We start from the raw sequence: 111089 nt of genomic DNA on the forward strand, positions 1-111089 counted from the left end.
GAGGCTCCGTCGTCCCCGATCTCGAACAGCAGCCGTGCCTCGCCGAGGGGCCGGTCCTGGCCGAGGTAGTGGTCGTCGAGGACTCCGATGCGCCGGGTGAAGTAGCGATTGAACCGGCGAAGGGCCTTCACATGGTTCGCTGACACTGGCTCCATATTCCTTTGACTTTAGTCAAAGGATTGGGAGGCGTCCATGAGGTGTCCGGCGATCTCCCGCAGCGCATGCGTGGCCCGGCGCTGCAAACCCGGCCCGAACGTGATCCGCGTGGCACCTCGCTCACCGAGCTCGGCGAGGTGTCCGGCGAGCTGCCCGCTGAGCTGTTCGGCGGGTGAGGGGCTGTGGGGCCGGGCGAACACGTTGATCGGCCCCTGGATCCCCGACCGCAGGAGGGGGAGTACGCCGACCGGGGCGCCGATCGGATAGACGCAGTCGGCGCCGGCGGCGACGTACAGCGCGGCCCGCTCGATCACCCGCTCCGGGTTCGAGTCCCCGTACTCGAAGACGTCGATACGGGCGTTGACGAAGAGCTGGTCACCGGCGGCGGACCGCACCTCGGCCAGCCAGTCGGCGTGCTGGGCCGCAACCTTGAGGACACCCCCGTTGGAGTCCTCAAGGTTGCAGCCCACCGCCCCGGTCTCAAGGAGCCGCTCCACCAGCTCCTTGGGGGCGAGCCCGTACCCACCCTCGACGTCCGCGGACACGGGCACGTCGACGGCCCGGACGATCCGCGCGACCGCCGCGAACATCTCGTCGGCGGGCGTGGCCCCGTCCTCGTACCCGAGCGAGGCGGCGACCCCCGCGCTGGGCGTGGCGAGTGCCGGGAACCCGGCGTCCGCGAACACCTGTGCGCTCGCGGCGTCCCAGGGTCCGGGCAGGACCAGCGGGTCGCCCGGGATGCGGCCCCGGTGCAGCGCGCGGAACGTCTCGGCCTTGCTCACCGCGGCGCGCGCCCCGGCGCGATCCGTGGTCACCATTCCGCGTTCTCCCGTGTTCACCATTCCGTGCTTCCCGGGGCGATCCGTCGGGTGACCATCAGCCGATTCCATCCGTTGATGACGGTGATCAGCCCGATGAGATGGGCGAGTTGGGCGTCGTCGAAATGCTGGGCCGCGCGCTCGTACACCTCGTCCGGCACGAAGCCGTCCGTGAGCACGGTGACGGCCTCGGTCAGCGCGAACGCCGCCCGCTCGCGCTCGCTGTAGATGCCCTCGGCCTCCTCCCAGGCGTCGAGGAGCTGGATCCGGTCCTCGTCGACCCCGTGCTTGCGGGCGAGCTCCAGATGCATGTCGAGGCAGAACGCGCAGTGGTTGACCTGCGAGGCGCGGATCATGACCAGCTCGGCGAGAGCCGGGTCCCCGAGCCCCTTCTTCGCGGCGGCACTGAGCCCCTGCATCGCGGTCCGCACCCCGGCGTCCAGGTGAGTCGTGCGCTTCGTGCGCTTCGTGCGCTCCGTGGGTTCCGTGCGCTCCGTGGGTTCCGTGCGCTCCGTGCCCTGGGTGGCCGTCACTTGTACTGCCCGGCCCGGTAGTGCCCGGGCACCAGACGGCAGGTCACGCCGAACCGGTTCCACGCGTTGATCACCGTGATCGCGGCGATCAGCTGGGCCAGCTCGGCCTCCTCGAAGTGCTCGGCGGCCTGCTCGTACACCGCGTCCGGCACGAAACCGTCCGTCAGGACCGTGACCGCCTCGGTCAGCGCGAGCGCCGCGAGCTCCTGCTCCGTGTAGAAGTGCTTCGACTCCTCCCACGCGCTGAGCTGCACGATCCGCTCGACGCTCTCACCCGCCGCGAGCGCGTCCTTGGTGTGCATGTCGAGGCAGAACGCGCAGTGGTTGAGCTGCGAGGCGCGGATCCTCACCAGCTCCAGGAGTACGGGGTCCACGCCCCGCCGGGCCGCCGCGTCGAGCTTGATCATCGCCTTGTAGACGTCGGGGGCGAGCTTGGCCCATGGCAGACGGGGGCTGTGCTCGGGGGCGTACTTCGCGGTCTTGTCGGTCTCGTCGGTCTTCGTGCCCTCGTCGGTGTGGGTGGTCATGTGATCGACTCTAGGAGCGGAATAGCCCAGGGGTATGGTCCATTTCCATGGCAGATACTTGGGCCACTTTGGGGGCCGACGGGGCCGACGGGGTCGACTTCCATCTTGAGCTGACCGGGTCCGGGTCCGGGTCCGGGTCCGGCTCCGGCGTCCGCAAAGGGCTGACGGACGCGCTCCGTGAGGCGGTGCGCAGCGGGCGGCTGGCGCCCGGAACCCGCCTTCCGTCCTCCCGCTCGCTCGCCGCCGACCTGGGCATCGCCCGCAACACGGTCGCCGACGCGTACGCCGATCTCGTCGCCGAGGGCTGGCTCACCGCGCGCCAGGGCTCGGGCACGAGCGTGGCCGAGCGGACGGTCGTGCGGCCGGTCCCGGAGGCGGCGCCGCGCAGCAGACGCGAGCAGGGGCTCCCCGCGTACAGCCTCGTCCCGGGCAGCCCGGACCTTGCCTCCTTCCCGCGCACCGCGTGGCTCAAGTCGGCCCGCCGCGCGCTGACCGCCGCGCCGTACGATGCCCTCGGCTACGGCGATCCGCGCGGCCGCCCCGAACTGCGCGCCGCCCTCGCGGGCTACCTCTCCCGGGCCCGGGGCGTACGGGCCGACCCGGACCGCATCGTGATCTGCTCCGGCATCTCGGACGGGCTGACGCTGCTCGGCGCGGTGCTGCGGGCGCGGGGGCTGCGGTCCCTCGCGGTGGAGTCGTACGGGCTGGACGTCCACTGGAACCTGCTGCACCGCTCGGGGTTGCGTACGACGCCGCTCCCTTTCGATGAACTCGGCACGCGCCCGGGCGACTTGGCGGGCCTGCGAGCGGTCCTGCTGACCCCCGCGCACCAGTTCCCCATGGGGGTGCCGCTCCATCCGGACCGCCGGGCCGCCGTCGTGGACTGGGCCCGGCGTACCGGTGGGCTGATCCTGGAGGACGACTACGACGGCGAGTTCCGCTACGACCGTCAGCCGGTCGGAGCGCTCCAGGGCCTGGACCCCGACCGCGTGGTCTACCTGGGCACCGCCAGTAAGTCCCTGGCACCCGGGCTGCGGCTGGGCTGGCTGGTGCTGCCGACGTCGCTCGCGGCCGAGGTCGCGTCACTGAAGGGCGGGGGAGGGTGGTCCACCGGGGCCCTGGATCAGCTGACCCTCGCCGAATTCATCACGTCCGGCGCGTACGACCGCCACGTCCGTGCCGCCCGGCTCCGCTACCGCCGTCGCCGGGACGCCCTCGTGGCCGCCCTCGCCGCGCGTGCGCCCGCCGTTCACGCCACGGGTATCGCGGCCGGGCTCCACGCGGTCCTCCAACTTCCCGCGGGTACCGAACAGTCGGTGGTGCGGGCGGCGGCCTGGCAGGGCCTGTCCCTCGAAGGCCTCTCCCGCTACCGACACCCCGACGCCGTCCCCGACTCCCTCGACGCCCTGGTGGTCGGCTACGGCACACCACCGGACCACGCCTGGTCGGGAGCCCTGGACGCCTTGTGCCGAACACTCCCTTGACCCCGCGGCGTTTCTCGCCCCCGCCGCCCCTACCCGTCCCATCCCGTTCCTGGGGCTCCGCCCCAGACCCCGTGGGTTGTGTTTTGGCTGCGGGTGGGTGGGGGCTGGTCGCGCAGTTCCCCGCGCCCCTTAAAGGCACCCGGGGCGGGCCGGCGGTTGTTTAGGGGCGCGGGGAACTGCGCGAGCAACCCCCACCGCCCCGCACCCGACGAACAACCCCAGTCTTTTCAGGGGCGCGGGGAACTGCGCAATCTTTTAGGGGGGTCTGGGGGCGCAGCCCCCAGGGATGGGACGGGTAGGGGCGGCGGGGGCGAAGAAACCTCACGTCCCCTCGCCTGGCGCCTCCCCGAACCGTGCCAACGCCAACGCCCCCACCACAGCCACCACAAACCCAAGAACCGCCAGCCACTCCAGCCCCTCCCGCGTACGGTCCCCCAGCCACACCACCCCCACCAGCGCAGGCCCAATGGTCTCCCCGATGACCAACCCGGCGGTAGCCGTCGTCACCGACCCCCGCTGCAACGCCGAGGTAAGCAGCAAGAACGCCGCCCCTCCACCGATCAGCAGCGCATACGTCGCCGGATTACCCAGCAACGCCCCCGGATCAAGGTCGTCAATGAGCCGCACCGACACCTCGACCACCCCGAACCCGAACCCGGCCCCCAGCCCCAGCGCAAGCGGCCGCCCCCGCTCGGGCAACCGCCCACCCACGAAGCTCAGCAGCAGCACGGCGACCGCGGTCGCCAACATCGCGTACTTCAACTCCGTGGACCCGGCCCGTTCCCCTTCCGTGCCGGACGCCAGCCCCAGCATCCCGAGCCCGGCGCACACCACCCCCACCGCACCCCACTCGACCCGGCTCAGCCGCACCTTCAGCAGCCGCGAGGCAACCACCGCGGTCACCGCGAGACTCGCGGCGAGCGCCGCCCCGACCGCGTAGATAGGAATGGACCGCAGCGCGGCGATCTGCAGCAGAAACCCGACCCCGTCCAGTGCGAGCCCCGCCAGATACCGCCACTGCCGCAGTGCCCGCAGCAGCAGCGCCGCGTCGCCGCCCGTCCCGCTGTCGGCCGCCGCGCGCGCGGCCATCGCCTGCAACACCGTCGCCGTACCGAAACAGACCGACGCACCAAGGGCGCACATCATTCCAAAGAGCACGAAGTGACTGTAGGGGACGGTGTATCGCGGGGGGCCACTGCGCACCTGCCGAAAGCGATCTCTAATGTGATCGCCTGCGGTAAGCGAATGAACTGACATGAGCTGAACCGCGCTGAACCGATCTCAACACACCAATCTCCACACCAATCGCAACTGAACTGAACTGATCGACGGGGGAACGGACATGGCGGACACTCGACGGCAGCTGCGCTCGGGCACGGTCGTCCTCGGCGGCATGGGACTCCTCGCGGCGGCGCTCACCGCCTGCTCCTCGGACGCCGACAAGCGCTGCGTCGACCGCGACAGCTACAACCTCACCAAGGGCTACAAGACCGTCGCCGACAAGAACTGCAAGTCCACCAAGACGTCAGTCAACGGCGCCTGGTACTACGGCGGCAAGAAGAAGAGCGGCTGGGTCGACGGCGGCTCCTTCACCAAGCCCAGCAAGGGATCCGGCAGCTCCGGCGGCACCCACAAGAGCGTCGACCGCGGCGGCTTCGGCAGCGGCAAGGGCAGCTCGGGCGGCTGACCCCACGACGCCCCGGACCTGTAACCCCAGGACGTCCCCGGACCCGTAAGCCCAGGACGCGATCGGACCCGTACGCCATGGAACGCCGCACCATCACCCCCCGCCCCGGCTGGCAGCAGACCGTCGAGGAACAGGGCCTCATCTACCCGCTCACCCGCTACCCCGACGACTCCCTGCGCCCCTACTGGGACGAGAGCGCGTACTACGTCTTCTCGCTCCCCGAGGTGGAGGCGCTGGAGGAGGTCGTCGAGGAACTGCACCGCATGTGCCTGGCGGCGGCCGAGCACATCGTCAGCGCGCACCGCTTCGCCGACCTCGGCATCACCGAACCGCGCGTCGCGGAACTCGTCGCCGAGGCCTGGCACCGCCGTGCCGAACTCCCCTCCGTCTACGGCCGTTTCGATCTCCGCTACGACGGCACGGGCCCCGCGAAACTCCTTGAGTACAACGCCGACACCCCCACATCGCTGGTCGAGGCCGCGTCGCCCCAGTGGTTCTGGATGGAGGACCGCTTCCCGGGCGCCGACCAGTGGAACTCCCTCCACGAACGCCTCGTCGCCACCTGGAAGAAGCAGGCCGCCCTCCTGCCACCCGGCAGCCCCCTCTACTTCGCGCACTCCGCCGCCGACGAACTCGGCGAGGACCTGATGACGGTCGCCTATCTCAAGGAGACCGCCGAACAGGCCGGCCTCGACACCGACTGGATCTCGATGGAGGAGATCGGCTGGGACCCCCTCTCCGGCCGCTTCGTCGACAACCAACTCCGCTTCATCCGCAGCTGCTTCAAGCTCTACCCCTGGGAGTGGCTCACCACCGACCGCTTCGCCGACCACGTCCTGGACACCCTCGACAACGGCGGCGGCACGGGCAGCACCCTGTGGATCGAGCCCGCCTGGAAGATGCTCCTCTCCAACAAGGCCCTCCTCGCCATCCTCTGGGAGCTCTACCCGGACCACCCGAACCTCCTCCCGGCCTACCTCGACGGCCCACGCGAACTGGCCTCCACCAAGGGATACGTCTCCAAGCCACTCCTCGGCCGCGAGGGCGCCGGGGTGACGGTCCACGAGCCGGGCGCCGCCTCTGCGGCACCCGTCGAAGAGCCCTGCTGCTACCAGGAGTTGGCGCCCCTTCCCTCCTTCGACGGCAACCGTGTCGTCCTCGGCGCCTGGGTCGTCGAGGACGAGTCGGCGGGCCTCGGCATCCGCGAGTCCTCCGGCCTGATCACCGACGAGTACGCCCGCTTCCTGCCGCACGTGATCCTTTAGCCACCGGGTCCGGCATCCGAGGGCCTAGGCCCCCAGTACGTCCCGGAGTTGGGCGAGCCCCCAGTCCAGGTCCTCCTTGCTGATGACCAGGGGCGGAGCGATCCGGATCGTGACACCGTGGGTGTCCTTGACGAGGACGCCCCGGTCCATCAGCTTCTCGGAGATCTCCCGGCCCGAGCCGTACGCCGGAGCGATGTCGACGCCCGCCCACAGCCCGCGCCCGCGCACCTCCGTGACATGGCCCGTGCTTGCCAGCAGACCCAGCTCGTGGTGCAGATGCTCACCGAGCTCCGCGGCCCGCCGCTGGTACTCGCCCGACCGCAGCATCGCGATCACCTCCAGCGCCACCGCACAGGCCAGCGGATTCCCCCCGAACGTCGACCCGTGCTCCCCGGGCCGGAACACCCCGAGCACGTCCCGGTCGGCCACCACCGCCGACACGGGTACGACCCCTCCTCCCAGCGCCTTGCCCAGCACATACACATCCGGCACGACCCCCTCGTGCTCACACGCGAAGGTCTTCCCCGTCCTGCCGAGCCCCGACTGGATCTCGTCGGCGATGAACAGGACGTTCCGCTCGCGGGTCAGCTCCCGCACCCCCGCCAGATATCCGGGCGGCGGCACCAGCACCCCCGCCTCGCCCTGGATCGGCTCCAACAACACGGCGACCGTCTCCTCGGTGACCGCCTCCCGCACCGCCGCCAGATCCCCGTACGGCACGATGTCGAAGCCCGGCGTGTACGGCCCGAAGTCCGCCCGTGCCTCCGGGTCCGTGGAGAAGCTGATGATCGTCGTCGTACGGCCGTGGAAGTTGTCGCTCGCCACGACGATCCTCGCTCTCCCGTCCGGGACGCCCTTGACCCGGTACCCCCACTTCCGGGCCGTCTTCACCGCGGTCTCCACCGCCTCCGCGCCCGTGTTCATCGGCAGCACCATGTCCTTGCCGCACAGCGACGCCAGCTCCCGGCAGAAGTCCGCGAACCGGTCGTGATGGAACGCCCGCGACGTCAGCGTCACCCGCTCCAGCTGCGCTTTCGCCGCGTCGATCAGCCGCCGGTTGCCGTGTCCGAAATTCAGCGCCGAGTATCCGGCCAGCAGGTCGAGGAAACGGCGCCCCTCGACATCTGTCATCCAGGCCCCGTCCGCCGTCGCCACGACGACCGGCAGCGGGTGGTAGTTGTGCGCGCTGTGCGCCTCGGCCGAGGCGATGAACGCCTCCGTCGTCTCCGTAGCAGTCACGGGATCTCCGTTCCTTGACGAGCGGCACCAGGGGAGTGGTGGGTGCGTTTGTGGCCTATTTCCTATCGTCGCTCGCATGGTGGACTGGGGAACCCGGCGATCCGGCGCGCCCGGTAGGCTGACGGCGGGGCCGTGACTGGCGCGCTGGGATGGGACCGACCATCGGGGAGCGGCCCCTGCAACTGTGTGCCGTGCGCCTGGGCCGACCCGTGAACGCTGAACGCCACGTCCGGAGGCCGTCATGCCAGAGCCCCTTTCCACCGAGTCCACCGCCTTCCGCAGCGCCCTCGAAGTGATCCGGGCCGTGGAGCCCCGCGTCGCCGACGCCATCAGCCAGGAAATCGCCGACCAGCGCGACATGCTGAAGCTGATCGCGTCCGAGAACTACGCCTCCCCGGCGACCCTCCTGGCCATGGGCAACTGGTTCAGCGACAAGTACGCCGAAGGCACCGTCGGCCGCCGCTTCTACGCCGGCTGTCGCAACGTCGACATCGTCGAGGCCCTCGCCGCCGAGCACGCCCGCGAACTCTTCGGCGCCGAGCACGCCTACGCCCAGCCGCACTCCGGCATCGACGCCAACCTGGTCGCCTTCTGGGCCGTCCTCGCCCAGCGCGTCGAGGCCCCCGCCCTGGAGCGAGCCGGCGTCCGCAACGTCAACGACCTCACCGAGGCCGACTGGGCCCAGCTCCGCCGCGACCTCGGCAACCAGCGCATGCTCGGCATGTCCCTGGACGCCGGCGGCCACCTCACCCACGGCTTCCGCCCGAACATCTCCGGCAAGATGTTCGACCAGCGCTCCTACGGCACCGACCCCACCACCGGCCTCATCGACTACGAGGCCCTGCGCACCTCCGCCCGTGATTTCAAGCCGCTGATCATCGTCGCCGGCTACTCCGCCTACCCCCGCCTGGTGAACTTCCGCATCATGCGGGAGATCGCCGACGAGGTCGGCGCGACCCTCATGGTCGACATGGCCCACTTCGCCGGTCTCGTCGCCGGCAAGGTCCTCACCGGCGACTTCGACCCGGTCCCGCACGCCCAGATCGTCACCACCACCACGCACAAGTCGCTCCGCGGCCCGCGCGGCGGCATGGTGCTCTGCGACGAGACCCTCGCCGAGCAGGTCGACCGCGGCTGCCCGATGGTCCTCGGTGGCCCCCTCCCGCATGTCATGGCCGCCAAGGCCGTCGCGCTCGCCGAGGCCCGCCGCCCCGAGTTCCGCGACTACGCCCAAGCCGTCGTCGACAACTCCCGCGCCCTCGCCGAGGGACTGATGCGCCGCGGCGCCACCCTGGTCACCGGCGGCACCGACAACCACCTCAACCTGATCGACGTCGCCTCCTCCTACGGCCTCACCGGCCGCCAGGCCGAGTCCGCACTGCTCGACTCGGGCATCGTCACCAACCGCAACGCCATTCCCGCCGACCCCAACGGCGCCTGGTACACCTCCGGCATCCGCATCGGCACGCCCGCGCTGACCACCCGTGGTCTGGGCACGACCGAGATGGACGAGATCGCCGGCCTGATCGACCGTGTCCTCACCGCCGCCGAGCCCGGCAGGACCGCCAAGGGCAGCCCGTCCAAGGCCCAGCACGTCCTGGACCCGAAGATCTCGGACGAGATCGCCCACCGCGCCACCGACCTGCTCACCGGCTTCCCGCTCTACCCGGAGATCGACCTCGGCTGACGCACCCCACCGGGGACCGCTCGCCAGGCCCTCGACTCCTGAGGTGCCTTGGGGTGTCCAGAGGTTCTTGGATCCTCGGGCTCCCAGGCGCTCGGCTTCTCGGCTCCCTACAGGTCGATCAGCTCCTGTCGTGGTTCCCGCGGCGGTCCGGCAGTCTCATGCCGGGCCGCCGCGCGGCGTATCAGTAGAGTGCCGCCGGCGCCGATCACCAGGCCCATGGCGAGCCCGGACATCGCCCACCCCGCTCCGTCCGTCAGACCCTGCTCCCCGGCCGTCCCCGAATCGCTCGCGGAGCCGAACAGTTCCCCGCGCCGCGCCAACTCGTCGAACACCGAGCGCGGCGCGCGATGCCAGCGGATGTCGTCGTCCTCCACGTCGGGCGAAGGATCCGACCGCACCCAGGGCGTGCCGTCCGCCGCGAGGAACACCTGGTCCTGGCGCTCGATGGCGACATCGCCGCCGGGCGGTCTGCTGGTCTGCGGCCAGCCTCCGACACCGGTCAGCCCCCAGACCACCGTGGCCCGAACCTTCGGGAAGCGGCCGGCCTCCCAGGCCGTGGGCACTCTCTCCGTCCCCGTGTACATGGGTGCCAGCAATCGCCAGAGCCGCACGAAGTCCTCTCCACCGGAGTGCAGGGCGACCGTCCGCCCCGAGTCACCGGCCACGACCAGGGCCAGATCCGGCATGTCACGCCGAGCGTCCTGCTCCGACGCCTGCGCCCGAGACGCGCCGAGCACGGTCAGCACCACCACGGCGAGCACTGCCAGCCGAACATCCACCTGTCTGACCCGGATCCCCATCCGTCCCCCTCCCGCGTCCGTGTCCCTGCATCACCGTGTCGCTGCATTCCGGCGTCTCTCTGGCCCTCTGTCCCTCTGTGTCCCGTCATTCGTCCCGCAACTCCTGCCGAGGCTCCGCCTCGCCCTCGCGCCGGCCCAGAAACTGAGCCCCCGGCACCCCGGCGACCAGGGGCCGCAACAACAGGGCCAGCACGGCTCCGGCCGCCGCCCCCGGTATTGCCCACCACCAGTCGGTGCCGTCATCGGTCGTCGCCGCGGTCGTGGTGCGGAGCCGCTCGGCCGGTGTGGGCGTGGGTGCAGGCACGGTGGAGGTGTCCTCCGTGGTCTGCCAGGGCGCCGGGTAAATGGCCCCGGGACCCTCACCCGACGACTTGCCCATCACGCCGAGCTTCTTGAACAGGGCCCGCACCTGGGCCGGTTGCCCGGCCCTGTGCCAGTAGCCGTTCATCGACTGCGGCACCTGGGTCGCCGTGTGTATCCAGACCTCCTTGCTTCCCGGCGTGTCCGGGTAGACGCGGTCGACGCGCCAGGGCGACACGTCGTGCATCAGCCACGTGACATTGATCTGCCGGCCGCTGCCCACGCCCAGCCCCGGTGGCTCCTCGCGTGTACCCGAGCTCGGATCGCCCAGCAGGCGCATCAACTTCCCGTACTCCTCGTCCGAGTAGTACAACGCCGTGCTCTCCGCGCTCTCCGGCGAGACCACCAGCACACTCGTCGGGCCGCCGGCCATCGCGGACGGTGCGCCCAGCAGCACCGCCGCGAAGGCCACCGCCAACGCCCCCATCGCTGCGAGCAGTTCACGAAGCCTGTTCATCCGAACCCCCAGTCGGCCGGTCGATCCACGTGCGGTTCGCCCGCACGCCGTGTGTCACTTCTGGTACACCGCTCGACCCGCCGGGGTTCCCATTCCGCACCGACCAAAATTCCCGCTGCTTCGGCGACCGAAGTCCCTGCTAGTTCAGCGACTTCGCTATCTCCACCGCCCGCGCTTTCGACGCCACCCCCTCAAGGCGGAGGGTCACGTCACCCCCGTGCATCCACAGCAGCGTGGGCCCCGCGGTCCGCTCGGAGCGGGTGAAGCGGTCGCCGTGCGCGTCGATGAGCCAGAAGCTCAGCAGATGCGGCTTCGGAAACCAGAGCGCCTGGTTGCCGTAGTCCTCGGCTTCCCCCAGCGGCACCCATTGCGGCGGTTCCCGCACCGTCTTGGAGAAGCCGACGTCGAGGCTCGCCGGATACTCGTCCAGCCGGACCGTGTGCCCATGCCCATCCCCGCGCCAGCACAGACTCATCAGGAGCCGCCCCTTCGGCTCGCGCGTCACCGTCACCGCGTCCGGCACCCCGAGGGCGTCGGGCACGAGGGGCGCGAACCCGGCCCGCCGCCCGGCCTGCGCCAGTGTCAGCGAAGGGCCGCACCCCTGCACCCGGGCTCCGGACGAGGGCACCGCCGACGGGTCGTACCGCACCTCGACCCCGCCGAAGCCGAACCAGTCGACGACCGCGGCGCGCACCGGAGGCGTGAGCACGAGGACCATCAGCACACCACACAGGCCCGCGGTCAGCGCGCGCCAGCGCAGCCGCGCCCAGCGGCGCACCGACCGCAGCCGCTCGCCGGGTCCCGGCGGCTCGGGCACCGGCGCAGGGAGCCGCTCGGCGAGTATCTGCTCCAGCACCCGCTCGACCATCGACTCGCTCCCGGCCGCCCCGGCCCGGTCCAGCGACCGCCCGAGCGCCCGCAACTCCGCCGGCAGCCGGGAGACGCCCTCACGAGCACGCCGGCCCCGGTCACCGGAAGGCTCCGTGCCCTCCGTGCCCTCCGCGTCTCCCGTGCCCCCGCCCTCGTACGACTCACTCATGCTCATCACCTCCTTCCCGGGATTCCTGATGCTCCCCGGGCTCGAAGCCCGGCAGCAGGCGGCCCAGCTTGCGCAGGGCGCGGTTGAGGCGGGATTTCACCGTGCCGCGTGGCCAGCCCAGGGCCTGGGCCGTCTCCGGTTCGTCCATCTCCAGGAGATAGCGGTACGTGACGACGAGGCGGTGCTCCTCGCTCAACTGCTCCAGGGCGGTCAGCAGTGCCGCGCGGCGCTCTATCTCCAGCGCCGCGACCGCCGGGTCCGCCGATTCCGGTATCAGCGGCTCCGCCTCGGCGAACGCGGCCTCCCGGCCGGCCAGCGTCCGCTGGCGCACCGCCGTCCGCACTGTGTTCCTCGTCTCATTGGCGACGATCGAGAGCAGCCACGGCTTGAACGCCGCGCCGTCCCGAAAGCGCCCCAGCGAGCAGTACGCCTTGATGAAGGCCTGCTGCACCACGTCCTCCGCGTCCGCACCTGCCCCGAGCGCCCTGGCCGCCCTGATCGCGATGCCCGTATGAGCACGGACCAGCTCCGCGTACGCCTCCGGCTCACCGGCGCGTACGCGTGCGATCACCACGGCCTCGTCGACGACGATGCGGCCCCCCTCCCGCGTCCTCACACTCTTGCTACACCGCCCGAGGCCGATCGGTTCCCACCTCTGTCACATCTCTTTCCGACCAGTTCCGGACCGGGCCCCCGCACCTGAGAGAATGGTGAGCATGGCCTCTGATCGTCCCCGCGTGCTCTCCGGAATCCAGCCCACAGCAGGCTCGTTCCACCTCGGCAACTACCTCGGCGCCGTCCGCCAGTGGGTGGCTCTGCAGGAGTCCCACGACGCGTTCTACATGGTCGTCGACCTGCACGCGATCACCCTTCCGCAGGACCCCGCGGACCTGCGCGCCAACACCAGGCTCGCCACCGCGCAGCTGCTGGCCGCCGGTCTCGACCCGGAGCGCTGCACGCTGTTCGTGCAGAGTCACGTCCCCGAGCACGCCCAGCTCGCCTGGGTCATGAACTGCCTCACCGGCTTCGGTGAGGCGAGCCGCATGACCCAGTTCAAGGACAAGTCCGCCAGGCAGGGCGCCGACCGCGCCTCCGTGGGCCTCTTCACGTATCCGATCCTGCAGGTCGCGGACATCCTGCTGTACCAGGCCAACGAGGTCCCGGTCGGTGAGGATCAGCGCCAGCACATCGAGCTCACGCGCGACCTCGCCGAGCGTTTCAACGGCCGCTTCGGCCAGACGTTCACGATCCCGAAGCCGTACATCCTCAAGGAGACGGCGAAGATCTTCGATCTCCAGGACCCGTCGATCAAGATGAGCAAGTCGGCGTCGACTCCGAAGGGCCTCATCAACCTGCTCGACGATCCGAAGACGACCGCCAAGAAGGTCAAGAGCGCGGTCACCGACACGGACACCGTCATCAGGTATGACGCGGCGGAGAAACCGGGTATCAGCAACCTGCTGACCATCTACTCGACCCTCACCGGAACCGGTATCCCGGAACTGGAGCAGAAGTACACCGGCAAGGGCTACGGTGCGCTCAAGACGGACCTCGCCGAGGTCATGGTCGACTTCGTGACGCCGTTCCGGGAGCGCACCCAGCAGTATCTGGACGACCCGGAGACGCTCGACTCGATCCTGGCCAAGGGCGCCGAGAAGGCGCGTGCCGTCGCCGCGGAGACGCTCTCCCAGACCTACGACAAGGTCGGCTTCCTGCCCGCCAAGCACTGACCGCCGAGACCACTGCCGTACTGACAGCCGACACGCTGTCGTACGGCAGCGGTGCGGCAGCCCCTACCACAGCCCGTTCGGCATTCAGTACGAGACGAGCGCGACACTCGTACGGCAGCCGACAACGGGCCGCACCGCCGTACAGTCGAAAGCCGAACAGACCGGGCAGCCACCCCTGCCCGCGCGGAAACACCGCACCACCGCACCATCGATCAACGACAGGAGACGACGTGGGGACCGTAACGATCGGCGTGTCGATCGCGGTCCCGGAGCCTCACGGCAGCCTGCTCCAGGAGCGGCGCGCGGGCTTCGGCGACCCCGCGGCTTCCGGCATCCCCACGCACGTCACCCTGCTGCCGCCGACGGAGGTCGACGACTCGGCACTGCCGGCGATCGAGGCGCATCTCGTCGAGGTCGCGGCCACCGGGCGCCCCTTCCCGATGCGGCTGTCCGGCACGGGCACCTTCCGCCCACTGTCGCCCGTCGTGTACGTCCAGGTCGTCGAGGGCGCCGAGGCCTGCACCTGGCTGCAGAAGCAGGTCCGGGACGCGTCCGGTCCCGTCGCGCGCGAGCTGCACTTCCCGTACCACCCGCACGTCACCGTGGCGCACGGCATCGACGACGAGGCGATGGACCGCGCCTACGAGGAGCTGTCCGCGTACGAGGCCGAGTGGCCGTGCACCGGATTCGCGCTCTACGAGCAGGGCGCGGACGGGGTCTGGCGCAAGCTTCTCGAGTTCGCCTTCGGCGGCGCCGTGGTGCCCCCACAGGCGGGCGCGCCCGAGCGGGGCACCACACTGCCGGCTCTCTAGGACGACCGTCTGCGCGGTCCGTGCGTACTGCCGTCTGCGCGGCTGTTCGTGCGACCGCCGACTCGATCCTTCCGTACGACCCCGTCCGCGGTACGTACGTCAGATCGGCAGCCGGCGGAACAACGGTCGCGGTACGTGCCGCAGCGCCGACATCACCAGCCGCAGCGACCCTGGCGCCCACACCGTTTCCGACCGGCGGCGCAGCCCCGTCTCCACGGCCGTCGCGACCGCCTCCGGGGTGGTGGCCAGCGGTGCCTGCGGCAGGCCCGCCGTCATCTTCGTACGGACGAATCCGGGGCGTACGACCATCACGTGCACGCCCGTGCCGTGCAGCGCGTCGCCGAGGCCCTGGGCGAAGGCGTCCAGGCCCGCCTTGCTGGAGCCGTAGATGAAGTTGGAGCGGCGGGCCCGCTCGCCGGCGACCGAGGAGAGCACCACCAGGGAGCCGTGGCCCTGTGTCTGGAGCGCCCGCGCGCACACCAGGCCGGCGGACACCGCGCCCGTGTAGTTGGTCTGCGCGACCCGTACGGCCTTCAGGGGCTCCTTCTCGTCCTGTGCCTGGTCGCCGAGCACCCCGAACGCCAGCAGCACCATGTCGATGTCGCCCTCGGCGAAGACCTTGCCGAGCACGGTCTCGTGGGACTCGGAGTCGAGGGCGTCGAAGGGGACGGTACGGGCGTCCGCGCCCATCTCGCGCAGCTGCTCGGCGGCACGCTCCAGGGCGGGCGACGGGCGTCCCGCGAGCCACACCGTGCGGGTGCGCCGGACGATCAGGCGGCGCGCGGTGGCCAGCGCGATCTCGGACGTGCCGCCGAGGATCAGCAGGGACTGGGGGATACCGAAGGCGTCCTTCATGACAGCTCCTCCTTCATAAGGGCTCGTGGAGCCGACTTCACGACAGCTCCTGGAGCCGACTACAGACCGAGGCGGCGGGACAGGTCCGAGGTGAAGACTCCCCGGGGGTCCAACTCCTGCCGCAGGGAACGGAATTCGCCGAGTCGCGGATACATCTCGGCCAGCAGCTCGGGCCGCAGCCGCGCGTCCTTGGCGAGGTACACCCGGCCGTCGGCCCCCGCCACCTCCGTGTCCAGCTCGTCGAGGAAGGTGCCGAGGCCTGGCAGGTTCGCGGGGATGTCCAGGGCGAGGGTCCAGCCGGGCATCGGGAAGGACAGCCAGCCCGGATCGCCCTCTCCGAAGCGCTTCAGGACGGCGAGGAAGGACGGGCAGCGGTGCTGCGAGATCTTTCCGACGATCCGCCTGAGCGCCTCCTCCTGCCCGTAGCCGACGACGAACTGGTACTGGACGAAGCCGCCCCGCCCGTAGATCCGGTTCCAGTGCGGCACCCCGTCGAGGGGGTGGAAGAAGGTGGAGATCTTCTGCAGTTCACCGGCACGCGCGCGTGGTGCCTTTCGGTACCAGAGCTCATTGAAGAGGCCCACGGTCGCACGCCCCAGGAGCCCCTCCGGCACGAAGGCGGGCGCGGACGGGAACTGCGCGGGGCGGAACACCAAGGGGTGTCTACGCGCGCGTGGCGGCAGCGCGTCCAAAGAGGCGTGCTCCCCGCGGGTCAGCACCGAGCGCCCCATCGACGCCCCGCGCGCGAGCAGGTCGATCCAGGCGACCGAGTACCGGTAGTGGTGGTCCGTGGCGGTGAGGCGGGCCATCAAGTCGTCCAGGTCCGCCGCGCGTTCCGTGTCGACGGACATCAGGGAGGTCTCGACGGGCTGGAGCCGGACGGTCGCCGTGAGGATCACGCCGGTCAGGCCCATGCCGCCCGCCGTGGCGTCGAAGAGGGGCGTGCCGCGGCCGACCGTGCGGATCCCGCCGTCCGCCGTCAGCAGCTCGAAGGAGAGGACGTGCCGGGCGAACGAGCCCGACACATGGTGGTTCTTGCCGTGGATGTCCGCGCCGATCGCGCCGCCGACGGTCACATAGCGGGTCCCGGGGGTGACCGGCACGAACCAGCCCAGCGGCAGCAGCACTTCCATCAGCCGGTGCAGTGAGACGCCCGCGTCGCACAGCACGGTTCCGCCGTCCGCGTCGATCGCGTGGATCCGGTCGAGGCCCGTCATGTCGAGCACGGCCCCGCCCGCGTTCTGCGCGGCGTCCCCGTAGGCCCGGCCGAGCCCCCGGGGGATGCCTCCACGCGTCCCGCACTCCCGGACGGCGGCCACCGCCTCCTCGTAGGTGCGCGGGCGGACCAGACGGGCGGTGGTCGGGGCGGTGCGGCCCCAACCGGTGACGGAGACGGCGTCGGCAGGCATGACCGTGACCGTAGCGCCGGTAAGGGTGCATAACGTCGCAATCTAACCGGCCCTCACGGGTCCTCACCGAAATGGGTGATTAATGGGATGTCGTCATAGATTGCCGTAATTCTGCGACCGCTCCCTAGAAGAGTGAGATCACATGGACGACATTGACGACCATGACGGCATGGACCGACGGCTTGGCGACGTCGGCCACCGACTTGATGGCATGGACCGCCAACTTGAAGACATGGATCGCCGACTGCTGTCGGCCCTCCACGAGTGGGGCACGGATCCGCGCGTCGCGGCTGCCGCGCGCGCCCTGTCCTGGAGCGGGGAGCACGGCGCACTGTGGGTCGCGGCGGGGCTCGCCGGGGCGGCCGTCGACCGTGAACGGCGCGGAGCGTGGTTGCGCGCTACGGCGCTCACCACCACCGCGCATCTCGCGAGCATGGCGGTGAAACGGATCGTGCGCCGTCCGCGCCCCGCGCACGTGGTGCCGCTGGTGCGCACGGCCGGACAGCACTCCTTCCCGAGTTCGCACGCCACCTCGGCGGCGGCCGCCGCGGTCGCGTACGGCGCGCTCGGCGTGCACGTCGTCCCCCCGCTCGCCGCCGCGATGTGCGTCTCGCGGATGGTCGTCGGCGTCCACTACCCCTCGGACGTCGCCGCGGGCGCCGCCCTGGGCGCCCTCACGGCCCGCCTGGGCGCCCGCTGGATCGGGGTCGGCCATGACTGAGCGCACGGCACTCCTGGAGCGCACACCGGCCGCTCCCGCGCCCGCGGTGAGCCTCACCGGCCTGGTCCGTGGCCTGGTCAGGACCGCGCGCCCCCGCCAGTGGGTGAAGAACGTGCTGGTCGTGGCCGCACCCGCCGCCGCGGGCCAGCTCTTCGCCCGGAACGCGCTCACCCAACTGGCACTCGTCTTCGCGCTGTTCACGGCCTGCGCCTCCGCCGTGTATCTGATCAACGACGCCCGGGACGCCGCCGCCGACCGCGCCCATCCGGTCAAGCGCCACCGCCCGGTCGCCGCCGGCCAGGTGCCCGTCCCGGTCGCGTACGCCGTCGGGGGCGCCCTCGCGCTCCTCGCGCCCACCGCCGCCGCCTGGTTCTGCTCGCCGGCCGTCGCCGCGCTGCTCACCGCGTACATCGGCATGCAACTGGCGTACTGCGTCAGCCTGAAGCACGTCCTGGTCGTCGACCTCGTCGTCGTCACGACCGGGTTCCTGATGCGCGCGATGATCGGCGGTCTCGCCCTCGGCATCCCGCTCTCGCGCTGGTTCCTGATCACCACCGGCTTCGGGGCGCTGTTCATGGTCTCGGCGAAGCGTTACTCCGAGGCCGTGCAGATGGCCGGGAAAGCGGGCGCCACGCGCGCGTTGCTCACCGAGTACACCACCGGCTACCTGCGCTTCGTCTGGCAGCTGGCCGCCGGGGTCTCCGTCCTCGGCTACTGCCTGTGGGCCCTGGAGGAGGGCGGTGTGCCCAGCACCGGCGTGCTGCCCTGGCGGCAGTTGTCGATGGTCGCCTTCATCCTGGCCATCCTGCGGTACGCCGTCTTCGCCGACCGGGGCACCGCGGGCGAGCCCGAGGACGTGGTCCTGCGCGACCGCGCGCTCGCGCTCATCGGGCTGGTGTGGCTGGCGATGTACGGGCTCGCGGTGGCGAACTGGTGAGCGTCGCCCAGAAACCGGTTGCCCCAGGGGCGGCGGCCCAGGAACCGGTTGCCCGGCAACCGGTTTCGCGCAGCCCGCTCGCCCGGAGCCCGTTCGCCCGCAGCCGGTTCGCCCGGAGTCCGCTCGCCCGGGAACTCCTCGGCTTCGCCACCGCCGGAATCCTCGCCTACGCCGCCGACCTCGGCCTCTTCGTGTGGCTGCGCGGACCAGTGGGCCTCGACCCGCTCACCGCGAAGGCGCTGAGCTTCGTGGCGGGGTGTTCGGTGGCATACGCGGGCAACGCGCTCGGCACCTACCGGCACACGACCACACGGGGCCCGCGCCAGTACGTGATCTTCTTCGCGGTGAACATCGCGGGCGCCCTCGTCCAGTTGCTGTGCATCGCCCTCAGCCACTACGGCCTCGGGTTCACCTCGCAGCGCGCGGACACGGTCTCCGGCGCCGGAATCGGAATGGCGCTCGCCACTGTCCTGCGTTTTTGGGGTACCCGGACATTGGTCTTCCGAGGAGTTCGAGGCGTTCGAGGTGGTCGGGGCGAGGGCAGAGTCGGATCATGGACTGGCTGAAGAAGCTTCCCGGAGTGGGCCCCCTCGTCGCCCGCCTGATGGCCACGCACGCGTGGCAGTCGTACGAGCGTCTGGACCGGGTGAAGTGGACCCGGCTCGCGGCGGCGATGACCTTCATCAGCTTCGTGGCGCTCTTCCCGCTCCTGACCGTCGCCGCAGCGATCGCGGCCGCCACGCTGAGCAGCAGCCAGCAGAAGGACCTCCAGGACAAGCTCGCCGAGCAGGTGCCGGGCATCTCCGACCAGCTGGACATCAACGGCCTCGTCCAGAACGCCGCCACGATCGGTCTCATCGCGGGCGCCGTCCTGCTGGTCACCGGCATCGGCTGGGTCGGCTCGATGCGGGAGTGTCTGCGCGCGGTCTGGGAGCTGCCCGACAGCGAGGAGAACGCCCTCCTGCGCAAGGTCAAGGACGCCGGCGTACTCGTCGGACTCGGCGGCGCCGTGCTCCTCACCATCGCGGTCTCCACCGTCGCGTCCACGACGGTCGGCTGGACGGCCCGGGAGCTCGGCATCGACGAGAACGGCTGGGGGAGCGTGCTGCTGCGGGCCGCCGCGTTCACCGTCGCCGTACTCGCCGACTTCCTGATCCTGCTGTACGTCCTCACCCTGCTGCCCGGCGTCCAGCCGGCGCGGCGTCGGCTGATCGTCGCCGCGCTGATCGGCGCCGCCGGGTTCGAGCTGCTCAAGCTGCTGCTCAGTGGCTATATGAGGGGCGTCGCGTCGAAGAGCATGTACGGCGCCTTCGGGGTGCCGATCGCACTGCTGCTGTGGATCAACTTCACCGCGAAGCTGCTGCTGTACTGCGCCGCCTGGACGGCGACGCAGCCGCGGCCGCGGGCGCAGGGCGACGAGGAGCCCGCCGCCGTCAGCGGCGGCGGCGCATCAGATCCGGCAGCGGCCACCGGCGGTTGATCAGGAAGGCGCCGGCCGCCAGCAGCACGAGGAGTCCGCCGGTGATGGCCAGCGCGATGCCGATGCCGCTCGAACCGCCCTGCGCGTCGGAGGCGGCGGCCACCGGCTTCGTGGACGCGTTGTCCTTGCCCGAACCGCCCGACGGCTTCGCGCCCGGCTGCGCGCTCGTCTCCACGCCCTTCGGCGGCACCAGCTCACCCACCGGCTCGACCTTGCCCGCGGCCTTGAAGCCCCAGTCGAAGAGCCGCGCGGTCTCCTTGTAGACCTCGTTGTGCTCGTTCTTCTCCGGGTTCATGACCGTGACGAGCAGCACCTTGCCGTCGCGTTCGGCGACGCCGGTGAAGGTGGCGCCCGCGTTGGTGGTGTTGCCGTTCTTGACGCCCGCGATGCCCTGGTAGGTGGAGATGTCGCTGTCGCCCGTCAGCAGGCGGTTGGTGTTCTGGATCTCGAAGGACTCCCGGGTCTTCTTGCCCTTCTTGTTTTTCGTGCTCTCGCCCGGGAACTTCGCCCGCACCGTCGAGCAGTACTCCCGGAAGTCCTTCTTCTGCAGCCCGGAGCGGGCGAACAGCGTCAGGTCGTACGCCGACGACACCTGGCCCTTCGCGTCGTAGCCGTCCGGGCTGACCACGTGCGTGTCGAGGGCCTGGAGCTCCTCGGCATGCGCCTGCATGTCCTTGACCGTCTGGTCGACGCCCTTGTTCATCGCGGACAGCACATGTACGGCGTCGTTGCCGGAGCGCAGGAAGACGCCGAGCCACAGGTCGTGGACCGTGTAGGTCTCGTCCTCCTTTATGCCCACCATGCTGGAGCCCGCGCCGATGCCCGCCAGGTCGGAGGAGGCCACCTTGTGCTCGGTGCTCTTCGGGAACTTCGGCAGCAGGGTGTCGGCGAACAGCATCTTCAGGGTGCTCGCCGGGGGCAGCCGCCAGTGCGCGTTGTGGGCGGCCAGGATGTCGCCGGACTCCGCGTCCGAGACGATCCAGGAGCGTGCGGTGAGGTCCTTGGGCAGTACGGGGGCGCCGGCGCCGAGGGTCACCTGGGTTCCGGCCTCGCCGAGCCGTTCGCCGCCGACGGTCGACATGTTCGCCGGGGGTGTGGCCGACGGGGTCGTGGTCGGGGTCGCTGTCGCTGTGGGGCTCGCGTCCGCGAACGCGGGTACGGGCGCGGTGAGCGAAAGGGCCAACAGGGTGGCGGAAGTGACCAGCAAGGATCGCTTGACGGTCTTTTTGGTGGCGGGCACGGTCGAGAAAGTACAGGGATCGGGTCGGGAAGTCCCATCAGCCTTTCGGGGAGTCCCCTCGCCCTCCACACCCCGGCGCCGGGTCCCGGTAGGCGACGGCGATACTGAACCCATGAAGCTCAGCCGCCCCGTGTCCTGGTTCCTGCTCGCCTTCGGGGTGTGGAGCTGGGTCATTTGGGTCACTTTCATCAAGAATTTGTTCAAGGACGGCAGCGGGCTCGCGTTCGACGACGCGGGCAGTCCGACGGCGTACCTCTGGGTGCATCTGACGCTCGCCGTCGTCTCCTTTGTGTTGGGGACGGTCGTCGGGTGGATCGGGTTGCGCGGGGTGCGCGCTTTGCGCCAGACGTCATAGCGGGGGATACGGCGCCATGGTCATCGTTTTCGTGCTGGCGGGCGTAGCTGCGCTGGCCGTGCTCGGGGGGCTGCACTGGTATGCCTGGCGGCGGCTGGTGCGGGACACGACGGCCGGGCCGGGGGTGGTCCGGCGGGCGGGTGCGGTGGTTTTTGCCGCCGGGCCGCTGTTGATGTTCGGCGCTGTCGCGAGTGAGCGCGGTGGGGCGCCGTTCTGGGTTCAGCGGGTGCTGGCCTGGCCCGGGTTTCTGTGGATGGCGCTGGCGATCTATCTGGTGCTGGCGCTGGTGGTGGGGGAGCTCGTACGGCCGGTCGTGCGGTGGGTTGTCGAGCGGCGTGCGCGGGTTGTCGAGCGGCGTGCGGTGAGTGGGGGTGCCGCGCCCGCCGTTGTGGTGGGGGCGGGGCCGCGCCGGGGTATCCGTCCTCGGTCTGGCGCGGAATCGGTCGGCCTTCAAGGAGCCGGCGTTGACGCGCCATCCGCTGCGGGCGGACACCCCGGCACGGCCCCTCCGGTCGGATTGGCGGGTGCGGGCCGTCTCCCATCGGCGGAGGGTTCCTCCCGGCCGCTCCCGTCGGCGGAGGGAGCGTCCCGGCCTCTCCCGTCGACGGAGGGATCCTCCCGGCGGCTCTTCGTCTCCCGGGTGGTGGGTGGGGCCGCTGCGGCTGCCGCCGTGGGGACTGTGGGGTACGGGACGTACGGGGTTCTGCGGGGGCCTCGGGTGAAGCGGGTCACCGTGCCGCTGGCCAAGTTGCCGCGCTCTGCTCATGGGTTCCGGATCGCTGTTGTCAGTGACATTCATCTGGGGCCTGTGCTCGGGCGTGGCTTCGCGCAGAAGGTCGTTGACACCATTAACTCGACGCAGCCCGATCTCATCGCCGTGGTCGGGGATCTGGTCGACGGCAGCGTGAAGGATCTGGGACCGGCGGCCGCGCCTCTCGCTCAGCTTCGGGCGCGGCACGGGGCGTTCTTCGTGACCGGTAATCACGAGTATTTCTCCGGGGCCGCGCAATGGGTCCGGGAAGTGCGGGAGCTGGGGATCCAGCCTCTGGAGAACGCGCGTACCGAGGTGGCCGGATTCGATCTCGCCGGCGTGAATGACGTACAGGGAGAGAGTGAGGGGCAGGGGCCCGACTTCGGGAAAGCCCTGGGGGATCGGGATGCCTCACGCGCGTGCGTGCTTCTCGCGCATCAGCCTGTGCAGATTCATGAGGCCGTGCGGTACGGGGTCGATCTTCAGCTGTCGGGGCACACCCATGGCGGGCAGTTGTGGCCGGGGAATTTCATCGCCGCGGCCGCCAATCCGACGCTCGCGGGGCTGGAGCGGTACGGGGACACCCAGTTGTACGTCTCCCGGGGTGCGGGGGCCTGGGGGCCGCCGACGCGGGTGGGTGCCCCCTCGGACATCACCGTCGTGGAGCTGGCCTCCAGGGAAGCCTGAGCGTGGGGGACTGGGCCGGGTTCACGCCTCGTACTCGGTGAGGTCGATGGTGTGGACGTGCAGCGGAAAGCCGTACACCGGGTGTGCCGTCTCGCGTTCCGGCTTCATGCCGAGCTTGCGGATGATGTTCTCGGAGGCGTCGTCGCCCATCCGGCTGATGCTGATGACGCGGTCGAGGCCACGGTCCTGGAGCGCGAACTCCAGCGTGGCCTGGGCGGCTTCGGACGCGTAGCCCTGGCCCCAGAACGGTGAGCCGAGCCGCCAGCTGATCGCCACGGCGGGCAGGACCTCCGGCAGGAACTCGGGCACGGACAGGCCCACGACGCCGGCCAGCTCGCCGGAGGCCAGCAGTTCCACGGCGAAGAGGCCGAAGCCCTCCTCGTCCCATTCCTCTTCCCAGCGCTCGATGTCCTCCGCCGTCTGGTCCAGGTCGCGGAGCGAGCCGTCGTCGATCCAGCGCATGACCTGGGGGTCCGCGTTGATGTCCGCCATAGGTGCGAGGTCGTCGTCGTACCAGCGGCGGAGGAGGAGACGGGGGGTGTGGATCTCGGTCATGGCGCCCATCCTGCCTGATGGGTGCGACAGAGGGCCGACGGCTGGTGAGGGTTGTGGAGACGACCTTCGGAGAAGCCTGAGGATTAGCTGTGAAACAGGCTTGAAATGATCGTTTCGATCGCCTCGGACCACTCTTCCGGAAGCTCTTCCCCCACCTGAAACTCCTGTGGTTAGGTGATCCGCGTCACTAGGGGAGTGACGTGCGGTGGGCCTGGGGAGGGGCACCGATGCGATCGGTTCGCATACGGATTCTCGCGACGCTGCTTGTGCTGGCGGGCGTGGGTGTGGGCGGCTGGCAGTTGCTGCCCGCGCAGGAGAACAGCGGCAAGACGATCACGGTCGGCACGACGGACGCCGTCACGTCGCTCGACCCGGCGGGCGCGTACGACGCCGGATCATGGGCGCTGTTCAGCAATGTGTTCCAGTCGCTGCTGACGTTCGAGCCGGGCGGCGCGGCCCCCGTGCCGGACGCGGCGAAGAGCTGCGGCTTCGTGGGCACTGGCCTGCGTACCTATCGCTGTACGTTACGGGACGACCTCACGTTTCCGAGTGGGCGCAAGATGACCGCCGAGGACGTGAAGTTCTCCTTCGAGCGGGTGAAGCGCATCAACGACGAGGTGGGACCGGCGTCCCTCCTCGCCACGCTCGGCTCGGTCGACGCGAGGGGCCTCACGGTCACCTTCCATCTGTCCTCGCCCGACGCCACCTTCCCGTTCAAGGTGGCCACCGGCGCCGGTTCGATCGTCGACCACACCCGCTACCCCAAGCGTGCCCTGCGTACCGACACCGACACCGGCGCCGACGGCACCGGACTGTACGTACTGAAGACGTATACGAAGAACAAGCGGGCCGTCCTCGCGCCCAACCCGCACTACGAGGGCGCCGTCAAGGAGACCGGCCGGCCCATCGTGCTGCGCTACTACGCCGACTCGGAGGCGCTGGAAGCCGGCTGGAAGGCGAAGAAGTTCGATGTCGCCGCCCGTCAGCTGCCTCCCGCGCTGCTCGCCGGACTCTCGCCGAGCGACCCGAATCAGCGGGTCACGGAGGTCGACAGCGCCGAGACCCGCAACCTCGTCCTCAATGTGCGGGCGAACGCGCCGCTGCACGACCGGCGGGTGCGGCAGGCCATCGCCGCGCTCATCAACCGCGAGGAACTGGTCAGCCAGACGTACAAGGGGACGACCGATCCGTTGTACGGGCTGATTCCGGCGGGCATCACGGGGCACGCGACGTCGTTCTTCGACGACTACCCGAAGCCGGACGCCAAGAAGGCGCGGGCGCTGCTGACCGAGGCCGGGGTGTCGCTTCCGGTGCGGTTCACCTACGGGTACGCGGAAGGACGGGGCGCCGCGGCGCAGGAGGCCGCCGAGCTCAAGCGGCAGCTGGAGGCGAGCGGGCTGTTCAAGGTGGCGACCAAGGGCTACGAGTGGACCGCCTTCCAGAAGCGGTACGCCGAGGGCAAGCTGGACGCGTGGGCCGTCGGCTGGGTCGCCGACTATCCCGACCCGGACACCTTCAGCGCCCCGCTCGTCGGCACCGGCAACAGCATGAAGAACGGCTACAGCAGCAAGGCCGTCGACCGGCTGATTCTGGACACTCAGCAGGACGAGGACCGCAGCCTCGCGACCGACTCCTTCCGGCAGTTGCAGGAAGTCGTGGCTCAGGATGTTCCGCTGATTCCCCTGTGGCAGCGCAAGGAGTATGTACTCAGCAGTGAGGACGTCGGGGGCGGTCAGTATCTGTCGGACGGGACCGGTGTCTTCCGCCTCTGGCGGCTGAGCTGGATATGACAACTGACGTGATCCCGCGGGGCGGACACCCACCCCAGTGACATCGCGCTCTCGCCCAACGCAGCACCATGTGTCGGAGGTGTGTGCGGGGTGAGGAGCAGACGTGGTGAGACGTAACTCATTCCGGCTGCCCAGGCATCCGGCGTCCGTCGGTCTCGCCCGGCGCCGGGTACGGGACCATCTGACCGACTGGGGTCACAGCTCCGACGATCCGGCCCTTGCCGATGTCGTGCTTCTCGTCTCCGAACTGGCGACCAATGCCGTGCGCCACGGACCCCTGCTTGAGCGGGAGTTCGAGGTCGCGGTGACCGCCCTCGCCGACGGCTCCTGCTTCATCGAGGTCTCCGACGAGGGCACCGCCGAGCCCCGTCTGCGGCCGGTCGCCGACTGGGAGGAGACCGGCCGCGGGCTCCAGCTCGTGGAGAACATCGCCGTGGCGTGGGGGGTGTGGAACCGGGGGCGGTACGGGAAGACGGTGTGGGCGCTGGTCGCCGCCACCGGATCCTCCTAAGAGGCTGCTACGGGTGCGGTGTGGAGCCGTACACCGTCAGGAAGCGGTCGCGGAACGCGCTCATCTTCCAGACCGGGGCGTTGTGATCGGGCCGCAGGCCGTCCGTCCAGTTCCAGTCGGCGATCTTGTCGAGGACCTTCGGGTCCTTGGCGACGATCGACACCGGCACATCACGGCTGGCGTTGTTGCCGCTGACCCGGGCGATCGGCTGGTGGTCGCCGAGGAAGATCAGCACGGTGTTCTTGTTGCCGTACTTCACCAGGTAGTCGATGAGGCTGGTCACCGAGTACTGGATGGACTTGCCGTACTCCTCCTTGGACTTGGTGGAGTCGGTGATGATGTCCGCGGGCCTCTTGCCGGCCTTCTCGATGGCGTCGTAGACCGAGCCGTCGCCGACCTGGTCCTGGGGGACCGTCTTGGGGATCGGTGCCCAGGGCTGGTGGCTGGAGGTCAGGATGATCGTCGACATCAGCGGCTTGTCGTGCTTCTTGCTGTGCTCCAGCCGCTCGAACGCGGTCAGCGCGTACTGGTCGGGCATGGTCGACCAGCTGAACTTCGGTCCCTTGTAGCCGAGATCGCGGGAGTCGTAGACCTTGTCGATGCCGTAGAAGTTCTGCTCCGGCCAGGCCTTCTGCACACCCGGCATGATGCCGACCGTGTCCCAGGCGCCCGTCTTCTTGAAGGCGCCGGGGAGGGTCAGGTGGTTGCCCGCGGTCACGGTGCGGTAGCGCTGCTGGTTGTTGATCCACAGGCCCGACAGGAACGTGGAGTGACCCAGCCAGCTGCTTCCGCCGTACGTCGCCGACGTCAGCCAGCCGCTCTTCGCCGCGAACCCGGCCTTGGTCAGCTTCTCGTTCTCGGCGGTGAGGGTCGCGTCGACGCCCGGCGCCATGACCGGGTCCTCGATCGCGCTGCGGCCGTAGCTCTCGATGAACGTGATCATCATGTCCTTGCCGCGCAGCCCCGTCAGCAGCTGGTCCGGCGGGGTGTTGGCGAACGCGTCCTTCTTGGCGACCTTCGCGAACGCCGCCTCGTCGCGAAGGGTGTTCCGCACCCGCATGGCACGGTCCTGGACGACCAGCGTCGTGTGCTCGGCGGCGATCGGTACGCCGGAGAACTGCACGCCGAGCGCCGCGCAGGTGACCCAGACGATGGCCATCACCAGCGTCGTACGCGTCGCCAGTTCGGTGTTCCGGGCCACCAGGTTGCCCAGCCGGACGACCGACAGCGTCATGAGGACGAGCATCGCGATCACGAGGACCACGACCAGCACCACGATGCCGAGCGCGCCGTTCTTGCCCATCGTGTCCTGGAGGTACGCCTGCGCGTCGCTGAACAGCGTCCAGTCGAGGACGACGTTGAATCCGCGCCCGAGGTATTCGTTGAAGCCGATGTCGAGGAAGTTCAGGACCGTCAGCGCGCCGAGGCACAGCCCGCCGAGCGCCGCCACGGCGATCCGCGGCTTGCGCGGCAGGACGATCAGTACGGCGGCGCCGAAGATCGCCTCCACCGGGATACGGAAGAACTCGGCGGGCCGGAAGGTGCCGATCCTGCTCGGCATGAGCAGCGCGAACAGCACGAGCGCGGCGGCCAGGGCGGTGGTGGTCCACGCGAGGGTGCGGGCCGCGACGGGGTACCTTTCGCGCCAGCCGTGCCAGCGCCGCCGGCCTCGGGTGGGCGCGGGGGCCGGCGCGGGGTCCGGGGTGGCTTCGGCCGGGTCTTCGGTGACTTCGGCCGGAGCTTCGCTGTCATCCGAGGCTGCGGCCGGGGCTTCGGCGTCATCCGAGGCGGCGGCCGGGGCTTCGGCTTCGGCGGAGGCGAGTGCGGCGGGGGCTTCACCTTCGGTGGCGGTGGCTTCGGCGGGGGCTTCAGCTTCGGCGGCGGTCGCGGTGGCCTCGGCCGGGGTCTCGCTGTCACCGGAGGCAGCCTCGGCCGGGGTCTCGCCGTCATCTGCGAGGGGTTCGGCCGGGGCCGTCGCACTGGCGCCCGGGGTGGACGTCTCCGCGGTGGCCTCCGGCAATGGCTCCGGCGAAGGCTCCGGCGCGGGACCCTCCCCCGGAGGCTTCTCGTCCGTGTTCGGCAGCTGTCGAGAGCTCGTGTTGAACGACAACCCGGCGGTCCTTCCGTGCGAAGCCCGGTGGTGGCACGGCGGACCAGGCTGGGGAGGTCGGGGCCGCCTTCACCTGTGCTGTACGGCGCCGTGGCGGCCGGTGTTCAATCCTCCGGGTCTGCTTCTGCCCAAGTCCGTCCCAAGACCGTTCTAGCAGGTCACGGGGCTGGAAAGGGGGCGTCAGCGCGCCGGGAGCGTCACCGTGACCGCCAGCCCCTCGCCCGGCGCCGTCCGCACCGCCACCTTGCCCCCGTGCGCCGTCACCACGCCCTGCACGATCGCCATGCCGAGCCCGCTGCCCGCGCCGCCGCCCGCCCGGAAGAACCGGTCGAAGATACGCGCCGCGTCGTCCTCCGCGAGCCCGGGACCCTCGTCCGCGACACACAGCCGTACGACGCCGTCCGCGCGCTCCAGACCGAGCCGCACCGGCACTTCGGCGGGCGTGTGGGTGCGTACGTTGCCCACGAGGTTGCCGAGTACCTGCCGCAGCCCCGACTCGTCGGCGTGCAGCAGCAGCGTGCCTTCGGCGCCCACGGTCACCGGGCGCCCCGGCTGCTGGGCCCGCAGATCCGCGGCCGCGTCCCGTACCAGTCGGCTCAAGTCGACGTTCCTGAAGCGGAGTTCGGGGCGCTGGTCGAGCCGGGCCAGGGTCAGCAGCTCGTCCACGAGCCGGCCCATGCGGTCGGCCTCCGCGTTCATCCGGTCCCAGGCCCGCCTGCGCTCGGCGGGATCGGTCAGCATGCCCTTCTCGTAGAGCTGGAGATAGCCGCGTATCGCCGACAGCGGTGTGCGCAGCTCGTGCGAGGCGTCCCCGACGAACCGGCGCAGCTGGGCCGCGCTGCGCTCGCGCGTCCGGTACGCCGACTCGACCTGGTGGAGCATGGAGTTGAGGGCGAGCCGCAGCTGTTCGACCTCCTGGGTCGGATGATGGCTGGAGGGCACGCGCCGGGTCAGATCCCCCTCGGCGATCGCCGACGAGGTCTCCACCATGGCCTCCAGCGGCCGCATCCGGCGGCGCACGCTGAACATCGTCAGGCAGGCCAGCAGCGCCAACAGCAGGGTGCCGAAGGCCAGATCGAGCTTGAGCGCCTTCGCTATGCCCTTGTGCAGCCCGTCGGTCGAGGTGGCGAGCAGGACGTATGTTCCGTCGGCGAACCGTGCTCCGGTCGCCCGGTAGGAGGCGCCGTGCACCGTCACGTCGTGCGGGTCGCGGTCGGCGACGAGGGCGTGCGGGTCGTCCACCGCGTCCGCCAGGGCGAGCTGGCTGCTGGTCGGCTTGAAGCCGCCGAAGCCGCCGATGGTGACGGCCTTTCCGTTCCGGTCGACCGCCGCGAAGATCGAGTCCGGCCTCGGTGACTCGTCCGCGGAGGGAACGAGCCGGTCGCGTACGAACGCCACCGCGCTCAGTGAGTCGATCTGCCGCATGGTGAGCCGTGAGGCGCCCAGCGAGTCCCGTGTCTTGATCAGTTCCGTGTCGACCTGGTCGACCAGATAGTGCCGCATGCCCATCAGGCTCACCGCGGTCGCCATGACGATGCCCAGGGCCAGCAGCCCCACGTTCGCGAGCGTCAGGCCGCCGCGCAGCGAGTGGATGCCGTGCCGGCAGCGCGGGAGCCGGAGCCGCGGCCTCCGGCGGGTCCCGGTCTTCATACCCGCCTCCGCCGGGACGGTGTCGCGGGCCGCGCCGTCCCTGCGTACCGAAATCCTCATGTGAGCCCGTATCCGACGCCCCGCCGGGTCTGTATCACCGGCGGTCCCAGCGGTTCGAGCTTGCGCCGCAGATAGCTGATGTACGTCTCCACGACGGTCGACTCGGCGGGGTGCTCGTACTGCCATACGTGGCGCAGGAGTTGCTCCTTGGGCACGATCCGTCCGCCGTTGCGGACCAGGAAGCGCAGCAGGGCGTACTCGGTGGGGGTGAGCTCGACCGTACGGCCCGCGCGGTGGACGCAGTACGTCGTCTCGTCCAGCTCCAGGTCGCCGTAGCGCAGGGGCGGTCGCTGCGGCAGGACGTCGTCGGGGCGGGTGCGGCGCAGGACGGCCGTGATCCGGGCGACGACCTCGTCGATGTTGAACGGCTTGGTGATGTAGTCGTCGCCGAAGCCGAGCGCGCCCACGATCTCGGCGGGCGCGTCCCGCGCGGTGAGGAAGACGATCGCCAAGTCCGGCTGTCGCTCCCGCAGTTCATGGCCGAGCGCCCGGCCGTCGCCGTCCGGCAGCATCACGTCGAGCAGCGCCGCGTCGGGGCGGGTGCGCTCGGCGAGCGTGAGCGCCTGGCGGACGGTGCCCGCGGTCATCACCTCGAAACGGTGGTAGCGCAGGGCGATGGCGAGGACGTCCGCGATGCTCGGCTCGTCCTCGACGACGAGGACGGTGGCCCCCTCGTGAGCGGTCATGTCCCCAGTATCCGTACACCTGCCCCGACATGGGGCGCTCTCGCTTTGGAGTTCCTTGAGAGTCATGTGCGGGCCGTGTCGCCGCGCACGGGGCTCGGTCGATGGTTGCTCCAGGACCTGGGGGACCAACCGACCGACTGAAGGAGCGTTGAGCGTGGCGACATTGGCACGGTGGTGCTATCGGCACCGGCTGGTGGTCCTGTTGCTGTGGGTGGGGGCGCTGTTCGGACTGGGCTTCGCGGCGTCCACCGCGGGCACGGACTACGCGACCGACTTCTCCCTTCCGAACACGGACTCCAAGCGCGCGTACGACCTGATGGAGAAGGCGTTCCCGGACAGCGCGGGGGACACCGACACGGTGGTGTGGAAGGTCGACGGGGGAACGGTCCGCGACCAGTCCGTACGGTCCCGGATCCAGCCCGCGCTCGAAGAGATCGGGAAGATGACGGGCGTCGGCGGCGTCACCAGCCCGTACTCGGGCGAGCAGGGCGCGGCGCAGATCAGCTCCGACGGGAAGATCGCGTACGCCCAGATCACCTTCGCCGACCAGGCCAACACCGTACCCAAGGACCTGGTGCAGAAGGTCGTCGACACCGCGCAGAACGCCGAACGCAACGGTCTCCAGGTCGAGTTGGGCGGTCAGGCGATCCAGAAGGTGCAGGAACCGCCCACCGGCCTCGCGGAGATGATCGGCATCCTGGCCGCGGCGGTCGTCCTGTTCCTCGCCTTCGGATCCCTCTTCGCGATGCTGCTCCCGATCGGCATCGCCATCTTCGGCGTCGGCACCGGTCTGTTCTCCACGCAGCTGATCAGCCATGTCACGTCCGTGCCCGACCTGGCGCCGCTGCTGGCCACGCTGATCGGCCTCGGCGTCGGCATCGACTACGCGCTGTTCATCGTCACCCGGCACCGGCGCGGCATCCTGCGCGGCATGGCGCCGGAGGAGTCGGCGGTCGTCGCCCTCAACACCTCGGGGCGGGCCGTGCTGTTCGCGGGCGGCACGGTGTGCATCGCGCTCGCCGGGATGCTCGTGACGAACCTGCGCTTCCTGGACGGCGTGGTCATCGGCACCTCGCTCACCGTCATCTTCAGCGTGCTCGCGGCGATCACCCTGCTGCCGGCGCTGCTCGGCCTCCTCGGCACCCGGGTGCTCAGCCGCCGCCAGCGGCGCAAGCTGGCGGCCAACGGGCCCGAGAAGGAGCGGACGAGCGGCGCCGCGGCACGCTGGTCGGCGGGCGTCCAGCGGCGTCCGCGGACGATCGCCCTCCTCGCCCTGGCCGTCATGGCGGTCCTCGCGCTGCCCGTCCTCGGGCTGCGGCTCGGCGCCACCGACCAGGGCAACGACGACGCCTCGACGACGACCAGGAAGGCGTACGACCTGCTGGCCGAGGGCTTCGGGCCCGGTTTCAACGGCCCCCTTCAGGTGGTCACGTCCGGCGGCGACACCTCCGCGCTGGTGAAGGACATCGGCGACACGGCCGGAGTGGCCCGGGTCGCCGCGCTGCCGCCCGCGCGGGGCGTGACGGTGATCCAGGTGGTGCCGACGACCTCGCCGCAGTCGGAGAAGACCGACCAGCTCATCGACAGGCTGCGGGACCGGGTGATCCCGGACGCGGGGGCGCAGGCCCACGTCGGTGGCGTGACGGCCGTCTCCAAGGACTTCTCGTCCATCACCGGTGACCGGCTGCCCTACTTCGTCGCCACGATCATCGGCCTGGGCTTCCTGCTTCTGATGGTCGCCTTCCGCTCCCTCGTGGTGCCGCTGACGGCCGCGCTGATGAACCTGATCGCCGCAGCCGCGTCGTTCGGCGTACTCGTCGCGATCTTCCAGTGGGGCTGGGGCCTCGACCTGCTCGGCCTCGGCAAGGAAGGGCCGATCAACTCCTTCCTGCCCGTCATCATGCTGTCCCTCCTCTTCGGCCTCTCGATGGACTACCAGGTGTTCCTGGTGAGCCGGATGCACGAGGAGTGGGTGCACACCAAGGACAACGCGCGTGCCGTCCGAGTCGGCCTCGCGGAGACCAGCCGCGTCATCAACTCCGCCGCCCTGATCATGGTCTGCGTCTTCCTGGCCTTCGTCCTGAGCGGCGACTCGGGCGCCGCGATGGCGGGCGTCGGCCTGGCGGCCGCGGTCGCCCTGGACGCGTTCATCCTCCGTACGGCCCTGGTGCCGGCCGCGATGCATCTGCTCGGCAAGTCCAACTGGTGGCTGCCGGCCGGGCTGGAGAAGCGGTTGCCGCATCTGGCCGTGGAGCCACGCGAATCGGCGTCCGAGGAGGCCGCCCCCGCGGGCGGCGCGACGGTGGTGCACGGCTTCGTCCGCGACCCGGAGGGTGCGCCGGTCGACGGCGCGGTCCTCACCCTGCTCTCCGCCGGCGGCCGCCAGCTGGACCGGGTGACGTCGCTGGCCGACGGCTCGTACATCGTCTCGGTGCCGGAGCCGGGGACGTATCTGCTGGCGGCGACGGCTGACACGTATGGGGCCCGGGCCCGGCATGTGGTCGTGACCGATGAACCACTGGTGTACGACGTGGAGTTGGCGGAGGGGGAGGTGGACGCGGTCAACTGAGGCCGGCCGGGGATGCGAGGGGCGTCCGCCGGGCGGGCGCCCCTAAGCCTTCTTCTTGGCCGTCTTGGCCGTCTTGGCCGTCTTCGAGGTCTTAGCGGTCTTGGCGGTCGTGGCCTTCTTCGCCGGGTCGGGCAGAGCGTTCGTCATCCCCGGCAGGAAGTCCGTGAACAGCTCGTGCACCTCGTGGACCAGGGGCCGCAGGATACGGAAGCGGGCGAGGGAGACGCCGCGCGCGGTGAGGCGTGCGCCGCGCTCGGCGAGCCGGTAGCTGCGCTCGCGCCCCTCGGTCCGGTCGAAGATCCAGTACAGGACAAGGCCCATCTGCGAGAGCCACATCAACTCGGGCAGTGTGTCGCGGAGTTCCTCGGGCACCTTGGTCTTCGCCCCCGCCAGCACCTCCCGGTGGACGCTGATGGCCTCCACGCGCGCGTGCTCCGACTCGGCGGAGAAGGGGCTGAGCGGGCTGTCCGGGTCGGCGGCGTTCTTGAAGAACTGCACCGCGAACTCGTGGTACGGCGTGGCGATGTCCAGCCACACCTTCAGCACCCCGCCCAGCCGGGCCTCCAGGTCCGTCTCGCGGTCCAGCACCTCCCGGATCGCCACCTGGTGCTCGGTGGCGAGCCGGTCGTAGAAGCCCTGGATCAGGTGCTCCTTGCCGGCGAAGTAGTAGTACGCGTTGCCGACGGAGACCCCGGCCTCCTGGGCGATGGCCCGCATGGTCGTCTTGTCGTAGCCCCGCTCCTGGAACAGCCGCAGCGCCGTCTCCAGGATCAGGGCACGGGTCTGCTCGCTCTTGGCCGGGCTCTTGGCGGGGGCCGTAGCGGGACTGTCCTGACCGGGACTGTCCTGACCGGGACCGTCCGGGCCGGGGCCGTCCGGGCCGGGACCGTCCTGAGCGCGGCTGTGGTGAGCGGGACTGTCTTTCGGTGCTGGCACGGGGACGAGCCTAACGAGTGGAGCAGGTGCCGCTGTCGCAGGCAGGAGGTTGGTACGTCCATCCCGAGCTCGGGTCGTACACCCAGCCGTCGCCCCGCTGATAGACGCCCCCGCCCCAGCCCTCGCGGGACTGGGTCTCGCGCCACTTGGCGGCGGTGAGCATGGCACCCTTCGCGAAACGTGCGCCGGCCGGGGTGCTCAGCCGATGGGCGAGCGGCCGGTGTTCGCGCAATGCCCAGAGGGTGACGACCCAGGCGGCGGCGCCACGGTAGACCTGCCCTCCGTCCCCCACGACGGTGATGTCCTCGAGGGTGGCCCGGTGATCGAGCGAGGGAAAGAGCGCCCGCGCCTCGTCGGACCCGGCGGGTACCAGCCGGAGCGGCACCAGTTGCGGCTGCTTCGCGAGCCAGCCCCGCAGGAAGGTGCACAGCGAGCACTGCGCGTCGTAGAGCACGGTGAGCCCGAGGACCGGGACGCGCGCGGCGTCCCGGTCCCGGGTGGCTGAGGCGCCGGCCACCGGACTCACGCCCCGGCCGCGGGTGCGATCCAGTCGGTCGGCGCGACGGGCGGCAGCTGCTCCCGCTCCATCACGCCCCGCCGCCGGATCTTGTTGAGCACGTACACGTTCCCCAGGTGCATGACCCCGAGCACGAGCAGCACCACGCCGAGCTTGGTCGACAGGGCCTCGAAGATCTCGCGGGCGTTGGCGATCTCCTGGTCCTGGTTCAGATAGAGCGCGACGAAGCCCAGGTTGACGAGGTAGAAGCCCACCACCAGCAGGTGGTTGACGGCTTCGGCGAGCTTCTCGTTGCCGTGCAGCACATCGGCCAGGAAGATCCGCCCGTTGTGGCTCAGCGTGCGCGCCACCCAGATGGTCAGCGCGATGCTGACCAGCAGATAGATGACGTACGCGACGACTGTGAGGTCCATGTCCCCACCCCTTCTTGAACGCGTTCAAAACGCTGTCAGGAAGGAATGTAGACCTGTGTTTGAACACGTTCAAGTTGGTGGTGGGTGTCTTGGGTCACGTCTCGGGTCACGTCTTGGCCGCGTCTGGTCTTGCCTCTTGGGTGGCGACTTGGGTGGCGACTTGGGTCACGCCTACGCCCGTGCGGCGCGGCCCAGTTCGGGCCGCTTGCTGTAGTCGGTGAGGCCGATGACGTTGCCCCAGGGGTCGGCGATCTCGACGGTCCACCCGGTGGCGACGGGGAAGGGTTCGTCGAGAGGCTGAACGCCCACCGCGGCGAGGGCGTCCGCCGCGGCCCGCGCGTCCCGCACCTCCAGCCACACCCGCGGCGAGGCCCACGGCGGCGGCCGGTGACTCAACTCCTCGTCCAGCCGCAGCAGCACGCCGGGCGTCTCCTTGCCCACCTTCAACAGGGCGATCCCGGCCTCGTCGAGCCGGAACGCCACGGGGAAGCCGGCCCGCTCGTAGAAGGTCACGCCCTCGTTGAGATCCCCGACGGACAGGAGCACGTTGTCGAACCCGAGCAGCTCGTATGACACGTCATCTGACATGTCGTCAGGTTAGGTGCGGACCGGAAGGGGATGAGGAGGGACTGACCGCGGGCCGAACATGTGATCACCCGTTGAGGTGAAGCGCCTCTCATTCCCCCTGGGTACGCTGAATCGACAGGCGAGACTCCGTCCCATGGGAGCACTGATGAGCGCCGCATCCGAGAACGGCCTCGACGACGAGTCGGCGTACCGCTGGCCGATCCCGCCCCCCGAGGGCTGGACCGCGGACGACCTAGACCGGATTCCGGGCCTCCCGCCGCACACGGAGTTGATCGACGGGAGTCTCGTTTTCGTGAGTCCGCAGACCGCCTTCCACGGACGTTGCATGCGTCTGCTGGAGAACAGTCTTCTGGAGCAGGCCCCTGACCATCTTGATGTCATGCGGGAGATGGCGATCAAGTTGGACACCAAGAATCGTCCCGAGCCGGACGTCTTGGTCTTCCTGGTGGAGGCGAACACGGGGCCGAAGCAAACCTGGTACAAGCCAGAGGACATCGTCCTCGCTGTCGAAGTAGTCTCACCCGACTCCCGCGAACGCGACCGAGAAGTCAAACCGCGCAAGTACGCCGCCGCCGGAGTCGAGCACTTCTGGAGGGTGGAGGAGGACGACGACAAGGGCCTCCCCGTCGTCTACGTCTACGAACTCGACCCGGCCACCAAGTCGTACGGCCTCACGGGCATCTTCCACGACCGCCTCAAGGTCACCGTCCCCTTCGAGATCGAGATCGACCTGACGGCCATCAATCGGCGGCGCGGCGGTTCGGAGCCCGCGTAGGAGCCTTTGCGGGGGGCCGGCCACAGGGCGTGGCCGGCCCCCGCATCACGCCCTCAGCCGATGGCGAAAAGGGCTTCCTGGCTGTAAGCCTGAGGGTAGAACCCCATGGTCATGAGCACTGCACGCAGGCGAAGACCGCCCCTGCCGGGGCTGACGAGGACGGGGGAGCCTCGATCGGCCGCGCCCGGCAGGGACGCGAGTTGGGTAGGTCAGCGCGGTGCGGCGCTTGGACGGGCGGGGCGGGTCACGTCTGCCGCCAGGCTCGCCAGGGCCGGGTGATGATCTCCCGGTAGGTGTGGTGGGACGGGTTCTGGCCGCAGTGACGCAGCACCCAGTTCTGCGGTTCGGCGAAGTCCTCGCTTGTCGGCGATGTCTCTCCGTCCACGGCGCACTGCATCGCGTACAGGACCGGCTCCGCGTCCGGCTCGCGGTCGGGCTGGAGAGTCCAGGTCTCGTAGCGCAGGACCGAGCGAGGGGTCACCGTCCCCACCTCCGGTTGGCCACCGCCACCTTGGCGCTCAACTCCTCGGCCGGGGCAGCGGACGTACGTCCTCGGGCGGTACGTCCCACTCCCGGCCACCGCGCGGCGGCCGAAGCTGCACGTACGGCCCCACGTGCCCCATCGTCACGCCCGCCCGGCCGTTCCGACGGTCGACCACCACGGCGCCCACACCGGGCGAGGCAGTTTGCTCGACCGCATCAGGGTTGCGGACCGTCATCGTGACCACCCCGGCGAGGCGATCAGCGACCGGGCGTCCAGTCGTAGGGCGGGAACACATAGGGTGGCGCTCTTTCGCACGTTGGCACTCCTCGGCGGCGTGGACCGTGCCCCCGGGCGTATCGGTGGCGCAGGGTCGGCACCGATCCTCACGCCGGTCACCGGGACGAAGGAACCTCCACCAAACCCCACTCCAGGACGTCCTGCACTGTGTAGAACGTCCCTGGTGCCGTCCCGAGACGAAAGGGGAGACTCGTGCCGAACGAGAGACTACGAGCCGTCATGGCGGCCGGAGGCTGGACGTACGCCGCCCTCGCCAAGGAGGTCGAGATCGACCCCAAGTCGGTCGAGCGCTGGGTGAACCTCGGGCGCACCCCACGCCGTGCCACAGCCCTACAGGCGGCCAAAGCCCTGGGAGAAGACGTGCACGCACCCTGGCCGGCGCTCCCCAAGCCCGCCCCGCCCGCGCCATCAGCCCCGAACTGGTCGCGCTCTACGACCAGCGGGCCGACATCCCCGTCTCGACGTTCGCAGACCTCTTGGCCCAGGCCCGGGAACGGATCGACATCCTCGTATACGCGGCCGTCTTCCTCCACGAGGCGTACCCACGACTGAACGAACTCCTCACCGAACGCGCCGCCGAAGGCTGCACCGTCCGCATCGCGATCGGGGACGCAGACAGCGACAACGTCCAAGCCCGCGGCCAGGAGGAGCGGTTCGGCCACGGCATCGAATCCCGCTGCCGCCTCGCGCTCATGCACTACAGGCCGCTCGCCGGCACCCCCGGCATCGAAGTCCGCACCCACGCCACCACGCTCTACAACTCCCTCTACCGCGCCGACGACCAGCAACTCGTCAACGCACACACCTGGGGCGTCAACGCCTACGCCGCCCCCGTGTGGCATCTTCGCCGGCACCAGGAGAGCGGCATGTTCGACACCTACGCCGAGAGCTTCGACGCGGTGTGGGCGACGGCGACGCCTGTACGAGAGGACGGCTGACCGTGGCGCGAACCGAGTACCACGACGACCCGAACGCCCCCAAGCCGAACAGCATGGTCGTCGCCGCCTCCGCCGTCGTCACCGACGACCACGGGCGCATCCTCCTCCAGCGCCGCCGTGACAACGACCTGTGGGCGCTGCCCGGTGGCGGCATGGATCTGACTGACTCCCTGCCAGGCACGGCCGTCCGCGAGGTCAAGGAGGAGACCGGCTTGGACGTGGAGATCACGGGCCTGGTCGGCACCTACACCGACCCGAAACACATCATCGCCTACACCGACGGCGAGGTCCGCCGCCAGTTCAACGTCTGCTTCACCGCCCGCATCACCGGCGGCCGGTTGGAGATCTCCGACGAGTCCACCGAGCTCCGGTTCGTGCCGGCGGAAGAGATCGAGCAGTTGCCGATGCACCACACCCAACGGCTCAGGCTCCAGCACTTCCTGGAACAGCGCGAGAAGCCGTACCTCGGCTGAACCGGCTGACGGCAGTAGCTGACAGCAACAACCCCGCACGACCACGGACACCCACAGACTTCACCGGACCAGCAAACTACGCTTGACCTGCGAAAAAGCAGGTAGAGGGAGCCGCATAGATGATAATGCCAACCTGTTGAATCTCGTCAATGCCCTGTTCCACGGTTCCGGAAATCCCAACTTGATTGGCGACGGGTCGGCAATTGTCGCAGCCAACCATGAAGCCCTCGGTGGAGCGCGAGTTGAGGGAAGGAATCACATCGCCAGTACAACGCAGCTTCGAAGCTCGGTCAATAGGTGGTCGTGGTGAGAGCGGTGCGTGATATGGAAGTGGCAAATAGTCTGATCGCTGCTATTGATGATGCTCATGCCGGAAGGTGCAGGGGTCTGGGCGTCTGCGTTGGTCTGGGGCTGTGCACGTGAGCGGTGACGTGCAGTTGGTGGAAGATCTGGTATCCAGGTTTCCGATTCTCGAGGATTCATATGGTGCCCATGTGTTCAATGAGGACGGAGTGCTGCCACACGTCTTCTTTTGAGATGTCGTGCAGGATGTAGTGAATTCCTTCGTAGCGCAGGGTCCGGACGCTTTGGATTGGCGATCTGTTCTTGTCTTTCTGGAAGAGCAATTTTGTAGAGGAATCCCCGAGGTGAACGAGGTGATCTGCACCTCTTTCCTTTGGTATTTGCCGCACCCTGGCGACCCGGGATGTGAGCTCATTGCTCATCTTGGGCCTGTCATGACCCGCAAATTCCAGGAAATCCGCCCTCGCGGATCGAGGTGACCTGCGCAGTGCGCTACCGACTGAGGAGTTCCTTGACGGCGCTGCGTTCGACACCTCGTTCGAGGGGGAGTGTCGCCGCCGAGTGCCTGAGGTCATGGAGCCGGGTGTGGCGGAGTCCCTCATGGCTGCACAGCGTCGTGAAGGCTCGCACCGCATCGACGCCGAGGAGTTCCACCGGCGCCCCCACGGCGGCCTCGGGGGTCAGACCCTACGAACCCCTCAAGCAGAAGACCACGACCCAGACGCGATCGGTAATCGTCAGTTGCACGTGTCGCCGCCCAAACCGATGTAGCCAACCACCTTGACGGTGCGGTCCACCTCCACCTCTGCATGCTGGTCTGCTGGCGACCCCGTGCTCCCGGCGAGTGCGGATCCTGACCCGTGCCCAGGGCATCTGTCTGGCGCCAACGAGCTTGAGTTGAAAGGCGATTGGCACCTCCAGAAGTCTTGTCGAAAGGATTGTTTCGAGCCTACTGTTTCGAAACATGTCTTCTGAAGAGTCCCAGCAGCGCCCCGAGCGTTCCAGGGGTGACGCGCGTCCGCTCCGTCAACTCACGGATCCCAAGGCGATGAGGGCGGTTGCCCATCCGACTCGGCTCGCGCTTTTGGAGGCGCTCGTCCAACGCGAACCGCTCACCGCGACGGAGGCAGCCGAGGTGATCGGGGAGTCGCCGACGAACTGTGCATTCCATCTGCGGACCTTGGCCAAGTACGGCTTTGTCGAGGAGGCCGGCGAGGCACCCGGGCGGCGCAGACCCTGGCGCCTCAAGCACATCGGCTTCTCGGTGGACACCGACCAGGGCGATGCGGAGATGTCCCATGCGTCCGAAGCGTTGGCGCAGTTGCTGTGGGAGACGTGGCTCAACCGGGCCAGCATGGTGAACGCCCGCCGGTCCCGCTTCGAAGGCCCCTGGCTGCAGGTGACCAGCGGGAACGAGAACCTCGCCTACGTGACGCCGGAGGAGGCTCAGCAACTGCTCGCCGACGTCCTAGAGGTCCTCGACCGATACCGGGACCGCCTGGAGGATCCCTCGCGCCGCCCGCCCGAGAGCCTGCCGGTCGAAATGCTCCTGTTCGCCTTCCCGCTCGACGCAACCAAGCCGGAGGCCTGAGCAGATGCGACGCCTGTTAGCACACCGCAACGCCCGGCTCTACATAGCCGGGCAGACCCTGTCGACCTTCGGCGACTCGGCACTCTGGCTCGCCCTGGGGATCTGGATCAAGATGCTCACCGGGAGTGCCTCGGCCGCCGGCCTGTCGATCTTCATGTTCGCGTTGGGCACCCTGGGCGGGCCGGTCGGAGGCGCTCTCGCCGACCGGATGCGCCGACGACCTCTGCTGATCGCTACCAACCTGGCCACCGCGGCTCTGGTCGTGCTCCTGCTGCCGGTCCACGACCAGAGCCAGGTATGGCTGATCTACGTCGTGATGTTCGGCTACGGCCTGTCGGCCGGCGTCCTCGGCCCGGCGCAGACGGCCCTGCTGCAGACCATGGTGCCCGAGGAACTCCTGGGGGACGCCAACAGCGCCATGCAGACAGCCCAGTGGGGGCTGAGACTGCTCACTCCCCTCCTCGGCGCCGGACTGCTCGCCACGTTCGGCGCGACACCAGTAATCATCGGCGACGCGGTGACATTCCTCGTTGCCGTCGCCACGCTGCTCGCCCTGCGCGTGAACGAGGAGCAGCCAACGCCATCCAAGCAACATTGGTTCGCCGAGGCGGCCGCCGGCGCCCGCCACATCCGCGCCACCCCTGCCCTGCGGCAACTGGCCATGGCCGGCGCGCTGACCGCGATCGCCTTCGGGTTCTCGGAGACAGCCCTCTTCGCCGTGGTGAGCGACGGACTGCACCGTCCAGACGCCTTCCTGGGGGTCCTCATCTTCGCCCAGGGAGCAGGCGCGGTCGCCGCCGGAATCACGGCAGCCGCCCTGATGCGGCGCCTGAGCGAAGGCCTCCTCGTCGCCCTTGCCTTGGCCAGCTCCACGGTCGGGTTCCTGCTGCAGACCGCCTCGTCGACGCCAGCCGCTCTAGCGGGCTCCGCGCTCATCGGCTCAAGCCTGCCGTGGATCAACGTCGGCATCATGACGCTCTTCCAGCGGCGCACACCGCCAGAGCTGATGGGCAGGACGGACGCGGCACTCGGCCTGGCGCTCTCCACCCCGCAAACAATCGCGATCGCCGTGGGCGCAGCACTGATTGCAGTGGTGGACTACCGGATCCTCCTCCTGGCCATCGCGAGTCTGGCCGCCTTGGCGTCGGCTTACCTGTTCACCCGATCCGAGCATCGCCGCAGCGCCCTGTCCGAGCCTGCGACGGCTGCCGCTGACACCGCTCCGCAGCCGCAATCCCCAGTCGCTCCGCGATGATCGATGACACCTTCACCTGCCCGACCAGAAACCTTGGGAATTCTCCCGCAGGACCGCCACGGCCAGATTCACCCGGACAAGCTCCCGCGTCCGTCCCGGCGAAGTTGTCCCGCACCTGGTCACTGCAAGATCACGAGACAACCTCACTGGGATCCCACAGTTGTTTGGCGGGGGTACCGCCGAGGTTCGGCTTCGGCGGGTGCGCCAAGATGGGGCCTCCGATCGGTGGAGGGGGCGTTGCGATGGCCTATGACCTGCAAGCTGTGATCGCCGGCGGCGAGGTGCTGCGCGCCGCTTCGCGGGATCTGCCCGCTGCTCGGCTGGCGTCGCTCGGACAGAGCCTGTCGCTGATGCCGATGACAGACGCGCTTTTCGATTCCGTAGCGGACGGCAGCGACACGGGCGCTTTGGGGTTCTGGCGGCTGCCGGGAGGGTTCGAGAAGACTCTCGCTGACTGGTCGACCGCTGGGCCGGTGGCCTACGTGGAAGCCGAGTACTTCGGCGGTGTGGGCGAACAACAGGCTGCCGTGTGGGATGGCGGCACCATCGTGCTGGGTCCGCTCCATGTGAAGGAGGGCGAGCCTTTGCCACCAGCCGGCAGCGCTATCTCACAGGCACTTCGACGGCTGGGCGTCGTTGCGAGCGCCGGAGAGGACGAGTTCTCAGCTGTGGGGTTGGACCGTCACCGACATGGTGAGGGATGGATCGCCTGAGCAGCGGCTTCCGGATTCCCGCATGAACGGGCAAGGTCCTGGTTTCGCTCACGGCAATCTGCCCGTATGTACGAGAACCTCGGGCGCTCATGGGATCGTCCCGCGCACTTGCGCCGATGCGGCCACCGCATATCTTGAGGAACCCGACGGAACTCCAGTTGTACCGCGCGTGCCTGGACGGGACCCGGGACCCGGGACCCGGGGCTCAGAGCGGTGATATCTCCAGCCTGCCCGTGTAGCGGCCGCCCACCCGGTCGGCCAGCCACTCGATGTGGGCCGTGTGGTCCTCGCTCGGTACGTGGACGTAGACCGTGTGGTCGTTGGACGGTTCGTCCTGGTAGATGTCTCGGGAGTTCAGCGCGAGGGTCAGGTACGCGTACTTCTGGGAAATGTACTCCAGGCCTGCCTCGGGAACTTCGGGCCAGGCGTTCAGGTCCCAGCGGATGGCTGCGGGGCTCGGGCCCAACGCGGCGATGAAGGGTTCGGCCACGTCCAGGGGGTTGCACCAGTCGTTGACCCGGACGGGCAGGCAGGCCGCCGGGTCGTCGCCCGCCTCCGACGAGCCGTGTTCCTTTCCGGCCGACGCCCACCATTCGAGGTCGGGGAGTACGTGATGTATCCGCGCCAGGACCTCCGGCGAGTGGATCACGGCCTCGAAGTCGACCTCCGCGTGGTGGAGGTCGGCGATGTCCAGGAGGGTGCGTATGGCGCGCAGCGCTTCGGTGAGGTCGGGGGTGGTGAGGACCGCCGCCGCACGGGAGTTGCTCATGTCCGAACGATAAGGCGGAAGGCGGAAGGCGGAAGGCGGAAGGCGGAAGGCGGAAGGCGGAAGGCGGAAGGCGGAAGGCGGAAGGCGGAAGGCGGAAGGGTGGATCCGGGCGTGCTGATCGATTGTCAGTGGTGGCTCGTACTGTCTTCGGCATGGGAATGGTGACGTTCGTCGACGAGACGACCAGTGGGGACCGTGGCGCGGGCTGGGGGATCGAGATCGCTGAGGAGCGGCTCGCGTTGCGCGAGTTGATCCGGCGGCGGGTCTTCCAGGAGGTCGCCGAGTACAACGCGCGTACGCCGGGGGTGTTCCAGGGACTCGTGCAGCCCAGGGACGCCGAGCGTGTGCTGAACGGGTACGCGTTGCGGACGCCGCGACGGATAGATCCGGAGGTCCAGACCGAGCTGGCGCTCAAGGCTTTCGCCGGTAATGGGTTCCTGGTGCTTGTCGGGGACCGGCAAGTGACCGAGCTCGATGAGGAGATCGAGCTGGTGCTGGGGACCGAGGTCACGTTTCTGAAGCTTGTCGCGCTGGTGGGTGGATGATGGGGACCCCTCGCTCGCACACGCAGAGGATCCGGAACCAGGTTGATGTCGGCAATATGGGGGAGGTCGCCGACGAGGCGCTGAAGGCCGCGGTGTCCAACAACGGCTACTGGGGCGGTGGTTGGACCGAGATCCTCGACATCCTGCGGGGCCTGTCCGTGGAGGAGCGCATGCGCCTCGGCGGCGCCCTGGCCGAACGGTTTCACTCGGTCGGCGAGAAGTCCGAGGCCCGGCGCAACGTACTGACGCTGCTCGGCATCATTTCACGCGATCTTCCCGACGACATGCTGTCCGTGGAGCGGCTGAAGGAGCTCGACGCCCTCGGCCGACAGCACTCCTTCTGGTACGCGGCGCGGCTCGACGTCTTGGCGGAGGCAGAGCTTGCCGCCGGCCGCCCTCTCGCCCCGGCGGTCGTGGCTGTCTTCCGGCGCACCGCCCTGGACGCCTATCGCTCCGACACCCTCCCCGCCCTGGCAAAGAAGCTCACCGATCCCGTTCTCAACGTCGGCGAGGAGTGGGCCGAGCACGCCATGGAGCAGATCACCGGACCGGACGACCCGTGGCAAGCCCTGCTCGCCCACGCCACCACGGCCACCGCCTCCAAGCCCACCGCCAAGTGGGACAAGCAGGCCCTCGCCCTTGTCGACACCCTCGGCGCCGACCGTGTCCGCGCGACCGTGCTGCCCTGGCTCGCCCTCGTCGGCCGCCCCCGGACGTTCCCGTTGGACCGCCAGACGTACGAGCCGGACATCAACAACGCCTACGACCCCTACAACGCCAACGCCCTGCGCGGTCTTGCCTGGCTGGTCTCCCTGCTCCCGCCGCATCCCGATACCGCCCGAGCGCTCGGCGTGCTCGTCGAGACCTCCCTCAAGAAGGTCGCGGGACTCGGCCCTCGCAACCCCAAGGTCGCCAACGCCGGGGTCATCGCCCTTTCCCGCGTCGACAGCGAGTCCGCCCTCGCCGAACTGGCGCGGCTGGCCACCCGGGTGACGTACAAGAACACGGCGAAGCTGCTCGACGGCGCCCTGGAGGCGCGGGCCACCGCTCTCGGGCTGAGCCGCGAGGAGATCGAGGAACTGGCCGTCCCCGCCTACGGCCTCACCGACGTCGGCCGGGCCGAGCACCGGTTCGGGGAGATCACCGCCCTGGTCGAGGTGCAGGGCCCCAGAGTGGTGCTGAGCTGGCGCAGCTCGGCCGGGAAGGCCGTCAAGAGCGTTCCCGTCGCCGTGAAGCGTGACCACGCCGATGAGCTGAAGGAGCTCAAGGCTGCGGTCAAGGACATCGACAAGATGCTGTCGGCGCAGAGCGAGCGGCTCGACCGGCAGTTCCTCGCGCGGCGGACCTGGGCGTATGGCACCTGGCGCGAGCGTTACCTGGACCATCCGCTGGTCGGCACGCTCGCCCGCCGCCTCCTGTGGACCGTCGACGGTACGAGCGTGGGGTTCGCCGACGGTGAGCTGCGCACCCTCACCGACGCCCCGGTGAACTCCGGTGCGGAGGTGGAGCTCTGGCATCCCGTCGGCCGCGAACCCGCCGAGATCGTCGCCTGGCGCGACTGGCTGGAGCGGCACGCCGTCACCCAGCCCTTCAAGCAGGCCCACCGCGAGGTGTATCTGCTCACCGACGCCGAGCGCACCACGGGCACGTACTCCAACCGGTTCGCGGCGCACATCCTGCGCCAGCACCAGTTCCACTCCCTCGCCGCGGTCAGGGGCTGGCGCAACAAGCTCCGGCTGTGCGTGGACGACTCGGCGCCGCCGGCCACCCGCGAGCTGCCCCAGTGGGGCCTGCGCGCCGAGTACTGGATCGAGGGCGACGGCGATGACTACGGCGTCGACACCACCGAGTCCGGCAGCTATCTGCGGCTGCGCACCGACCAGGTGCGGTTCTATCCCATCGACGCTCCGGAGAACTCGGCGCACTGCTACGGCGGCGAGTACAGCATGTGGCTGCGGAACGGGGAGGACCCGGTCGAACCCCTGCCCCTCACCGAGATCCCGCCCCTCGCCCTCTCCGAAGTCCTGCGTGACGTCGACCTGTTCGTCGGAGTCGCGAGCGTGGGCAACGATCCGACCTGGCAGGACGGTGGGCCCGGCGGGCGCTTCCAGGAGTACTGGACGTCGTACGGCTTCGGCGAGCTGAACCAGAGTGCCGAGACGCGGCGCGTGCTCCTCGACCGCCTGATACCCCGGCTCGCGATAGCCGACCGCTGCACGCTCGAAGGACGCTTCCTGCATGTGAAGGGCGAGCGCCACACGTACAAGATCCACCTCGGCTCGGGCAACATCCTGATGAGCCCGAACGACCAGTACCTGTGCATCGTGCCGAAGGCGAGCGGCGGCGTGCCGGGGGCCGGTTATCTGCCGTTCGAGGGGGATCGGATGCTGGCTGTGATCCTGAGCAAGGCGATGATGCTGGCGGCCGACACGAAGATCACTGACCCGACGATTCTGAGTCAGCTGTGATCAGGAGGTCTGCTTCGGTCGACCTGCTTCGAGGATCTCGGTCACGTCGAGGGTGACTTTGGCACCGATGGAGTCGGGGAGGGTGACCACCTCGCCGGGGGCGTGGATGCGGTGGGTGGCGTACTCGTCCCGCGTCGGCTCGGTGAGGACGTGGAGGCGCTGGTGCTTGCGGTCGACGATCACGTAGACGGGGATCTTGGCCTGGGCGTAAGCGATGACCTTGGTGCGGAGATCTGCCTTCCAGTTGCTGGAAGTGACCTCCAGGACCAGGCGGAAGACCACGGGGTCGTAGCAGTTGTTCTCGATCAGGTGTTCTTCGATGTCTGCTTCGACAACGCAAAGATCGGGGATCGCATAGTCCTCTGCGCCGTCCGGCAACCAGACGCCAACGGCTTGGAGCACCTCGGTCTCGTCCTCATCGAGACCAGCTGCCTCGAAAGGACGAGTCACCTTCTTCAGCGCCCTCGCGTGAGCGACGTCGGGGGATGGCGTCACGAGGATCAGGCCTCCGATGATCTCGACGCGGCGGCCCGGCAGGCGATCCATGATGCGATTCGCCTCCGCGATCAGCGACCGTTCGCCGTGCGGCTGCTCGACGGGTGCTGCGGACATCACGTGCCTCCCGTGGGCTGTTTGTCGAGACCATCATCGTAGGCCGGAAGCCCCTAGGAATCGTGAGCGATCCGCTTCACCCGATCGTGGCAAGGAACGCCCGAGGGCCCCGCTCCCAAAGGGAAACGGGGCCCACAGCGACGTACAGCAGGAAGAGAGGTCAGAAGCGCCGAGTGATCAGCGCCCTCTTCACTTCCTGGATCGCCTTCGTGACCTCGATACCGCGAGGGCAGGCGTCCGTGCAGTTGAACGTCGTGCGGCAGCGCCACACGCCGTCCTTGTCGTTCAGGATCTCCAGGCGCTGCTCACCGGCTTCGTCACGGCTGTCGAAGATGAAGCGGTGGGCGTTGACGATGGCGGCCGGGCCGAAGTACTGGCCGTCGTTCCAGAAGACCGGGCACGAGGACGTGCACGCCGCGCAGAGGATGCACTTCGTGGTGTCGTCGAAGCGCTCGCGGTCCTCGGCCGTCTGGAGACGCTCGCGCGTCGGCTCGTTCGTGTCCTTCGTGATGAGGAAGGGCATGACGTCGCGGTACGCCTGGAAGAACGGGTCCATGTCGACCACGAGGTCCTTCAGGACCGTCAGGCCCTTGATGGCCTCGACCGTGATCGGCTTCTCAGGGCTGAGGTCCTTGATCAGCGTCTTGCAGGCAAGGCGGTTCTTGCCGTTGATCCGCATGGCGTCCGAGCCGCAGATGCCGTGCGCGCAGGAGCGACGGAACGTCAGAGTGCCGTCCTGGTCCCACTTGATCTTGTGGAGGGCGTCGAGGACACGCTCCTTGGGGTCGATCTCCAGCTGGAAGTCTTCCCAGGCCGCCTCCGCCGAGACTTCGGAGTTGAAGCGGCGGATGCGGAAGGTGACCGTGATGTACGGGGAGTCGGCGAAGCCCGCCTCGGGCTTCGCGTCTTCCTTGTCCAGAGTCGGGGTAGCCATCAGTACTTACGCTCCATCGGCTGGTAGCGGGTCTGGACGACCGGCTTGTAGTCGAGACGGATGGACTCGGTGCCGTCGTCGCCGACCTCGCGGTACGCCATGGTGTGGCGCATGAAGTTGACGTCGTCGCGGGTCGGGTAGTCCTCGCGGTAGTGACCGCCGCGGGACTCCTTGCGGGCGAGCGCCGAGACCGCCATGACCTCGGCCAGGTCGAGCAGGTTGCCTAGCTCGATGGCCTCAAGGAGGTCCGTGTTGAACCGCTTGCCCTTGTCCTGGATCGAGACGTTCCGGTAGCGCTCGCGCAGCTCCGCGATCTTCTCGACCGCCGTCTTGATCGTCTGCTCGGTGCGGAACACCATGACGTTGGCGTCCATGCACTCCTGCAGCTCCAGGCGGATCGCGGCGACCCGCTCGGTGCCGGTGGAGTTGCGCAGGTGCTCGACCTGCGAGACGACCTGCGACGCCGGGTCCTCGGGCAGCTCGACGTAGTCGGCCTTCGCCGAGTACTCGGCGGCCGCGATGCCCGCACGACGTCCGAAGACGTTGATGTCCAGGAGGGAGTTCGTGCCCAGGCGGTTGGCGCCGTGGACCGACACACAGGCGACCTCACCGGCGGCGTACAGGCCGGGGACCACCGTCGTGTTGTCCGACAGCACCTCACCCTGGACGTTCGTCGGGATGCCGCCCATCGCGTAGTGCGCGGTGGGCTGGATCGGGATCGGGTCCGTGTAGGGCTCGATGCCGAGGTAGGTGCGCGCGAACTCCGTGATGTCCGGGAGCTTGGCGTCCAGCTGCTCCGGCGGGAGGTGCGTGAGGTCGAGGTAGACGTGGTCGCCCTCGGGACCGCAGCCGCGGCCCTCACGGATCTCCGTGTAGATGGAGCGGGACACGACGTCACGGGACGCGAGGTCCTTCATGACCGGCGCGTACTTCTCCATGAAGCGCTCGCCGTCCTTGTTGCGGAGGATGCCGCCCTCACCGCGGGCGCCCTCCGTCAGCAGGATGCCCATGCGCCAGATGCCGGTCGGGTGGAACTGGAAGAACTCCATGTCCTCCAGCGGCAGCCCGCGACGGTAGACCGCCGCCTGGCCGTCACCCGTCAGCGTGTGCGCGTTGGACGTCACCTTGAAGAACTTGCCGGTGCCGCCGGACGCGTAGATCACGGCCTTCGCCTGGAAGACGTGGATCTCGCCGGTCGCGAGCTCGTACGCGACGACGCCCGCCGACTTCTTGACGCCGTCGACCTCGGTGATGAGCTGGTCGAGGACGTAGAACTCGTTGTAGAACTCCACACCCTCTTTGACGCAGTTCTGGTACAGCGTCTGGAGGATCATGTGGCCGGTGCGGTCCGCGGCGTAGCAGGACCGGCGGACCGGGGCCTCGCCGTGGTTGCGGGAGTGACCGCCGAAACGGCGCTGGTCGATCGTCCCGTCGGGCGTCCGGTTGAAGGGAAGGCCCATCTTCTCCAGGTCGAGGACCGAGTCGATGGCCTCCTTCGCCAGGATCTCGGCGGCGTCCTGGTCGACCAGGTAGTCACCGCCCTTGACGGTGTCGAAGGTGTGCCACTCCCAGTTGTCCTCCTCCACGTTGGCCAGCGCGGCGGCCATGCCGCCCTGCGCGGCGCCCGTGTGGGAGCGGGTGGGGTAGAGCTTCGTCAGCACGGCGGTGCGGCTGCGCTTCGTCGCCTCGATGGCGGCGCGCATGCCGGCGCCGCCGGCGCCGACGATGACGGTGTCGTACTTGTGGATCTTCATGAGTGGTTGCCTCAGCCCCGTGCCTAGCGGATGTTCGGGTCGAAGGTGAAGATCACCAGCGTGCCCAGCAGAATCGTGAACACCGTGGCGGTGTACAGCAGGCCCTTCAGCCACAGGCGCGTGTTCGCGCGCTCCGCGTAGTCGTTGATGACCGTACGCAGGCCGTTGGCGCCGTGCAGCATGGCGAGCCACAGCATCGCGAGGTCCCAGGCCTGCCACCAGGGGGACGCCCAGCGGCCGGCCACGAAGGCGAAGCCGATCTTGGAGACGCCGCCGTCGAGGAAGAGCTGGATGAGCAGGTGGCCGAGGACCAGGACGACCAGGACGACGCCGGACAGGCGCATGAAGAGCCAGGCGTACATCTCGAAGTTGCCCCGGGTCGACTTCGGGGTCTTCTTGGTGCGCTTGCGCGGGGCCTCGATGAGGGGCGCCGGGTTGTCGACGTCGTACGTCGAGAACGCGCCCGCGCCCTCGACGGGACCGATGCCGGAAGCGGCGGTTTCAGTGGTGGACATCTGCGTCAGCTCCCGAAGACTTCGCGGAATGCGTGACCGAGGACGGGGTACAGGGACCCGACCATCAGCACGACCCAGATACCGACGACGGACCAGAGCATCTGCTTCTGGTAGCGCGGGCCCTTCGACCAGAAGTCGACAGCGATGACACGCAGGCCGTTGAGCGCGTGGAAGAGGATGGCGGCGACGAGGCCGTACTCCAGCAGCGCGACGATCGGCGTCTTGTACGTGGACACGACCTTGTCGTAGTCCTCGGGGGAGACACGGACGAGAGCGGTGTCCAGCACGTGTACGAACAGGAAGAAGAAGATGAGGACGCCGGTGACTCGATGAGCCACCCAGGACCACATTCCTTCCCGGCCGCGGTACAGCGTTCCAGCCGGCACGGAAAACCCTCCGGGAGCGGGGATTGGGGCCGCGCCGGCTTCGGTGTCGGACGGGCCCGGCCGGGTACGGTCCACCGGCCCTGGCCATCGTAGCGACGAGTTGTCGGAACGCTTACAGCGGCCCTATCTATGTGATCAAACTGGCAATCAATCAGGCACGTTCGGGCTATTACGGGCGCGGTTGAGTGTCGGGTGCGGGTTGGTGGGGGCTGGTCGCGCCCACGCGGCGGAGCCGCACATGTCACGGCCCCGCGCCCCTAAAGGGGCGCGTAAGCGCGCCTCACCAGACGGGACAGGCGGCCCCTTGCCAAGCGGCGCAGCTCCTCCCTCGTGATGATCCGTTCCTCCTCCGGATCGTTTGTCAATCGTGATCGGATGCCGGCGAGTACCTGGTCCAGGGCTTCCGCCGGGGCGAAGTCGTCCAGGCAGATCACGAACACATGCCCGAAGCGGCTTTCGTACGCGGCGTGCGCGGCGCTCAGTGCGGTGTGGGCGGCGGAGTACGCGCCGTCCGGGAGCAGCGTGAGGGACTCGCCGGCCAGCGCGTCGGCGACATCGGCGGGGGTCAGGTCGTACGCCGCCTCGTCGGCCGCGGCGAGCAGCGCGTCCAGGTCCGGGTAGGGCCGGTGGTCGGTCAGGCGGTGGGCCCAGCGCAGGCTGCGGCAGCAGGTGAGGAGGGTGCGCGCGACCGCGTCGGCGGGCGCGGAGTTGAACCGCTCCAGGCGGGCCGGGGACGGCGCCGCGCTCTTCTGCTCGGGGAGGGCGACCTGGCCGGGGAGGCGTGGGAGACGGTGCGAAGGCAGCGTGGGTCCTCGGCGGTGGGATGTGGGATCCGGATCCGGTGACGTCTTGATGAGCATCTCGCGGACTCGGTACGTGTGATTCGGCAGGGGAAGAAGTGAGAGTTGTGCCGCTCACGCTATCGAGGAGTGTCAGGAGCTGTCCGACGGATGCCCGAATTTCACCCGCACGGGAGAGTTTCGGAACGTGTGGTGGACGGTGAAGGTGGGGACGGGGGCTTAGGTTCGCCGAGGGATGTGCGGCAGCTGTGCGGCACATGTACGACCTGAAGTGGACCTCGAACGGCGAAGTCAGGGGCGTGATGCGGTGAGCACGGGAAGGCGGCGGGCGGCAGGGCGGCGGAGGCCGTGGGCGGTGGTGGCCGTGGCGGGCGTGGCTGTGGCGGGGGCTGCCGCCGCGGTGGCCGTCGCGGTGTGGCCCTCCGGCGACGACGGCGCGCCGGCGGGTGCGCGGGTGCCGTCGGCCGCCACGTCGGCGACCTCGCCCGCCGGCTCACCCAAGGCCACGCCCTCGCCCTCCCCCTCGCCGACCCGGACGTACCCGCTGTCCAAGACCCCGCGCACCATTCCCGCCGTACGTCAGCACACCCCGGCCCGGGGTCCCGGCTGGCGCCCCGCGGCCGGTGCCCGCGTGGTCGTGGACGACGCGGGCCTCGCCGACGAGGGGCGGCTGCTCGCCGGGGAGCTCAAGCTGACGTACGCGGGGCAGACGGATGCCAGGGACGGCGATGTCGAGCTGGGCCTCGACGACGGGACCGCGGGACCGGAGTCGTACACCCTGACCGTCAAGAACCGGCGGGTCACCATCACCGCCCCCGCCGACGCGGGCGTCTTCTACGGCACGCGCACCCTCAAGCAGGAGGTGCACGGCGGCGGTACGGCGTCCGAGGGCGTCGTGCACGACCGGCCCGCCAAGCCGCAGCGCGGGTTCATGCTCGACATCGCGCGCAAGCACTTCACGGCGGCCTGGATCGAGGACCGGGTCCGGGAGCTGGGCGACCTGAAGTTCAACCAGCTCGGGCTGCACTTCTCCGACGACCAGGGCTTCCGTATCCAGTCGGACACGCACCCCGAGATCGTGTCGCAGGTGCATCTCAGCAAGGCGGAGGTCCGCAGGATCATCGCCTTGGCGGCCGCCCGGCACATCACCGTCGTCCCCGAGATCGACTCGCCCGGCCATCTGGGCGCCGTCATCGCCGCGCACCCCGACCTCCAGTTGCGCAATGTGTCGGGGGTGGCCACGCGCGGGGCCGTCGACATCTCCAAGCCCGCAGCCGCGGACCTGATCGACGACCTGCTCGACGAGTACGCGCAGCTGTTTCCCGGCGCCTACTGGCATATCGGCGGCGACGAGTACCAGGCGCTGACGGTGGCGAACCCGCAGGCGTCGTTCCCGCAGCTGGCCACCGCGGCCAAGAACACCTACGGCGCCGGCGCGACCGTCGCCGACCTGGCGACCGGCTGGCTCAACGACCGCGCCGCCGTGGTGCGCGGGCACGACCGGACCCCGCGGGCGTGGAACGACGGGTTCTTCCGCGGGGGCACGGTCCAGGCCGACGGCGCTCTTCAAGTGGCGTACTGGACGGGCAAGGAGATCGGGGCCCGGCAGCCGGTCGAGTATCTGAGCGCGGGGCGCAAGCTCATCAACTACAACGACGAGTTCCTCTATTACGTCCTCGGGCAGCCGCAGACCTTCGTCTATCCGACCGGGCAGCGCATCTACGAGCAGTGGACCCCGCTCGTCCTGCGCGGCACGGCGGCGGTCCCCGCGAAGTACGACGGGCAGATCCTCGGCGGGACCTTCGCCGTCTGGTGCGATCTCTCGGGCGCGCAGACCCAGGACCAGGTGGCGGCGGGGATCCGTATGCCGCTGCGTGCGACGGTGCAGAAGCTGTGGGATCCGCGCAAGCCGGCGATGTCCTGGGCGGAGTTCAGGGGGCTCGCGGACCTGCTGGGCTGAGACACGCTGGACGTACGGGCGACTGGAAACGTATCTTCCGGATACTTGTTCGTAGGCCGGGCGTGACCCCTGGGGAGGGGAACGCCCGGCTTCTTGTGTCCGTACGAGGTCTTCCGCGATCCCTCGTGCCTGTAGTCCGGGGGGTTCCCATGACCATGCCGCCGCAGCCCGTTTCTCCTCAGCCTGTGTCTCCTCAGCCCGTGTTCTCCCACTTCGCCTCGCCGCACGGCCCCGCCTGGCTGCGCTCACCGGTGGGGCTCGGGCGGGCCGCGGCCGTCATGCTCGGCGTGGTCATAGCCTCCGACGTGCTCGCGATCTGGGCGGATCTCACGATGTCCGACGTGTCGGGTGCCCTCGCGGACGGCGGCATCTCCGCCGACCTGCAGCGGCGGGCCGACCACGCGGACGCGTTCTACTCCGCGGCCGGGTACGTGCAGTCGGCCGCCCTTGTGGCGGCCATCGTCGTCTACCTGATCTGGTTCCAGCGGGTGCGCGTCAACGCCGAGGTGTTCAATCCGCTCGGGCACAGCACGTCGCGGGGCTGGGTGATCTGGGGCTGGTTCGTGCCGGTGCTGAACCTGTGGCGGCCGCGCCGGGTCATGCTGGACATCTGGGACGCGAGCGGCCCTCATGGCAGCCGGGGCTCGCACGGGCTGGTCAATGGCTGGTGGACGGCGTGGGTCGTCGGGCTGCTCGCCGGCCGGGCCGGGTTCACCGAGTACCGCAACGCCGACACGGCCCAGGAGATCCACGACGCCGTCAGGCAGGTCATGTTCGCCGACGTCATCGACATCGTGGCCGCCGTGCTCGCGATCCTCGTCGTGCTGCGGCTGACCCGGATGCAGAACCAGAAGGCGTACGAGGGCCCGCTTCCCGTCGGCGTGTGACGCGAGCCGCCGCTCCCGCCGGGCCGCCCGGCCGCCTGAGCCCCTGACTGTCCGACCCTCCGACCGTCCGGCGCGGACCGATTCGTCCGTTTCCCTGGCCAACTCCCGCACCCCTGTGGTGTATTCGGCGCGAGCCGCCGAACCGAGACACCGGGGGGACCGGGATGGGCTACTGGGGGTACTACGTCGTGGGCAGAAGCGAGCGGCCGCTCGCGGAGCTGGACGCGCTGGCGGGCGCGCGGGGCATGGTGCGGCGCACCGTGGCGCCCGACGGGTGGCAGGTGTGGGAGTACCCGGGCGGCGACGGTGACATCGGGAAGATGAGCACGCTCGCCCGGGAGACCGGCGCGCCCGCGCTCTTCGGGTACGTCATGGACAGCGACTGCGTGGCCGTCGAGGCGGCCGCGCCGCACAGCGGTGTGTGGACGGCGTGTCTGGCGCGGGAGGCGATGGCCGGGTACGTCGGCGGCGAGGACGAGCTCGGCGTCGACGACTACTTCCTCGAACCGGCCGACGCCGCCGACCGGGCCGTCGCCTGGGCCGCCGAAGCCGGGCACACCGTCACCGCCCAGCCCCTCCTCGACGTGCTGAACGCGGACCCCGACCCGTTGGCCGAAAACCTCTTCTTCAGGCTGCTCGACCGGCTCGGTGTGGTGCCGCTGTGACACTCCTGGTCCGTTGCACGCAGTAAGGGGAAGTGCGGGCTCCGTTAGAAACAGGCGCCCTGTCGAGGCATTTTGAGGGAGGCGCGATGAGCCTGGTGGAACTGATCGCTCAGGCAGACGAGCGAGGTCTGGCGGCGAGCGGTCTGGCTTGTTTGGATCGGTGCGTACCTCTGCTGGGCGGTGACGACGACATCCTGCGGCCCCTGTGGGCGAGCCTGGCGGAAGGGGACCCGTGGGGCGAACGCCTGGAGCAGGCGCGCGCCAAGCTGGACGCCGACGTCCCCGAGCCGGCCGTGACCGACGAGGACAAGGCAGCCGTACTCACCCGCCGCATGCTCGACGCGGTCCCCGCCGAGCCCACTGCTGCCGAACTGCGCCTGTGGGCCGACGCCTGTTCCGTCGCCGCCCTCCAGGTCCACCGGCACCTGGACCACGCCGACGACGCCGAGTCCTGTGTGACGGCCCGTCGCGAGGGGCGTACGGACGGCATGTCGCCGCTCGTCGCCGCCGAACTGCGCCGCCAGGTCACCATCCTGGAGCTGCTCGCGGGCCGCGGCGCGGGCGGACTCAGGCCGGCCCTGGACGTGTCGACGGAGGGGCGGCGGGTGCTGCGGGCCGTGGTGTCCCGGAGGGCGCGGGGGAAGGCGTAAACCAGATGGGCTGAGGGGTTCCTGTGAGCGTCCTGGGAGGGAGATGGCGGTCCTGAGCCGGTGTCGCGAACACTCCTGTGACGCGTGACGAATCCCGCCCTGAGCGCGCTCTTCCGAGTGTGAACGCAACTCAAGCAACCAGACCCTCAGCCGCGACCAAGCCCGTGCGCTGGGCCGCGGACGCGGTCGCGACGATGCGTGAGGGCGCCCGGCTGCGCCTCGACTACTCGGCGCAGAGCCTGTGGCGCCTCGACCGGATGATCGAGGAGATACGCCGGGACGGGGCGCCGTACGACGCCGTCGGGACCGTGCTGCGCGGATTCGGCGCGTACGCCGGTGAGGTCGTCGCGCGGCACACGGGTGCGGAGTGGTGGGAAACCGGCGGCGAGCACTGGCTGCGCACCCCCGACGGACGCCTGTGGGACCCGGTGGAGGAGGCCCGCCGCTGTTACGCGGGTGACGGTTCGCTGCGGTTGCTGTGCCGGGAGGCCATGCGCTGACCGTCCTTGGCCGAAATTACCGGCTCTTAAGGTACGCGACCGTTCCCAAACGGTGGGCCCCGGAGTGAACATGGGGGCAATCGCCGGACTCGGGAGGCCTCGTGGCCGAGAACCGCCGTTGGTGGGCGCTGGTCGTCATCGCGCTCGCGCAGCTGATGGTCATCCTCGACATGACCATCGTGAACATCGCCCTGCCGTCCGCCCAGACCGACTTGAACATGTCGGACGGGAACCGCCAGTGGGTCATCACCGCCTACACGCTGGCCTTCGGCGGACTGCTGCTGCTCGGCGGCCGGGTCGGCGATCTCGCCGGGCGCAAACTCGCCTTCATGACCGGGCTGTTGGGCTTCGCCGCCGCGTCCGCGCTGGGCGGCGCGGCGACCGGCTCCGGGATGCTGTTCGGGGCCCGCGCCCTCCAGGGCGTCTTCGCGGCGCTGCTCGCCCCCGCCGCCCTGGCGCTGCTCACCACGACGTTCACCGATCCCAGGGAACGCGGCAAGGCCTTCGGTGTGTTCGGCGCGATCGTCGGCGCGGGCGCGGCGATCGGGCTGCTCGCGGGCGGCCTCCTCACCGAGTACCTGGACTGGCGCTGGTGCCTGTACGTCAACGTCCCGATCGCGATCGTCGCGTTCGCCGGAGCGTGGGTGCTGCTCGACAGCGGCGGCCGCCGCGAGGACGCGCGCCTCGACGTGCCGGGCGCGCTGCTCGGCTCGGCCGGAATGCTCTCGCTGGTGTACGGCTTCTCCGAAGCGGAGTCGCGGAGTTGGGGCGACGCTCTGGTCCTCGGGCTGCTCGCCGCCGGGGTCGTCCTGCTCGGCCTCTTCGCACTGTGGCAGACCCGGGCACGGGTGCCGCTGCTGCCGATGTCGGTGGTGAAGGACCGGCAGCGCGTGGGGGCGTTCCTGACCATCCTCTTCGTCACGATCGGGATGTTCGGCGTCTTCCTCTTCCTCACGTACTACTTCCAGCGCGTTCTCGGCTACTCGCCCCTGAAGACCGGGCTCGCCTATCTCCCCATCACCGTCGGCATGATCACCGGCTCGACGCAGATCGCGGCCCGGCTGCTCAACCGGGTCCCGCCGCGCACCCTGATCGTCCCCGGACTGCTGCTGGCCGCCGGCGCGCTGGCGATCATCGCGCAGGTCGGCGTGGGGCCCGCGTACGCCTCCCACGTCCTGCCCGGCATGCTGATGCTCGGCCTCGGCATGGGCACCGCGATGATGACGTGCGTCTCCCTGGCCACCGGAAGCGTCGCCCCGCGGGACTCGGGCGCGGCCTCCGCCACCTTCAACACCGCCCAGCAGGTGGGCGGTTCGATCGGTACGGCGCTGCTGAACACGATCGCCGCGAGCGTGACGACCCGCTACGCGACCGCGCACGCCGGGCCCGGCACCGACCGCCGCGCCCTCGCCTCCCGCGCCGCCGTCCACGGCTTCAACGTCGCCACCTGGTGGGCCATGGGCTCGCTGCTGCTGGCGGCGCTGATCGCCGCGCTCGTGGTGGACGCGCACCGGGTGCCGGTGCCGGAGGCGCGGGCGGCCGCCGTGCCGGAACCGGTGGAGAGCAAGAGCTGACCACCGGCTCCGGAAGGGGGTCCGGCGTACGGGTTACGGCGCCGGCGTCTGCCCCTGAAGCGCGAGCTTCCCCCTCGGCGCCACCGTGACGCGTTGCGCGGTCCACGTGCCGTCGGCCGACGCGCCCACGACGACCGCCCCACCGTCCGGAACCTGCGCGATCTGCGGCTCGGTGGACTCCAGCAGCGTGCTCGGGGCGCCACCCTCCAGCGGAGTGGCCAGCAGCGGTCCGCCGGGGCCCGGAGTCGTCCCGTACGGCGGCCGGTAGGACGTGAGCAGCCACTCCCCGGCCAGGCCGACGAACGCGGTGCCTGCCCGCCGGCGTACTGCTGCGAGGCGAGGACGGTGTCGCTGCCGGTGCCGTAGTACCCGTACTGGCCCGGAAGCGCGCCGCTGTAGCCGCGTTGTCGTACTTCCATTCGAACTCCCTTGGGAGGAGTGGGGAGGCGCTTGAGTTGGGCGAATGGTTGTACGAACTCGGGAAACTCGTCGCGTGTCACATGTCACTCCAGCCGCATGTGATGTCCCACGTCCTTGGTCCGCTGGGACGGGTGGACCGGGACGTGACCGCGCCCCGGACGCACGGCGACCAGGGGGGTGGGGACTCATGGCGGAACAGGTACCGGCCGAGCTGCGGATGCGACGGCATGCGGAGCTGTTCGTGCGGCAGGCCACCGCGCGCAACCGGCTGCCGCTGGACTACTCCGTGAACAGCCTGCGGGTGGTCGACTTCATCGTCGACGGCCTGCGGAAGGGAGGCCCCGACCGCGGCAGCGTCCAGCACGTGCTGTTCGGGCTCGGCGCCTACGCCGGCGAGGTGCTCGTGCGGCGCGCCGGGGCCCAGTGGGTCGATTTCGACGCCGGTCAGCGGGAGCTGTTCGGCCAGCCCGTCGGCGTACGGATGCCCGATGGGCGCGCGTGGAACCCGCTCGGCAAGGTCGTGAAGCGCTTCGAGGCGGGCGAGCTGGAGTCCGTACGGACCTTGTATCTGCAACTGCACGGGCGAATGGCCCCGCGGCCCGCCTGTGAGAGCCGGTCCGCGTGAGGCGGCAAGGGCATCTGATGCACTGTGACATTTCTGTGAGGCCCGACGCTGATGACCACGGGGGCGGCGACACGGCAGACCGTGTCGATCGGTGTTGATTTCGGGCGAACTCGGTGCGAACGAGGACAGTGTTGGGCCAGGGAGGGGAACCCCGCCGCGTGCAGGCGTACGACGGGGAGCTGGGCGTGGCCGTCGCGCGGGCGCAGGAGGGGGACGAGGCCGCCTTCGCGGTCGCGTACCGGATCGTGCAGCCCGGACTGCTCGGGTATCTGCGCGGAATCGTCGGCGACGACGCGGAGGACGTGGCGTCCGACGCGTGGCTGGAGATCGCGCGGGATCTGGGCCGGTTCCGCGGGGACGGCGCCGGATTCCGCGGCTGGACCGCGACCATCGCCCGGCACCGGGCGCTGGACCATCTTCGGCGGCTGAAGGTACGGCCCCGGGGGACCGCGATCGAACAGGACGTACTGGAGCTGCCCGGCACGCACAGCACGCACGACCAGGCGCTGGAGACCCTCTCCACGGAGTACGCCCTGGAGCTGGTCTCACGGTTGCCGCGCGACCAGGCCGAGGCCGTGCTGCTCCGCGTCGTGGTCGGCCTCGACGGGCCGGCGGCGGCGCGGGTGCTGGGCAAACGCCCGGGCGCGGTACGCACCGCCTCCCACCGCGGCCTGAAGAGCCTCGCGCGGCTGCTCCGCGCCGAGGGTGTGACGGATGAAGGACCCCAGACGCTGGGGGAGTCGGGATGAGCGGCAAGAAGTCGTCGAACGGCAGGAAGCCGTCGGGCAGAGAGGGAACCGGACATGGGTGAACGAGACAGCGACGGCGGGAACTCCGGCCGTCGGGTCGCGCGCCCGTCGGGTTCCGCGAGCGAAGAGCCCGCCCTGGAGGTGCTGCTCGCCGCCGTGATGCGCGGCGGGGCGCACGACGCCGACGCCGAGGCGCAGGCCGTCGCGGCCTTCCGTACCGCGCGGGACGGCGGCGCGCACGCCGCGCGCACCCGGCGGCGGGACGACTGGCGGCCGCGCGAGCAGCGGCGGGTGGGCCGCTCGCTGAAGGCCACGTTCGCCGTGCTGCTGGCGAGCGTGACGCTGGGCGGGGTCGCCGTCGCGGCCATCGGTTCGTCGTCCGACGAGGACACGGACGACCGGGGCGGGAGCAGGACCCAGCCGTCCAGCAGCGCCCCAGACCGGTCCGCCGTCGAGCCCACGGGGCCCGCGGTCTCCGGTTCCTCCGCCCCGGCGCAGGCCGACCCTTCCACCCGTCCCTCCCAGGCCCAGGACACCGCGGCCCACTGCCGCGCGTACGAGAACGTCAAGGGCCGGGGCAGTGCCCTGAACTCGACGGCCTGGCAGCGGCTGATCACCGCCGCGGGCGGCGAGGACAACGTCGCGGCGTACTGCGCCGAGCAGTTGGGCGAGGACACCGAGCCCACGGACACGAAAACGAAGAAGGCGGACAGCGCGCCGAGCCCGGCCGCCACGTCCGCGGCCACCTCGCCGTCGTCACCGACGCCGAAGCCGTCGAAGTCCAGGGGCAAGCAGTAGAGAAGAAGTCGAAGCGCGGAGAGTTTCGAGGGCCCTTCGGGAACCTTCGGGGCCCGTCGGCGTACCCGACGTACGCCCGCCCTTCCTCGCCGATGGCAACGGCCGGGGCCGCCACCCCCCACAGGAGAGGCCCCGGCCGTCGCGCGGCACGGGCCGCGCGGCGGCCCGTACTCTCTACAGCGCCACGGCTGCGTTTTGTGTCACACCTCGCTCCGTCACGAGGTAGTTGCATGTTGTACGGACATGGACGGGGAGCGGTTTCACGTCGTAACGTGCCATTCGCGCCGGGTGCGGAAGATGCATGACCACCGCAACCACTTGCGGTCTCTCGGGACCGCAACCATCGATTGACCAACCACGGCGGCGAGGACCCGGTCCGCGAAAGCGGCGCCGGCTTAGGCGCAGGGAGAGGCGCGCGCGGGTGCTGGGGGACGACGCGGAGCTGACCGCCGCGGTACTTGCTGCACAGGACGGGGACGAGACCGCGTTCCGGACTGTGTACCGCGCGGTGCACCCACGGCTGCTCGGATACGTACGGACGCTGGTCGGCGACCCGGACGCGGAGGACGTCACCTCCGAGGCCTGGCTGCAGATCGCCCGTGACCTGGAGCGGTTCAGCGGCGACGCGGACCGGTTCCGCGGCTGGGCCGCCCGGATCGCCCGCAACCGCGCCCTCGACCACATACGGATGCGCGGGCGCCGCCCCGCGATCGGCGGCGACGAGACCGAACTGACCGGCAAGGCCGCCGAGTCCGACACCGCGGGTGAGGCGATAGAGGCGCTGGCCACCGGCAGCACCCTCTCGCTCATCGCCCAGCTCCCGCAGGACCAGGCGGAGGCCGTCGTGCTCCGCGTCGTCGTCGGCCTCGACGCCAAGACCGCGGCCGAGACCCTCGGCAAGCGCCCCGGCGCGGTCCGCACGGCTGCGCACCGAGGTCTGAAGCGGCTCGCGGAGCTGCTCGGCGAGGATCCGGAATCCGCCGGCGCACTCGGCGCCGTTCCCCCACAAAGAGGATCGCGCCTACGCGCGGTGACGTCCGCGGGTGTGACGCATACGCGTTCGCGGACGCAGAAGGACATGTGATGGCCGACGAGCAGTACAGGTGGCTGGACCGCGAAGCCGCGGAGCGTTTGTTGCGCGGAGAGCCGCTGGAAGCCGTCGACGCCGACACCCGCGACCAGGCGGACCGACTCGCCGACGCCCTTGGTGCACTGGCTGCCGAAACGGCTCTGAGCAGCACCGAACTCCCCGGCGAGGCCGCCGCGTTGGCCGAATTCCGCAAGGCGCGCACGGGCAGGAACGGCGAGCAGGCGCAGCTCGGCCGGCGCGGTCTGACGCGTCCCGCCGCCCATGCCTCCGACGCCGGTCTGGTACGTCTCGGACGCCCGGCGCCGGGTGGCCGCCGGGCCCGTTGGGGTCGCCCCGCGCGCTTCGGGATCGCCGCGGCGCTGGCCGCCGGGATGATCGGCGGGGTCGCCGTCGCGGCCGGAACCGGAGTGCTGCCGACTCCGTTCCGTAACGACAGGCCGGGCCCCGCTGCCTCGGTCACGGCCGCCGGGACACCGGAACGACCGCTCGTCTCGCCGTCGCCCGGAGCCTCCGGGACCGACGGCTCCCAGTCCCCGACGCCCGACGGCAGCACGAGCGGCCCGGCCGACAACGGCTCCGCGAGCGACGGGGCATCCGGTGGCACCGCCGCGAGCGGGCAGCCGGGCTCGGGCAGGACGGGGGACTCGGATCGCTCGGCCGCGTGGTGGACCAGGACCCGTTCGTACTGCCGCAACGTCCTCGAGGGCAAGGACCTGGCCGCCGACCACCGGCGCGTCCTGGAGGACGCCGCGGGCGGCGGCAGCCGGGTGAAGTCGTACTGCAACGGCATCCTGGCGCAGACCGAAGGCGGCTCCGGCGACGGCCAGAACGGCAACGGGGACGGGAACGGCGGCAACCAGGGGTCGGGGCAGGGCTCGGACCAGGGCGATCAAGGGGACCAGGGGGACCAGGGTGGTGATGGCGACGGCAACCACATACTGCCGGGCGGCAACGACCACCTCGGCAACGGCGGCATCCTCACCCCGTCGCCCTCAGTGTCGGCCCTGAGCCCGCTGCTGCCGAGGAAGACGGTCGCGACTCCGACGCCGTCCCCGACGTACAGCGCACTGGCGCTGCTCACCGGCCACTGAGCCGCGCACACACCTCTCCGACCTGTCTCCTACCTCTCTCTGGCACGCCTCTGACCTGCGGTTTCGTATTTCTTGGAACTTTCTTCGGCCCGGGTGTGACGTTTTCGGCCGCCGTGACGCAGTAAGGGGTGAGCCGACTGGTCATCGGCCGTCGCACTGAGCCGGGGTTCCCCCCGTACCCATGGCTCGGTGCACATTGGCGCGGGCGGGACACGTTCCCCCGGTCCCGCCCGCGCCCCACTCTCCCGCTCCGCTCTCCTTCTCCGCCCCGCGCCGGGTCCGTCACCAGTAGACGACGACCTTGTCCCCCGTGCGGACCTGCGCGAACAGCGCCGCGATCTTCCCCTCGTCCCGTACGTTGACGCAGCCGTGCGAGGCGCCGTAGTAGCCGCGGGCCGCGAAGTCCGAGGAGAAGTGGACCGCCTGGCCGCCGCTGAAGAACATCGCGTACGGCATGGACGTGTGGTAGATCGTCGACACGTGGTAGCGCGACTTGAAGTAGACGCTGAACACACCTTCGCGGGTCGGCGTGTACTGCGAGCCGAACCGCACGTCCATCGTCGAGACCGTCTTCCCGTCGATCATCCAGCGCAGCGTGCGGCTCGTCTTGCTGACGCACAGCACGCGGCCCGTCATACAGCGCGGGTCCGGCTGCGCGGCCGGCTGCCCGCCGTAGGGGTACAGCTCCCACTGGGCCGGCTTGTGCGTCATCTTCTTCAGCCGCTCCCAGGTGACGGCGTCCAGTTCGCCGGTCTGCGGCAGCCCGCGCTTGCCCTGGAAGCCCTTCACGGCGGAGGCCGTCGCGGAGTCGTACGTCCCGGTCGGCGCGGTGATGAGCCAGGCGACCTGGTGCAGCCGGGCCTGTACCTCGCGGACGTCCGCGCCCTTGTCGCCGGAGGACCACAGGACCTTGGCGGGGGCGGGCTTGTTGTCCTTGCCCTTGTCCTTGGCCGTCGTCGTGGGCGTGGGGCTGGTCGAACCGCCGGTCCGCACGGCCGGCGGAGTCTTCCCATCGGCGTCCACGGCCTGAGCCGTGCAGCCGGTCACCGCGGCGAGAACCGCGAGGGCGGCCAGCGATCTCTTCATACCTGCCGTAGTACCTGTCGTACGCATCCGGACCCCCGTTGTGCCGTTGTGTCACCTGAGATGCTCCCCGGGCGTGACCGGTTGCGAACCAGGCGGCATGGTGGAGAGCGAAACAGTGAACAGGTCCGCGGAACAGGTCCGTGAACCGGTCTGTGAGCAAGGTCCCAGCATGGGCCACTCCACCCGGCACACGGCCGCCGCTACAGTCCGTCGCGAGGGTCGGAACCTACTGGTGAGTAGCTTGAGTGGGAGGCACAGCAATGGCGCGCGAATCCGAGTCCGGTCTGCCGATCGAGCCGGTCTACGGGCCGGAGACCCTGGAGGGCTGGGACCCGGCTGAGAAGCTGGGCGCGCCGGGCTCGTACCCCTTCACCCGCGGCGTCTACCCGTCGATGTACACGGGCCGTCCGTGGACGATGCGCCAGTACGCCGGCTTCGGTACGGCCGTGGAGTCGAACGCCCGCTACAAGCAGCTGATCGCCAACGGCACGATGGGTCTGTCGGTCGCCTTCGACCTGCCCACCCAGATGGGCCACGACTCCGATGCCGCCATCGCGCACGGTGAGGTCGGCAAGGTCGGCGTGGCGATCGACTCGGTCGAGGACATGCGGATCCTGTTCGGCGGGATTCCGCTGGACAAGGTCTCGACGTCGATGACGATCAACGCGCCCGCGGCGCTGCTCCTGCTGATGTACCAACTGGTCGGCGAGGAGCAGGGCGTCCCGGCGGACCAGCTGACGGGCACGATCCAGAACGACGTACTCAAGGAGTACATCGCGCGGGGCACGTACATCTTCCCGCCCAAGCCCTCCCTCCGTCTGATCGCGGACATCTTCAAGTACTGCAAGACCGAGATCCCGAAGTGGAACACGATCTCGATCTCCGGCTACCACATGGCGGAGGCGGGCGCGTCCCCCGCGCAGGAGATCGCGTTCACGCTCGCCGACGGCATCGAGTACGTGCGGACGGCGGTAGCGGCCGGGATGGACGTCGACGACTTCGCCCCCCGCCTCTCCTTCTTCTTCGTCGCCCGTACGACGATCCTGGAGGAGGTCGCCAAGTTCCGCGCGGCCCGCCGCATCTGGGCCCGGGTGATGAAGGACGAGTTCGGCGCCAAGAACCCCAAGTCGCTGATGCTGCGCTTCCACACGCAGACGGCGGGCGTGCAGCTGACGGCGCAGCAGCCCGAGGTGAACCTGGTGCGCGTCGCCGTCCAGGGCCTGGGAGCGGTGCTCGGTGGCACGCAGTCCCTGCACACCAACTCCTTCGACGAGGCGATCGCGCTCCCGACGGACAAGAGCGCCCGCCTGGCCCTCCGTACCCAGCAGGTCCTGGCCTACGAGACCGATGTCACCGCCACCGTGGACCCCTTCGCGGGCTCCTATGTCATCGAGAAGATGACCGACGACGTAGAGGCGGCGACCGTCGAACTCATGGACAGGGTCGAGGAGTTGGGCGGCGCGGTCAACGCCATCGAGCACGGCTTCCAGAAGTCCGAGATCGAGCGCAGCGCCTACCGCATCGCCCAGGAGACCGACTCCGGCGAGCGGGTGGTCGTGGGCGTCAACCGCTTCCAGCTCGACGAGGAGGAGCCGTACGAGCCCCTCCGCGTCGACCCGGCCATCGAGGCCCAGCAGGCCGAACGCCTCGCGAAGCTGCGCGCGGAGCGGGACCAGTCGGCGGTGGACGCCGCGCTGGCCGACCTGACGAAGGCGGCGGAGGGCACGGACAACGTCCTGTACCCGATGAAGGACGCGCTGCGGGCCCGGGCGACGGTGGGCGAGGTGTGCAATGCGTTGCGGGGGGTTTGGGGGACTTATGTGCCGAGCGATGCGTTCTGAGCTGGGTGATTCGTCCGAATGGTGATCCAGGGCGGAAACTGCACGTCCCCGGTTACGCTCGTGGAGGGTGTTCCCAAAAGGAGGGTGCCGTGGCCGTGATGCTGCATGAGTCGTCGCTTGCCGAAGCTGCCGACCGGCTCTGGGAGGAGCTGCCCGGGCACCGGGTGGAGATCCTCAACGGGAGCATTGTTGTGACACCGCCGCCGGACGGCCCGCATCAGGAGACGTTGACCTGGCTCATCGAGGAGTTCCTGAGAGTCAAGGCCAGGCAGGCAGGGCTCAGGTACGTGCAAGGCATCGGTTTGTGGCTGCCGACCGGGCCTGATGACTATGCGGTGCCGGACTTCTCCGTCGTCGACTCCGACTACAAGGACGCTCTCGTCGAGAAGAACTGCTACGCGCCGCACGTCTTCCGCCTGGTACTGGAAGTGACTTCATCCAACTGGACCAACGACACGGCCACTAAGCTCGATATCTATGCTCGGGCCAACATCCCCGTCTACCTCGTCGCTGACCGCAAGCACGACGAGGTGCTCCTCTACCAGAACCCGGCCGACGGCAAGTACCCCGACCCTCAGCGCTTCAAGCGAGGGCAGACCGTGCCCGTCCCCAAGCCCGTCGGTGTCACCCTCGGCCTCTCCGTGGACACCCTCCTCGACGGTGACGACTGACCCGAAGCCGGAGTGTCGTACCCCCGTGCGACACTCGCTTTCATGCTCGGTGTCATTGATCTCCCCACCTATCTCGCAGGCCTCGTCCTGATAGTCCTGCTCCCCGGACCGAACTCCCTCTATGTGCTGTCCGTCGCCGCCCGCCGGGGTGTGCGGGCCGGGTATACGGCCGCCGCCGGCGTCTGGTGCGGGGACACCGTGCTGATGACCCTCTCCGCGGCCGGAGTCGCCTCGCTGTTGCAGGCGAACGCCGTGCTGTTCGGGATCGTGAAGTACGCCGGTGCCGGGTATCTGACGTGGCTGGCGGTCGGGATGCTGCGGGCCGCGTGGGGGATGTGGCGGACCCGGCGGGAGCGGGTCGCGGAGGCCGTGGAGTCCGAGGCGGCCGCCGAGGAGCGGCCCTACCGGCGCGCCTTCGTGATCAGCCTGTTCAACCCGAAGGCGATCCTGTTCTTCGTCGCCTTCTTCGTGCAGTTCGTGGACCCGGGGTATGCCTACCCGGCCCTCTCCTTCGTCGTCCTCGGCGCCTTCGCCCAGCTCGCGAGCTTCCTGTACCTGACCGCGCTGATATTCAGCGGTACGAGGCTGGCGGCGGCCTTCCGCAGGCGCAAGCGCCTCTCCGCGGGGGCCACGACCGCCGCGGGCGCCCTCTTCCTCGGCTTCGCCGTGAAGCTCACGCTCGCGAGCGCCGCCTAGCCGGGCAGGGTGTGGCGGAGACCGACGCCCGTCGCGTACTCCGTCAGCCCCTCCGTCGTCACGCCCGCCCAGCCGACGTAACCGTCCGGTCGTACGAGGAAGACCCCGCTTCCGTACGCCTCCCGCGAGGGAATCCGCAGTGTGCGGACGGCGGAGAGCGACGGCAGGCTCGCGTCCGCGTCCGCGCCCGAGCTTGTGCCCGAGCCCGTGCCGACCGTCAGCAGCGTCCAGTGCGGCCCCCGGAACGTATCGAAGAGGCGTACGCCGTCGTGGGTGCCGTCGGGTGTGCGATCGCCCGCCTGGAGCGCGGCCTCCGGCAGGCCCGCACGGGTCTCCACCGCGAGTGAGGAACCCCGGTAGCCGAGGCCGAGCTGCCGCGTGGCCGCGCCGCGGCGGGCCTCGCCCCGGTGGACCCGGGTGGAGAGGCCGAGCATGTCCGCGGCGACGGGCAGCCGCTCCTCCTCGTAGGAGTCGAGGAGGGACTCGGGAGCCCCGTCGCGCAGCACCGCGCCGAGCTTCCAGCCGAGGTTGTACGCATCCTGGACGCTGGTGTTGAGGCCCTGGCCCCCTGCGGGGGAGTGGACGTGCGCCGCGTCCCCGGCGAGGAACACCCGCCCGGCGCGGAAGCGGTCCGCCAGCGCGGCCCGCGGCCGGAAGTCCGAGGCCCAGCGCACCTCCGTCACGGCGTCGGGGGACAGGTGAGAGCGGGCGGCGACGGTCTTGCGGATGCCGTCGAGGGAGAGGTCGACGTCCGTACCCTCCGCGAACTGGGCCGCGACCTGGAAGTCCGCCGTCCCCGCCAGTGGGCAGATCGCGAGGAAGCCCTCGCCGTCGGACGGCGGGAAGACATGCCAGTTGTCGCGGTCGAGCCCGGTGATCCGGACGTCCGCCACCAGCATCGGGTTCGGGGCCATGGTCATATCGGCCTCCCCGGTCATACCGATCCCGAGCGCGCGGCGCACCGCCGAGCGGCCCCCGTCGGCGGCGACGGCGTACCGGGCGCGGACGGGGGCGCCGGAGGCGAACTCCACGGTCACAGCGTCCTCGTCCTGCGTGAGACCGACGACCTCCCGCCCGAACTCGACCCGCCCTCCGAGCTCCGTCAGCCGCGCGAACAGGATCTCCTGCGTACGCCACTGCGGCACCATCCACGGCTGCGTGTACGGCGAGTCGTCGCCGGCCTCGGCCGGGTCGAACATCTGGTGCTCACCGACCCGCTCGCCGTCCTGCCAGATCATCCCGACCGGGTAGTCGCCGCCCGCCGCGCGGATCGCGCCCAGCACCCCGAGGTCGTCGAAGACCTCCATCGTGCGCGGCTGGATCCCCTTGCCGCGCGACCCGGGGAAGAGCCTGTCGGCCCGCTCCACGACGAGCGCGGCCACCCCGCGCCGGGCCAGGTCGATGCCGAGGGCGAGGCCGGTCGGGCCCGCGCCGACGATCAGGACGTCCGTGTCCACTGTCATCGCCCAATCTCCTTAACGCTGTTAAGTGCCGTCGCCCATGAGCGTGCCCTTAACGCTGTTAAGCTGTCAAGTGTGAGTACGGAACGACGAGCGCCCCTCGACCGCAAACGGGTCGCGGACACCGCCCTGAAGCTGCTGAACGAGGTCGGCCTGGAGGGTCTGACCCTGCGCGCCATCGCCAAGGAGCTGGACGTCAAGGCACCGGCTCTGTACTGGCACTTCAAGGACAAGCAGGCGCTGCTCGACGAGATGGCGACGGAGATGTACCGGCGGATGGTCGCGGACGGGGAGCCCGCCCTCGACACCACCTGGCAGGAACGGCTCCTGACGTCCGGCCGCGGACTGCGCACCGCGCTGCTGAGCTACCGCGACGGCGCCAAGGTCTTCAGCGGCTCACGCTTCACCGGCACCCTGCACGCCGTCGAGATGGAGCGGACCCTGCGCCTCTTCACGGAGGCTGGCTTCACCCTCACCCAGGCGGTCCGCGCGACCACGACCGCCTTCATGTACACGCTGGGCTTCGTCACCGAGGAACAAGGCGTCGAGCCACTCCCGGGCGAGCGCCGGGACGGCTACGACGTCGACGAACGCGCCGCACGCATGGCCGAGTTCCCCCTCACCGCGGCCGCGGGCGCCGAGATCTTCCAGGGGTACGACGAGGGGTTCGAGGAGGGCCTGCTGCTTGTAGTGGCGGGCATCGAGAGGCGGTACGGGATTTCCTAGACCCGGGGCTCCCCGCCACTGGCGTGGAGCGCCGCGGCTCCAGCAGTCTGAAGATGGCGCGCAACCGGCACAGGGGAGTCCCACATGGAACATCTGCGGAGGATCGAGGGTTCGGGCGAGCCGAAGCCGCCCCGGAATGGGGAGCTGACGCTGCGGACGGAACAGAGTCTCCACGGCTTCGACTGGTCCTCGCTTGTGCGGACCGGCCCGCTCGAGGGATGGCCGCCGCCGAAGAAGTCCTCCCTGCGGAAGCCGGCGAAGAGCCTCATCGATGTGGCGACCGACAAGTCCGGTGAGGTCGTGACCAAGGCATACGGGCTCGACATCACGATGCCACGCGAGATCACGTACATGCCACGCGTGAAGACGGTCTTCCTGCCGGACAAGGCGGAGAAGAAGTCGTCCGTCGACTTCGTCTGCCCGGGCTACGTCGACAAGGAGTGGGCCCTGGGCACGTGGACGCGGCTGACCCGGCAGGGGAAGAGCACCAAGCACTTGGCGATCCAGCTGAAGGCCGGCATGGAGTCGCGCCCGAGGGCGGAATACCGCCCTGTCGTGTGCCCGAGTGACGGCTACCGCAAGTCCTCGGTCGAGCTGGTCGCCTCGCGCAAGAGTCCCCGACTCGCCTCCGTCGAAGGCGGCTTGGACCTCGGCCGCATCGTCGTCGCCACGCTGTGCAGTCCCGTGGCAGGCGCGGTCACGGCGCTGGAGACATGCCTCAAGTACAAGGAAGGCTGCGCCGCAAAGGTGGGGCGAGGAGCAGTCAAGGCCTTCGGCTACACGCTCGGCATAGGGGTCATCGGCGATGTGGTGAAACTGCTCACCGACTCGGTGACAAAGGAGGACCCAGAGAGCGATGCCAAGAAGTTCCGCGATTGCGCGCAGGCGCACTTCCTGAACAGGGTCTGTCTCAACACCGCCCTCTGAGCGCGGCGGGCGTCAGCGCGGAGGCGACAGCGCCGAGCGGATCTTCGGTGTCAGTCGGTTCTCCACGTACCGGTTCAGCAGCCAGGCCAGCAGCAGCATGGTGGCGACCGTGGCCAGAAAGGTGCCGTACGACGGGATGCCCAGGGTCTGGTGGTAGGCCTTTATGGCGACCCAGCCCAGGTGTTCATGGACCAGGTAGAAGGGGTACGTGAGGGCGCCCGCGACCGACAGCCAGCGCCAGTTGGCCCAGTTCAGCCAGCCGAGCGCGATGGCCGCCACCGCCAGATAGCCGAACGTGACGACCAGGATGATGCCGTACGACGTGCGGTAGGAGAAGAAGTCCGGGTTCGGGGCGTGCCACAGCTTCACCACCGCGTAGTGCTGGCCGATCAGCCAGCTCACGCCCACGATGCCCCAGGCGTACGCGTCCCGCCGATTGCGGTGGATCAGGTAGAGGCCGACGCCGCCGATGAAGTACGCGGCGTACTCCGGCATCAGGACGATATTCAGGAGCGGCTCGTTCGCGGCCTGCGCGATCGCCGCCGCCAGTGTCCAGCCCGCGCAAAACAGGATGACCCGCTGCCGGTTGGCGCCCGGCAGGACGACGCACAGGGCGAAGAGGGCGTAGAAGCGGACCTCCGCCCAGAGGGTCCAGCAGACGCCCAGCACCCGGTCCACGCCCAGGGGTTGCTGGAGCATCGTCAGGTTCACCAGCGCGTCGCTCGGCGAGACCGTCTTGTACGCGACCACGGGCAGCGCGAACACCGCCATCACGATGATGATCGCCGCCCAGTAGGCGGGCAGCAGACGGGAGGCGCGGGAGGCGAAGAACGAGCGCAGGGGCCGGCCCCAGCCGCTCATGCAGATCACGAACCCGCTGATCACGAAGAAGACCTGGACGCCCAGGCAGCCGTACGCGAAGTACGAGTGCAGCAGCGGAAATTGGTGCCTCGCGGAACTGCCCCACGCCTGTGCGACCTCGCCGTCCCGGCCGCCGTAGTGGTACGCGGCGACCATCAGCGCGGCGATGAGCCGCAGCCCGTCGAGCGCACGCAGGCGTGGCGCGTGCGCCCGGGGGATTATCCGGGGCGGGACGCCGACGGCGTCTCCGACCGGTGCGAGCGGCGCTTCCGCCGAGGTGGAAGCGGAAGCTGAGGCGGTCATCCGAGTGCCGCCCGCTTCAACGACCGTGCGCGGCGCGCCACTCGGCGGACCGTCGCGTTGCGCGGGATGAAGGCGAGCTGCGCGGGGACCGCGCCGGGCAGTGCCAGCGAGGTGAGGCGGCGACGCTTGAAGTACCGCCAGGTGTGCTGGTTCAGATGGTGTGTCAGATAGTCCTCGGCGGCCTTGCGCAGGTCCGGGTAGATCTTCGGCTGCATGGCGAACCCGACGGCGCGTACGAGTCGGGTGAGGGCCGTGACATCCATGCCGTGCCGCTGCTCGGTCACCGCCGACTCGTCCGTCAGCTCGGGCAGCAGGGCGTCCACGATCGTCACGGGGATGCGGTTGCTGTTCTCGTACGGCGTGAGGCGGTCGAGGAGCGACCCGGTGCCGATGCGGGCGACGGGGAGGCCGTACAGCGCGGACGCCGTGAGCAGCGCGGTGGAGAAGCAGCCGACGACCAGGGCGGGGCGCATCCGCTGGTAGAGCACCTCGGCGAGGACCGGGGTGTCGAGCACCGTGAGGTCGGCGCCGAGCTTCTCGGCCTCCTTCTCCAGCAGGCGCGACCAGCGGGCCGGGGCCGAGGGGTGCGGCTTGAACACCACGCGGGTGTGGCCTAGCGCGAGGGCGCCCTTCAGCATCCGTACGTGGAGGTTCTCCTCCTCCTCGGCGGTGAGGATGTCCAGCGCGGAGAGGTACTGGCCGAGGAGGAGCGCCGGTTCGTCGATGGCGGGCAACGCGTCGCCGGTGTCCACGAGTTCGGCGAGCACCTTCACGAACGCGTCCGTCGGCACGATCTCCGGCTCGACGTCGAACTCCGTGAGGAGCAGGGGCGTGAGGCCGGGGACCAGGTCCAGGTGGAGCAGGCGGGTCACCCGGGTGCCGACCAGCGGGTCGATCTTGTTGCGGGTGGGGCCGTAGCTCATCAGGCCGTCCGCGTAGACGGTGACGGGCGCGCCGGTGAAGATCTGCGCGACGCCGAGCGCCGGGTTCACCTGGATCGACTCGACGGCCAGCTCGATGTCGTCGTCGCCCAGGTTCCAGGCGAGCCGCAGATGCCGCTCCCACAGGGGCACGTCGTCGAGCCGCGGGGCCCAACCGCCGGGGTGGAAGGGGGAGATGGTCTCGTTCCAGGAGATCACGTCGTCGAAGCGGCCGCGCAGCTGCTCGAAGCCGGGCATCTCGTCCACGCCGGACGTCGTCTCGGGTGTCGCCGCATTGTTGGAGACGAGCAGGATGCGCCGGCCGGCGGGCGCGAAACACTCGGTGTCCAGGGCGGCGGCGAGCGTGGCCGTTCCGTACAGCGTGGACGCCAGGAAGATCTGGGTGGTCACGCGGCCACCCCCGTGGCGGCGGGACGGCGGCGCAGCCGGCGCAGCCGGGTGGCGCGCTGGATGTCCATCGAGTCGAGGGCATCGTCGAGCACGTCCTGCGGCATACGCCGCAGGGCGACGGCGCTCATGGACTTGAGTTTCCGTGCCACCGCTGGCTCGAACCTTTCGATGGATCCCAGGTGATGGGAAATAATCGCGCAATATGTGCGCACGGCTTTGGGCAGGAGTTTTTCCGCGTCACGATCTTCGGCGGTTTCCGCCACGACCTGATCGAACGCGCGAATGAAATCGAGCTGACGTACGTCGCCGATCTGGGTGAGAGAGGAGGCTACGCCACGCCGGTAGAACACGCCGAGCAGCCCCACCGTGGCGAAGGATTCCGCCTCGCGGTGCAGTTTCCAGATCCACGGCCGGTCCTCGGCCGTACGGAGTCCGTGGGTGAAGTGCAGCAGTCCGCGGTCGACCAGCCGGCGGTGGTAGATGCCCGCCCAGGCGTAGGCGTAGTCGACGGAGGTGGACCGGTCGGCGGGCAGGATCGCGTCGCGCGGATTCATCACCACACCCCGCCGGCCCTGCGGAACACGGTGGATGGTGCGGGCGCGGGCGGTGCACTGGACATGGTCCGTACGGACGAAGTCGCAGCCCAAGTCCTCGATGGAGGCCAGGAGTTGCTCGTAATAGCCGGGGGCGAGCCAGTCGTCCCCGTCGAGGAACGTGAGGTAGTCGCCGCGTGCCGCGTCGATGCCCGTGTTGCGCGCGGTCGCCAGTCCTCCGTTCTTCTCATGTCTGACATACACCGCGCCCGGGAGCTCGCGCTCCGCGCGCGCGAGGATGTCCGGTGTCTCGTCGCGCGAACAGTCGTCGACGAGAATGAATTCGAAGTCCGCCCGCGCGTTCGCACGCAGGCTCTTCAGAGTGTCGGGCGCGTATTGCTGCACGTTGTAGAACGGCACGATGACGGAGAGCTTGACCACCCATGTGACGTTAGGCGGCGGCCCGGCATTCGTCTTGACCGGCGGCTTGATGCGAGGTGAACGGCGCGTGGCGAAGCTGTGAACCAGGCTTTTTTCCTGTGCGTAAGCGGCCCGATTCGCCATTCGTCGATGTGCTGTTAACCCTTTGTTGCATTCAGGTTGGGCCGCAACTCCACATCGCTTTCTAGCGTCTTGGACGTGCCAGCAAGTACCACGAAGTCCCTGCGGGTCGCCGTCCTGGCGGACTCTGATACCCGGTGGAAATGGGGCTCGCTCACCGCGAACCGCATTTCTCCCACCGAATCGGACATCCACCTCGACGGATACCTCCTGCGCGGCCGTGCCACCCCCACCGCCCGCCAGCTCGAAGAAGTCGGCGTCCGCGCGGATTCCCTCCGCGAGGTCACCGCCGTCGAATTCCTGCGCGACATGGCGAAGGAGCAGTACGACGTTCTGGTCCTCGCCCTCGTCGGCGGTGCCGTCCAGGCGATGCTGCACGGGCTGGCCCGCGCCTGGGACGGGCGGACGAAGCGGCCCGTGGTCGTCACCGGCTATGTCGGCGTCGTCTACGAGAAGCTCGCCGACGGGCTGCTGCTGCGGCACGGCGCGGACCTCGTCCTCGCCAACTCCCGCCAGGACGCGGACCGTTTCCGGACCGTGTACGAGGGGGTCGGCGCCGACGCCGAGTCGGTGACCGAGGTCGCGCTGCCCTTCCTGGGCGGCACGGCGTACCCCGCCGGGGGGCACGACCCGTACACGGTCGTCTTCGCCGCCCAGCCCTCCGTACCGGAGAGCCGCAAGGACCGCACGTACCTGCTGAACCGGCTGATCCAGCACGCACGGCTGCACCCGGACCGCGAGGTCCTGCTGAAGCTGCGCTCCAAGCCGGGCGAACACACCACGCACATCGAGGAGCTGCCCTACCAGAAGCTGGTGCAGAAGGCCGACCCGCCCGCCAACTTCCGCCTGGTGTACGGGCACATGGGCGAGGTCCTCGACCGCACCGACCTGCTGGTCACCATCAGCTCCACGGCGGCCCTGGAGTCCCTGCACCGCCGTATCCCCACCGTCGTCCTGAGCGACCTCGGGGTGCGCGAGGCGCTCGGCAACCACCACTTCGTGGGCTCCGGCTGCCTCGCCTCCTGGGACCAGCTCGACGAGGGGTACCGGCCGGTGTCCGACGCGGCGTGGGTGGCCCGGCAGGGCGTCGCCGCCGACGGGTCGTACGAGACGGCCTTCGACGTGGCGCGGTTCCGCATCAGCGAACTGCTGGAAGCGCCCGGGCTCCCGGCCCTCGCCCCCTACTACACGCCCGTCACCGCGTCCGGCTATCTGCCCGGCATCCTCGCCCGCCATCACCTCGGCCCGGACGGCAGCCCGCTGCCCGGCGCGCCCGCGGCGGACAAGGAGCCCAGCCCCGTACGGCAGATCGTGCGCCGGGCGGCCCGCGGCGCCTACCGCCACGGCGTCCAGCGCGTGGCGCCGGTGATCCGGCGGATGGGAGAGCTGTGAGCGCCGCCGCCCAGGGACCCGGCACCTCCGGAAGCCCACGCCCCCCACGCCTTTCTCGTCTTCCTCGTCAAGGAGAACAGCGCATGACCAACCCGGAAGCGGGCCAAGCGGCGCCGGTGCGCCGCGTGCTCGCGGTGATCCCCGCGCGCGGCGGCTCCAAGGGCGTGCCCGCGAAGAACCTCCTCCCCGTCGGCGGTGTGCCGCTGGTGGCCCGCGCGGTGCGCGAGTGCCGTGCCACCCGGCTCGTCACGGACGTCGTGGTCTCCACGGACGACCAGGCGATCGCCGCCGCCGCCCGCGAGGCCGGCGCCGAGGTCGTGCTGCGGCCCGCCGCCATCGCCGGCGACACCGCCACCTCCGAGGCCGCCGTCCTGCACGCCATGGACGCCCACGAGGCGCTGCACGGCTCCGCGGTCGACGTGGTCCTGCTCGTCCAGTGCACCAGCCCGTTCATCGTCCGCGAGGACATCGACGGGGTCGCCGGCGCGGTCGTGGAGAACGGCGCGGACACCGCGCTGACGGTGGCGCCGTTCCACGGCTTCATCTGGCGGGACGCGGACGACGACCCGGCGGTCGTCGACACCGCGCGCACCGCCGAGGTCGGGGGCTCCACCAAGGTCGCCAACTCCACCGCCACCGACGGTGGTTACGGCGTCAACCACGACAAGTCGTTCCGCCCGCGCCGCCAGGACCGCCCCCAGGACCTCCTGGAGACCGGCGCCGCGTACGCCATGGACGCCGCGGGCCTGCGCGAGCACCGGCACCGCTTCTTCGGGCGTACGGAGCTGGTGCGCACCGACCCGGCCCGCGTGCTGGAGATCGACGACCCGCACGACCTCGCCCGTGCCCGCGCCCTCGCGCCGCTCTTCGACGCGCACCGGCCCGGCACCCTCCCGACCGCCGAAGACATCGACGCGGTCGTCCTCGACTTCGACGGCACCCAGACCGACGACAGGGTGCTGATCGACTCCGAGGGACGGGAGTTCGTCTCCGTGCACCGCGGAGACGGGCTCGGTATCGCCGCCCTCCGCAAGAGCGGGCTGACGATGCTGATCCTGTCCTCGGAACAGAACCCGGTGGTCGCCGCCCGGGCCCGGAAGCTCAAGCTCCCGGTCCTGCACGGCATCGACCGCAAGGACCTCGCACTGAAGCAGTGGTGCGAGGAGCAGGGCATCGCGCCTGAGCGCGTGCTCTACGTCGGCAACGACGTCAACGACCTCCCGTGCTTCGCCCTCGTGGGCTGGCCCGTGGCGGTCGCGAGCGCCCACGACGTCGTGCGCGGCGCCGCACGCGCGGTCACCACTGTCCCCGGTGGCGACGGCGCGATCCGAGAGATCGCCAGCTGGATCCTCGGCCCTTCTCTCGACTCCCTCGACAAGTAAGGAACTTCCCCGCCATGAGCACCAACTCCCGTCTGCGCACGTTCGGTTCGAAGACCGCCGGCCCCGGCCACCCCGTCTACGTCGTCGGCGAGATCGGCATCAACCACAACGGCGAGCTCGAGAACGCCTTCAAGCTGATCGACGCCGCCGCCGAGGCCGGCTGCGACGCCGTCAAGTTCCAGAAGCGCACCCCGGAGATCTGCACCCCGCGCGACCAGTGGGACATCGAGCGCGACACCCCCTGGGGCCGGATGACCTACATCGACTACCGCCACCGTGTGGAGTTCGGTGAGGACGAGTACCGCCAGATCGACGAGTACTCCAAGGAGAAGGGGATCGACTGGTTCGCCTCCCCGTGGGACACCGAGGCCGTCGCCTTCCTGGAGAAGTTCGACGTCCCGGCCCACAAGGTCGCGTCCGCGTCCCTCACGGACGACGAGCTCCTGCGCTCGCTCCGCGCCACCGGCCGCACGGTCATCCTCTCCACCGGCATGTCGACCCCGAAGCAGATCCGCCACGCGGTCGAGGTCCTCGGCTCGGACAACATCCTGCTCTGCCACGCCACCTCGACGTACCCGGCGAAGGCGGACGAGCTGAACCTCCGCGTCATCAACACCCTCCAGGCCGAGTACCCGAACGTTCCGATCGGCTACTCCGGCCACGAGACGGGCCTGCAGACCACGCTCGCCGCGGTCGCCCTCGGCGCCACCTTCGTCGAGCGTCACATCACCCTCGACCGCGCCATGTGGGGCTCCGACCAGGCCGCCTCGGTCGAGCCGCAGGGTCTGACCCGCCTGGTCCGCGACATCCGCACCATCGAGGCCTCCCTCGGTGACGGTGTCAAGAAGGTCTACGAGTCCGAGCTCGGCCCCATGAAGAAGTTGCGCCGCGTCACGGGCGTCGTCGCCGAGGCGGAGATCGCCGCGGCCGCGGGCGAGCCGGTCGCGGTCTGAACGCCCTGAATTCCTTACGACGGGACGGTCGTACGTCGATGAGCCCCCGCGCCGGTTCCGCCGGCTCCCACACTCTCGCCTTCGTCGAGAGTCCGGTACAGCTCCTGAACGTGCTGGAGTGGGCGCACACACACGCCCACGGTGCGACGGCGCCCGGCGCGGAGCCCTCCGGGGCTCCCGAGCCGGCGTCCGGCGCGGGGCCCTCCGGGACGGCCGCCCCGGCGCCCGGCGCGGGGTTCACCCTCGTCGTCCTCTCGCCGAACGACCCGATGACCCGCGGCCAGCTGCGCCGTATGGCGGAACTGGCCCGCGACGAGGGTCACCAGGTCCGCTGGGAGGAGGCGCGCGGCGGCACCACGGCCCCCTTCCACACCATCGGGGGACTGGCCCCGCTGCTCCGCAAGGCCCGGCGCATCGTCATGGGGGACCCGTTCTCCCGCTACGTACAGCTCCTGCTGACGATCACCAAGGCTCAGGACCTGGTCGTCGTCGACGACGGCACGGCGACGATGGAGTTCGTCGCCCAGCTCGCCCGCGGTGAGCGTCTGGTGCGCTGGCACCGGCGCGGTGGCCGCCCCGGTGCGCGCGACGTGCTCTTCGCGCCGGTCTCGGCCTCGGCCCGCCGCCGTCTCACCCCGAGCGGCCGCCGCAGCGTGGAGGTCTTCTCCTCCATGCCGATCGACTCGGCCCCGGACGGCGTCCGCATCACCGCCAACGACTTCTCCTGGACCCGCGCCCGCTTCGGCCCGCCCCGCATCACCAAGGGCGCCGACCTGGTCGGCACCTCGCTCGTCGAGACGGGCGTGGTCGACCCGGACCGCTACCTGGCGGCGGTCAAGAGCCTCGCGGGGGCGCACGGCGCGACCCGCTACTTCGCCCACCGCCGCGAGAGCACCGACAAGCTGCACCGGCTGGCCGCCGAGACGGGCCTCGAAATCGTCCGCCCCGACCTGCCCCTGGAACTGATCGCCCGCCGCGGCCCCATCGGCCGTACGATCCTGAGCTTCCCCTCGACGGTCGTCCACACCCTCCCGCTGGCCCTGGTCGGCACCGAGGTCCGCGTCGCCGTCTGCGACATCGACCCGACCTGGCTGACCGAAAACGCCTCACCGCGGGCGCAGGGGTTCCTCTCGGGCGTCACGGGAACGGCGCGGGACGTGACCCGGCTGTCGGCGGTGAGCACGGCTTAGGCCGACGAGACGTCTGCCGGGTGGCGGCTACGGCTCGTCGTCGTGCCAGGCGAACCCCGCGAGGCCCTGGCTCTCGCCCTCGTCCACCTCGTTCCGACGCCGCAGCAGCCGCACCGTCCACACGCCCCACCCCAGCGCCCAGCCCGCCATGATCATCACGACGAGCACCGCGAACACCAGTGCCGCCAGCCTGATCAGTCCGAACCTCGCCAGCATCCAGGCGATATGGCCCGCGCCGCACCCGCATACGTTCATGGCCGAAGAGTGCCCGTCCACGAACCGCAGATCACGGTCCGTGTCGAAACAGCCGCATGGCGGTGATGGTTCCGGAATCCAGCGGGTGTGCTGTGAGACGGTGGACATGGAGTAGTACACGGTGGACATGGCGTCCGGGAATGGGATCGGGCATTCCGGGCGTTCACCGTGCGGATCCGTGATGCGTGATCCGTGATCGTGATCCGTGGGCAATCCCCGGCGGACCGGTTCAAGATCCATCGCCCGAAAAGAGCGGGCGAGTGTACCCATCCCCGCATATACCTATGCGCCGCGCGGCCATATTTTCTTCCCCTAACGGGCTGAACTTTTGTTGATCGTGGGTTAGTTGGCCGCCCCGTCGCCCTACCCTTCAGAGGGTGAACCAACTGATGTCCCGAGAGTCCGAGGCCGATCTCCCCAGGGAACCGTCGCTCCCCGGCGCGCTGCCCGAGGCACTGCGCGCCGAACTCGTGGCGTTCCGCCGTGACTTGCACATGCACCCGGAGCTCGGCAACCAGGAGTTCCGCACCACGGCGGCGCTCAAGGCGCGCCTGGAGCAGGCGGGCCTTGAGCCGCGCGTCCTGGACACCGGGACCGGCCTCATCTGTGACATCGGCGACCGGGACGGCGCACGGCCCATGCTCGCGCTGCGCGCCGACATCGACGCACTGCCCATCCCGGACACGAAGACCGAGTGCGCCTACCGCTCGACCGTGCCCGACCGCGCTCACGCCTGCGGCCACGACATCCACACCGCGGTCGTCCTCGGCGCCGGGCTCGTCCTCGCCGAGCTGCACCGCGAGGGGCAGCTGAAGCGTCCCGTACGGCTGATCTTCCAGCCGGCGGAGGAGGTGCTGCCCGGCGGCGCCCCCGACGCGATCGAGTCGGGTGTCCTCGACGGCGTCGGGCGGATCGTCGGCGTGCACTGCGACCCGAAGGTGGACGCGGGGCGCATCGGTCTGCGGCACGGCGCCATCACCTCGGCGTGCGACCGGCTCGAAGTCTCGCTCGACGGCGCGGGCGGTCACACCGCGCGCCCCCACCTCACCACCGACCTCGTCACCGCCGCCGCGCGCGTCGTCACCGACGTACCGGCGCTGGTCGCCCGGCGTGTCGACGCCCGCAGCGGCCTCGCGGTCACCTGGGGACGGATCGAGTCGGGGCACGCCTGCAATGTCATCCCGCAGCACGCCGAGCTGTCCGGGACCGTACGCTGCCTGGACCTCGACGCCTGGCGGGCCGCACCGGACCTGGTGCACGCGGCGATCGACGAGATCGCGAATCTCTACCGCGCCAAGTCCGAGATCAACTACATCCGGGGCGTCCCGCCGGTCGTCAACGACCCGGCCGTCACGGACCTCCTCCGCGACGCCATGACCGCCCGGCGCGGCGCGCACTCCATCGAGGACACCGAGCAGAGCCTCGGCGGCGAGGACTTCTCCTGGTACCTGGAGCATGTGCCCGGCGCGATGGCCCGCCTCGGTGTGCGCACACCGGGCGACCGCACCACCCGTGACCTGCACCGGGGTGACTTCGACGCGGACGAGTACGCCATCACGGTGGGGGTCGAGATGTTCACGGCGGCAGCCCTGCTGGACGCGGCGGGCTGAGCGGCCGTACGCCACGTCGTGTGCGTGAGGTGGCCGGGAGGATACCGATCGGTGGCTTGATTGATGCCCCGATTGGTACCTCTTCGTCCACTTGCGTCACTGGTCCGTAACCGGTGGCGCGCAAACGTAACCCGGTGGCGGCACGGTTCGATAACGGCCCGGAGAAACCCCGTTCCCCTCCCCGTCTACGCGCGTTACTGTGCGCCGAAATCGCTGCGGTGACGGCGAATTGGGGATGCGGTCCGGTGACGGTGCCGTGGGGATGAAGGGTGCTTGTTGTGCGTCTGATCTCTCGGAGGACCAGGTTCTCCCAAGTCGCGGTGACCGCAGCGGTCGTCGCTCTCGCCGCGGCCGGCTGCGGCACCAGCAAGGACAGTGGAGGTTCCACCTCCTCCGACAGCTCCGGCAAGTACACGGGCAAGGGCATCGGCCTCGCGTACGACATCGGCGGCAAGGGCGACCAGTCCTTCAACGACGCCGCGTACGCCGGTTTCCAGAAGGCTGAGACGGAGTTCAAGATCGGCGGCCGTGACATCGAGCCGCAGGACGGCGAGTCGAACGCGGACAAGGTGCAGCGCCTGGAGCAGCTCGCCAAGGCGGGCTACAACCCGGTGATCGGTGTCGGCTTCGTCTACGCGCCGGCCGTCAAGGAGGTCGCGGCGAAGTACCCGAAGGTCACCTTCGGCATCATCGACGACGAGCAGGACAAGGCGTCGAACGTCGCCGACATGGTCTTCCACGAGGAGCAGGCCTCCTACCTGGCGGGCGTGGCCGCGGCCAAGGTCACCAAGAAGGACCACATCGGCTTCATCGGCGGTGTGAACATCCCGCTGATCCACAAGTTCGAGGCGGGCTTCGTCCAGGGTGCCAAGTCGGTCAACCCGAAGATCCAGATCGAGAAGCAGTACCTGACCGAGACGGCTCAGGAGGGTGGCTTCTCCAGCCCCGACAAGGGCAAGGACGCGGCGGCCGGTCAGATCGAGGCCGGCGCCGACGTTCTCTACCACGCGGCCGGTCTCTCCGGCCAGGGCGTGATCTCCGAGGCTGCGGGCAAGAAGGTCTGGGCGATCGGTGTCGACTCCGACCAGTACTCGCAGTCGGCGCTCGCCAAGTACAAGGACTACATCCTCGGTTCGGCGCTGAAGAACGTCGGTGGCGCGGTCTATGACCTCGTGAAGTCCGTGTACGAGGGCAAGCCGAAGACCGGTGTGGTCCGCGGCGGTCTCGCCAACGACGGTGTCGGCTTCGCGGACACCAACCCGAAGTACAAGGCCATGACCGACGTCGTCGCCGCGGTCGACAAGGCCAAGCAGGACATCATCGACGGCAAGATCACCGTCAACACCAAGTGACCAACACCAGGTGACCGCCTGAGCACCAGCCACACGGCCGCGGGAGTGAAGCCAGAGCTTCACTCCCGCGGCCGCGTGCGTCCGCCCCGGACCCCGCGGGTCAAGGTGTGAGCGGGGCGAGCACCTGATTGTGGGTGTGCTGGTAGATCACGGAGGTACGGAATCCGACGACTTCGCGGCGCTCGGTGAACTTGTCCATGAGGAAGCCGTGGAGGTAGTCCACGCTGGGTACCGAGACGTGCACGATCATGTCGTCGCCGCCGGTGACGACGTAGACCGTGCTGACCTCGGGCAGGCCGGCGGCATACGCCTTGAACGCCTCGATGACCGCCCGGCTGAGGGGGCGGATCTGGAAGTGGATGAGGGCCTGGACGTGGCGGTTCAGGGCGGCCGGGTCGACCGCGGCGTGATAGCCGGTGATGACCCCGCGGGCGCGCAGCGCGCGGATGCGTTCGAGGCAGGTCGACGGGGCGATGCCGAGGGTACGGGCGAGGTCGCGGTTGGTCTGCCGCGCATCGCGCTGCAGATGCCGGACGATCGCCGAATCAAGTTCGTCCATGCGGCGAGTATGGCCCCCGTACCGAATTCTCTTCGGCGGACAGCCGCGAGCTCTGCCGGAACGGCTAGCTTCACGCCATGACAGCCGCACTTGAGCAAGCTCTGTCCCCCAACATCCCGAATCCTTCACACGAGTTGGTGCAGGTCGTACGCGGTAGCCGCAGCGGCCTGGCGATCACTGTCGCGATCCACTCCACTGCTCTCGGCCCGGCAGCCGGCGGGTGCCGGATCGCTCACTACGCCGACCCGGCCGCCCCGGTCGCGGACGCGCTGCGGCTGGCGGCGGCGATGACCGAGAAGAACGCGCTGGCCGGCCTGGAACACGGCGGCGCGAAGACAGTCGTCGCCCTCCCGACCGCGGCCCGGCCGGCCGGTGCGGAGCGTACGGCGCTGCTCCACGACCTCGGCGACGTGATCGAATCGCTCGGCGGCCGCTACATCGCCGGCCCGGACGTCGGAAGCAGCCCGGCCGACATGTCTGTGATCGGCGAACGCACCGCACACGTCTGCTGCCGGCCCGTCGAGCACGGCGGCAGCGGCGACTCCTCCCTCCACACCGCGCGCGGCACCCTCGCGGCACTGGGCGCGGTGGCCGACGAGGCCTTCGGCTCACCGGAGCTCGCCGGCCGGACGTTCGGGGTGATCGGCCTCGGTGCGGTGGGCGCCCATGTGGCCCGGCTGCTGGACCGGGCCGGCGCGCGGCTCGTCGTGACCGACGTCGACCCGGCCACACGCGGCCTGGCCGAGGAGCTGGGCGCGACCTGGGTGGATCCGGATGACGCCCTCGCGACGGAGGTCGACATCCTCGTGCCGGCCGCGCTCGGCGGCCTGCTGACCGCCCGCACGGTGCCGCTGCTGCGGTGCGCCGCCGTTGCCGGCCCCGCCAACAACCAACTCGACGAACCGGCCACCGCCCGCCTCCTCGCGGCCCGAGGCATCCTCTGGGCGCCGGACGTGGTCGTCAGCTCCGGAGGAGTCATCCACGCCACCGGCGTCGAACTGCGCCAGGAACCCGAGGAACGCCTGACCGAGCGCATCCACGACATCGCGGCCACGCTCCGCCAGGTCTTCCACAAGGCCCGCACCCACCGGATCACCCCCGCACTCGCGGCCGTACAGCTCGCCGAACAACGGGTTCGCAGGGCTCGTCCCGGCCCCGGCATCGTGGACGGCCGCCCCTAGGGTGTGCGTCCCCGCCCACCGCGGGGGGCGGGCGACGGGGCGCAGCCCCGAGCCTTCAGGGGCGCGGGGAACTGCGCGCCCAGCCCCCACCGTCCCGCAGTCAAACGAACGACCCCCGCCCGCCCCCGTCTTTCAGGGGCGCGGGGAACTGCGCGCCCAGCCCCCACCGTCCCGCAGTCAAACGAACGACCCCCGCCCGCCCCCGTCTTTCAGGGGCGCGGGGAACTGCGCGACAAGCCCCCACTCACCCGCAGCCGGGACGCAGCCCCAGGAACACCCCCCTTGCTTCCCGCAAGCCCCCGCCCACTGTCCGTACGCTGTGGGCAGTCTGTGGCCACAGCTCGATAACGGACCGGACAGAAGGGGTTTTCCGTCTGGTCTACGCGCGTTACGCTGCGGCGGAACCAGCGCCTGGTTTGGGCGCTTGCACAAAGGAGTCACGTTCCATGCGCCGGGTGTCCCGAATCGCGGTTGCGGGCGTTGCAACCGCATCCCTCGCTGTTGCCCTCTCCGCCTGTGGCGGCTCGTCCACCGATGCCTCGACCTCGTCGAGCGGCAGCGGTGCCAAGGGCATCGGCCTCGCCTACGACATCGGCGGCAAGGGCGACCAGTCCTTCAACGACGCCGCGTTCGCGGGTATCGAGAAGGCCGACACGGAGTTCAAGTACACCAGCCGTGACATCGAGCCGCAGGACGGCGAGTCCAACGCGGACAAGGTGCAGCGCCTGGAGAACCTCGCCAAGGCGGGCTACAACCCGGTGATCGGCGTCGGCTACGTCTACGCGCCGGCCGTCAAGGAGGTCGCGGCCAAGTACCCGAAGATCACCTTCGGCGTCATCGACGACGAGCAGGACAAGGCGTCGAACGTCGCCGACATGGTCTTCCACGAGGAGCAGGCCTCCTACCTGGCGGGCGTGGCCGCGGCCAAGGCCACCAAGAAGGACCACATCGGCTTCATCGGCGGCGTGAACATCCCGCTGATCCACAAGTTCGAGGCGGGCTTCGTCCAGGGTGCCAAGTCGGTCAACCCGAAGATCCAGATCGAGAAGCAGTACCTGACCGAGACGGCTCAGGAGGGTGGCTTCTCCAGCCCGGACAAGGGCAAGGACGCCGCCGAGGGTCAGATCGAGAAGGGCGCCGACGTCGTCTACGCCGCCGCCGGCCTCTCCGGCCAGGGCGTCATCCAGACGGCCGCCGAGCACAAGATCTGGGCGATCGGTGTCGACTCCGACCAGTACAAGCAGGACGCGCTGGCCAAGTACAAGGACTACATCCTGACCTCGGCCACCAAGGACGTCGCCGGCGCGGTCTACAACCTCGCCAAGTCCGTGAAGGACGGCAAGCCCGAGACCGGTGTGGTCCGCGCGAGCCTCGCCACCGGCGGTGTCGGCCTGGCCGACTCGAACCCGGTCTTCAAGAACAACGCCGACCTCCAGGCCGCGCTGAAGAAGGCCGAGGCGGGCATCAAGGACGGCTCCATCACGGTCAAGACCTCCTGAAGGAGACCTTGACTCCGGCCAGGGTCAGGGGGATGTCACCAGGCGCGGCACCCAGCGCATCACCAGGTGATAACCAGACGTCGAAACCATGGCCAAGGGCAACGCTGTAATGGCAGCGTTACGGCCACGGAACGGGGTGTGGGGAGGATGACTCCCCGCGCCCCGTTCGCGCGGCAGAATGCTCGGATCGGATCGAGTCGGATCAGGCTCGGCCAGTCCGAGCACTATTTAAAGCAGGGGCGCTACGCGCGTAGATAGGCCCCTTTTCCAAGGAGAGTGCGCCATCGACGCGTCCAGCAGCCCTCCGCTCACCGCGCAGTCGACCGCGGTCGAGCTGGCGGGGATCACCAAGCGTTTCCCCGGTGTGGTGGCCAACCACGACATCCACCTCAGTGTCCGGAAAGGCACCGTCCACGCCCTCGTCGGCGAGAACGGTGCGGGCAAGTCGACGCTGATGAAGATCCTCTACGGCATGCAGAAGCCGGACGAGGGCACGATCGTCATCGAAGGCGAGCAGGTCACCTTCTCCTCGCCCGGCGACGCCATCGTGCGCGGCATCGGCATGGTCCACCAGCACTTCATGCTCGCGGACAACCTCACGGTGCTGGAGAACGTGGTGCTCGGCAGCGAGAAGCTGCACGGCATCGGTGGCGGCGCCCGGAAGAAGATCAAGGAGATCTCCGACCGGTACGGGCTGAACGTCCGCCCGGACGTCCTGGTCGAGAACCTCGGTGTCGCCGAGCGTCAGCGCGTGGAGATCCTCAAGGTCCTCTTCCGCGGTGCCCGCACCCTGATCCTGGACGAGCCCACCGCCGTACTCGTACCGCAAGAGGTCGACGCACTCTTCGACAACCTGCGCGAGCTCAAGTCCGAGGGCCTCGCCGTCATCTTCATCTCGCACAAGCTGGGCGAGGTCCTGTCGGTCGCCGACGAGATCACGGTCATCCGGCGCGGTACGACGGTGGGTACGGCCGTCCCCTCCAAGACCACCCCGCGCCAGCTCGCCGAGATGATGGTCGGCAGCGAACTGCCCACTCCGGAGACCGCCGAGTCGACGGTCACGGACAAGCCCGTCATCCAGGTCGAGGCCCTCACCGCCTACGCGAGCGGCGGCGCCTCCCTCGGCGAGTTCGACGAGCCGGCATCCAGCGGTCTGCTCACGGAGGCCACGGCCGAGACCGCCGCCACCGTGAAGCGCGTCCTCGACGACGTCACCTTCACCATCCACGCGGGCGAGGTCATGGGCATCGCCGGCGTCGAGGGCAACGGCCAGACCGAACTCATCGACGCGCTGATCGGCCTCAAGCACGCCGACTCCGGCTCCGTCTCCTTCCTCGGCGAGGACATCACCGGCTGGGCCACCCGCAAGCGCCGCGAGCAGGGCATCGGCTACATCCCCGAGGACCGCCACCGCCACGGCCTGCTGCTGGAAGCCCCGCTCTGGGAGAACCGCATCCTCGGTCACGTCACCGAGAAGCCCAACGCGAAGGGCGTCTGGCTCGACATCAAGGGCGCCCAGGAGGACACGCGCCGGATCGTCGAGGAGTACGACGTCCGTACGCCCGGCATCGACGTCACCGCCGCCTCCCTGTCCGGTGGCAACCAGCAGAAGCTGATCGTCGGCCGCGAGATGAGCCACAACCCGAAGTTCCTGATCGCCGCCCACCCCACCCGCGGTGTGGACGTCGGCGCGCAGGCCGCGATCTGGGACCAGATCCGCGAGGCCCGCCGCGAAGGCCTGGCCGTTCTGCTGATCTCGGCCGACCTGGACGAGCTGATCGGCCTGTCGGACACCCTCCGGGTGATCTACAACGGCAGGCTCGTGGCGGACGCCGACCCGGCGACCATCACCCCGGAGGAACTCGGCTCGGCCATGACCGGTGCCGCCTCCGGACACCTGGAGCACGTAGCGGAAAGCGCCGCCCCGGAGGACGAGGCCCGATGAAGAAGTTCGACAAGGAGCGGGTGCTCCTCGCGGTGGCCGGCCCGGTCATCGCCCTCGTCGCGGCGATCGCACTGACCTCGGTCGTGCTGCTCGCCTCGGGCAAGAACCCGTTCGAGCCGTACGCCCTCATGCTTCAGCAGGCGACGTACTCCGACGTCCAGGTGCTGATCGTCAACCAGGCGTCGATGTACTACATCGCCGCACTCGGCGTGGCCATCGGCTTCCGCATGAACCTGTTCAACATCGGCGTCGACGGCCAGTACCGCCTCGGCGCGATGATGACCGCGGTGGTCGGCGCGCACATCGCGCTGCCGGGCTTCCTCCAGATCCCCGTGCTGATGATCGTCGCGATGGCCACCGGCGCCTTCTGGGCCGGTATCGCGGGCGTCCTGAAGGTCACCCGCGGTGTGAGCGAGGTCGTCTCGACGATCATGCTCAACGCGATCGCCACCAGCCTCATCGGCTACCTCACCGCCGAGAACATCTGGGGCCAGCAGGTCGGCAACAACAACACGACCGGCATCATGAAGAAGTCCGGCTGGTTCCCCGGCATCAACCTCGGCGCGGACGTCGGCGAGCTCTACGGCATGGTCTTCATCGCGATCCTCGCGGGAGTCCTGTTCTGGATCGCCCTCAACCGCACCCGGTTCGGCTTCGACCTGCGCGCCACCGGCGCTTCCGAGTCCGCCGCCGCGGCCTCCGGCGTCGACGCCAAGCGCATGGTGCTCACCGCGATGCTGATCTCCGGCGCGGTCGCGGGCTTCTCGGGCCTGCCGCTGCTCCTGGGCGACGCGCACACCTACAGCCTGAGCTTCCCGGCCGGCCTCGGCTTCGTCGCCATCGGCATCGCGCTGCTGGGCCGCAACAACCCGGGCGGCATCGCGCTCGCCGCCCTCCTGTGGGCCTTCCTCGACAAGGCGTCTCCCGCCCTCGACTACGCGACCCCGGTGGCGTACGACAAGGAGATCGCCACGATCATGCAGGGCCTGATCGTCTTCGCGGTCGTCATCTCGTACGAGGCCGTACGCGTCTGGGGCCTGCGCCGACAGCAGAAGCGGGTCGGTGAGGAACTGGCCGCGGCCGCCGCCAACAACAACTCCACGAAGGAGGTGGCTGCCCGATGAGCACCGCGACCGTCGCCAAGCCGCAGGCGCAGCAGCCCGGCAAGGGCAGCCGCCGATTCTCGCTCCCGGTACTCCTGCTGATCATCGCGGGTGTACTGATCCTGACGTCGATCGTCCGCCTGATCACCGGCGCCGACGGCATCACCTCCACCGGACAGATGTCCACGGCGCTGCGTCTCGCGGTGCCGATCGGCCTCGCGGGCCTCGGCGGTCTGTGGTCCGAGCGCGCGGGCGTCGTCAACATCGGCCTTGAGGGCATGATGATCCTCGGCACCTGGTTCGGTGCCTGGGCGGGCTACCAGTGGGGCCCGTGGACCGGTGTCGCCTTCGGCATCATCGGCGGTGCCCTGGGCGCCGTCCTGCACGCCATCGCCACCGTGACCTTCAACGTCAACCACATCGTCTCCGGTGTGGCCATCAACATCCTGGCGCTCGGCACCACCCGCTACCTCTCCAAGTTCACCTTCGAGAACGCACCACAGGGCTCCTCCAAGCAGTCCCCGCCGATCGACTCGCTCGGCACCTTCGACATCCCGGGGCTGTCCAGCTGGCTGGACACGCTCAACCAGAAGCACTGGTTCCTGGTCTCGGACATCGCGGGCCTGCTCGGCGGACTGGTCACCGACCTGTCGCCGCTCACCGTCGTCGCGGTGGCCCTGGTCCCCGCCACCTGGTGGGTGCTGTGGCGCACGTCCTTCGGCCTGCGCCTGCGCTCCTGCGGTGAGAACCCGGTGGCCGCCGAGTCCCTCGGCGTGAACGTCTACAAGTACAAGTACATGGCCGTGATCATCTCGGGCGGCTTCGCCGGCCTCGGCGGTGCCTTCCTGTCGATCGTGGCGTCGAACGTGTACCTGGACGGCCAGACCGCGGGCCGCGGTTACATCGGTCTCGCCGCGATGATCTTCGGCAACTGGATGCCGGGCGGCCTCGCCCTCGGCGCGGGCCTGTTCGGCTACACCGACAGCCTCAACCTGCGCGGCGGCGCCACCAACGTGCACGCGCTGATCCTGCTGCTGGCGATCCTGCTGGTCTTCGGCGTGGCCTACCTGCTGTGGAAGAAGCGGACCGTCCCGGCGCTGATCACGGCCGCGGTCTCGGCGCTGATGTTCGTCTGGTACCTCACCACCGACGAGGTCCCGCAGCAGTTCGTGAGCGCCACGCCGTACGTCGTGACCCTCCTCGTCCTCTCGCTGTCCGCACAGCATCTGCGGATGCCGAAGGCCGACGGTCTGCCGTACCGGAAGGGACAGGGCAAGTGACGTCCGCCGGCGCGGTTTCCGCGACCGTCGACTGGGAGGCGCTGAGGGAGGTGGCGCGTGCGGCCATGTCCCGCGCGTACGCCCCGTACTCGCAGTACCCGGTCGGCGTCGCGGCCCTCGTCGACGACGGCCGGACCGTCTCCGGCTGCAACGTCGAGAACGCCTCGTACGGGCTCGGGCTGTGCGCCGAGTGCGGCCTGGTCTCCCAGCTGCAGAACACCGGGGGCGGCCGTCTGACGCACTTCACCTGCGTCGACGGACGGGGCGAGATCCTCGTCCCGTGCGGACGCTGCCGCCAGCTGCTCTTCGAGTTCGGCGGCCCCGACCTGCTCCTGGAGACCCCGGCCGGGATCCTGCCGCTCTCCGAGATGCTGCCGCAGGCCTTCGGGCCGGACCATCTCACCAAGTAACGCCGTGCGGCCCCTCCTGATCGACTGATGTCAGGGAGGGGCCGCTCATCTTTCGGAAGGAAAGCCATGGCCATGGACGCTGTCTCCGTCATCCGCGCCAAGCGGGACCGTGCTGAACTCAGCGACGAGCAGATCGACTGGGTCATCGACGCGTACACCCGCGGCGAGGTCGCCGACTACCAGATGGCCGCCCTCAACATGGCGATCCTGCTCAACGGCATGAACCGCCGTGAGATCGCCCGCTGGACCGCCGCGATGATCGCCTCCGGCGAGCGCATGGACTTCTCGTCCCTGTCCCGCCCGACCGCCGACAAGCACTCCACGGGCGGCGTCGGCGACAAGATCACCCTCCCGCTGGCGCCCCTCGTGGCCGCCTGCGGCGCGGCGGTCCCGCAGCTGTCGGGCCGCGGCCTCGGCCACACCGGCGGCACGCTGGACAAGCTGGAGTCGATCCCCGGCTGGCGAGCGCTCCTGTCGAACGAGGAGATGCTGCACGTCCTCGACACCACGGGCGCGGTGATCTGCGCGGCGGGCGACGGCCTGGCCCCCGCGGACAAGAAGCTGTACGCGCTCCGGGACGTCACCGGCACGGTCGAGGCGATCCCGCTGATCGCCTCCTCCATCATGTCCAAGAAGATCGCCGAGGGTACGGGCTCCCTGGTCCTGGACGTGAAGGTCGGCACCGGCGCCTTCATGAAGACCATCGAGGACGCCCGTGAACTGGCCTCCACGATGGTGGGCCTGGGCACGGACCACGGCGTGAAGACGGTCGCGCTGCTCACCGACATGTCGACCCCGCTGGGCCTGACGGCCGGCAATGCCCTCGAAGTACGGGAGTCCGTCGAGGTACTGGCGGGCGGCGGCCCCTCCGACGTCGTCGACCTCACCATCGCCCTCGCGCGCGAAATGCTCGACGCGGCGGGCGTGAAGGACGCCGACCCGGCGAAGGCACTCGCCGACGGCTCCGCGATGGACGTGTGGCGCCGCATGATCGCCGCGCAGGGCGGCGACCCGGACGCCGAACTCCCCACCGCGCGCGAGCAGCACGTGGTGACGGCTTCGTCGTCGGGTGTCCTGACCCGCCTCGACGCGTACGACATCGGCATCGCCGCCTGGCGCCTCGGCGCCGGACGCGCCCGCAAGGAGGACCCGGTGCAGGCCGGAGCGGGCGTCGAACTGCACGCCAAGCCGGGCGACACGGTGACGGCGGGCCAGCCCCTCCTCACCCTCCACACGGACACCCCGGAGCGCTTCGAGTACGCCCTCCAGTCGGTTGAGGGCTCGTACGACATCGCGGCCGCGGGCACGGACTTCAAGGCGAGCCCGATCGTGCTGGACCGAATCGCCTGAGCCGTACGGACGCGGCATGACGCATGACTTATGACAGGGACCGGCGCTTTCACGGCGCCGGTCCCTCGCGCGTTCGCGACGCGATCACCCCAGCACGGCCGCGATGACCACCAGCACGGGCACGGCCAGCATCGTCGACAGCAGGATCGACTCCCGGGCCAGGGTCTCGCCGACCCGGTAACGCGAGGCGTACGTGAACAGGTTCTGCGCGGCGGGCAGGGCCGAGGTGACCACGACGTCGAGCAGGGGCGCATCCCGCAGCCCGAACACGCCGACGGCCAGCGCCCAGGCGGCCAGCGGCTGGCCCACCGACTTCAGCACGACGGAGAGCAGCACCGGGTACCGGTCGGAGCCGCGCCCCGGCAGGCTGCTGCCGCACAGCGAGATGCCGAACGCGAGCAGCACCGCGGGCACCGACATGCCCCCGATCAGCTTGAGCGGGTCGAGGATCGGCCCGGGTACGGTCAGACCGGTCGCCGATACCGCGACCCCGCTGAGCGAGCCGACGGCGATGGGATTGCGCAGCGGCGTGATCAGCCGCTGCCACAGCGGACGCCTCTCACCCTTCGTGGACAGGTCGAGGACGGTGAGGGCGATGGGCGTGACCATGATCTGCTGAAACAGCAGCACGGGCGCCACCAGCGAGGCGTCACCGAGCACATACACGGCGATCGGGATGCCCAGGTTGCCCGAGTTGACGTAACTGGAGCACAGCGCGCCGATCGTCGTCCGCCCCACGCCCCAGCCGCGTACGACACCCACCGCGACGAAGACCCCGGCCGCCGCAGCCGTACTCATCGCGGTGACCAGGAGCCGGCTGGAGAAGATCACCGACAGGTCGGCCTGTGCGAGCGTCGTGAACAGCAGCGCGGGCGACGCCACATGGAAGGCGAGCTTCGTCAGCACCTCCCGCCCGTTGTCCCCGAGATAGCCGCGCCGCCCGATGACGTAACCGACCCCGATGACGACGGCGATGACGGCGAAGCCGGTCAGCACGCCCTGCACGGAGCCTCCTCGTCCTGGGCGGGCCTGAAGCCGTCAGGTATCGCGGGAGGCACTGATTCGTGGGGCATACACCCAACCCAACCGGGCGGGCAGGGCGCAGGTCAATGTGATCCTGGTGATCCTGGGGGGGGACTGGTGATTCGGGAGGGACTGGTGATTCGGGAGGGACCGGTGATCCTGTACGGGCTCCGGCCGCGCCCCCGATGAGTTCCGCGCCCCTGGCCGGTCTACTGACTGTGGACGCCACGACACCCGACGTACTCGTGCTCGTACTGCCCGGACCCGTCACCCGTGACGAGGTACCGCGGCTCTGTGACGACGTGCGGGCGCGGCTGGAGTCGACCGGGGCCGGGTTCGTCGTCTGCGATGTCGCGGGGATCGGGCCGCCCGGTCTCGCCGCAGTCGACGTACTGGCGAGACTGGAGCTGGCGGCGCGGAGGGCCGGAGGCCGGATACGCCTGCGGAACCCGGACCCGGCCCTGCGCGCCCTACTGGACCTGGTCGGTCTCCGCTTCGAGCCGGAGGGGCAGGCCGAAGAGCGGGAACCAGCGGGCGGTGTCCAGGAAGAAGTGGAACCCGGCGATGCGCCCCTTTGAGATCTCCAGCACCTGGACGGACCACGGGACGTAGCCGCCCGCTTCCTCGCCCGCTTCCTCGTCCGGCTTGTACTGGGCGAAGCCCGGCAGGCCGTTGACCTCGACCGGCACCAGGCGGGAGCCCTCGCAGGCGGCGCCGAGTGTCGTCATGAAGCCGGTGATGTCGTCCGTGCCGCGCAGCCACAGGTCGAACGGCGGCATCGTCATGATCGCGTCCTCGTGGAGCAGCGCGGTCAGCGCCGTCATGTCGTACCCCTCGAACGCGGCGACATAGCGCTCCAGGAGCTTCTGCTGCTCCTCGTCGAGCGGGTCGGAGGTGGCGGCCTCCGCGCCGTCGCTCTCCGCGAGGGTGGCGCGGGCCCGCTGCAGCGCACTGTTCACCGACGCGACCGAGGTGCCGAGCAGCTCGGCCACCTCGCTCGCCTTCCAGGCGAGGACTTCGCGGAGGATGAGCACGGCCCGCTGCTTGGGCGGCAGCTGCTGCAGGGCGGCCATGAAGGCGAGGCGCACCGACTCCTTCGCGATCGCGGCCTCGGCCGGGTCGGTGACCGTGGGCAGCACGCGGGCGTCGGGCATCGGCTCCAGCCAGGTGTTGTCCGGGCGGGGGGTGAGGGCGGCCTGGGCCAGTGGGGAGGGAGCGGTGAGGTCCATGGGGCGGGCCCTCTTGTTGCCCGCGTTCAACATGTCCAGACACACGTTCGTCGCGATCCGGTACAGCCAGGACCGCATGGACGAGCGGCCCTCGAACTTGTCGTAGCTGCGCCAGGCGCGGACCATCGTGTCCTGCACCGCGTCCTCGGCCTCGAAGGACGAGCCGAGCATCCGGTAGCAGTACCCCGTCAGCTCGACCCGGTGCTTCTCCAGGCGCACATCCAGGTCTGTCGTCGTCGCCGTACCGTCGCTCATAGCCAACCCACCCCTGTGGCTCTTTCCGCCTTCACGCCAACACTCCGGAAGCTACCGCAGCCCACTGACAATGGCCCCCCGACTAACAAAACCCGCAGGTCAGACGGTTGTGGCCGACCAGTTCCCGCGCCCCCGCCGCCCCTACCCGTCCCATCCTTCTGGGGCTCCGCCCCAGACCCCGTGGGTTGTGTTTCGTCTGCGGGCCGGTGGGGGCTTGTCGCGCCCCGCGGCGGAGCCGCAAATGTCACAGCCCCGCGCCCCTAAAAGGGGCGCGGGGAACTGCGCAATCTTTTGGGGGTCTGGGGGCACAGCCCCCAGGAACGGATGGGACGGGTAGGGGCGGCGGGGGCGAAAAACGCCCAGCCGGAACCGATCGTGCCGGAGCCCGCGTCTTGGGGGGCGTGCAGCGTCAAGGCTCAGACGGCGGCAGCGCCGTGACCCGCGTCCGTGTGGCAGGAGGTGTCCTCCTCGTCGCACACCTCGCGCTCGTCGCCTGGATCACACTGCGCCCCCTGGACGTCCCCTGGGTGAGCGCCGCCAACCTGCGGCCGTTCGCCGGCATCAGAGCCGACCTCGCGCTGGGCCCACAGGAGGCGGCCCGCCGCATCGCAGAGGGCCTGGGCCTCCTCGCCCCGCTGGGCGTCCTGCTCCCCATGGCGGGCGGCAAGCTCACCGCCTCCCCCCTCGGCTCCCTCCTCCGCACGGTCGCCGCGGGCGCCCTGCTCTCACTGGGCATCGAGCTCCTGCAGACCGGTGTCCCCGGCCAGGTGGTGGACGTCGACTCACTGCTGCTCAACACGGTCGGCGTGGCCCTCGCACACCTGGCGATCGTGCCCGCCCTCAGGGCCGGGCTACGCCGCCGGGCCGAGACCCGACGCCGCGCGGCCCTCCCCCGGGAGGACGCGGCTCAGGGTCGGACCCCGACGATTCCCAGGGTCGGGATCGCACCGTAGAGCGACGCTTGACCCACTTCGTCCCCGTAGCGTTGAAGACATCGAAGCCGGACTCACCGGCCTTCAACCACGGTTCGCGAAGGAGCCACCATGACCGCCCTTGCCCGCCCCACCAACGGCCGCATGATCGGCGGAGTGTGCGCAGCGCTGGCACGGCGCTTCGGCATCTCCGCGACCACGATGCGCGTGATCTTCGTGATCTCCTGCCTGCTCCCGGGCCCGCAGTTCCTGCTGTACATAGCCCTGTGGATCCTGTTCCCGTCCGAAGACAAGGCCCGCACGGCCTGGTGAGGCACGGCTCCCGCAGCTGAACGCGCCGGTGGGGCGCACCCCGACCAGGGTGCGCCCCACCGGCGTTCGTGCAGACGGCGGCCTCAGCCGAGCGGCAGCCCGTTCACCGGCAGACCGTGCGTCGGCAGCCCCTGCGGCGGCAGCCCGCCGAGCAGCCCGGCCACGGGCGCGGTCGGCCCGTTGGCGAGCACCTTCGCGGCGACCGGCTGGGCCGCGGCCACACCCGCGCCGAGCGCGCCCTGGCCCTGGGCGAGCGCCTCACCGGCACCCGGCAGCGCCTTGGCGACGTTCTCCGCCGGCAGCGTGTGGGTGACGGTGTCCAGCGCCGTGGCGGTGTCCGGCACAGCCGGCGCCGCGTTCGCGGCACCCGCGCCAACAGCGGCGAAGGCGGCACCGAGAGCGGCGACACCGAGGGTCTTGGCAGCAGACTGCTTCATTTTGAATGCGTCCTTGGATCCGAGAGACGGGGAGGTGAGCGGTCCAAAACCGTAAACATGCAAAGCCACCCTCCGCAAACATCAAAAAGCGGCGGAGTCATGGAGAATGAGTGAAGACCCGACCGCTTCCCGACCCCTCCGATCAGGCGTGATCCCCCACAGGACCGCTGGTGGAAGCGGTCTGCTGGAACAGCCATTCGGACTTCAGCTCGGCATATCCAGGCTTGATGACGTCATTGATCATCGCCAGTCGTTCATCGAAAGGAATGAATGCTGACTTCATAGCATTGACCGAGAACCACTGCATGTCGTCGAGCGTGTAATCGAATGCCTCGACAAGGTGCTCGAATTCGCGACTCATACTGGTCCCCGACATGAGCCGATTATCCGTATTCACGGTCGCCCGGAAATGCAGCCGTCGCAGCAGTCCGATCGGATGGGCGGCGTAGGAGTCGGCGGCGCCGGTCTGGAGGTTCGAGCTGGGGCACAGCTCCAGCGGGATGCGCTTGTCGCGCACGTACGAGGCGAGCCGGCCGAGCTTCACCGAGCCGTCCTCGAGGACCTGGATGTCGTCGATGATCCGTACGCCGTGGCCGAGCCGGTCGGCGCCGCACCACTGGAGCGCCTGCCAGATGGACGGCAGCCCGAAGGCCTCACCGGCGTGGATGGTGAAGTGGTTGTTCTCGCGCTTGAGGTACTCGAACGCGTCGAGGTGCCGGGTGGGCGGGAAGCCGGCCTCGGCACCGGCGATGTCGAAGCCGACGACACCCAAATCCCGGTACCGGTTGGCGAGTTCCGCGATCTCCAGGGCGCGCGCCGCGTGCCGCATGGCGGTGAGCAGCGCACCGATCCGGATCCGGCGGCCGCTCTCCCGGGCCCGCCGTTCCCCTTCCCTGAAGCCCTCGTTGACCGCCTCGACGACCTCTTCGAGGGTGAGCCCGGCTTCCAGATGCTGCTCGGGGGCGTACCGGACCTCGGCGTAGACGACACCGTCCTCGGCGAGGTCCTCGGCGCACTCGGCGGCGACCCGGACGAGGGCGTCACGGGTCTGCATGACGGCACAGGTGTGGGCGAAGGTCTCCAGGTACCGCTCCAGGGAACCGGAGTCCGCGGCCTCACGGAACCAGATGCCGAGCTTGTCGGGATCGGTCTCGGGGAGGCCGGAGTAGCCGGTTTCCTGGGCGAGTTCGACGATCGTCCCGGGGCGCAGGCCCCCGTCGAGGTGATCGTGCAGCAGGACCTTGGGTGCCCGGCGGATCTGTTCCGAGCTCGGGGTGTTCGGGATCTGGCTCGTCATTTTCGCACTGTACGCCCTACGCGCGTAGATCTCCTGTTGGACGGATCCGTCGATATGTAACGGTGACCGTGCGGACGGGTGGCGTACACCGACGCTTCTGACACTGTTCTGTCATGGCACAGCAAGCGACGCCGGTTCGCAGGGCCCGGCTTGGGAGGGCGCTCGGCCCGGAGCCGACGACGGTCAACGGAGTGGTTCTGCTGCTCCCGGGCGGCGAGGAGACCTCCGCCCGAAGACCGTCCCCCATGATGGCAACCGCCTCTGTACGCACGTTGGGACGCCGCCTCACCCGCGCGGGACACGCGGACGGCCTGGTCACCCACGTGGTGCACTACCGGTTCCGGGGCTGGAACGGCAGTGAGGCGCACCTGGCGCGCGACGCGTCCTGGGCGGCCGACGAGGTCGTACGCCGCTACGGAGACGTTCCGGTATGCCTGGCCGGAGTGGACATGGGCGGCCGGGCGGCGCTGCGCGCGGGCGGTCACACGGCCGTCAACTCCGTACTGGCGCTGGCCCCTTGGCTGCCCGAGGAGGACATGGCGGCGCCACCCGAACCGGTGAAACAGCTGGCCGGGCGACGAGTGCTCATCGTGCACGGCACGAACGACGAGCGCACCGACCCGGAGTTGTCCTTCCGGCTCGCGGCGCGGGCGAAGAAGGCGAACCGGGACATCTGCCGGTTCGAGGTTCACTCCGACGGACATGGGTTGTACCAGCACCGGGGCGAAGTGCATGCGCTGGCGGAGGACTTCGTGATGGGCACGTTGTTCGGGCGCAGCTTGTCGCGCCCTTTGGAGGATGCGTTGGCTGCGCCGCCGCCGTTGGGGTTGCGGATGCCGCTTGCTTCTGGGTTCGGGAAGGCTTTGCGTCGATAGGTTGTGGGTCGGGTGCGGGTGTGTGGGGGCTGGGCGCGCAGTTCCCCGCGCCCCTGAAAGACCTGCCGCTCAGTCGGGTAGCAAGTGGCCCCTTCTCGACAGCAGGAACTTCTTGAAAGCCGCTACTGGCGGGGTGTCCGGGTGGCCGTCCAGCCAGGCCACGCCGATCTCGCGTACCGCTCTCGGGGCGGTGACCGTGAGCTCCACAACTCCTGGGCGGGCGACGGCAGGCGGGGGTAGGAGGGCGACTCCGAGGCCGGCGGCCACGAGGCCTCGCAGGGTCTCGGCCTCCTCGCCCTCGAAGGCGATGCGGGGCTTGAAGCCTGCCTCCTGGCAGAGGTCGTCGGTGATGCGGCGCATGCCGTAGCCGGGTTCCAGGGTCACGAAGGTCTCGTCGGCGGCTTCGGCCAGGCGGATGCGTTTGCGGGCGGCGAGGCGGTGGTCGGCCGGTACGACGAGGCGGAGTTTCTGCTCGTCGAGGCGGCGGCCCACCAGGTCGGGCGCGTCCGGCACGGGCGAGGTGAGACACAGGTCCAACTCGCCCGAGCGGAGTCGCTCCAGCATCGCCTCGCCGTAGTTCTGGACGAGGCTGAAGCGGACCCGGGGGTGATCGGCGCGGAAGGCGCGGATCAGGCCGGGGACGGTCTCCGAACCCATGGTGTGCAGAAAGCCGAACGCGACCTTGCCGGTGGCCGGGTCGGCGTCGGCGCGTACCTCGTCGGCGGCACGCTCGATCTCGGCGAGGGCACGCTCGACGGAGGAGAGGAACGTCCGCCCCGCGGCCGTGAGCGAGACGGTCCGCCCTCTGCGCGCGAACAGGTCGACGCCCAGGTCCTGTTCGAGGCGGACCATGGCCCGCGACAGCGTGGACTGCGGGACCTGCATCTCCTGCGCGGCCCGGGTGACGTGCTCGGTGCGGGCGACGCCGGCGAAGTACGCGAGGCGCGGGGCGAGCACCGCGACAATGTCTTCTGTGTCACTGGACGGTGACAGGTGAGCTTCTGACCTCTGCTGATGCACCATGGGAACGATTATGGCGATTCCATGCATTGGACGGATGAGCGGCGGGGTCCTTAGGTTCGAGACATGCCTTCCGCCAGTACCGAGGCGTCCACCACCGTGGGCGCCGTCCCGTCCGTTTCCACCGCCGCTTCCGCCGCCGTCAGCGATGCCGACTCCCGTATGGCCCCGGGCGGGCCCGGCTACCGCCGGATGAGTTTCGCCCTCTTCCTCGCGGGTGTCGCGACCTTCGCGCTCCTCTACTCCACGCAGGCCCTCCTGCCGCTCGTTTCCTCGGACTTCGGGGTCAGCGCGAGCGAGGCGAGCTGGACGGTGTCGGCCGCGACGGGTGCGCTGGCGCTCTTCGTCCTCCCGATGAGCGCGCTGTCGGAGCGTTTCGGACGGCGTACGTTGATGACGGCGTCCCTGGTGATCGCCGTGACGGTCGGTCTGCTGGTCCCCTTCGCCCCGTCGATCGGCGCGCTGGTCGCGCTGCGGGCGGTGCAGGGCGCGGCGCTGGCCGGGCTTCCGGCGTCGGCGACGGCGTATCTGGCGGAGGAGGTCCGCCCCAAGGCCCTGATCACGGCGATCGGTCTCTTCGTCGCGGGCAACAGCGTCGGCGGGATGAGCGGTCGGGTCATCACCGGCTGGGTCGCTCAGGAGTGGGGCTGGCGGGTGGCCGTCGGCACGATCGGGCTGATCGCGGTGGCTTGCGCGGTGGCCTTCCGGCTTCTCCTCCCGGCGCCCCGGCACTTCACGCCGGGCTCGTTGCGGCCGCGGGTGCTGGCCCGGACGGTCCGCGGCCACCTCGCGAATCCGCTGCTGTGCCGGCTGTACGCGATCGGTGCGCTGTTCATGACGGTGTTCGGCGGGGTCTACACGGTCATCGGCTACCGGCTGACCGAGGCCCCGTTCTCGCTCCCCCAGGGCATCATCGGCTCGGTCTTCCTGGTCTATCTCGTCGGTACGGTGTCGGCGTCGACGGCGGGCAGGCTGGTCGCCCGCCTGGGCCGCCGCGGCTCCCTCTACCTGGCGGGCGGCACGACGACCTCGGGCCTGCTCCTCTCGCTGGCCGACTCGCTGATTCTGGTCCTGCTCGGTCTGGTCCTGATCACCGCGGGCTTCTTCGCGGGGCACGCGGTCGCTTCTTCCTCGGTGAGTCACACCGCGCAGGAGGGGCGGGCGCAGGCGTCGGCGCTGTATCAGTCGGCGTACTACGTCGGGTCCAGCGCCGGCAGCACGCTCGGTGCGGTGGCGTTCCACTCGGGGGGCTGGGCGGGCACGGTGACGCTCGGTCTGCTCGCGGTCCTCGGCGTCGTGTCCATCACGGTGTTCGGCTCCCACGCGGCCCGGGCCCAGTCCCGCCGCAACCCGGCCCTGGCCCACTGACAGCGTTCTGCGCCCCCAGACCCCCGCTGAAAAGATTGCGCAGTTCCCCGCGCCCCTTCTTGGGGCGCGGGGAACTGCGCAATCTTTTGGATCAGCCCCCACCCACCCGCAGCCGACACACAACCGATAGGACGGGTTACGAGCCGTCCACCGACGTTGATGGTGGGGACTTCGTGGCGGGGGCGGAGCGGACCTCGGGGGTGCACTCGTAGCTGCGGAGGGGGGACGGGGCGGGGCCGCCGAGGATGACGGAGCCGTCGTCGCGGGCCGCGGCGGAGTCGGAGAAGGTGCAGATGATCTGGGCCAGGGCGGCGGACGTGAGGTTCTCGGGCTGGGTGCTCAGCCGGAGGGTGTCCTCGGGGTCCTTGTCGATGGGCCCGCTGACCGTCATGCCGCCACGCACGTTCGTCGTGTACCCACCCTGCCGCTCCGTGGCGGAGGGCGTCTCGGCGAGCTCGTCGAGAAGCCCCTGAGCCACCAGAACCCGCCGCGCCGCCTCCGCCGTACCGTCCGGAATACGCACCGAGCGGTCGACGGTCACGAGCTGCCCGGAACACAGCAGGAAGACCTGGACGGGAACGCCCCGGGAGGACTGGGTGGAGATGTCCGGGCCCGAGAGGGCGCAGGGGACGAGGGAGGGCGCCGGGCCGAAGTCCGTCGGTACCTGGGTGGAACGGATGCCGCAGCCCGCGAGCAGCACGGCGAGCAGCGGGACGGCCAGCCAGGGCCGTACGCCCCGTAGACGGAGGGGACGGAGGGGTCGTGCGATGGTCATCCGGCGGTGCCCCCCGTGCAGTTCCCGTTCCCGTTCTCGTCGCGCGCGTCGTCGGCGATCAGTTCCGACGCGTCCTGAGGCAGCCGCAGCGTGAAGACCGCGCCCCCCTTCGGCGAGTTCGCCGCCGTGATCTCGCCGCCGTGGATGTGCGCGTTCTCCAGGGCGATGGACAGGCCCAGGCCGCTGCCCTCGGAGCGGGGGCGCGACGCGCTCGCCTTGTAGAAGCGGTCGAAGACGTGCGGGAGGACGTCCTCGGGGATGCCGGGACCGTGGTCCTGGACCTCGATCACCAGGGCGTCGGCCTCCTTGCGCACCGAGACCCGTACCGGCGAACCGCCGTGCTTGAGCGCGTTGCCGATCAGGTTCGCCAGGATCACGTCGAGGCGGCGCGGGTCGAGGCGCACCATGACGCCGCGCTCGGCGTCCAGGTCCACCGCGTCCAGCCAGGCGCGCGCGTCGATGCACGCGGTGATCTGGTCGGCGATGTCCACGTCGTCGAGGACGAGACGGGCGGTGCCCGCGTCGAAGCGGGTGACCTCCATCAGGTTCTCGACCAGGTCGTTGAGGCGGCGGGTCTCGCTGACGACCAGGCGTACGGCCGGTTCGATCATCGGGTCGACGCTGCCGGTCTCCGCGTCCAGTTCCTCTTCCAGGATCTCCGTCACGGCGGTGATCGCGGTCAGTGGCGTACGGAGTTCGTGCGACATGTCGGCGACGAAGCGACGGGATGCCTCGTCCCTCGCGCTCATGTCGTCCACGCGTTTCTCAAGAGCCTCCGCCGTGTGGTTGAACGTACGGGAGAGGTCGGCGAGTTCGTCAGTACCCGATACGCGCAGCCGGGTGTCCAGCTTGCCCTCGCCGAGGCGGCGGGCCGCGATGCCCAGGCGGTGGACCGGCTTGAGGACCGTGGTCGCGGCGGCCTGTGCGAGCAGTGCCGAGCCGATCAGGGCGAGGCCGGTCGCGATACCGAGCGACCAGGCCAGGGAGTTGAGGTCTTTGGCCTCCGGCTCCAGGGACTTGAGCATGTAACCGGTCGTCGTGCCGCCGATCACCTTCGCGCCGCCCACCAGGTACGGCTTGTCGTGGTCGGTGATCCGCTGCCAGTACAGGTGGTACGCCGACTTGTTGTTCGAGGAGAGCGGCTGCTTCCTGTTCACCGCCTTCTGGAGGGACTTGGGTACGTCCTCCAGCGTGAAGGTGTCCAGCGCGGAGTTGCCTACGACGGTCTTGCCGTTGGTGTCCTGGGCGACCAGGAGCACGCTGAAGCGCTGGCTGCTGTTGGCCATCTGACCGGCCGTGCGCTGGAGTTCGTCCTGTGCGGGATTCTCCGGCAGCATGCTCGCGTGGTTGCGCATCTCCTGCTGGAAGTCGCGCAGCACCGCGTCCTGCGTACGCGTCAGCACGGCCTCGCGGTTGAGCCAGTACGCGATGCCCGACGCCGAGACGGCGGCCGTGAGGGCGACGAGTCCGAACACCACGACCAGCCGCAGTCGCAGGCTGGTGAAGCGCAGACCGGACAGGATCGCCTTGCGCGCCGCGGCCCAGCCGCGGAGCTTGTCCTGCGGTTTGGTCACTGAGGATTGTCCAGCCGGTAGCCGACTCCGCGCACCGTGCGGATGAGGGTGGGCGAGGACGGCACGTCCTCGACCTTCGCGCGCAGGCGCTGCACACACGCGTCCACCAGACGCGAGTCGCCGAGGTAGTCGTGCTCCCACACCAGACGCAGCAACTGCTGGCGGGACAGCGCCTGTCCGGGCCGGCGGCTCAGCTCCAGGAGCAACCGCAGCTCGGTGGGCGTCAGTTGCAGATCCTCGCCGTTCTTGGTGACCGTCATCGCGGCACGGTCGATGACCAGCGAACCGAACGTCGCCGAGTCGTTCGCCTCGCGCTCACCACGCCGCAGCACGGCACGGATCCGGGCGTCGAGCACCCGGCCCTGCACGGGCTTGACGACATAGTCGTCGGCGCCGGACTCAAGCCCGACCACGACGTCGATGTCGTCGCTGCGCGCGGTCAGCAGAATGATCGGCAGCTGGTCGGTGCGCCGGATGCGCCGGCACACCTCGAATCCGTCGATGCCGGGCAGCATCACGTCGAGGACGATCAGATCGGGCCGCTGCTCGCGCAACAGCTTCAGACCGTCCTCACCGGTGGCAGCGGTGGCCACGCGGTGTCCCTGGCGCGTCAGTGAGAGCTCCAGGGCCGTCCGGATGGCGTCGTCGTCCTCGATCAGCAACAGGGAAGGCACGGACGTCATTCTGGCCCATGTCATGGCCGGGTATCGACCGTTGGAGCGCTCCCACCCATCTCCCGCACAGAAGGAAGGCCTCTCCCGCGGGGAAGTAGGCCCCCGAGTGGTCATCTGCGTAGTCGTATCGCTCTTCTCTGTGATCGCGCTGTGGCGCGCCTGCGGATGGGCCCTGTGACAGGTCTGTGACAGTCGGCGGACACGGCCATGAAGTGGCCCGGGCAAGCTTTTCGACACAAGCAGGGAAGCACCGCTGAACAAGCAGAACAACAAGCAGGACAAGCGGTACGAACCGAAGAACCGGGACTCCACGACGGGGGGCGCGAGATGAACACGCTGCACAGCACCAGCACTAGCGCAGTTGCAGTTGTCACGCGGCTCCACGACGTCACCCGGGGCACGGAGAAGTCCGGTGCCGTGAGCGGGCGGGGGTGCGCTCGCGGCGCCGGGCGTCAGCACACCGCGTACATGACGGTGGTTGACGCACGCACGGGGGAAAACGGTACGGGGGACCGGGCTCACGGGGGAGCCGCGTACGGGGAGGTCACGGGGGAGCGTCGCTCGGTGTCGGAGGCGGAGTTCACCGCCTACGTCCAGGAGCGCCGCGCCTCCCTGTACGCAACCGCCTACCACCTGACCGGTGACCGCTTCGAGGCCGAGGACCTGCTGCAGAGCGCGCTGTTCTCGACGTACAAGGCCTGGGACCGGATCAGCGACAAGGCCGCGGTCGGGGGCTACCTCCGCCGCACCATGACCAATCTGCACATCAGCGCGTGGCGCCGCCGCAAGCTGAACGAGTACCCGACCGAGGAACTGCCGGAGACGCCCGGTGACACGGACGCGATGCGCGGCACCGAGCTGCGCGCCGTGCTGTGGCAGGCGCTGGCCCGGCTGCCCGAACTCCAGCGCACGATGCTGGTCCTCCGTTACTACGAGGGCCGCACCGACCCGGAGATCGCGGAGATCCTCGACATCAGTGTCGGCACGGTGAAGTCGAGCATCTGGCGGTCGTTGCGCCGGATGCGCGAGGACGAGGTCCTCAGCTTCGGCCGTGACGAGGAGGAGTCCTTCGGGGAGCTTGTCGCCTGAAGGTCTGGGGGGAACGGGGAAACAAGGGGAATGCAGTACCAGCAGTACCAGCAGTACAGCTAGTACGGGGGAGCAGTACCGGGGGGAACCAACGGGGTCACGGGGGACTTCGGGGGAGCACGGGGGAAACGAGAAAGGTCCAGGCGGACGGGGGGTCTGCCTGGACCTTTCGCGTTGTCCGCCTACCTGGTTACGCCGCCGTGGTGCGCGGAGCCGCGCGGCGTCCGGCGGCCGCCGCGGTCAGGCGGCCCAGGGCCTCGCCCTTGTCGCAGGGGTGGGCGCCCAGGGAGGCCTGACGGGCCACGATGGAGCGCTCGGCGCGCATCAGGCGCCAGCCGCGGCGTAGCAGGAAGGGCACCGACTTGCGGCCCTCCTTCAGATCCCGCAGGAAGCGGCGGCGGAATGTGGTGACCGGGCCGCGTGACAGGCACAGCGCGTCGGCCAGCACCCCCAACTCGCGGCAGCGCTCGACGATCTCGGCGGCGAAGATGCCCTCCGCGATGAACAGCGGGGTCCGCTCGATGCGCAGCGACTCCGTGCCGGTACGGGCGCTCAGCGAGATGTCGTACACGGGGATGGTCGTACGCCCCGTACGGCACAGCTCCTCGATCGCGGCGACCGCCGTGTCGGCGTCCCAGGACAGCGGGTGGTCCCAGTCGATGTCCGCGCTGTCCTCCACCTGCGGCAGCGTCGGGTCCGTGCCCTCCTTGTAGAAGTCGTCGAGGCGGAGCACGGGCAGCCCGGAATCGGCCGCGAGAAGGGACTTTCCAGAGCCGGAGGGGCCGCAGAGCAGCACCACGCGGGTGGGTATCGGGGGATGGGAACCCAATTCTCTGTACCTTCTGTGAATCGACCTGGTTTCGCCACGCATCGGACGCGTCCAGGACATTATCCCCTCCCCTGGGACTGGCGCTGATATGTCTGTTGACCCGCACAGGCGAATCCGCCGCCCGGACGGCCCTGAAGTCGGGCCGGTTCAACTACTCTGCGTGTCACTCCAGTTGCTCTCGGCTCCCCATGGATCCCAAAGACCCGAAGACCCCGAAGATCCCGAAGACCCCGAAGAGGAAAACCTGATGGCGCGACACGCAGCCCAGCTGACCACCATGGCCCGCACGACCGCGCGTATCGCCGCCGCGGTCGGTGTGGTCGCTGCCGGTGCGGCCGCGGCCGCACCGGCCGTCGCGGACACGGACCCCGTCGTGGACGTCATGCGCACCCGGCCCACCTCGCTGGGCAAGATCGACCCGCAGGCGGGCCTCCAGGCCCTCACCGGCACGGTGGGTTACGTCACCGGTCCGATCGAGGCCCTCAAGCCCAATCCGCTGGCGGGCACCGGGGTCGACCCGCTCGACAACGGCGTCGGCACCCAGCTCGCCGACTTCAAGCCGCTCACCTCGCAGGCGTTGACCGGCCCGGTCGCGCAGGCGCAGTCGATCGGCAGCATTCCGGTGCTGGGGCAGGCGACGGGGCTGCTGCACTGAACCGGACGGTGACATGAGAGAGCCGCGCTCCCCCTGGACGGAGGGGAAGCGCGGCTCTCCCGTGAACGGGGCCCCGGGGACACTGATCGGGGCCCCGAAACCTCAGTAGGACGACCCGGAAGCGCCCAGGGAACCCGTCGGGTGCCAGACCGTCTTCGTCTCGAGGAAGGCCGTGAGGCGCTCGATGCCGGGGGTCTCCGAATAATCCACAGGCTGTGGACGGAGAACGCGCTTCAGGTTGTCGGCCGCCGCGATCTCCAGCTCCTTCGCCAGTACGTCGTCGGCGCCGGCGAGGTCGATCGCGTTGACGTCCTGGTGTGCGGCCAGCGGGGACGCGATCTCCGCCGTTTTGCCGGACAGGACGTTGACGACTCCGCCGGGCAGGTCGGAGGTCGCCAGCACCTCACCGAGGGAGAGCGCCGGGAGCGGGGACTTCTCGCTCGCGATCACGATCACCGTGTTGCCGGTGGCGATCACGGGGGCGATCACCGAGATCAGCCCCAGGAACGACGACTCCTGGGGGGCGAGGACGGTGACGACGCCCGTCGGCTCCGGGGAGGACAGGTTGAAGAACGGGCCCGCGACCGGGTTGCCTCCCCCGACCACCTGGGCGATCTTGTCGGTCCAGCCCGCGTACCAGACCCAGCGGTCGATCGCGGCGTCGACGACAGCGGCAGCCTTGGACTTGGACAGGCCTTCCGCGTCCGCGACCTCCCGTGCGAACTGGTCCTTGCGGCCCTCCAGCATCTCGGCGATGCGGTAGAGGATCTGGCCGCGGTTGTACGCCGTCGCGCCGGACCAGCCGCCGAACGCCTTGCGGGCGGCGACGACCGCGTCACGGGCGTCCTTGCGGGAGGAGAGGGGCGCGTTGGCCAGCCACTTGCCCTTGGAGTCGCTCACCTCGTACACCCGGCCGCTCTCGCTGCGGGGGAACTTGCCCCCGACGTACAGCTTGTAGGTCTTGAAGACGCTCAGACGCTGCTGCTCGGACTTCTCAGACATCGAGGTACGCCTCCAGGCCGTGGCGACCGCCCTCGCGGCCGAAGCCCGACTCCTTGTAACCGCCGAACGGCGAGGTCGGGTCGAACTTGTTGAACGTGTTGGACCAGATGACGCCCGCGCGGAGCTTGCTCGCGACGGCCAGGATCCGGGAGCCCTTCTCGGTCCAGATGCCCGCCGAGAGGCCGTACTGGCTGTTGTTGGCCTTGGCGACGGCCTCGTCCGGCGTACGGAAGCTGAGGACGGACAGCACCGGGCCGAAGATCTCGTCGCGGGCGATGGTGTGTGCCTGGGTGACGTTCGTGAAGAGCGTCGGGGCGAACCAGTAGCCGGAGGAGGGGAGTTCGCAGGCCGGGGACCAGCGCTCGGCGCCCTCGGCCTCGCCCGCCTCGACGAGCGAGGTGATACGGGACAGCTGCTCGGCGGAGTTGATCGCGCCGATGTCCGTGTTCTTGTCGAGCGGGTCGCCGAGGCGGAGGGTCGAGAGCCGCCGCTTGAGCGAGTCCAGCAACTCGTCCTGGATCGACTCCTGTACGAGGAGGCGGCTGCCCGCGCAGCAGACCTGGCCCTGGTTGAAGAAGATCCCGGTGACGATCCCCTCCACCGCCTGGTCGATGGGGGCGTCGTCGAAGACGATGTTCGCGCCCTTGCCGCCGAGTTCGAGGGTGACCTTCTTGTGGGTGCCGGCCACCTGGCGGGCGATCGCCTTGCCGACGGCCGTGGAGCCGGTGAAGGCGACCTTGTTGACGTCGGGGTGCTCGACGAGCGCGGCGCCCGTGTCGCCGTATCCCGGAAGGATGTTGACGACGCCCTTGGGGAGGCCGGCCTGGCGGCAGATGTCCGCGAAGAACAGGGCGGAGAGGGGGGTCGTCTCGGCGGGCTTGAGGACGACCGTGTTGCCGGTGGCCAGGGCCGGGGCGATCTTCCACGCCAGCATCAGCAGGGGGAAGTTCCAGGGGATGACCTGGCCCGCGACGCCGAGGGGCCGCGGGTTGGCACCGAAGCCGGCGTGGTCGAGCTTGTCGGCCCAGCCCGCGTAGTAGAAGAAGTGCGCGGCGACGAGGGGGAGGTCGGCGTCCCTCGTCTCCTTGATGGGCTTGCCGTTGTCCAGGGTCTCCAGGACGGCGAGCTCGCGGGAGCGCTCCTGGATGATCCGGGCGATGCGGAACAGGTACTTGGCGCGCTCGGAGCCGGGCAGCGCCGACCACTTCTCGAAGGCCTTGCGGGCGGCCTTGACGGCGCGGTCGACGTCCTCGGCGCCCGCCTGGGCGACCTCGGAGAGGACCTCTTCGGTGGAGGGGGAGACGGTCTTGAAGACCTTGCCGTCGGCGGCCTCGGTGAACTCGCCGTCGATGAAGAGCCCGTAGGAGGGGGCGATGTCGACGACGGAGCGGGACTCGGGCGCCGGTGCGTACTCAAATGCGGAAGCCATGATGGATCAGTCCACCGTCACGTAGTCGGGGCCGGAGTAGCGGCCGGTGGCCAGCTTCTGACGCTGCATCAGCAGGTCGTTGAGGAGCGAGGACGCGCCGAAGCGGAACCAGTGGTTGTCCAGCCAGTCCTCGCCCGCCGTCTCGTTCACCACGACCAGGAACTTGATGGCGTCCTTGGTGGTGCGGATGCCGCCGGCCGGCTTCACGCCGACCTGGATGCCGGTCTGGGCGCGGAAGTCGCGGACCGCTTCCAGCATGAGGAGCGTGTTGGCCGGGGTCGCGTTGACGGCGACCTTTCCGGTCGAGGTCTTGATGAAGTCCGCACCGGCCAGCATGCCGAGCCAGGAGGCCCGCCGGATGTTGTCGTACGTGGACAGCTCACCGGTCTCGAAGATGACCTTGAGGCGCGCCGCCCCGGAGGCCTGCTTCACGGCGACGATCTCGTCGTACACCTTCATGTAGTTGCCCGCGAGGAACGCCCCGCGGTCGATGACCATGTCGATCTCGTCGGCGCCCGCGGCGACGGCGTCGCGCACGTCGGCCAGCTTCACGTCCAGCGCGGCGCGGCCGGCCGGGAACGCGGTGGCGACGGAGGCGACCTTCACGCCGGAGCCGGCGACGGCGGCCTTGGCGGTGGCGACCATGTCGGGATAGACACAGACCGCGGCCGTGCTGGGCGTCGTGCGGTCGGTCGGGTCCGGGTGGACCGCCTTGGCGCCGAGCGCCCGGACCTTGCCCGGGGTGTCCGCGCCTTCCAGCGTCGTCAGGTCGACCATCGAGATGGCGAGGTCGATGGCGTACGCCTTCGCGGTGGTCTTGATGGAACGGGTACCGAGCGAGGCGGCGCGCGCCTCCAGGCCGACCGCGTCTACGCCGGGAAGCCCGTGGAGGAAGCGGCGCAGCGTGCTGTCGGACGCGGTCACGTCCGTGAGTGCGGGTGCAGCGGGTGCAGTGGTGGGCATGGTCACCAGCCGAGCATATCTACGCGCGTAGCGGCTGTACAGCCCCGGGGGTGGGATGGGTTCTTTGGCTGCGGGTGGGTGGGGGCGCGCCTAAAAGATTGCGCAGTTCCCCGCGCCCCTTAAGGGGCGCGGGGAACTGCGCGAGCAACCCCCACCCACCCGCACCCGACGAACCGGCTCACGGGGTCTGGGGCGGAGCCCCAGAAGGAGCCCGCCGCAGGCGTCCGGCAGAATCGGGGCCATGACCACCCCGGATCACCAGTCACCCGTACCGGACGCCTCGCGACCCGAGTCGAAGGACCGGATCTACCGGTCGCCCGCCGGTATCGCGGGCGGCGCACTGCTGCTCGTCATCGCGGGCTGGCTCGGCATCGACGCGCTGGCCTCGGGGCACGGCCGCACCCCCTGGCTGGCACTCGCCGCGCTGATCCTCGTCGTCCCGCTGGTGTCCGCCTTCACCCTGCGCCCCGCGGTCTACGCGAACGAGGACCGGCTGCGTATCCGCAACCCGTTCCGCGTCATCGTGCTGCCCTGGGGCCAGGTCGCCTCCCTGCGCTCGAGCTACACCAACGAGGTCGTCGACACCTCCGGCAGGAAGTACCAGCTGTGGGCGGTGCCCGTCTCGCTGCGCGCCCGCAAGAAGGTGGCCAAGCAGCAGGCGCGCGGCGCCACGGCGGGCCCGGGCGGCGGCGGCCGCGCGTCCTCGTTCGGCCGTTCGACCCCCGGCTCCGCCGCGTCGACCCGCGCCCAGACCGACCAGATCATGGACGACCTGCGTCACCTGGCCGAGGCCAGGGCCTCCGAGGAGAGCGCGCAGGGCGAGGTCAGTGTGCGATGGGCGTACGAGGTCATGGCGCCCGCGGCCGCGGGAGCGGTCCTGCTGGCCATCCTGCTGGCGGTGGGCTGACCGGGGCCCCTCGCACGATTCCTCGTACGATTCACAGGCTTCTCGGCTAATTAACGGGGGCACCACCACACCTCCCGCCCGCCTGTCTGGGAAGCGACGCATCGATGAGCACGAGTCTTGAGGGGCCGCTGCGGCTGCCCGCCTCCGCCGTTCCCGACGGCTGCCGTTCCTGGGACGGCGAGTCGGCCCGGCGGTGGACACAGGCGCTGCCGCCGCGCTGGGTGCCGATACGCGTCCTGTCGGTCCACCTCCTGAGCGTGCCCCTCGTCGCCTCGGCCTCGGCCTTCCTCTGGCTGTTCGGCGCGGACATGTCCCCGTACCTGGCCGCGCTGCTCGCACTCCATGTGGTGTGGATGATGCAGCTGCCGGAGGTCGTTCTCGTCTCGGCGCCCGCCCTGGCCGTCGTCCTGGCGGCCGAGCGGCCCGGGCTCCCGTGGGCGATTCCGCTGGCTGCGGCGCTGGCCCTGTCCTGGGCGTCCGCCCTCGTACGGCTGCGGTCCAGGACGCGGCAGCGCCACGCGGCCCTGAACGCGGCCGACGGCGTGACCGCCCCGCTGCCGGGCGCGGCCAAGCCGCTGGAGCGCGGGATGTTCCTGCTGTGGGCCGGGCTCCTGCTGGCCGTGCTCGGCGCCGTCGTGCTCGCGCTCTCGGGCCTGCCGGACGCCGCCCAGCACCGGCAGGTCGTGCGGATGGGGGGCTGCTTCGTCCTCGGTCTGGGGCTGACCGTCGTCCTCTCCGGCCTGCTGGGCCGCCGTAGGGCCAGGCTCCTCCGCCGCATGCCCGTGCCCGTGCTGCGCGTACGGATCCGCGACAACGAGGACGTCTGCACGGAGGTGTACGCCGCCGACGACTGGAAGGCACGGCGACCGCTCTTCGTCGTCCCGCTGCGCGAGTCCACCGACGATCACGATCATGACGACGACATGGACGACGAGGAGCTGGAAAGACTCCTCGACGAGCTCGAAGACGACGACCCGGCCCCCGGGCCCCTCCGCGAAGCCCTCCTCTACGGAGTCCCTTACGACAGCGCCGAGGTCCTCGTCGTCAGCGCTGCCGAGGAACCGGGCGAGCCCCCGGTCGTCGAGTGGTCGACCGGAGTCGTGCGGCCCCTCTCGGAGGCGGCCGTGCGCCGTCGTACCGCCAAGGAGAAGGCCCTCGCGGCGCGCGATGCCGCGTACGAGGAGCGGAGTGCGGCGGCGAGCGCGGCGGTGCGGGAGAGTGCCGAGCCGGTACGGCGCTGGCGCGCGGGCTGGCCGGACTGGCTGTCCGCCGCCGCCATCGTCGTGTGGGGCGCGCACTTCTTCTGGGGCGAGACCGGACTGTGGCGGTACGCGATCGGCGTCGCGCTCGGCGCCTTCGGCGTCTGGATGCTGCCCCCATGGGTCGCCTGGCGCATCACCGCGGACGGCGCGGGGCTGTGGTTCAACGGGCTGCGCCGCACGCACCACATCGCCTGGGACCACATACGGATCGTCCAGTGCAAGCGCAACCACCTGAAGATCGACAGCCACCGCGCCACCTTCCCGGAGTGGTCGGCCTTCGGCCCCCGCTGGCCCTGGCTGGAGCGGAAGCTGGGCCTGATCCACCCGTACGAGAAGGCGGCCGCCCAGATCACCGCCATGTGGCAGGACCCGGCGCTGCGGCCGGCCGGCGACAGCGGTGAGCGGGAGCTGGGCCGGCCGTTGTGGCCGGTGGCCGTGGTGGCCGGACTCGGCTGGGTGGCGCTGCTCGTCCTGCTCCCGTAGCCAGGCGGCCGGGGACTGCTCCCGTCGTCAGGGCGCGCTGGGCCACACCAGAAGCATGTACGCGCTGCAGTACGCCGAGCCCAGTACCGCAGCCGTGAGGGCGAGTGTCCGCAGGCGCCGGGAGGCGCGGGCGAGGTGCAGGGCCGCCGGGAGCAGCAGCGGGAAGCCGGGGAGGAGGAAGCGGGCGCGAGGGAAGTACACGCCGCC

At 69.8% G+C, this 111089-nt stretch carries 110 protein-coding genes, 2 pseudogenes and 1 riboswitch (2 of these 113 running past the window's edge); of the genes and pseudogenes, 62 read left to right on the forward strand and 50 right to left on the reverse strand.

Annotated features, from left to right (window positions below):
- The 4 genes from OG975_RS29525 to OG975_RS29540 all read right to left on the reverse strand — a co-directional run.
- Positions 1 to 155, reverse strand: the start of a protein-coding gene (locus OG975_RS29525; protein WP_406332399.1) for a GNAT family N-acetyltransferase. The gene continues 745 nt to the left of window position 1, outside the view; the window shows 155 of its 900 coding nt (coding positions 1-155); it begins with the start codon at positions 153 to 155; its stop codon lies beyond the left edge, outside the window.
- Positions 156 to 167: 12 nt separating this feature from the next.
- Positions 168 to 974, reverse strand: a complete 807-nt coding sequence (locus OG975_RS29530; protein ID WP_406332400.1) for an isocitrate lyase/phosphoenolpyruvate mutase family protein — start codon at positions 972 to 974, stop codon at positions 168 to 170.
- A gap of 17 nt (positions 975 to 991) precedes the next feature.
- Positions 992 to 1393 carry a carboxymuconolactone decarboxylase family protein gene (locus OG975_RS29535; RefSeq protein ID WP_406336518.1) on the reverse strand — a complete coding sequence of 134 codons (402 nt, stop codon included), beginning with the start codon at positions 1391 to 1393 and terminating at the stop codon, positions 992 to 994.
- A 110-nt stretch (positions 1394 to 1503) separates the two neighbouring features.
- Complete coding sequence (locus tag OG975_RS29540) at positions 1504 to 2034, reverse strand: carboxymuconolactone decarboxylase family protein (protein WP_406332401.1); 531 nt, start codon at positions 2032 to 2034, stop codon at positions 1504 to 1506.
- A gap of 47 nt (positions 2035 to 2081) precedes the next feature.
- On the opposite strand from OG975_RS29540, the gene OG975_RS29545 reads away from it, so the two are divergent.
- Positions 2082 to 3518 carry a PLP-dependent aminotransferase family protein gene (locus tag OG975_RS29545; protein ID WP_406332402.1) on the forward strand — a complete coding sequence of 479 codons (1437 nt, stop codon included), beginning with the start codon at positions 2082 to 2084 and terminating at the stop codon, positions 3516 to 3518.
- Between the two features lie 321 nt (positions 3519 to 3839).
- On the opposite strand, the gene OG975_RS29550 is transcribed toward OG975_RS29545, so the two are convergent.
- Positions 3840 to 4664: a hypothetical protein gene (locus tag OG975_RS29550; protein WP_406336520.1), complete on the reverse strand. Its 825-nt coding sequence runs from the start codon at positions 4662 to 4664 to the stop codon at positions 3840 to 3842.
- Positions 4665 to 4860: 196 nt separating this feature from the next.
- Here OG975_RS29550 and OG975_RS29555 point away from each other — a divergent pair, with 196 nt between their 5' ends.
- A complete protein-coding gene (locus OG975_RS29555; protein WP_406332404.1) occupies positions 4861 to 5205 on the forward strand; it encodes a hypothetical protein in 345 nt (114 codons plus the stop codon).
- 77 nt (positions 5206 to 5282) lie between these two features.
- The gene (locus tag OG975_RS29560; protein ID WP_406332406.1) at positions 5283 to 6470 is read left to right on the forward strand and encodes a glutathionylspermidine synthase family protein; all 1188 of its coding nucleotides are present in this window, start codon (positions 5283 to 5285) and stop codon (positions 6468 to 6470) included.
- 24 nt (positions 6471 to 6494) lie between these two features.
- Here OG975_RS29560 and rocD read toward each other — a convergent pair whose 3' ends face one another.
- On the reverse strand, positions 6495 to 7787 hold the full coding sequence (gene rocD / locus OG975_RS29565; protein WP_406332408.1) for an ornithine--oxo-acid transaminase: 1293 nt from the start codon (positions 7785 to 7787) through the stop codon (positions 6495 to 6497).
- 44 nt (positions 7788 to 7831) lie between these two features.
- Positions 7832 to 7919, forward strand: a riboswitch (ZMP/ZTP riboswitch).
- Between the two features lie 31 nt (positions 7920 to 7950).
- On the opposite strand from rocD, the gene OG975_RS29570 reads away from it, so the two are divergent.
- Entirely contained in the window at positions 7951 to 9396 is a 1446-nt protein-coding gene (locus tag OG975_RS29570; RefSeq protein ID WP_406332409.1) for a glycine hydroxymethyltransferase, read from the forward strand.
- Between the two features lie 107 nt (positions 9397 to 9503).
- Here OG975_RS29570 and OG975_RS29575 read toward each other — a convergent pair whose 3' ends face one another.
- The 4 genes from OG975_RS29575 to OG975_RS29590 form a co-directional block, all read right to left on the reverse strand.
- The gene (locus OG975_RS29575) at positions 9504 to 10196 is read right to left on the reverse strand and encodes a hypothetical protein (protein WP_406332411.1); all 693 of its coding nucleotides are present in this window, start codon (positions 10194 to 10196) and stop codon (positions 9504 to 9506) included.
- 85 nt (positions 10197 to 10281) lie between these two features.
- Positions 10282 to 11013, reverse strand: coding sequence for a hypothetical protein (locus OG975_RS29580; RefSeq protein ID WP_406332412.1), 732 nt, complete (start codon positions 11011 to 11013; stop codon positions 10282 to 10284).
- A gap of 139 nt (positions 11014 to 11152) precedes the next feature.
- Positions 11153 to 12052 (reverse strand): hypothetical protein, encoded by a 900-nt coding sequence (locus OG975_RS29585; protein ID WP_406332414.1) that lies wholly within the window; start codon positions 12050 to 12052, stop codon positions 11153 to 11155.
- Entirely contained in the window at positions 12045 to 12668 is a 624-nt protein-coding gene (locus OG975_RS29590) for an RNA polymerase sigma factor (protein WP_406332416.1), read from the reverse strand. The genes OG975_RS29585 and OG975_RS29590 overlap by 8 nt, the downstream gene beginning before the upstream one ends.
- 100 nt (positions 12669 to 12768) lie before the next feature.
- Between OG975_RS29590 and trpS the strand changes: the two genes are divergently transcribed.
- Positions 12769 to 13782: a tryptophan--tRNA ligase gene (gene trpS / locus OG975_RS29595; protein WP_406332417.1), complete on the forward strand. Its 1014-nt coding sequence runs from the start codon at positions 12769 to 12771 to the stop codon at positions 13780 to 13782.
- Positions 13783 to 14012: 230 nt separating this feature from the next.
- Positions 14013 to 14594, forward strand: a complete 582-nt coding sequence (locus tag OG975_RS29600) for a 2'-5' RNA ligase family protein (RefSeq protein ID WP_406332419.1) — start codon at positions 14013 to 14015, stop codon at positions 14592 to 14594.
- 99 nt (positions 14595 to 14693) lie between these two features.
- Here OG975_RS29600 and OG975_RS29605 read toward each other — a convergent pair whose 3' ends face one another.
- On the reverse strand, positions 14694 to 15449 hold the full coding sequence (locus OG975_RS29605) for a decaprenylphospho-beta-D-erythro-pentofuranosid-2-ulose 2-reductase (protein WP_406332421.1): 756 nt from the start codon (positions 15447 to 15449) through the stop codon (positions 14694 to 14696).
- 59 nt (positions 15450 to 15508) lie between these two features.
- Entirely contained in the window at positions 15509 to 16858 is a 1350-nt protein-coding gene (locus OG975_RS29610) for an FAD-binding protein (protein WP_406332422.1), read from the reverse strand.
- Positions 16859 to 17090: 232 nt separating this feature from the next.
- Between OG975_RS29610 and OG975_RS29615 the strand changes: the two genes are divergently transcribed.
- The 4 genes from OG975_RS29615 to OG975_RS29630 all read left to right on the forward strand — a co-directional run bounded on the left by OG975_RS29615 (position 17091) and on the right by OG975_RS29630 (position 19996).
- Positions 17091 to 17579 (forward strand): phosphatase PAP2 family protein, encoded by a 489-nt coding sequence (locus tag OG975_RS29615; RefSeq protein ID WP_406332423.1) that lies wholly within the window; start codon positions 17091 to 17093, stop codon positions 17577 to 17579.
- Positions 17572 to 18516, forward strand: coding sequence for a decaprenyl-phosphate phosphoribosyltransferase (locus OG975_RS29620; RefSeq protein WP_406332425.1), 945 nt, complete (start codon positions 17572 to 17574; stop codon positions 18514 to 18516). The genes OG975_RS29615 and OG975_RS29620 overlap by 8 nt, the downstream gene beginning before the upstream one ends.
- A gap of 158 nt (positions 18517 to 18674) precedes the next feature.
- Positions 18675 to 19082 (forward strand): GtrA family protein, encoded by a 408-nt coding sequence (locus OG975_RS29625; RefSeq protein WP_406336521.1) that lies wholly within the window; start codon positions 18675 to 18677, stop codon positions 19080 to 19082.
- Positions 19070 to 19996 carry a YihY/virulence factor BrkB family protein gene (locus OG975_RS29630; RefSeq protein WP_406332427.1) on the forward strand — a complete coding sequence of 309 codons (927 nt, stop codon included), beginning with the start codon at positions 19070 to 19072 and terminating at the stop codon, positions 19994 to 19996. Before OG975_RS29625 ends, OG975_RS29630 begins: the two co-directional genes overlap by 13 nt.
- On the opposite strand, the gene OG975_RS29635 is transcribed toward OG975_RS29630, so the two are convergent.
- Complete coding sequence (locus tag OG975_RS29635; RefSeq protein WP_406332428.1) at positions 19950 to 21236, reverse strand: D-alanyl-D-alanine carboxypeptidase family protein; 1287 nt, start codon at positions 21234 to 21236, stop codon at positions 19950 to 19952. The genes OG975_RS29630 and OG975_RS29635 overlap by 47 nt on opposite strands.
- A 112-nt stretch (positions 21237 to 21348) precedes the next feature.
- On the opposite strand from OG975_RS29635, the gene OG975_RS29640 reads away from it, so the two are divergent.
- A complete protein-coding gene (locus OG975_RS29640) occupies positions 21349 to 21591 on the forward strand; it encodes an SCO4848 family membrane protein (RefSeq protein WP_406332430.1) in 243 nt (80 codons plus the stop codon).
- Positions 21592 to 21607: 16 nt separating this feature from the next.
- Positions 21608 to 23029, forward strand: a complete 1422-nt coding sequence (locus OG975_RS29645; protein ID WP_406332431.1) for a metallophosphoesterase — start codon at positions 21608 to 21610, stop codon at positions 23027 to 23029.
- A gap of 21 nt (positions 23030 to 23050) precedes the next feature.
- Here OG975_RS29645 and OG975_RS29650 read toward each other — a convergent pair whose 3' ends face one another.
- Entirely contained in the window at positions 23051 to 23584 is a 534-nt protein-coding gene (locus tag OG975_RS29650; protein ID WP_406332433.1) for a GNAT family N-acetyltransferase, read from the reverse strand.
- Between the two features lie 227 nt (positions 23585 to 23811).
- On the opposite strand from OG975_RS29650, the gene OG975_RS29655 reads away from it, so the two are divergent.
- Positions 23812 to 25374: an ABC transporter substrate-binding protein gene (locus tag OG975_RS29655; RefSeq protein ID WP_406332435.1), complete on the forward strand. Its 1563-nt coding sequence runs from the start codon at positions 23812 to 23814 to the stop codon at positions 25372 to 25374.
- A gap of 103 nt (positions 25375 to 25477) precedes the next feature.
- Complete coding sequence (locus tag OG975_RS29660; protein WP_406332437.1) at positions 25478 to 25885, forward strand: ATP-binding protein; 408 nt, start codon at positions 25478 to 25480, stop codon at positions 25883 to 25885.
- 7 nt (positions 25886 to 25892) lie between these two features.
- Here the strand turns inward: OG975_RS29660 and OG975_RS29665 are convergent, their stop codons facing one another.
- The 3 genes from OG975_RS29665 to OG975_RS29675 form a co-directional block, all read right to left on the reverse strand.
- Positions 25893 to 27995, reverse strand: a complete 2103-nt coding sequence (locus OG975_RS29665) for a sulfatase-like hydrolase/transferase (RefSeq protein WP_406332438.1) — start codon at positions 27993 to 27995, stop codon at positions 25893 to 25895.
- 180 nt (positions 27996 to 28175) lie between these two features.
- Positions 28176 to 29645, reverse strand: coding sequence for an ATP-binding protein (locus OG975_RS29670; protein WP_406336523.1), 1470 nt, complete (start codon positions 29643 to 29645; stop codon positions 28176 to 28178).
- 56 nt (positions 29646 to 29701) lie between these two features.
- Positions 29702 to 30391, reverse strand: a complete 690-nt coding sequence (locus tag OG975_RS29675; RefSeq protein WP_330306841.1) for a response regulator transcription factor — start codon at positions 30389 to 30391, stop codon at positions 29702 to 29704.
- A gap of 163 nt (positions 30392 to 30554) precedes the next feature.
- On the opposite strand from OG975_RS29675, the gene OG975_RS29680 reads away from it, so the two are divergent.
- Positions 30555 to 32960, forward strand: coding sequence for an MMPL family transporter (locus OG975_RS29680; RefSeq protein ID WP_406336524.1), 2406 nt, complete (start codon positions 30555 to 30557; stop codon positions 32958 to 32960).
- Positions 32961 to 33002: 42 nt separating this feature from the next.
- Here the strand turns inward: OG975_RS29680 and OG975_RS29685 are convergent, their stop codons facing one another.
- From OG975_RS29685 to OG975_RS29700, 4 genes are all read right to left on the reverse strand, one after another.
- Positions 33003 to 33896 carry a TetR family transcriptional regulator gene (locus OG975_RS29685; protein WP_406332440.1) on the reverse strand — a complete coding sequence of 298 codons (894 nt, stop codon included), beginning with the start codon at positions 33894 to 33896 and terminating at the stop codon, positions 33003 to 33005.
- Positions 33897 to 33906: 10 nt separating this feature from the next.
- Positions 33907 to 34413, reverse strand: coding sequence for a thiol-disulfide oxidoreductase DCC family protein (locus tag OG975_RS29690; RefSeq protein WP_406332442.1), 507 nt, complete (start codon positions 34411 to 34413; stop codon positions 33907 to 33909).
- A 5-nt stretch (positions 34414 to 34418) separates the two neighbouring features.
- On the reverse strand, positions 34419 to 34826 hold the full coding sequence (locus tag OG975_RS29695) for a hypothetical protein (RefSeq protein WP_406332443.1): 408 nt from the start codon (positions 34824 to 34826) through the stop codon (positions 34419 to 34421).
- A 171-nt stretch (positions 34827 to 34997) separates the two neighbouring features.
- Positions 34998 to 35414 carry a VOC family protein gene (locus OG975_RS29700; protein WP_406332445.1) on the reverse strand — a complete coding sequence of 139 codons (417 nt, stop codon included), beginning with the start codon at positions 35412 to 35414 and terminating at the stop codon, positions 34998 to 35000.
- Positions 35415 to 35559: 145 nt separating this feature from the next.
- On the opposite strand from OG975_RS29700, the gene OG975_RS29705 reads away from it, so the two are divergent.
- The gene (locus OG975_RS29705) at positions 35560 to 36189 is read left to right on the forward strand and encodes a Uma2 family endonuclease (RefSeq protein ID WP_330306845.1); all 630 of its coding nucleotides are present in this window, start codon (positions 35560 to 35562) and stop codon (positions 36187 to 36189) included.
- Between the two features lie 244 nt (positions 36190 to 36433).
- Here the strand turns inward: OG975_RS29705 and OG975_RS29710 are convergent, their stop codons facing one another.
- Positions 36434 to 36679 carry a hypothetical protein gene (locus OG975_RS29710; protein WP_004000859.1) on the reverse strand — a complete coding sequence of 82 codons (246 nt, stop codon included), beginning with the start codon at positions 36677 to 36679 and terminating at the stop codon, positions 36434 to 36436.
- Positions 36667 to 36908 (reverse strand): annotated as a pseudogene (locus tag OG975_RS29715) (hypothetical protein). Before OG975_RS29715 ends, OG975_RS29710 begins: the two are co-directional and overlap by 13 nt.
- Positions 36909 to 37189: 281 nt before the next feature.
- On the opposite strand from OG975_RS29715, the pseudogene OG975_RS29720 reads away from it, so the two are divergent.
- The 5 genes and pseudogenes from OG975_RS29720 to OG975_RS29740 all read left to right on the forward strand — a co-directional run bounded on the left by OG975_RS29720 (position 37190) and on the right by OG975_RS29740 (position 42243).
- A pseudogene (locus tag OG975_RS29720) lies at positions 37190 to 37908 on the forward strand (XRE family transcriptional regulator).
- Between the two features lie 2 nt (positions 37909 to 37910).
- Positions 37911 to 38381, forward strand: coding sequence for an NUDIX domain-containing protein (locus OG975_RS29725; RefSeq protein WP_406332446.1), 471 nt, complete (start codon positions 37911 to 37913; stop codon positions 38379 to 38381).
- Positions 38382 to 39648: 1267 nt separating this feature from the next.
- On the forward strand, positions 39649 to 40275 hold the full coding sequence (locus tag OG975_RS29730; RefSeq protein ID WP_406332448.1) for a winged helix-turn-helix domain-containing protein: 627 nt from the start codon (positions 39649 to 39651) through the stop codon (positions 40273 to 40275).
- Positions 40276 to 40279: 4 nt separating this feature from the next.
- Entirely contained in the window at positions 40280 to 41530 is a 1251-nt protein-coding gene (locus OG975_RS29735; RefSeq protein WP_406332449.1) for an MFS transporter, read from the forward strand.
- A gap of 242 nt (positions 41531 to 41772) precedes the next feature.
- Positions 41773 to 42243: a hypothetical protein gene (locus tag OG975_RS29740; RefSeq protein ID WP_406332450.1), complete on the forward strand. Its 471-nt coding sequence runs from the start codon at positions 41773 to 41775 to the stop codon at positions 42241 to 42243.
- 205 nt (positions 42244 to 42448) lie between these two features.
- On the opposite strand, the gene OG975_RS29745 is transcribed toward OG975_RS29740, so the two are convergent.
- Complete coding sequence (locus tag OG975_RS29745) at positions 42449 to 43012, reverse strand: hypothetical protein (protein ID WP_406332451.1); 564 nt, start codon at positions 43010 to 43012, stop codon at positions 42449 to 42451.
- A gap of 152 nt (positions 43013 to 43164) precedes the next feature.
- Here OG975_RS29745 and OG975_RS29750 point away from each other — a divergent pair, with 152 nt between their 5' ends.
- Entirely contained in the window at positions 43165 to 43557 is a 393-nt protein-coding gene (locus OG975_RS29750) for a hypothetical protein (RefSeq protein ID WP_330306853.1), read from the forward strand.
- Between the two features lie 56 nt (positions 43558 to 43613).
- Positions 43614 to 46025 (forward strand): DUF4132 domain-containing protein, encoded by a 2412-nt coding sequence (locus OG975_RS29755; RefSeq protein WP_406332452.1) that lies wholly within the window; start codon positions 43614 to 43616, stop codon positions 46023 to 46025.
- Here the strand turns inward: OG975_RS29755 and OG975_RS29760 are convergent, their stop codons facing one another.
- The 6 genes from OG975_RS29760 to OG975_RS29785 form a co-directional block, all read right to left on the reverse strand.
- Positions 46026 to 46637 carry a Uma2 family endonuclease gene (locus OG975_RS29760; RefSeq protein WP_406332453.1) on the reverse strand — a complete coding sequence of 204 codons (612 nt, stop codon included), beginning with the start codon at positions 46635 to 46637 and terminating at the stop codon, positions 46026 to 46028.
- A 160-nt stretch (positions 46638 to 46797) separates the two neighbouring features.
- Positions 46798 to 47571 carry a succinate dehydrogenase iron-sulfur subunit gene (locus OG975_RS29765; protein WP_327431157.1) on the reverse strand — a complete coding sequence of 258 codons (774 nt, stop codon included), beginning with the start codon at positions 47569 to 47571 and terminating at the stop codon, positions 46798 to 46800.
- Positions 47571 to 49325, reverse strand: a complete 1755-nt coding sequence (sdhA, locus tag OG975_RS29770; protein WP_406332454.1) for a succinate dehydrogenase flavoprotein subunit — start codon at positions 49323 to 49325, stop codon at positions 47571 to 47573. The genes OG975_RS29765 and sdhA overlap by 1 nt, the downstream gene beginning before the upstream one ends.
- A 23-nt stretch (positions 49326 to 49348) precedes the next feature.
- Positions 49349 to 49840 carry a succinate dehydrogenase hydrophobic membrane anchor subunit gene (locus tag OG975_RS29775; RefSeq protein ID WP_406332455.1) on the reverse strand — a complete coding sequence of 164 codons (492 nt, stop codon included), beginning with the start codon at positions 49838 to 49840 and terminating at the stop codon, positions 49349 to 49351.
- 5 nt (positions 49841 to 49845) lie between these two features.
- The gene (sdhC, locus tag OG975_RS29780; protein ID WP_327431160.1) at positions 49846 to 50226 is read right to left on the reverse strand and encodes a succinate dehydrogenase, cytochrome b556 subunit; all 381 of its coding nucleotides are present in this window, start codon (positions 50224 to 50226) and stop codon (positions 49846 to 49848) included.
- Positions 50227 to 50483: 257 nt separating this feature from the next.
- Positions 50484 to 51086: a 2-oxo-4-hydroxy-4-carboxy-5-ureidoimidazoline decarboxylase gene (locus OG975_RS29785; protein ID WP_406332456.1), complete on the reverse strand. Its 603-nt coding sequence runs from the start codon at positions 51084 to 51086 to the stop codon at positions 50484 to 50486.
- 304 nt (positions 51087 to 51390) lie between these two features.
- On the opposite strand from OG975_RS29785, the gene OG975_RS29790 reads away from it, so the two are divergent.
- The 12 genes from OG975_RS29790 (at position 51391) to OG975_RS29845 (ending at position 62035) form a co-directional block, all read left to right on the forward strand.
- Complete coding sequence (locus OG975_RS29790; RefSeq protein WP_406336526.1) at positions 51391 to 52986, forward strand: beta-N-acetylhexosaminidase; 1596 nt, start codon at positions 51391 to 51393, stop codon at positions 52984 to 52986.
- Between the two features lie 185 nt (positions 52987 to 53171).
- Positions 53172 to 53873: a DUF4328 domain-containing protein gene (locus tag OG975_RS29795; RefSeq protein WP_406332457.1), complete on the forward strand. Its 702-nt coding sequence runs from the start codon at positions 53172 to 53174 to the stop codon at positions 53871 to 53873.
- A 164-nt stretch (positions 53874 to 54037) separates the two neighbouring features.
- On the forward strand, positions 54038 to 54538 hold the full coding sequence (locus tag OG975_RS29800; protein ID WP_406332458.1) for a hypothetical protein: 501 nt from the start codon (positions 54038 to 54040) through the stop codon (positions 54536 to 54538).
- Between the two features lie 86 nt (positions 54539 to 54624).
- Positions 54625 to 55188, forward strand: a complete 564-nt coding sequence (locus OG975_RS29805) for a hypothetical protein (RefSeq protein WP_406332459.1) — start codon at positions 54625 to 54627, stop codon at positions 55186 to 55188.
- A gap of 119 nt (positions 55189 to 55307) precedes the next feature.
- On the forward strand, positions 55308 to 55688 hold the full coding sequence (locus OG975_RS29810) for a hypothetical protein (protein ID WP_327431164.1): 381 nt from the start codon (positions 55308 to 55310) through the stop codon (positions 55686 to 55688).
- Positions 55689 to 55789: 101 nt separating this feature from the next.
- Positions 55790 to 57262, forward strand: a complete 1473-nt coding sequence (locus tag OG975_RS29815) for a DHA2 family efflux MFS transporter permease subunit (RefSeq protein ID WP_406332460.1) — start codon at positions 55790 to 55792, stop codon at positions 57260 to 57262.
- Between the two features lie 93 nt (positions 57263 to 57355).
- Positions 57356 to 57628 carry a hypothetical protein gene (locus OG975_RS29820; RefSeq protein WP_406332461.1) on the forward strand — a complete coding sequence of 91 codons (273 nt, stop codon included), beginning with the start codon at positions 57356 to 57358 and terminating at the stop codon, positions 57626 to 57628.
- A 241-nt stretch (positions 57629 to 57869) separates the two neighbouring features.
- Positions 57870 to 58307, forward strand: a complete 438-nt coding sequence (locus OG975_RS29825; protein WP_406332462.1) for a hypothetical protein — start codon at positions 57870 to 57872, stop codon at positions 58305 to 58307.
- Between the two features lie 131 nt (positions 58308 to 58438).
- Positions 58439 to 59056: an RNA polymerase sigma factor gene (locus OG975_RS29830; RefSeq protein WP_330306868.1), complete on the forward strand. Its 618-nt coding sequence runs from the start codon at positions 58439 to 58441 to the stop codon at positions 59054 to 59056.
- 54 nt (positions 59057 to 59110) lie between these two features.
- Positions 59111 to 59854 (forward strand): hypothetical protein, encoded by a 744-nt coding sequence (locus tag OG975_RS29835; protein WP_406332463.1) that lies wholly within the window; start codon positions 59111 to 59113, stop codon positions 59852 to 59854.
- Positions 59855 to 60275: 421 nt separating this feature from the next.
- Positions 60276 to 60938 (forward strand): RNA polymerase sigma factor, encoded by a 663-nt coding sequence (locus OG975_RS29840; RefSeq protein ID WP_406332464.1) that lies wholly within the window; start codon positions 60276 to 60278, stop codon positions 60936 to 60938.
- Positions 60938 to 62035, forward strand: a complete 1098-nt coding sequence (locus OG975_RS29845) for a hypothetical protein (RefSeq protein ID WP_406332465.1) — start codon at positions 60938 to 60940, stop codon at positions 62033 to 62035. Before OG975_RS29840 ends, OG975_RS29845 begins: the two co-directional genes overlap by 1 nt.
- Positions 62036 to 62317: 282 nt before the next feature.
- Here the strand turns inward: OG975_RS29845 and OG975_RS29850 are convergent, their stop codons facing one another.
- Positions 62318 to 63121 carry a L,D-transpeptidase family protein gene (locus OG975_RS29850; RefSeq protein ID WP_406332466.1) on the reverse strand — a complete coding sequence of 268 codons (804 nt, stop codon included), beginning with the start codon at positions 63119 to 63121 and terminating at the stop codon, positions 62318 to 62320.
- A 260-nt stretch (positions 63122 to 63381) separates the two neighbouring features.
- Here OG975_RS29850 and OG975_RS29855 point away from each other — a divergent pair, with 260 nt between their 5' ends.
- From OG975_RS29855 to leuE, 3 genes are all read left to right on the forward strand, one after another.
- Positions 63382 to 64962 carry a methylmalonyl-CoA mutase gene (locus OG975_RS29855; protein WP_406332467.1) on the forward strand — a complete coding sequence of 527 codons (1581 nt, stop codon included), beginning with the start codon at positions 63382 to 63384 and terminating at the stop codon, positions 64960 to 64962.
- Positions 64963 to 65060: 98 nt separating this feature from the next.
- The gene (locus OG975_RS29860) at positions 65061 to 65633 is read left to right on the forward strand and encodes a Uma2 family endonuclease (protein WP_406336527.1); all 573 of its coding nucleotides are present in this window, start codon (positions 65061 to 65063) and stop codon (positions 65631 to 65633) included.
- A 42-nt stretch (positions 65634 to 65675) separates the two neighbouring features.
- Complete coding sequence (gene leuE, locus OG975_RS29865; protein ID WP_406332468.1) at positions 65676 to 66329, forward strand: leucine efflux protein LeuE; 654 nt, start codon at positions 65676 to 65678, stop codon at positions 66327 to 66329.
- Here leuE and OG975_RS29870 read toward each other — a convergent pair.
- Positions 66326 to 67792 (reverse strand): FAD-dependent oxidoreductase, encoded by a 1467-nt coding sequence (locus tag OG975_RS29870; protein WP_406332469.1) that lies wholly within the window; start codon positions 67790 to 67792, stop codon positions 66326 to 66328. The genes leuE and OG975_RS29870 overlap by 4 nt on opposite strands.
- 72 nt (positions 67793 to 67864) lie before the next feature.
- Here OG975_RS29870 and OG975_RS29875 point away from each other — a divergent pair, with 72 nt between their 5' ends.
- Complete coding sequence (locus OG975_RS29875) at positions 67865 to 68515, forward strand: TetR/AcrR family transcriptional regulator C-terminal domain-containing protein (protein ID WP_406332470.1); 651 nt, start codon at positions 67865 to 67867, stop codon at positions 68513 to 68515.
- A gap of 84 nt (positions 68516 to 68599) precedes the next feature.
- Complete coding sequence (locus OG975_RS29880; RefSeq protein WP_406332471.1) at positions 68600 to 69442, forward strand: hypothetical protein; 843 nt, start codon at positions 68600 to 68602, stop codon at positions 69440 to 69442.
- A 12-nt stretch (positions 69443 to 69454) separates the two neighbouring features.
- On the opposite strand, the gene OG975_RS29885 is transcribed toward OG975_RS29880, so the two are convergent.
- The 3 genes from OG975_RS29885 to OG975_RS29895 are packed head-to-tail and all read right to left on the reverse strand — an operon-like array spanning position 69455 to position 72911.
- Entirely contained in the window at positions 69455 to 70606 is a 1152-nt protein-coding gene (locus tag OG975_RS29885) for an acyltransferase family protein (protein ID WP_406332472.1), read from the reverse strand.
- A complete protein-coding gene (locus tag OG975_RS29890; RefSeq protein ID WP_406332473.1) occupies positions 70603 to 71937 on the reverse strand; it encodes an alpha-2,8-polysialyltransferase family protein in 1335 nt (444 codons plus the stop codon). Before OG975_RS29890 ends, OG975_RS29885 begins: the two co-directional genes overlap by 4 nt.
- A complete protein-coding gene (locus OG975_RS29895) occupies positions 71934 to 72911 on the reverse strand; it encodes a glycosyltransferase family 2 protein (RefSeq protein ID WP_330306881.1) in 978 nt (325 codons plus the stop codon). The genes OG975_RS29890 and OG975_RS29895 overlap by 4 nt, the downstream gene beginning before the upstream one ends.
- A 198-nt stretch (positions 72912 to 73109) precedes the next feature.
- Between OG975_RS29895 and OG975_RS29900 the strand changes: the two genes are divergently transcribed.
- The 4 genes from OG975_RS29900 (at position 73110) to OG975_RS29915 (ending at position 77948) form a co-directional block, all read left to right on the forward strand.
- The gene (locus OG975_RS29900; protein ID WP_406332474.1) at positions 73110 to 74423 is read left to right on the forward strand and encodes a DUF6716 putative glycosyltransferase; all 1314 of its coding nucleotides are present in this window, start codon (positions 73110 to 73112) and stop codon (positions 74421 to 74423) included.
- Positions 74424 to 74506: 83 nt separating this feature from the next.
- Entirely contained in the window at positions 74507 to 75805 is a 1299-nt protein-coding gene (locus tag OG975_RS29905) for a cytidylyltransferase domain-containing protein (protein ID WP_406332475.1), read from the forward strand.
- Between the two features lie 14 nt (positions 75806 to 75819).
- The gene (locus tag OG975_RS29910; protein ID WP_330306884.1) at positions 75820 to 76758 is read left to right on the forward strand and encodes an N-acetylneuraminate synthase family protein; all 939 of its coding nucleotides are present in this window, start codon (positions 75820 to 75822) and stop codon (positions 76756 to 76758) included.
- A 38-nt stretch (positions 76759 to 76796) separates the two neighbouring features.
- Complete coding sequence (locus tag OG975_RS29915) at positions 76797 to 77948, forward strand: hypothetical protein (protein ID WP_406332476.1); 1152 nt, start codon at positions 76797 to 76799, stop codon at positions 77946 to 77948.
- 27 nt (positions 77949 to 77975) lie between these two features.
- Here the strand turns inward: OG975_RS29915 and OG975_RS29920 are convergent, their stop codons facing one another.
- Positions 77976 to 78332: a hypothetical protein gene (locus tag OG975_RS29920; protein ID WP_406332477.1), complete on the reverse strand. Its 357-nt coding sequence runs from the start codon at positions 78330 to 78332 to the stop codon at positions 77976 to 77978.
- A gap of 260 nt (positions 78333 to 78592) precedes the next feature.
- On the opposite strand from OG975_RS29920, the gene OG975_RS29925 reads away from it, so the two are divergent.
- Positions 78593 to 79813, forward strand: a complete 1221-nt coding sequence (locus OG975_RS29925) for an amidohydrolase (RefSeq protein WP_406336529.1) — start codon at positions 78593 to 78595, stop codon at positions 79811 to 79813.
- A gap of 320 nt (positions 79814 to 80133) precedes the next feature.
- Positions 80134 to 81165 carry a BMP family protein gene (locus OG975_RS29930; RefSeq protein ID WP_406332478.1) on the forward strand — a complete coding sequence of 344 codons (1032 nt, stop codon included), beginning with the start codon at positions 80134 to 80136 and terminating at the stop codon, positions 81163 to 81165.
- A gap of 100 nt (positions 81166 to 81265) precedes the next feature.
- On the opposite strand, the gene OG975_RS29935 is transcribed toward OG975_RS29930, so the two are convergent.
- Positions 81266 to 81724: an Lrp/AsnC family transcriptional regulator gene (locus tag OG975_RS29935; protein WP_406332479.1), complete on the reverse strand. Its 459-nt coding sequence runs from the start codon at positions 81722 to 81724 to the stop codon at positions 81266 to 81268.
- A gap of 77 nt (positions 81725 to 81801) precedes the next feature.
- Here OG975_RS29935 and OG975_RS29940 point away from each other — a divergent pair, with 77 nt between their 5' ends.
- The 7 genes from OG975_RS29940 (at position 81802) to OG975_RS29970 (ending at position 90492) form a co-directional block, all read left to right on the forward strand.
- The gene (locus OG975_RS29940; RefSeq protein WP_406332480.1) at positions 81802 to 82905 is read left to right on the forward strand and encodes a Glu/Leu/Phe/Val dehydrogenase dimerization domain-containing protein; all 1104 of its coding nucleotides are present in this window, start codon (positions 81802 to 81804) and stop codon (positions 82903 to 82905) included.
- Positions 82906 to 83351: 446 nt separating this feature from the next.
- Entirely contained in the window at positions 83352 to 84404 is a 1053-nt protein-coding gene (locus OG975_RS29945) for a BMP family protein (protein WP_406332481.1), read from the forward strand.
- A gap of 283 nt (positions 84405 to 84687) precedes the next feature.
- Entirely contained in the window at positions 84688 to 86349 is a 1662-nt protein-coding gene (locus OG975_RS29950) for an ABC transporter ATP-binding protein (RefSeq protein WP_406336530.1), read from the forward strand.
- The gene (locus tag OG975_RS29955) at positions 86346 to 87473 is read left to right on the forward strand and encodes an ABC transporter permease (protein WP_406332482.1); all 1128 of its coding nucleotides are present in this window, start codon (positions 86346 to 86348) and stop codon (positions 87471 to 87473) included. The genes OG975_RS29950 and OG975_RS29955 overlap by 4 nt, the downstream gene beginning before the upstream one ends.
- Complete coding sequence (locus tag OG975_RS29960; protein WP_406332483.1) at positions 87470 to 88732, forward strand: ABC transporter permease; 1263 nt, start codon at positions 87470 to 87472, stop codon at positions 88730 to 88732. The genes OG975_RS29955 and OG975_RS29960 overlap by 4 nt, the downstream gene beginning before the upstream one ends.
- Positions 88729 to 89142 (forward strand): cytidine deaminase, encoded by a 414-nt coding sequence (locus OG975_RS29965; protein WP_406332484.1) that lies wholly within the window; start codon positions 88729 to 88731, stop codon positions 89140 to 89142. The genes OG975_RS29960 and OG975_RS29965 overlap by 4 nt, the downstream gene beginning before the upstream one ends.
- A gap of 66 nt (positions 89143 to 89208) precedes the next feature.
- Positions 89209 to 90492: a thymidine phosphorylase gene (locus OG975_RS29970; protein WP_406332485.1), complete on the forward strand. Its 1284-nt coding sequence runs from the start codon at positions 89209 to 89211 to the stop codon at positions 90490 to 90492.
- A gap of 84 nt (positions 90493 to 90576) precedes the next feature.
- Here the strand turns inward: OG975_RS29970 and OG975_RS29975 are convergent, their stop codons facing one another.
- A complete protein-coding gene (locus OG975_RS29975) occupies positions 90577 to 91497 on the reverse strand; it encodes an AEC family transporter (protein WP_406332486.1) in 921 nt (306 codons plus the stop codon).
- Positions 91498 to 91700: 203 nt separating this feature from the next.
- Here OG975_RS29975 and OG975_RS29980 point away from each other — a divergent pair, with 203 nt between their 5' ends.
- Positions 91701 to 92093 carry an STAS domain-containing protein gene (locus OG975_RS29980; RefSeq protein ID WP_406332487.1) on the forward strand — a complete coding sequence of 131 codons (393 nt, stop codon included), beginning with the start codon at positions 91701 to 91703 and terminating at the stop codon, positions 92091 to 92093.
- Here OG975_RS29980 and OG975_RS29985 read toward each other — a convergent pair.
- Positions 91986 to 92999, reverse strand: coding sequence for a sigma-70 family RNA polymerase sigma factor (locus tag OG975_RS29985; protein ID WP_406332488.1), 1014 nt, complete (start codon positions 92997 to 92999; stop codon positions 91986 to 91988). The two genes, OG975_RS29980 and OG975_RS29985, sit on opposite strands and share 108 nt — an antisense overlap.
- 401 nt (positions 93000 to 93400) lie before the next feature.
- On the opposite strand from OG975_RS29985, the gene OG975_RS29990 reads away from it, so the two are divergent.
- Complete coding sequence (locus OG975_RS29990; RefSeq protein ID WP_406332489.1) at positions 93401 to 93952, forward strand: VanZ family protein; 552 nt, start codon at positions 93401 to 93403, stop codon at positions 93950 to 93952.
- Between the two features lie 90 nt (positions 93953 to 94042).
- Positions 94043 to 94243: a PspC domain-containing protein gene (locus OG975_RS29995; RefSeq protein WP_406332490.1), complete on the forward strand. Its 201-nt coding sequence runs from the start codon at positions 94043 to 94045 to the stop codon at positions 94241 to 94243.
- Between the two features lie 83 nt (positions 94244 to 94326).
- Here OG975_RS29995 and OG975_RS30000 read toward each other — a convergent pair whose 3' ends face one another.
- Together OG975_RS30000 and OG975_RS30005 are read right to left on the reverse strand one after the other, a co-directional pair.
- On the reverse strand, positions 94327 to 94680 hold the full coding sequence (locus tag OG975_RS30000; protein ID WP_406332491.1) for an ATP-binding protein: 354 nt from the start codon (positions 94678 to 94680) through the stop codon (positions 94327 to 94329).
- A gap of 142 nt (positions 94681 to 94822) precedes the next feature.
- Positions 94823 to 95977 carry an adenosine deaminase gene (locus OG975_RS30005; RefSeq protein ID WP_406332492.1) on the reverse strand — a complete coding sequence of 385 codons (1155 nt, stop codon included), beginning with the start codon at positions 95975 to 95977 and terminating at the stop codon, positions 94823 to 94825.
- A 113-nt stretch (positions 95978 to 96090) separates the two neighbouring features.
- Between OG975_RS30005 and OG975_RS30010 the strand changes: the two genes are divergently transcribed.
- Positions 96091 to 96852, forward strand: coding sequence for an alpha/beta hydrolase family protein (locus tag OG975_RS30010; RefSeq protein WP_406332493.1), 762 nt, complete (start codon positions 96091 to 96093; stop codon positions 96850 to 96852).
- 69 nt (positions 96853 to 96921) lie between these two features.
- On the opposite strand, the gene OG975_RS30015 is transcribed toward OG975_RS30010, so the two are convergent.
- Positions 96922 to 97875, reverse strand: coding sequence for a LysR substrate-binding domain-containing protein (locus OG975_RS30015; protein ID WP_330306900.1), 954 nt, complete (start codon positions 97873 to 97875; stop codon positions 96922 to 96924).
- A 63-nt stretch (positions 97876 to 97938) separates the two neighbouring features.
- Here OG975_RS30015 and OG975_RS30020 point away from each other — a divergent pair, with 63 nt between their 5' ends.
- Positions 97939 to 99240 (forward strand): MFS transporter, encoded by a 1302-nt coding sequence (locus tag OG975_RS30020; protein WP_406332494.1) that lies wholly within the window; start codon positions 97939 to 97941, stop codon positions 99238 to 99240.
- A gap of 136 nt (positions 99241 to 99376) precedes the next feature.
- Here OG975_RS30020 and OG975_RS30025 read toward each other — a convergent pair whose 3' ends face one another.
- The 3 genes from OG975_RS30025 to afsQ1 are packed head-to-tail and all read right to left on the reverse strand — an operon-like array spanning position 99377 to position 102263.
- A complete protein-coding gene (locus OG975_RS30025; RefSeq protein WP_406332495.1) occupies positions 99377 to 100015 on the reverse strand; it encodes a hypothetical protein in 639 nt (212 codons plus the stop codon).
- Positions 100012 to 101589 carry an ATP-binding protein gene (locus OG975_RS30030; protein ID WP_406332496.1) on the reverse strand — a complete coding sequence of 526 codons (1578 nt, stop codon included), beginning with the start codon at positions 101587 to 101589 and terminating at the stop codon, positions 100012 to 100014. The genes OG975_RS30025 and OG975_RS30030 overlap by 4 nt, the downstream gene beginning before the upstream one ends.
- Entirely contained in the window at positions 101586 to 102263 is a 678-nt protein-coding gene (gene afsQ1, locus OG975_RS30035) for a two-component system response regulator AfsQ1 (RefSeq protein ID WP_099505496.1), read from the reverse strand. Before afsQ1 ends, OG975_RS30030 begins: the two co-directional genes overlap by 4 nt.
- A gap of 327 nt (positions 102264 to 102590) precedes the next feature.
- On the opposite strand from afsQ1, the gene OG975_RS30040 reads away from it, so the two are divergent.
- Positions 102591 to 103352, forward strand: coding sequence for a SigE family RNA polymerase sigma factor (locus tag OG975_RS30040; RefSeq protein ID WP_381264254.1), 762 nt, complete (start codon positions 102591 to 102593; stop codon positions 103350 to 103352).
- A 190-nt stretch (positions 103353 to 103542) separates the two neighbouring features.
- Here OG975_RS30040 and OG975_RS30045 read toward each other — a convergent pair whose 3' ends face one another.
- A complete protein-coding gene (locus OG975_RS30045) occupies positions 103543 to 104181 on the reverse strand; it encodes a uridine kinase (protein ID WP_406332497.1) in 639 nt (212 codons plus the stop codon).
- 247 nt (positions 104182 to 104428) lie between these two features.
- On the opposite strand from OG975_RS30045, the gene OG975_RS30050 reads away from it, so the two are divergent.
- Positions 104429 to 104836 (forward strand): hypothetical protein, encoded by a 408-nt coding sequence (locus OG975_RS30050; RefSeq protein ID WP_406332498.1) that lies wholly within the window; start codon positions 104429 to 104431, stop codon positions 104834 to 104836.
- Between the two features lie 102 nt (positions 104837 to 104938).
- On the opposite strand, the gene OG975_RS30055 is transcribed toward OG975_RS30050, so the two are convergent.
- From OG975_RS30055 to deoC, 3 genes are read right to left on the reverse strand one after another with little or no spacing between them, the layout of a single operon-like run.
- A complete protein-coding gene (locus OG975_RS30055; protein WP_406332499.1) occupies positions 104939 to 105838 on the reverse strand; it encodes an aldehyde dehydrogenase family protein in 900 nt (299 codons plus the stop codon).
- Positions 105831 to 107267 carry an aldehyde dehydrogenase family protein gene (locus OG975_RS30060; protein WP_406332500.1) on the reverse strand — a complete coding sequence of 479 codons (1437 nt, stop codon included), beginning with the start codon at positions 107265 to 107267 and terminating at the stop codon, positions 105831 to 105833. Before OG975_RS30060 ends, OG975_RS30055 begins: the two co-directional genes overlap by 8 nt.
- A gap of 6 nt (positions 107268 to 107273) precedes the next feature.
- Entirely contained in the window at positions 107274 to 108230 is a 957-nt protein-coding gene (gene deoC, locus OG975_RS30065) for a deoxyribose-phosphate aldolase (RefSeq protein WP_406332501.1), read from the reverse strand.
- A 241-nt stretch (positions 108231 to 108471) separates the two neighbouring features.
- Between deoC and OG975_RS30070 the strand changes: the two genes are divergently transcribed.
- Positions 108472 to 109137 carry a PH domain-containing protein gene (locus tag OG975_RS30070; RefSeq protein ID WP_406332502.1) on the forward strand — a complete coding sequence of 222 codons (666 nt, stop codon included), beginning with the start codon at positions 108472 to 108474 and terminating at the stop codon, positions 109135 to 109137.
- 104 nt (positions 109138 to 109241) lie between these two features.
- On the forward strand, positions 109242 to 110882 hold the full coding sequence (locus tag OG975_RS30075) for a hypothetical protein (RefSeq protein WP_406332503.1): 1641 nt from the start codon (positions 109242 to 109244) through the stop codon (positions 110880 to 110882).
- 27 nt (positions 110883 to 110909) lie between these two features.
- Here the strand turns inward: OG975_RS30075 and OG975_RS30080 are convergent, their stop codons facing one another.
- Positions 110910 to 111089, reverse strand: the final stretch of a protein-coding gene (locus OG975_RS30080; protein WP_406332504.1) for a hypothetical protein. It continues 1032 nt past the right edge of the window; only the last 180 of its 1212 coding nucleotides appear in the window; its start codon lies off the right edge, out of view — the gene reads right to left on this strand; the stop codon is at positions 110910 to 110912.

This window comes from Streptomyces sp. NBC_00203, from assembly GCF_045206325.1.
Classification (GTDB): Bacteria; Actinomycetota; Actinomycetes; order Streptomycetales; family Streptomycetaceae; genus Streptomyces; species Streptomyces lutosisoli.

Excerpts from the sequence above, each read along its gene's own strand:
- OG975_RS29530 (WP_406332400.1), bottom strand. The coding sequence starts at position 974 with ATGGTGACCACGGATCGCGCCGGGGCGCGCGCCGCGGTGAGCAAGGCC.
- OG975_RS29535 (WP_406336518.1), bottom strand. The coding sequence starts at position 1,393 with ATGCAGGGGCTCAGTGCCGCCGCGAAGAAGGGGCTCGGGGACCCGGCT.
- OG975_RS29540 (WP_406332401.1), bottom strand. The coding sequence starts at position 2,034 with ATGACCACCCACACCGACGAGGGCACGAAGACCGACGAGACCGACAAG.
- OG975_RS29545 (WP_406332402.1), top strand. The coding sequence starts at position 2,082 with ATGGCAGATACTTGGGCCACTTTGGGGGCCGACGGGGCCGACGGGGTC.
- OG975_RS29550 (WP_406336520.1), bottom strand. The coding sequence starts at position 4,664 with ATGATGTGCGCCCTTGGTGCGTCGGTCTGTTTCGGTACGGCGACGGTG.
- OG975_RS29555 (WP_406332404.1), top strand. The coding sequence starts at position 4,861 with ATGGCGGACACTCGACGGCAGCTGCGCTCGGGCACGGTCGTCCTCGGC.
- OG975_RS29560 (WP_406332406.1), top strand. The coding sequence starts at position 5,283 with ATGGAACGCCGCACCATCACCCCCCGCCCCGGCTGGCAGCAGACCGTC.
- rocD (WP_406332408.1), bottom strand. The coding sequence starts at position 7,787 with ATGCGAGCGACGATAGGAAATAGGCCACAAACGCACCCACCACTCCCC.
- OG975_RS29570 (WP_406332409.1), top strand. The coding sequence starts at position 7,951 with ATGCCAGAGCCCCTTTCCACCGAGTCCACCGCCTTCCGCAGCGCCCTC.
- OG975_RS29575 (WP_406332411.1), bottom strand. The coding sequence starts at position 10,196 with ATGGGGATCCGGGTCAGACAGGTGGATGTTCGGCTGGCAGTGCTCGCC.
- OG975_RS29580 (WP_406332412.1), bottom strand. The coding sequence starts at position 11,013 with ATGAACAGGCTTCGTGAACTGCTCGCAGCGATGGGGGCGTTGGCGGTG.
- OG975_RS29585 (WP_406332414.1), bottom strand. The coding sequence starts at position 12,052 with ATGAGTGAGTCGTACGAGGGCGGGGGCACGGGAGACGCGGAGGGCACG.
- trpS (WP_406332417.1), top strand. The coding sequence starts at position 12,769 with ATGGCCTCTGATCGTCCCCGCGTGCTCTCCGGAATCCAGCCCACAGCA.
- OG975_RS29605 (WP_406332421.1), bottom strand. The coding sequence starts at position 15,449 with ATGAAGGACGCCTTCGGTATCCCCCAGTCCCTGCTGATCCTCGGCGGC.
- OG975_RS29610 (WP_406332422.1), bottom strand. The coding sequence starts at position 16,858 with ATGCCTGCCGACGCCGTCTCCGTCACCGGTTGGGGCCGCACCGCCCCG.
- OG975_RS29615 (WP_406332423.1), top strand. The coding sequence starts at position 17,091 with ATGGATCGCCGACTGCTGTCGGCCCTCCACGAGTGGGGCACGGATCCG.
- OG975_RS29620 (WP_406332425.1), top strand. The coding sequence starts at position 17,572 with ATGACTGAGCGCACGGCACTCCTGGAGCGCACACCGGCCGCTCCCGCG.
- OG975_RS29630 (WP_406332427.1), top strand. The coding sequence starts at position 19,070 with ATGGACTGGCTGAAGAAGCTTCCCGGAGTGGGCCCCCTCGTCGCCCGC.
- OG975_RS29640 (WP_406332430.1), top strand. The coding sequence starts at position 21,349 with ATGAAGCTCAGCCGCCCCGTGTCCTGGTTCCTGCTCGCCTTCGGGGTG.
- OG975_RS29645 (WP_406332431.1), top strand. The coding sequence starts at position 21,608 with ATGGTCATCGTTTTCGTGCTGGCGGGCGTAGCTGCGCTGGCCGTGCTC.
- OG975_RS29650 (WP_406332433.1), bottom strand. The coding sequence starts at position 23,584 with ATGACCGAGATCCACACCCCCCGTCTCCTCCTCCGCCGCTGGTACGAC.
- OG975_RS29655 (WP_406332435.1), top strand. The coding sequence starts at position 23,812 with ATGCGATCGGTTCGCATACGGATTCTCGCGACGCTGCTTGTGCTGGCG.
- OG975_RS29670 (WP_406336523.1), bottom strand. The coding sequence starts at position 29,645 with ATGAAGACCGGGACCCGCCGGAGGCCGCGGCTCCGGCTCCCGCGCTGC.
- OG975_RS29675 (WP_330306841.1), bottom strand. The coding sequence starts at position 30,391 with ATGACCGCTCACGAGGGGGCCACCGTCCTCGTCGTCGAGGACGAGCCG.
- OG975_RS29695 (WP_406332443.1), bottom strand. The coding sequence starts at position 34,826 with ATGGACCTCACAGTCGTCGCGTACGTCATCTATCTGCTGGTCAGCATC.
- OG975_RS29700 (WP_406332445.1), bottom strand. The coding sequence starts at position 35,414 with ATGTCAGATGACGTGTCATACGAGCTGCTCGGGTTCGACAACGTGCTC.
- OG975_RS29705 (WP_330306845.1), top strand. The coding sequence starts at position 35,560 with ATGAGCGCCGCATCCGAGAACGGCCTCGACGACGAGTCGGCGTACCGC.
- OG975_RS29730 (WP_406332448.1), top strand. The coding sequence starts at position 39,649 with ATGTCTTCTGAAGAGTCCCAGCAGCGCCCCGAGCGTTCCAGGGGTGAC.
- OG975_RS29735 (WP_406332449.1), top strand. The coding sequence starts at position 40,280 with ATGCGACGCCTGTTAGCACACCGCAACGCCCGGCTCTACATAGCCGGG.
- OG975_RS29740 (WP_406332450.1), top strand. The coding sequence starts at position 41,773 with ATGGCCTATGACCTGCAAGCTGTGATCGCCGGCGGCGAGGTGCTGCGC.
- OG975_RS29745 (WP_406332451.1), bottom strand. The coding sequence starts at position 43,012 with ATGAGCAACTCCCGTGCGGCGGCGGTCCTCACCACCCCCGACCTCACC.
- OG975_RS29750 (WP_330306853.1), top strand. The coding sequence starts at position 43,165 with ATGGGAATGGTGACGTTCGTCGACGAGACGACCAGTGGGGACCGTGGC.
- OG975_RS29755 (WP_406332452.1), top strand. The coding sequence starts at position 43,614 with ATGGGGGAGGTCGCCGACGAGGCGCTGAAGGCCGCGGTGTCCAACAAC.
- OG975_RS29760 (WP_406332453.1), bottom strand. The coding sequence starts at position 46,637 with ATGTCCGCAGCACCCGTCGAGCAGCCGCACGGCGAACGGTCGCTGATC.
- OG975_RS29765 (WP_327431157.1), bottom strand. The coding sequence starts at position 47,571 with ATGGCTACCCCGACTCTGGACAAGGAAGACGCGAAGCCCGAGGCGGGC.
- sdhA (WP_406332454.1), bottom strand. The coding sequence starts at position 49,325 with ATGAAGATCCACAAGTACGACACCGTCATCGTCGGCGCCGGCGGCGCC.
- OG975_RS29775 (WP_406332455.1), bottom strand. The coding sequence starts at position 49,840 with ATGTCCACCACTGAAACCGCCGCTTCCGGCATCGGTCCCGTCGAGGGC.
- OG975_RS29785 (WP_406332456.1), bottom strand. The coding sequence starts at position 51,086 with ATGCTCATCAAGACGTCACCGGATCCGGATCCCACATCCCACCGCCGA.
- OG975_RS29800 (WP_406332458.1), top strand. The coding sequence starts at position 54,038 with ATGGGCTACTGGGGGTACTACGTCGTGGGCAGAAGCGAGCGGCCGCTC.
- OG975_RS29805 (WP_406332459.1), top strand. The coding sequence starts at position 54,625 with ATGAGCCTGGTGGAACTGATCGCTCAGGCAGACGAGCGAGGTCTGGCG.
- OG975_RS29825 (WP_406332462.1), top strand. The coding sequence starts at position 57,870 with ATGGCGGAACAGGTACCGGCCGAGCTGCGGATGCGACGGCATGCGGAG.
- OG975_RS29835 (WP_406332463.1), top strand. The coding sequence starts at position 59,111 with ATGGGTGAACGAGACAGCGACGGCGGGAACTCCGGCCGTCGGGTCGCG.
- OG975_RS29845 (WP_406332465.1), top strand. The coding sequence starts at position 60,938 with ATGGCCGACGAGCAGTACAGGTGGCTGGACCGCGAAGCCGCGGAGCGT.
- OG975_RS29850 (WP_406332466.1), bottom strand. The coding sequence starts at position 63,121 with ATGAAGAGATCGCTGGCCGCCCTCGCGGTTCTCGCCGCGGTGACCGGC.
- OG975_RS29855 (WP_406332467.1), top strand. The coding sequence starts at position 63,382 with ATGGCGCGCGAATCCGAGTCCGGTCTGCCGATCGAGCCGGTCTACGGG.
- OG975_RS29860 (WP_406336527.1), top strand. The coding sequence starts at position 65,061 with ATGCTGCATGAGTCGTCGCTTGCCGAAGCTGCCGACCGGCTCTGGGAG.
- leuE (WP_406332468.1), top strand. The coding sequence starts at position 65,676 with ATGCTCGGTGTCATTGATCTCCCCACCTATCTCGCAGGCCTCGTCCTG.
- OG975_RS29870 (WP_406332469.1), bottom strand. The coding sequence starts at position 67,792 with ATGACAGTGGACACGGACGTCCTGATCGTCGGCGCGGGCCCGACCGGC.
- OG975_RS29880 (WP_406332471.1), top strand. The coding sequence starts at position 68,600 with ATGGAACATCTGCGGAGGATCGAGGGTTCGGGCGAGCCGAAGCCGCCC.
- OG975_RS29885 (WP_406332472.1), bottom strand. The coding sequence starts at position 70,606 with ATGACCGCCTCAGCTTCCGCTTCCACCTCGGCGGAAGCGCCGCTCGCA.
- OG975_RS29905 (WP_406332475.1), top strand. The coding sequence starts at position 74,507 with ATGACCAACCCGGAAGCGGGCCAAGCGGCGCCGGTGCGCCGCGTGCTC.
- OG975_RS29910 (WP_330306884.1), top strand. The coding sequence starts at position 75,820 with ATGAGCACCAACTCCCGTCTGCGCACGTTCGGTTCGAAGACCGCCGGC.
- OG975_RS29915 (WP_406332476.1), top strand. The coding sequence starts at position 76,797 with ATGAGCCCCCGCGCCGGTTCCGCCGGCTCCCACACTCTCGCCTTCGTC.
- OG975_RS29920 (WP_406332477.1), bottom strand. The coding sequence starts at position 78,332 with ATGTCCACCGTGTACTACTCCATGTCCACCGTCTCACAGCACACCCGC.
- OG975_RS29925 (WP_406336529.1), top strand. The coding sequence starts at position 78,593 with ATGTCCCGAGAGTCCGAGGCCGATCTCCCCAGGGAACCGTCGCTCCCC.
- OG975_RS29935 (WP_406332479.1), bottom strand. The coding sequence starts at position 81,724 with ATGGACGAACTTGATTCGGCGATCGTCCGGCATCTGCAGCGCGATGCG.
- OG975_RS29940 (WP_406332480.1), top strand. The coding sequence starts at position 81,802 with ATGACAGCCGCACTTGAGCAAGCTCTGTCCCCCAACATCCCGAATCCT.
- OG975_RS29945 (WP_406332481.1), top strand. The coding sequence starts at position 83,352 with ATGCGCCGGGTGTCCCGAATCGCGGTTGCGGGCGTTGCAACCGCATCC.
- OG975_RS29955 (WP_406332482.1), top strand. The coding sequence starts at position 86,346 with ATGAAGAAGTTCGACAAGGAGCGGGTGCTCCTCGCGGTGGCCGGCCCG.
- OG975_RS29960 (WP_406332483.1), top strand. The coding sequence starts at position 87,470 with ATGAGCACCGCGACCGTCGCCAAGCCGCAGGCGCAGCAGCCCGGCAAG.
- OG975_RS29970 (WP_406332485.1), top strand. The coding sequence starts at position 89,209 with ATGGCCATGGACGCTGTCTCCGTCATCCGCGCCAAGCGGGACCGTGCT.
- OG975_RS29980 (WP_406332487.1), top strand. The coding sequence starts at position 91,701 with ATGAGTTCCGCGCCCCTGGCCGGTCTACTGACTGTGGACGCCACGACA.
- OG975_RS29985 (WP_406332488.1), bottom strand. The coding sequence starts at position 92,999 with ATGAGCGACGGTACGGCGACGACGACAGACCTGGATGTGCGCCTGGAG.
- OG975_RS29995 (WP_406332490.1), top strand. The coding sequence starts at position 94,043 with ATGACCGCCCTTGCCCGCCCCACCAACGGCCGCATGATCGGCGGAGTG.
- OG975_RS30000 (WP_406332491.1), bottom strand. The coding sequence starts at position 94,680 with ATGAAGCAGTCTGCTGCCAAGACCCTCGGTGTCGCCGCTCTCGGTGCC.
- OG975_RS30005 (WP_406332492.1), bottom strand. The coding sequence starts at position 95,977 with ATGACGAGCCAGATCCCGAACACCCCGAGCTCGGAACAGATCCGCCGG.
- OG975_RS30010 (WP_406332493.1), top strand. The coding sequence starts at position 96,091 with ATGGCACAGCAAGCGACGCCGGTTCGCAGGGCCCGGCTTGGGAGGGCG.
- OG975_RS30015 (WP_330306900.1), bottom strand. The coding sequence starts at position 97,875 with ATGGTGCATCAGCAGAGGTCAGAAGCTCACCTGTCACCGTCCAGTGAC.
- OG975_RS30020 (WP_406332494.1), top strand. The coding sequence starts at position 97,939 with ATGCCTTCCGCCAGTACCGAGGCGTCCACCACCGTGGGCGCCGTCCCG.
- OG975_RS30025 (WP_406332495.1), bottom strand. The coding sequence starts at position 100,015 with ATGACCATCGCACGACCCCTCCGTCCCCTCCGTCTACGGGGCGTACGG.
- OG975_RS30040 (WP_381264254.1), top strand. The coding sequence starts at position 102,591 with ATGAACACGCTGCACAGCACCAGCACTAGCGCAGTTGCAGTTGTCACG.
- OG975_RS30050 (WP_406332498.1), top strand. The coding sequence starts at position 104,429 with ATGGCGCGACACGCAGCCCAGCTGACCACCATGGCCCGCACGACCGCG.
- OG975_RS30055 (WP_406332499.1), bottom strand. The coding sequence starts at position 105,838 with ATGTCTGAGAAGTCCGAGCAGCAGCGTCTGAGCGTCTTCAAGACCTAC.
- OG975_RS30060 (WP_406332500.1), bottom strand. The coding sequence starts at position 107,267 with ATGGCTTCCGCATTTGAGTACGCACCGGCGCCCGAGTCCCGCTCCGTC.
- deoC (WP_406332501.1), bottom strand. The coding sequence starts at position 108,230 with ATGCCCACCACTGCACCCGCTGCACCCGCACTCACGGACGTGACCGCG.
- OG975_RS30070 (WP_406332502.1), top strand. The coding sequence starts at position 108,472 with ATGACCACCCCGGATCACCAGTCACCCGTACCGGACGCCTCGCGACCC.
- OG975_RS30075 (WP_406332503.1), top strand. The coding sequence starts at position 109,242 with ATGAGCACGAGTCTTGAGGGGCCGCTGCGGCTGCCCGCCTCCGCCGTT.